Raw genomic sequence first — 115,343 nt, 5'->3', positions numbered from 1 at the left:
TGCCGGCACGCCGGCTGCGGCGGCCAACGATGCGGTGCCCGCCGCGTCGCTGGAATGGGCCAATGAAACCGTGGTCGAGACGCCGTTTGCCGCCAGTGTCGTGCACGACACCGGCGCAGCGGCCACCGATACGGTGTTCTCGTTCGACCCTGTCGCTGCGGAAGAAACCCGCTCCGGTCAGGGGCACGTGCCGTTTACGGTCGCTCCAGTGGAGTTGTCCGACGACGACGGTGCGCAGGCGCCGGGCGACTGGCACCTGGAGACCACCGGGCAGACGGCGCCGATTGCAAGCTCCGCCTTCGACCCGGTCTCGGCCGAGCAGGACAGCCACGGCGCGAGCGAGGCCGCGCAGGTCAGCTACACCGTGGACCTGAGTGCGCTGGAACAGGAGCAGGCCGCTGTCTCCGTGCCGGCCGACGAGGCACCGCTGCAGATCACGCACATCGATCTGCCGGGCGATGCCGACCAGGCTGACGCGCCGCTGGACTTCATTGCCGACAACCAGGCGCGTCGCGCGCAGGTCAGCATCGACGATGCGTTCTCGCCGCCGCCGAGCCCGCCGGTTGCACCGCCGGAACACGACGACCCGTTCGTCGAGTCCACCCCTGGGGCAGACGACGCACCGGCCGAAGCGAGCGCTGAGCAGACGCCCGCGCGGGTGCAGCAGGCCACGGTCAGCGAGTTCGAGCTGGACGATGCCTCGGCCGCGTTTCTGGCCCAGCTCGACGCCGCTGCTGCGCAATTCGAGGTGGAGCGCCCGCAGGATGCGCCCGTGCGCAACGACCAGGCTGCAGAGGTCGCGCCTGTCGCGGTCAGCGAGCCGGTGCCGGTGGCGGCCGACTCCGGCATTTTCGGTGGCTTCGGCGACAGCGATATCGATGACGACATCCGTGATGTCTTCCTTGAAGAGTTCGACGAGGAACTGGTCAACCTCGGGCAGTTGCTGCCCATCTGGCGCGCCGCCCCGAACAGCCCGGACAACCTGCGTCCGATCCGTCGCGTTTTCCACACGCTGAAGGGCAGTGGGCGACTGGTCGGTGCCAGCGTACTCGGCGAGTTCAGCTGGAAGATCGAGAGCATGCTCAACCGCGTGCTCGACAATTCGCGCCCGGCCAGCCCGGCGGTCGTGGCGATGGTGGAACTGGCCTACGAGGTGCTACCGCAGTTCAATGCCGCGCTGCGCGACCAGGGCCGCATCAGCGCGGATCTGCCTGAAATCCAGGCCATTGCCGAGCGCGTTGCAGCCGGCGAAGAGGTCTATTACGTGCCCGCACCGGCCACGCCGGCCGTGCCCGAGATCGCCGCGGTCTCTGCACAGACCAGTGCGGTTGCGGCCAGCGGTGGCACGCCGGCCTCGGTGGACAGTGTGCTGCGCGAGATCCTCGAAGCCGAGGTCGCCACGCATCTGGACACGGTCAATGCCTGGCTGCAGGCCACCCGCGTCGCGCCGCAACTGGCGACCGAAGAATTGCTGCGCGCCGTGCACACCATGAGTGGCGCGTTTGCGATGACCGATGTGCCGGAAATCACCCTGGTGACCACGCCGGCCGAAAGCTACGTCAAGCGCCTGCTCGCTGCATCGGCCACACCGTCGTCCGAAGGCATCGACGCGATCGCGGCCACCGCCGCAGCCATCGCCACCACGGTCACTGCACTGCGCGCCGACGCGCCGTTGATCCCGTCGTTTGCGCCGTTGACCGAGCGCCTGCGCGCCCTGGTCGAGACGTTGCCGGAAGCGCAGTGGCCGCCGCAGGCGTTCCTGGAAGAGCTCGACGACCTCGACGCGACCAGCGACGCAGGTGCCGAGCACGTTGCGCCGGTCGAACTGACCGGCGTGGAAGATCTGTCGCCGTACCTGGATTCCAGCGCGCTGACGCCCGAAACCGACGCACCGACGCCCGATGCCGAACACGCGCAGCCGCAGTCGGCCGATGCGCCGATCGCAGTGGACGAACTGGCCGAGGCTGAAGCCGAGCACGATTCGGCGCTTGCATTGGACGCGCCTGCACCGCACGCCGTCGACGATGCCGGGCACGCTGCGCCACACGAACACGAACACGCGACTGCCGACGCTGCGCACGCAGCGAGCGATGATGCGCTGCTACCGGTTGCCGATTCCGGGCAGCGTACCGATGCACTGCATGGCGATGCCGCGCAGCACGAGCAGCCAGACCAGGCCGTAGCGCAGGGTGCCGACGCACACGACACGTCGGCCGACGAGCCGCTGGTTGAGGCCGACGCTTGGGATGCGACCGAGCTGCAACATGCGCAGACCGCGCCGCACGACCATGCGCCGGGCGAGAACGCTGCAGAGGCGCCGAACGAGGCAGTTGTTGATGGTGTGTCCAGCGAGCACGACACTGACGCGACCAGCACGCAGGCAGACGGCGTTGCGGTAGACGAACTGGCCGACGCAGAGGCTGCGTTGGGCCAGGCGCAGACGCTGGCCACGGCCGATGCCGATGCCGAGCAGACGACGGGTGCGCAGGCCGAGCAGACGCACGACGAGCACGCAGCAGCACGCCCGGACGACGCGGTCGAAACCATCGAAGCATTGGAAGCCGTGCACGCCGACGTTGCGTTGGACGCACAGCCGCAGGCAACCACCGCAGAAGACTGGACGCCGGAAACCGCCGCACTGGACAGCGTGCCGTCCGACCAGGACGGCCATGCGGTCGATCAGGGCGTGCACGCACAGTCCGACACGCAGGAATTGTCTGGCGAACAGCCGGCGGACGAGGCGTTGCAGCACAGCGACGCAGCACTGCCACATGCTGGTGAAACGTTTGCGGGCGAACCGCCGCATTCCGCGGACCTCGTGCAGTCTGACGAGCATGCAGCGGCGGCAGAACACGCGTCGACTCGGCACGCGGATGCGGACCAGGACGCGTCTTCGGACGCGCAGCAGTCCGCAGGCGCGCAGGTGCAGGCGGAGCAGCACGTCGATGCCGGCGAGCAGTCGCAGCCGGACACGTCTTCGCACGAACATGCGGCCGAAGCCGAGCAGACTGCCGCGCAACAGCACGCCGACGCCGAGCAGTCCGAAGCACGGCAGGTTGACGCCGAGCAGGCCGACGCGGAGCTTGCACACGCCGAGTATGCACAGACCGCGCAGGCCGACGCCGATTCCCTGCCTGATCACACCATCGAATCGGTGCAGGCGTTCGAAATGGCGCATGCGGCCGACCAGGTCGAGGAGACAGGCGATCCGCAATCAGACACCGCGCCGGACCTGCACGACGCATCGGCTGTCAGCGCCGACGCTGCAGCACATGGCGACGCGGATGTCGCCGGGGACGTGGTTGCCGCGACCGGGCATGCAGCACATGCCGATCACACGGATGCCGGCGTCCACACCGACGCCGGCCAGCATGCCGGCGCGGACGACGCTGCAGACCAGCACGCAGCCGCCAGCGCGCACGCGCCAACCGACCACAGCGCCGTCGCGCCGGAAGACACCGCCGCCGCCTTCAGCGCACCGGTGGAAGATGCCGCACGCGTGGAGACCGCAGCCAACGACGTGGGCGCTGCGTTCGATATCGGCCCGCTCAACTTCGATCAGCTCGATGGCGAATTGGTCGACATCTTTGTCGAAGAAGGCCGCGATCTGCTGGACCATTGCGATGGTCTGATCGCCCGCATGCGTGAAGTGCCCGAAGACCGCGATGTCCTCAACGGACTGCAGCGCGATCTGCACACGCTCAAGGGCGGCGCGCGTATGGCCGGCATCAATGCCATCGGCGACCTGGGCCATGCGATCGAATCGCTGCTGGAAGCGGTGGCGGCCAACCGCACCGACATCGACCGCGATGACGTGCGCCTGTTCGAGCGTGGCTTCGACCGTCTGCATCAGCTGCTGACCCGTACCGGCATGCACCGCGCGGTGGCGATGCCGACCGACCTGGTGGAAGCCTTCGAAACCCGCACCCGTGGCCGTGATGCGGCCCCGCCCAGCGACGCCGATGTCCGCGCGATCGCGAAGGCGTCGGTGGAGCCGGCACCGTTGTCGGCGCCGATCCCGGTCGAAGGCCAGGCCGAAGAAGAGCTGATGCCGCGTACCCAGCAGGAACAGGTGCGCGTGCGCGCCGACCTGCTCGATCGCTTGGTCAACCACGCCGGCGAAGTGGCGATCTACCGCTCGCGTCTGGAACAGCAGATGGGCGCGTTCCGTGGTGCCATGGGCGAACTGGATCGCACCAACGCCCGTCTGCGCGACCAGCTGCGTCGTCTGGACCTGGAAACCGAAGCGCAGATCGTGGCGCGTTACCAGCGCGAGCAGGACCAGGGCGATCGCACCTTCGATCCGCTGGAACTGGACCGCTTCTCCACCCTGCAGCAGCTCAGCCGTGCGCTGAACGAGTCGGCGGCCGACTTGGGCGGCTTGCAGGGCGTGCTGGAAGATCTCTCGCGTCAGTACGACGGCCTGCTGCAACAGCAGTCGCGCGTCAGCTCCGAGCTGCAAGACGGCCTGATGCGCGCGCGCATGGTGCCCTTCGATGGCCTGGTGCCGCGTCTGCGCCGTGTGGTGCGCCAGGCGGCCAGCGACACCGGCAAGCAGGTGCATCTGGTGCTGGAAGGCACTCAGGGCGAACTCGATCGCAACGTGCTCGATCGCATGGTCGCGCCGTTGGAACACATGCTGCGCAACTCGGTCGCGCATGGTCTGGAAAGCCCGGAACAACGTCGCGACGCGGGCAAGCCGGAAGAAGGCAGCATCGCGATCCGCCTGCGCCGCGAAGGCTCGGAAATCGTGCTGGAAGTGGCCGACGACGGCGCCGGGCTGGACCGCGAGGCGATCCGTCGCCGTGGCGAGCAGCGCGGCCTGATCGAACCCGGGCAGGAGCTCAGCGATGTCGAACTGGATGCATTGATCTTCGCCTCCGGCTTCAGCACCTCCGAGCAGGTCAGCCAGCTGGCGGGCCGCGGCGTGGGCATGGATGTGGTGCGCAACGAAGTGCGTCAGCTGGGCGGCTCGGTGGATATCCATTCGGCGCGTGGCCAGGGCGTCACCTTCACCTTGCGCCTGCCGCAGACGCTGGCGGTCACCCAGGCGGTGTTCGTGCGCATCGGCGAGACCACCTTTGCGGTGCCGGTGGCGTCGGTCAGCGGTATCGGCCGTATCTCGCGCACCCGCTACGAGTCGGGCGAGGGCGGTTACCACTACGCCGGCGAGGAGTACGTGCTGCACGATCTCGGCTCGCTGGTCGGCCAGGCCGCCGCGCGCGCCGATGGGCAGGCGCAGGTGCCGTTGCTGCTGGTGCGTGCGGGCGATCTGCGCGCGGCAGTGGCGATCGACCAGGTGTTGGGCAACCGCGAAATCGTGGTCAAGCCGGTGGGCCTGCAGATTGCGTCGGTGCCGGGCATCTACGGCGCCACCATCACCGGCGATGGCCGCGTGGTGGTGATCCTGGACGTGGCACCACTGGTGCGTCGCTACCTCAGCCAGCCGGCGCGTCCGGCGCTGGAAAGCCCCGCCGAAGCACAGCGGCAGGTGCCGTTGGTGATGGTGGTCGACGACTCGCTGACCATGCGCAAGGTCACCAGCCGCGTGCTGGAACGCCACAACCTGGACGTCACCACCGCCCGCGACGGTGTCGAGGCACTGGAATTGCTCGAAGAGCGCGTGCCCGACCTGATGCTGCTGGATATCGAAATGCCGCGCATGGACGGCTACGAGCTGGCGACCGCGATGCGCGCCGATCCGCGCTTCAAGGCGGTGCCGATCGTGATGATCACCTCGCGTAGTGGCGAGAAGCACCGCCAGCGCGCCTTCGAGATCGGCGTGCAGCGTTACCTGGGCAAGCCTTACCAAGAGTTGGATCTGATGCGAAACGTGTATGACCTGCTGGGGATCGCCCGTGTCCGAGACTAATGGCGCAATGGGAACTCCGGTTGCCCTGCTGGGCCGGCCCGGTCAGGCGCGCGAGCGCCTGCGCGAAGCGCTCGGCCTGGCCGGTGCGCAGGTGGTGCTGGAAGACGAACCGTCTGCAGTCGACGTGCAAATGCTGCGCGACGCCGAGCCGGTGGCGGTGCTGGTTGCACTGGAGCCGTCGATCGAAGACGCGCTCGAAGCGCTGGAGCCGGCCTTCAACATGCCCGGCGTAACGGTGATCTTCGACGAAGCCGAGCTCACCGTGCGGCGCGAGGGCTGGGAAGCGCAGCGCTGGGTGCGCCATCTGGCTGCCAAGCTGCACGGCCACGCCGACGTGCTGCCGCCGGGCACCGAAAGCGAACCCTCGCTGCAGCCCGAGCCGGGCCTGGCGCTGGAACCACGCCAGCATTCGGACCTGCAGCTGGATCAGCATCTGGAAGCCGCCGCGCACGCATTCGAGAACATGCCGGGCGATGCGTTGTTTGCGCGCACGGCCGCGCAGGCCGGGACCCCGGCTGCTGCCGACACGCCCGGCCTGACGCTGGGCGATTCCAGCACCTGGGGCCTGGTGGACGACGTCACCGTGGTGGTGCGCCCGCGCGCAGAGCTGGACGTTGCAGCCTTGTCGACCGGCGGATTGTCGCTGGTGGACCTGGAGCACAGTGGCGAGGTGACCGGCGCGGTGCTGGTAATGGCCGGGATCGGCGGACCGGATGCGATCCGTCGCCTGCTGGCCGCGCTGCCGCCGCAGTTTCCACGCGCGGTGCTGGTGCGCATGACCCTCGATGGTGGCCAGTACGGCAACCTGGTGCGCCAGATGGGGCGCGTGTCGGCGCTGCCGGTGGAGCTGGGCGAAGCGGGCCAGGTGGTCGCCCCGGGCAAGGTCTATGTGCTGTCCGACGACGTCGGTGTGCAGCAGCACGCTGGCGCGCTGGCCTTCGTGGCGCACAGCGATGCTGCCGGGCTGATTGCCGCGCTGCCGCCCGGCGACAGTGCGGTGCTGCTGCTCAGCGGCGCCAACGAGGCGCTGGTGGACGCATCGTTGGCACTGGCCGGGCAGGGCGGCTGGCTGGCAGGTCAGTCTGCCGATGGCTGCTACGACCCGGCCGCTGCCGCGCGCCTGGCCCGGCAAGGCATCCTGACCGGCGATCCCGCGCAGTTGGCGCAGGCGTTGGCACAGCGTTGGCCGGCGTAAGCCGGGCGCTCCCTTTCAGATCGGAAACCTGCAATGAGCTACGCCAACAATGACGAAATCCGCGGCGTCCTGATTCAGGCCGGCACCGAACGGGTGCTGTTGCCCAACGCCACGGTGGCCGAGGTGATGTCGCGCGTGGCGGTCGAAGCGCTGCCGGACATGCCGCGCTGGGTGGTCGGGCGTATCGACTGGTACGGCTGGAAGGTGCCGCTGCTGTCGTTCGCGCGCTTCAGCGGCCTGGGCGATGAACCCACTGCGGTCAACAACAAGGTCATCGTGCTGAAGGCGCTGGGCGGCAATCCTGCGCTGCCGTATTTCGCCTTGCTGACGGCTTCGTTTCCACAGCTGATCTCGGTGCCGCGCGACGGCCTGCTGGCCGACGCCTCGGAAGAGGCGCTACCGGACGGCGTGCACATGCGCGTGCTGCTTGGCGAGCAAAGCGCGTTGCTGCCGAACCTGGATGCCATCGAGTGGCAGGTGGCGCAGGCGCTTGACTCGGCTGCTGCCGCCTAAGAGCGTCCAACAAGACCACGGCGCTCGCCGCCATGCGGGCGCGGCCGGCGCGTGGAGTGGGCATGGACCACGCGTACACGGCGGCCCTGTGCGGCGTGCGCACGTGGCTGGCTACGGCTGGCTGGGTTGTGTCGGCCGCTTCAGGGTGGCAGGCAACAGCTCCGCACCGCAGCTGCCAAGCCTGCGCAAACGCTGCCCGCAGCGGCCACGTCTCTTCTGCACAGCGCGCCTGACGCATCGCCCTCGTGCCACGCTGGCCGGTGCTGACCAGGCGTTGCCGGCCACGCCGTTTGAAATCCGGATCGATACGGCGGGTGCATGCCGGCGCGCAGGCGTGTGCCTGGGTAGCCGGCGCCATGGCCGTATCGTGACCGCATCTACGGCGCGCTGGTTGGTGGATGGCCGGCTTCGTAGGGCAGATATCCAACGCGCCGGCGTCTGCCTGGGCGGGCGGCGCCATGGCCGTATCGTGACCGCATCCGCAGCGTGCTGGTCGATAGATGCCGGGCGTCGTGGAGCAGACAGTCAACACTGCAGGGGGCGGCCATGAGCCTGCCCGCTTTTCGCCCGGTGTGCCGCGACGATGGCGTGGTGCTCTCCGACCTGTCCGGTGTGGATCCGCTCGCCGTGGCCGGGTATCACGCACGCAACCGGGCGCACCTGGTCGAGGCGATGCCGTTGCGGCCGCCCGCGTTCTACACCGCCGAGGGGTGGCGCCGGATATGCAGTGCGTACCGCATGTCGGTGCCCGGCGAGCGCGAGCTGCAACTTGTCCTGCAGGCCGGGCAGGAGGTGATCGGCACGGTGGGGTTCACCCAGATCCAGCGGGGCGCATTTCAGGCCTGCCATCTCGGTTACGGGCTGGATGCCGGCTGGCAGGGTCGCGGTGTGATGCAGTGGGCGGCCACGCAGGGCATCGCTTTCGTGTTCGGCCCGCTGGGGCTGCACCGGGTCATGGCGCAATACGTGCCGGACAATGTGCGTAGCGCCCAGGTACTGGCGCGGCTGGGCTTCCGGATCGAAGGCCGCGCGCGTCGCTACCTGCAGTTGAACGGCGTCTGGCGCGACCATGTGCTGACCAGCCTGTTGCGCGAGGATGCGGAGGGTGGCGAGGGCTGATGCGCGATGCGCATCGTGCGACCGGCAGATCGCGCCGATGGCGCGGCTCCACATGAGTCGTATCGGAAGTACTGATTTGCGTTTCGCGTGTGGCGCGTGCGCTTGTGCAACTGCTTGGATTTGATGACGAGGTGGCGCAGTCCGCCCGCGCAAGCGTGCGCAGGTCCGGCGAAGGTGCGTCGACGGCAGCCCAAACGGTGCGCTGCATCGTGATTCGGGGCGCCGCATCCTGCCGTATCTCGGTGTGGCCGAAGATAGATGGCATGGTTGCAGCGACGCTGCGGCGACATTACTGCCAAGACTGGGTCAATGCGTCGCAAGAACTGGATGCAGCAGCGCTCCACTGACTGTAGACGCATCGCCTTTACCTGGCGTCACATTCGCGCAGCGCGCATGCGCCCGTCCCTGCGCCCGGTCGGACCAGGCGCGCTTATGGTTGCGCCGTGCTGATCACTTCGATGCGGACCCGGTCTGGCGGCAGGCGTGGTTCACGGATGACGTCCACCGGCGTGGACCAGTCGTGTTGTCGAGCCGCCGCGCGCAGTCGATCGAGCCACTGCCTGAAGGCAGCGGCCTCCGGTTCGCCCGTCCAGATCCGCAGCCGCGCGGGTGCACGAGGGTGGGTCTGCAGATACCGGTCGACCCACGCATCCGGCGGCGCCGATAGTGCCACCAGCTGTGTCGATGTGCCCGGCGTGGAAACACTGCTCTCAGTAGCGGCTGTCGTGGAGATGCCCGCTGGCGCAGCCGGCTCGGCAGCAGCGGATGCTTTGGCATCGTTCGGAGCGCCCGGTTGCGCCGCAGCCTTCGGCACCGGAGAGCGCTCGTGCGGCGCCGGCAGCGACAAGGGTCGCGCGTGCTGCAGTGCCTGCGGTGTGGTCGCGCCGTGCTGCGCGGAGGACACCAGCGTATTGGCGTCCATTGCCTGGGAGCGTTGCACATCGATGGCCGCTGCCGCATTGCTCCGCGTGCGAATCGGCATCGGGGCTGCCTGGGGCAACGCAGTAAGCGGCGACGCCAGCGTGCCATCGGTCATCGACGCAGGCGCAACACCGTCGGTATTTGAAGACTGCCTCTGCTCGACCGTGGTGCTGGCGATCGGTGCTGGCGGTGCGGGCAGCGCTGGCGGCGCCAATGCAGCTGCAAGTGGCGGTGCAATCGGCGCGGGCGCGGCAGCAGGCGCGGCAGGCGATGGGTGCGCGATGCCGATGGGCGCCGCGCGCGAAGCGGGTGCAGGCATCGGCGGCGGTGCAGGCATCGGGGAGGGCGCAGGTTGGGGCATGCGCTCAACAGCATCCCCCTGGTCTGGTGGCGCGGGCAGGCGCTGGCCCGTCGCAGGCTGATTGCCGCCGGCCGCCGTCGCCGTTGCTCCGGTGTCGGTTTCGGCTTCGACTTGCGCTGAAGCCGGCGCTGGCTCGTACGCGTCGGCCGGGGCCTGCTGCGGCGCAGTTGCCTGCCAGCGCAGGCCGACACCGACTACCAGCGTGACCGAGGCGGCCAGTGCCACTGCCGGCATCCACCGCTGGCGGCGCGCGCGACCCGGGGCATGGCCGTGCAGCGCAGTTTTGGGCGGCGCGGCGCCACCGGGCGCCGCCGCTGGCGAGGTGAACGATGACGTTGCCGCGGCCTGTGGCGGAGCCAGCGAAGCCGTGCGTGGCGAGCTCTCGGACGACGCGCGATTCGCCGCCTGCTGTACACCGGCTGGCGCAGTGCCATCGCCGGCCGGTGTCTGGTCACCACCGCTGCCCTGCAACACCGGCGTGACAGGCATCGCGACCGTAGGTGGCGACGGCGTGTGCTGCTGCAGCCACGCACGCGTGGTGTCGTGCAACGGGGCGCCCAGTGCCTGCGCTGCGTCTTCGCCGTCGCTCATGCGTGCTTGAATGGCTGCACGCTGTGCAGCCTGCGCCTGCTCGGCCTGCGCGGCTGCAGCAGCAAAGACGGCGTTCATCGATGCGGGCGGTTCGAACTGCAGGGCGCCGCGATCTTGCGCTGATCCAGATCCAGATCCAGCGGCGCTGCGTGCACGGTCGGCCTGCCTGGCGGCCTGCGCAAACCATGCCTGCATGCTGGCCGGCGGTGTATGGGCGGGCAGGGCACGCAGCAGCGTGGCCATGCCGTCTTCGCCCGCGATGAAACGTTCGACGACCGGCTTCATTGCGCGGCGTCCAGGCTCAGGCGCAGCTTGGCAAACGCATAGCGCAGCCGGCTCTTGACGGTTTCGAAGCCTTCGCCGACCACCTGCGCGATGTCTTCGACGGACAGGCCGGCGAAGAAGCGCAACACGATCACCTCGCGTTGCGCGTCGGGCAGCGCCATCACCGCGGTGCGCACGCGCTGTTGCTGCTGGCCGAGCATCGCCATCTGTTCGGTGGACAGGTCCTCGTCGGGCAGCTGAAGGTGGCTGTCCTCCAGCGGCACCGAGGTGGTGGTGTCGGCGCGACGGCGCGTATCGATCCAGGCATTGCGCGCGATCTGGAACAGGAAGCTGGTGAATGCGGATGCGCCGGGGCGGTAATCGCTGCAACGGGTCATCAGCTTGACCCAGGTTTTCTGCGCAAGGTCTTCGGCCTCGCTCAGATTGCCTTCGCACAACCAGGCCAGAAAGTTGAACAAGGCGCGGTTGTGGCGCGTGAACAACTCGGTTGCCGGTTGTTCGACAAAGCCATTGGCGACGAGGAGCATGAGCTCCTCGTCGGGAAGATGCGCAAGATCGGCCGGGTGCATGCGCGCAGTATAGGCAAGCGCCGCGCGCATCAGTCGGTGGTGGCGACTGGCCGGGTGCTCAGCGCGTCGGCCTGCTGCACCATCTGCAGGAAGTCGGCGCGATAGCCGAAGCGGTCCTCGCCCAGGCTGCTGGCGGCCAGTGCGCGTACCTGCGGGTAATCCCAGCCACGCAGTTGCTTGCCACCACGCAGACGCTGCCCGAACCCGGCCACCGCTGCAGAAAACCGGAAGGCATCGCTGGTGGCGCCCAGTGCCCGGCGTTGGTCGCGGCGGACCACCGTGTCCAGCAGCCGGCTGCGCTGCGCATCGGGCAGTTTGTAGCGCAGTTTGACGTGCGCCAGCTCGCTGTTGAGGGCGCCCGCCTGCGGACGTGCCGCGGCGCTTGCATAGCGCAACGGGTCCACCGATGCGTTGCCGTTGGCGGGGGTGATTTCGTACAAGGCGGTAACGGTATGGCCGGCGCCGATGTCGCCTGCATCGACCTGGTCGTTGTTGAAATCCTCATCGCGCAGCGCACGGTTTTCATAGCCGATCAGGCGGTATTCCTTGACGGTGTCCGGATTGAACTCCACCTGGATCTTGACGTCGCGGGCGATGGTGGCCAGGGTGGCGCCCAGCTCGTGAGTGAGCACCTTGCGCGCTTCCAGTGGTGTGTCGATGTAGGCATAGGCGCCGTCGCCGGCATCGGCCAGCTGCTCCATCAGCGTGTCGTTGTAGTTGCCGGTACCGAAGCCGAGCGTGGACAGGGCGACGCCGGAGCGGCGCTTTTCTGCGACCATGCCCTTGAGCTGATCGAAATCGGTGACGCCCACGTTGAAGTCGCCATCGGTGGCGAGCAGGATGCGGTTGATGCCGCCACGCAGAAAACTTTGTTGCGCAGCTTTGTAGGCAAGTTCGATGCCGCTGGCGCCGGCGGTGCCGCCGCCCGATTGCAGGGCGTCGATGGCTTCGACGATCCGGGCTTGCTGGTCGCCCGGCGTGCGCGGCAGCACCACCGCGGTGTTGCCGGCGTAGGTCACCAGGGTGATGCGATCTTTGGCGCGCAGCTGCCGCACCAGCAGTTTGAGCGAGGCCTGCAGCAGCGGCAGCTTGTCCGGCGCGTCCATCGAGCCGGAGACGTCGACCAGAAAGACCAGGTTGGCCGGCGGCAGATTCGCGGTGGCGATGTCACGGCCGGCGATGCCGACGCGCAGCAACAGGCTGTCTTTATTCCACGGTGTGGTCGCCAGTTCGGTGCGCACGGCGAACGGTTGGCCATTGGTGGGCGCCGGGTCGTCGTAGCGGAAGTAGTTGATCAATTCTTCCACGCGCACCGCATCCACCGGCGGCAGGCTGCCAGCGCTGAGGAAGCGGCGCACATTGCTGTAGCTGCCGGTATCCACATCGATGCTGAAGGTGGAGATGGGCTGTTGGGCAGCCTGGACGATGGCGTTGTCGTCGATGTGCTGGTAGCGCTCGCGGTCTTCGGCAGGTGCCGGGATCACCGGTGGCATCGGCATGCGGTTATCCAGCACCGGGCGATGCGCCATCAACGTGGCGGCGGGTGCCTGACGTGACAGGCTGCTGGTGCTGACCGGCGCAGGCATCGCTGGCATCGCAAGGACGGGGGGCGGCGGGGGGCTAGGGGCCGATGGCGCTTCCAGGACATGTGCAGGGGCGGGTGCTGCGAGCTGCGCTTGCGGCCTGACCTCCGGGAGCGCGTTGGTCTGGTCGGGGTGCTGCGGTTGCGCGGGCTGTGGCATGGATTCGGCGCGTGACGGCTCGTCGACCGCTGCAGTGGGTTCGTGCGAGCAGGCGCTCAGCAACAAGGCGAGCGCGATCAGGCTATGACGTGGCATGGGAAATCCTTTGCGTGACGAAGTGGAATGAGCGAACTACCGGGCAGCCCGAGGTCGCCGTGCACTGCGCCTCTGTCAGTGAAACGGGCCAGCGCGGCGAATGGGGTTAACCGGACGAACGATTTTTTCGCCGGCCCTGCGTGCGCTGCGGCAGTGCAGCTGGACCGTTGCCTGTAACCGTGTGGTGACCGGCCTCACTTCCTTCTCCCACCGGGAGAAGGTGACGCGCAGCACCGGATGAGGGTGCGGCGAAGAGGACAGCGTCGGCTGCCTCATCTGCTAGACCAGGCGCGATTCGGCATCGCTGCGCATGGCGCCTTCCCTTGCCGGCCGCCAATTCGATCCACGCATCGGACACGCGACGCCCCAGACAGGCTCGGCCCATCTACGCGACAGTTGTGCGCGGATCCGCACACGACAGCGCCGCAATACGGTTTATCCGCACGCCACGCTGCCGCATGATGGAAGGCTGGTGCCGCACTGCGCGGCCGCTCGTTTCCATCATGGAGTTGCCCGGATGATCCAACGTCGTCACTTCCTCAAGAGCGCCACGCTGGGCGCGATCGCTTCCGGGCTTGCCGGCTGGGGCGCACGCGCGCAGGCCGCAGTGGGCGCCACGCCGGGTGTGCGGCCGTCAGCGCTGCCGCGTGGCGCGGCGCGGGTGATTTCCACCTGGGACTTTGGCGTTGCCGCCAATCAGGAGGCCTGGAAGATTCTCGGCAGCGGCGGCATTGCGCTGGATGCGGTGGAAGCCGGTGTGCGGGTGCCAGAAGCGGACCCGACCAATCCCACCGTCGGCCTGGGCGGCTATCCGGACCGCGACGGGCGGGTGACGCTGGACGCCTGCATCATGGATCACCTGGGCAATTGCGGCGCGGTGGCATCGCTGGAAGATGTGGTGCACGCCATTTCGGTGGCTCGCGCGGTGATGGAAAAAACGCCGCACGTGATGCTGGTGGGCGATGGTGCGCGTCAGTTCGCGCTGGAGCAGGGCTTTCCGAAAACCAGGCTGCTCACCCCAAGCTCGGAAGCCGCCTGGAAGGAATGGTTGAAGACCTCCAAGTATTCGCCGGAAGCCAATGTTGAAAACCGCGCCTGGCGCGATGCCAAGTTGCCCGGCGGCAAGGACAACCACGACACCATCGGCATGCTGGCGCTGGATACGCACGGCAACCTGTCTGGTGCCTGCACCACCAGCGGCATGGCGTGGAAGATGCACGGCCGGGTCGGCGACAGTCCGATCATCGGCGCAGGGTTGTACGTGGACAACGAGGTGGGTGGCGCGACCTCCACCGGCGTGGGCGAAGAAGTGATCCGCAATGTCGGCAGTTTTGCGGTGGTGGAAATGATGCGGCAAGGCAGGTCGCCGGCCGACGCGTGCCGCGAGGTGGTGATGCGGTTGGTCCGCCGCAAGCCGGAGCTGACGCGCACGTTGCAGGTCGGCTTTCTGGCGATGAACAAGCGTGGCGAGGTGGGAGCATTCGCGATCCAGAAAGGCTTCAGCTACGCGGTGTGCGATGCACAGCGGCAGGATCTGCTGGTGCCCGGTGAAAGCCACTACACCCAGGAGCCCGCGGCATGAGCGCGGCCGGCCTGGAGGTGGCGGCCGATTCCATCGGTTCGGCAGTGGCAGCGCAACAAGGCGGCGCGATGCGCGTGGAACTCTGCGGCGGCCTGGACGGCGGTGGGCTGACGCCCTCGTTCGGCACCTTGGCGGTGGTGCGCGAGCGCCTGCAGATTCCGTTGTATGTGCTGATCCGCCCACGCGTGGGCGATTTTGTGTTCAACGCCGACGAGGTGGAGGTGATGCGCCGCGATGTGGAGCAGTGCGTGCGCATCGGCTGCGATGGCGTGGTGCTGGGGGCGCTGGATCGTGATGGCCAGGTCGATCTGGCCACGATGCGCGTGTTGATCGCGGCAGCGGCCACGCTGGGCGTGACCTTTCATCGCGCGATCGATGTCAGTGCGGACCCATTGCGTGCGCTGGACGCGGCAATCGCGTTGGGGTGTGAGCGGGTGCTGACATCGGGGGCGCGCGCCAGTGCGATCGACGGCATCGAGACCATCGCCGCGATGACGGAGCGGGCGGCCGGCCGCATCGTGGTGATGCCGGGGGCGGGCGTGTCCGAACACAATATCGCCGCCTTGCGTGCAGGCACCGGTGCGCATGAGTTCCATGCGTCCTTGCGCGGCCCGGTAGCTGCCCAGGTGCACGCGCCGCATGCCCACATCAGCGACCTAGGCGGCGATTACCAGCGCACCGATGTCGCCCGCGTGCGCCGCTTCGTGGAGCTGCTGCATCGTTGAGCGCCTGTTGCGGAAGCACCGAACGTGACTGCTGGCGCGTGCTTATCTGCCGCCGGGAAGGAGGGAACTTGAGTCCGTGCGCAGTGCTCATCACCGTCATCCAAGGCACGAAGCGTTGGAACAGATGCTGAGAACCGCGCAATCAACACATGCTCCTTCCGCGTGCGTGAGCGTCCGCCATGCACGCAACCTGCACGCATCGCGACGCGGCCCCCAGAGCGAATGGCACCCCGACCAAGAGAGCGCTCCTGCACCTAAATGCCTGGGCCGCCGCCCCGCATGACTTGCTCGTGCCTTAGTTGCCTGCCAGCCGCGCCGGATCGATCACCACATGCCTGATGCGCTGGCGTTTCCAGGTGTAGCTGATGTGCACCAGGCCATCACGGGTCTGGATCACTGCGGGATACGAGAATTCGTCCTTGGCGCTGTCTTCCAGCGTCAGCACGCGCCGCCATTGCAGGCCGTCGTCAGAGACGGCCACGGCCAGGGTGCCGCGTCCCTCCCACCAGTCCTTGCCGGCAACTGCCGGGTTGTAGACCAGCAGGGAGCGGCCATCGCGCAGCAACACCGCATCGGTGCCGGAATTGGGGTTTTGCACATTGAGCAACTGCATTGGCTGCCAGTGCATGCCGCCATCGTCGGAGAACGTGCTGAAGAGCTTGTTCTGCTGGCTGCGGCCTAGCGCCTGCACGCGGCCATTCGCGTGCAGCAACAGGCTGGGCTGGATCGCGCCGATCAGCGCCGGGTCGTTGAGCGGCATGCCGCGTTGCCAGTGCGCGCCATCGTCGTCGCTCCATTCCAGATGTGCGCGCCAGCCGCGGTCTTCGCTGCTGCTGGGTGCCAGGATGCGCCCGCCGGGCAGTTGCACCGGCTTGTTCTTGATCGGCCCGAGGATGCCGTCGGGCAGGCGTTGCGGAGACGACCAGTGCGCACCGTCGTCGCTGGAGGTCATGCGCAGGCCCCACCACTCGCGCGGGTTGGGGCCGAGTTTGTAATACAGCTGCACCGGCCCGCTGGCCGACTGGAACAGCACCGGGTTCCAGGCCGGCACAGTCGCGCCACCGGTGCCGGCACGCGCGCCGTCGGCGATGCGGCGGGGTGACTGCCAGTGCTGCGCGTCGCGCTGGCTGAGCCAGATGCCGACGTCCGCTGCGCCTTCATGCGCGCCGCCGAACCAGGCGGCCAACAGGTGGCCGTCGCGGGTTTCCAACAACGTGGAGGCATGCGCCTGCGGTGTGGGTGCAGGGTCGGCGATGAACTCGCTGAGCACGATTGGCGACAACGGCGCCTGTGCGTGCGCAGTGCATGCGGCAAGGCTGGCAACTGCGCTGATCAGCAGGCATGGCAGACGCATCGTGGTCGAGTCCTGTGTGGATGTGGAACCTCTTATCATCCACCAAAGACCGCGTGTATCGAGCATCCCCGGAGCCGGTGGTCGCCGCCCACGGCGCAAGCCACGATCGCATGACACCCGCTCACTCCGCTGCGCTGGCTGGCCGCACGTGGCAGTGGCGTTGCATCGCCGTCAGCGTCGGAATGAAAACTCCATTGCATGAAGCGCGCAGGCAGGGCGATGCGCCGGGCAGTCGTGGCCGGTCGCTCTCGATTGCGGTGAGGTGAGTTGCGCGGCCGTCACCGTGGCTGGCCATGCTGGCAGTCAGCACGCTGTGCCGTCGTCAACGCGCGTCTGCACGCGCCGTGTTCAAGCACTGCATTCGTGCGTGGGAGTGTGCCGCCCACGCACAGCTCGCCACAGGCCTGGCCTGCGGCGTCCGTGATCGAGACGACTGCTCAGGCGTTGCTGTCGTCGCGCACTTGCGGCGGCAACAGTGTCTGCGGCTTCTTGGCCGACTGGGTCTGGCACAGGAAGGTCATCATGTGCGCCGCTTCGGTGCTGCCCATCGGCTTGCTGTGGACCTGCTCTGCGAACGCGTGCTGGGTGTGCTCCGGACCTGCGGGAACGGATTCTTGCGTAACGGTGGACGAGGACATGCAACGCTCCTGGAACCTGCAATCAAGCCGTCCACGTAGCAACCAGAGCGCCCCCGTAACGGTGTCAACCGGTGATCTTGCCTGGAATCTGCGCCGTCCGATACCTGGTGGTACGGGCGGCGCAGCGGCACCGGACGTTCTGTTAACGGCGGGTGCGGCGCGGTCTGAAGGCCGCGTCGGGCGCTGCCGTTGCGGCAGTTGCATGGCGGTGGGGTGGCGCGGGCGTCTGGGTACGCCGGCTGCTGCGCGTGCGCCGGGTTTCACCACTAGCCAGCCACCGCGGCCCGCAGACCTCTAGTGCGCGATTTTGGCGGGCTTAGTCCTTCGGCTTGAGCCACACCTGCTGCTTCAAGCCGCGCACGACCGGCTTGACCGTGCTGTCCAGGTCGAACACCACCACGGTGTTGTCGCCCTTGCGCTGGAACGGCGCGGGGAAATACAGCGTGGTCTGCGGGCCGATGGCCCAGTGGCGGCCGAGGTTGACGCCGTTGGCCCAGGCGAAGCCCTTGCCGAAGGCGCGCATGTCCAGATAGGTGTCGGTGGGCGTGCCGATGCGCAGCGTGCCGCGATGGAAGGCCGGGCCTTGCACCGGCTTGCGGGTCCAGCCGCGGATGCTGTCGGGGGCGTGCATCGGCAGCGGGAAGGCCTGCCAGCCGGTGAGGGGCTGGTTGTTTAGCAGCACCGGGTCGACCAGGCCGGCGCGGCCGTCGGCCATGCGCGGGCCGTAATTGATACGGCCGCTGTTTTCGACCAGGACATCGAGGGTGTGTTGGCCGGCTGGAATATCCACGTCGGTGGACACCTGCTGCAGCCGGCGTTCGACGCTGCCGACCGGTTGTTGATCCACATACACGCGCGCCACGTCGCGCACGTCGCCCAGATACAGCGGGCCCTTGCGCGGGCCAGTGATCGTGGTGCGGTAGAGGATGTAGCCGTAATCCTGGCCGAAGTGCTCCATCGGCTGCGGGGTGTCGATGGCGATCGGGGCGGGCAAGTTGTCCCACAGCGAGGCGGATTCGCGCAGCGAGGTTTCCGGCAGGGCGGCCGTGGCGATCGGCGCGGGCAATGCGGGCGGTTGTACGCCGGTGACGCGGGTGATGGCGTCGCGCATCAGCGCGAACTTGGGCGTGGGGTGACCGGCCTCGTCGAGGATGGCGTCGTAGTCGTAGCTGGTGGTCTGCGGCGCGTAGTGGTCGCTGGGATTGCCCTGGAAATTGGCGCCATTCATGAAGCCGAAGCTGGTGCCGCCGATGAACATGTAGAGGTTGGCCGAATGGCCCTGGCGCAGGATCCATTCCAGTTCTTCGGTCTGTTGCCTGGCATCGGTTGCCGCATGCGGCTTGCCCCAATGGTCGAACCAGCCGGCCCAGTATTCGCCCACCATGCGCGGTTGCTCGGGGCGGAACTTGATCAGCTTGTCGAACGCGCTCTTGGCTTCGCCTGGCGCAAAATTCACCACGGCCAAGGTGTCGGGCAAGGTGCCGTTGGCGAGCATGTCGGCGCCGTCGGAGGTGAACAGCAATGCCTTGTCGAAGCCTGCCTTGACGTACATGGCGCGGTTGTCGGCCATGTAGGCGTGGTCGTCATCGTAGGAGCCGTATTCGTTCTCGACCTGCACGGCGATGATCGGGCCGCCGTTGTGGTTGAGCAGCGGTTGCACCTGCTTGGCTACCGCGTCCAGATAGGCCTGGCTGGCGGCGAGGAAGCGCGGGTCGCGGCTGCGCACGCGGATATTGTCCTTGCCGAACAACCAGGCCGGGTAGCCGCCGGCTTCCCACTCGGCGCAGGCGTAGGGGCCCGGGCGCAGGATGACGTTGAGGCCTTGCGCGGCGGCCTCGCGCACGAACGCGGCGACATCGTTGTTGGCGTCGAAATCGAACTGGCCTCGTTGCGGCTCCACCAGGTTCCAGAACACGTAGGTCTCGACGGTGTTCAAGCCCAGGGCGCGCGCTTTCTGCAGGCGGTCTTTCCAGTAGGCACGCGGGATGCGCTGGAAATGGATGGCGCCGGAGAGGATCTGATACGGTTTGCTGTCGCGCACGAACTGCGTGCCTTGCGTGCCGAAGGCGGGCCAGGATTCGGGCGTTGCAGCAGCGGCGGGCAGCGCGAGCGCCAGGGCCAGGACCAGGGGAGCAAGAGTGGTACGCAGCATGGAGGTCTCGATGTAGGTGGGGCCGATGGTGCGGGTGGATGGAGGCGCTGGTGTTTGCGTTCTGCCCTCATCCGCCCTGCGGGCACCTTCTCCCGCTTGCGGGAGAAGGAAAGGCAACGCCCGCTTGCGGGAGAAGGGAGAGCAATGCCCGCTTGCGGGAGAAGGAAAGGCAATGCCCCGCTTGCGGGGGAAGGGAGAGCAATGCCCGCTTGCGGGAGAAGGACGCGCAATGCCCGCTTGCGGGAGCACGCGGCAGTTGTGCAATCGCGTTACGCAAACGACGGTGGCAGATCCTTCTTGTCAGCGCCGAAGGCCGGGTTGGGCTTGGGTCCCATCGCAAATTCCAGCGTGCCACCGGCAGCCAGCTCGGTGTGGCGCAGCCAGGCGCGGGTGAGCGGCTTGCCGTTCCAGGTCAGCGATTGCACGTACACATTCTGCGCGCTGTTGTCCTTGGCCACGATGCGCAGGGTGCGGCCGTTGCCCACATCCAGCGTGGCGCGCTTGAACAGCGGGCTGCCCACGATGTAGTTGCCGCTGACCGGATCCACCGCGTACAGCCCGAGCGCGCTGAGCACGAACCACGCGCTCATCTGCCCGCAGTCTTCATTGCCAGACAGGCCGTTGCGCGCGTCGTGGTACTGCTCGCGCAGCAAGCGGCGCACCATCGCCTGGGTCTTGTACGGTTGCCCGGCATAGGCGAACAGATACGCCACGTGGTGACTGGGCTCGTTGCCGTGCGCGTACTGGCCGACCAGGCCGTCGATGTCCGGCGGTGCGTCGGCGGGCAGCTCGGAACTGGTGGAAAACAGCTCGTCCAGCTTGGCGACGAAGCCATCGCGGCCGCCGTACAAGTCCATGTAGCCGTACAGGTCGTGCTGGTTGAGGAAGGTGGCCTGCCAGGCATTGGACTCGGTGAAATCGCGCCACTTGGCGATATGCCCCATGCCACGCGGGTCGAACGGCGTGGCCCAACTGCCGTCGGCAAGCCGCGCCTGCACGAAGCCGCTGTCGCGATTGAAGACGTTGCGGTAATTGCGCGAGCGTTCGCGCAATGCGCGTGCATCGTCGCCGGCGCCTGCGGCTTGCGCCAGATGTGCGCAGGCCCAGTCGTCGTAGGCGTATTCGAGCGTGCGGCTGACCGCTTCGTCCACCTGATCGGCGGGGATATAACCGAGTTTTCGGTATTCGCCCATGCCGTGCGTGGTGTCGTCCATCGCACGCTTGCGGTACGCCGGCCACGCGGCCTTGTAGTCGATGCCGGTGAAGCCCTTGGCATGCGCTTCGGCCAGGACCACGGCCGAGTGGTAGCCGATCATGCAGCCGGTTTCCACGCCTTGCAGCGGCCAGATGCCCACGCCGTCCGGGCATTCGTTGGCGCCGCGCACCAGGCATTGCACCAGGTCGGGCACGCGCTCTGGCTGTACCAGCGTGAGCAGCGGATGCGCGGCGCGGTAGGTGTCCCACAATGAGTAGGTGCTGTAGTTGTGGTAGCCGGCAGGCGCGGTGTGGATCTGCAGGTCCATGCCGCGGTAGCGGTTGTCCACATCGGAAAACAGCGTGGGCGCCAGTAGGCTGTGATACAGGCCGGTGTAGAAGATGCGCCGTTGCGCGTCGTCGTCGCTGTCGATGCGCACGCGGGCCAGTTCTTTTTCCCAGGCGGCGACGGCTTGCGCATGCACGCGAGAGAAGTCGAAGTCGGGCAGTTCGGCGTCGAGGTTGGCCAATGCGTTGTCGGCGCTGACCGCGGAAATGCCGACCTTGATCAGCAGCGGGGCGTCGGATCCATCGGGGAAGTGCAGCGCAGCCTTGAGATGCGTGCCATCGCTGCTGCGCGCATCGGCAGCCAGCGGTTGGTCTTCGTTGTACAGCTGCACGTGTTTGAACGGCCGCGAGACGCGCAGCGCGAAGTAGATATAACGGCCTTTGGCCCATTGATACACGCGACGCCCACCGGTGAGGGTCTGTGCGTCGACCACGCGCAGCTGCGCATCGCTGACGCGGGTGGGAATGCCCGGTTTGTCCTGCATGCCGTGGCACAGGTCCAGCAGCACGTGGGCCGGCTTGCCCTTGGGGAAGTGGTAACGGTGCAGGCCTGCGCGCGCGGTGGCGGTGAGTTCGGCATGCACGCCGCTGTCCTTGAGGCGCACGCGGTAGTAACCGGGCGATGCGGCTTCATCGGCATGGTCGTAGCGCGAGCGGTAGCCGGCGTCCGGATTGTCGAGCGGACCTGGCACCAGCCTGACCTCGCCGGTGGCGGGTACCAGCAGGAAGTCCAGCATGTCGCCGATGCCGGTGCCGGACAGATGCGTGTGCGAGAAACCCATGATCGAGCCGTCGGACTCGTGATAGCCCGAACACGAATCCCACACCGCGTTGTAAGTGTCCGGGCTCAGCTGCACCATGCCGAATGGCAGCGTGGCGCCGGGGAAGGTGTGGCCGTGGCCACCGGTACCGATGAAGACATCGACATGGCGGGTGAGATCGGCGCGGGTGCGTGCGTCGGCCGGCAGCGCGTAGTTGCCGGCGCGCGCGCGGGCCATGCCGGGCAGGCCGACGCTGCCGAACAGGGCGGCGGCGATGGCGCCTTGGAGAAAACCGCGTCGTGTTGCCATGTGTGTGGTCTCGGAGTTTGCGGGCCGATGCCGGGGCACCCTCATCCGCCCTTCGGGCACCTTCTCCCGGCGGGAGAAGGGAAGATCAAGCGCTGCGCGGTGACGCATGCGAAGGGCGGTCAGGCCCTTCGCAACATCAGGCGCTACGCAGCAGCTGGGGTTTGCGTTGATGCAGGTCGATGATCAGTTCGCCGAACAAGGTGTTGGCCCAGGCGAACCAGTCGCGGGTGAAGGTGCTCGGGGTGTCCTTGTCGAACGCCTCATGCATGAAGCCGGTGCCGGCGTGCGTGGTTTTCAGCCACTGCAGGCATTGGCGCAGTTGTGCGTCGTCGTCGCTGACCAGCGCGTACTGCACGATGGACATCGGCCAGATGGTGCCCATGCCGCTGTGCGGGCTGCCGACGCCTTCTGCGGCGGTGCCGCGTGAGAAATACGGGTTGCGTTCGCTCCAGGCCAGCTGGCGCGTGCGCAGGAACACCGGGTCGGCGCGATCGCAGCAGCCCAGGTAGGCCAGGCTGAGCAGGCCGGGCGCGTTGGCGTCGTCGATGAAGAGCTGGTTGCCGAAGCCGTCCACTTCGAACGCCCAGTACGCCTGCCCGTCGGCATCGCGTTGCTGGCCGAACTGGCGGGTGGCGGTTTCCACTTCATCGGCCAGTGCGGTGCACTCGGCGGCGAAAGCCGTGTCGCGATGCAATGCCGTGCTCATCGCGGCCAATTGCCGCAGCGAGGTCACCGCAAACAGGTTGGCCGGCACGAACAGCGGAAACACGCAGGCGTCGTCGGACGGGCGGAACATCGAGTGGATCATGCCGTTGGGTTTGGTCGGCTGGCCGTAGCCTTCCAGCACCAGGGTTTCGGTGGCCAGCGGGGAGGGGCGCTGGAACACATACGGGCCGCGGTTGTCCTTGCGCTGCTGCTCGCGGAAGGTGCGCACCACCACGTGCATCGCTTCGCGCCAGTCGTCGTCGAACGGTGCGGCATCGCCGGTGGCGCGCCAGTATTCGTGCGCGATGCGGATCGGGTAGCACAGCGAATCCACTTCCCACTTGCGCTCGCCCACGCCGGGCTTCATCTCGGTGATGTCGTTGAGCGACCACTTCAGGCGCTGGGTCTGGCCATCGGGCAGGAAGGCGTTGGCGTAGGGGTCGAGCTTGATGCACGCGGCCTGGCGCTGGATCAGGCCATGGAACATGCGGCGCAATGCAGGGTCACGCCTGGCCAGTGGCACGTATGGATGTACCTGCGCAGACGAATCGCGCAGCCACATCGCATGGATGTCGCCGGTGATGACGAAGGTGTCCGGCTTGCCGTTGCGGGTGCCGGTTTCCACGGTGGTGTCTAGCGTGTTGGGGTAGCAGTTCTCGAACAGCCAGGCCAGTTCCGGGTCGGCGATCTGCGCCTTGATCTGCACGATCTGCTGCTCGACCGCCTTGCTGACGAAGCGGCGCTGCGCCTTGGGCGGGCGCTTGCTGACGAATGCGCCGCCGGCAGTGGACGCACGTGCAACTGGCGCGGCCGCGAACGCGGGCAGGGCGCTGGCCAGCAAACCGGCACCGGCGCTGGCGCCGAGCAGCTGAAGGATGTCGCGGCGGGTATGCATGACCTCAAGACTCCATGGGTTCGACCGGCGATCCGCACGACCCTCATCCCTGCGCTGGCGGCCGCCACACGGCAGCTGGAGCGATGAGACCTATGCATGACCAATTCCCGATGACCATACAACGTGTTCGCCGAATGTGCATAGTGCGCCCGCACAATTCGTTGCCGTATGCGGGCCGTTTCGATGGCGGAGTGGCGGGCTGGTCCGCGGCCTGCCCCTCTGCACGCAGGCTGCGACCCGTCTTCGGGAACGCCCGCCGGGCACCACGGCCTCCGGCCTGCAGCCCGCACGTCGGCACTCGCTCCGGCCGCCTTTGCAGCGGGCATCGTCAGTACCGATCAAGGCGCCGCCAGGGGGGCGTAGGCATGCACGGCGCTGCCTCCAGCAGGCGTGGTGCGCCGTCGACACTTCACCGATGTCCGCGCACCTGTTGTCCACCTACGCCGGTATGGCCGGCGACTGCATGTGTCCGCTCGATGCGGCGCTTACTTCGGCAACGGCGAACGCCCCGAGATCGAGAACGCCGCCGCATCGCCGGCTACGCCGGTGCCCGGCTGCCCGCCGCCGACAAACAGCGTGTAGTTGCCGGCTTCCACCGCGCGTTGTCCGGTGCGGTCCACATCGCTCAGGGCACGCGCATCCAGCGTGAAGGTGAGTTCGCGTTGTTCGCCCGGTTTGAGGTGCACGCGTTGGAAGCCGACCAGGCTGCGCAGCGGCGACTGTGGACGGTCCGGGTATTGCAGGTACACCTGCGCCACTTCATCGCCGGCACGCGCACCGGTATTGCGCACGGTGGTGGTCACCTGCAGCGTGCTGCCGGCCTGCAGCGTAGTGGTGGACAGGCGCGGCGCCGCATACGCAAAGCTGGTGTAGCTCAGCCCGTAGCCGAACGGAAACAGCGGCTCGCCCTTAAAGTAGCGATAGGTGCGGCCCTTCATGTCGTAGCTGACGTACGCCGGCAGATCCTTGGTGGAGCGGTAGAACGTCACCGGCAGGCGCCCGCCGGGGTTGTCGTCGCCGGCCAGCGCACGGGCAATCGCGGTGCCGCCGGACTGGCCCGGGTACCACGCGGCCACGATCGCATCGGCGTGGGTCTTGGCCCAGTTCACCGCCACGGCGCTGCCGCTCATCAACACCACCACCAGCGGCTTGCCGGAGGCCTTTGCGCGTTCCAGCAGGGCTTGCTGCGGGGCGGGCAGGGCGATGTCGTTGCGGTCGCCGCCGTCGAAGCCGGGCACATCGATGCGCAACTCTTCGCCTTCCACATCCGGCGACAGGCCGACGAAGGCCACCACCGCGTCGGCCTGTGCCACGGCCTGCTCGGCTTCGGCCAGTTGCGCCGCGGCAGGGGCCAGCCATTCCAGGCGCACGCCCTGGTCCTGGCCACGGTGCTCCATTTCCAGGCGGATCTTGCGCGGCCGGGTATCGTCGAAATGCAGCACGGTTTCCACGCTGCGGCCGTCGGCGTTGTGCATGCCGGCCGGCACGTGCTTGTCTTCGGCATTGCCGGCAACCACCAGCTTGTCGTCGATGTACAGCCGCACCGGGTCGTGGCCGCTGCAGTCGAAGCAGCGCGCCACGCGCACCGCCAGGGTGTAATCGCCGGCACCGGGCGGCAGCAGTTCGCCGCTCCAGCGCACGGCGTAACGATCCGCTGGTACGCCCTTGGCCGGGGCGACCTGATCCCAGTTGAAGCTCACCACGCGGTCCTGCCGCACCACGCGTGCCGTGCCGGTCATGTCCACGTTGTCGAAATATTCGCCACGCAGCCCCGGTTTGCCGTCGCTGCGCAGGGCGGTCTCCGGAATCATGCCCGGCACGCCGGCAGCCAACGGCGCGCCTTGCGCGTAGCGCACCTGCTGGGTGCCGAAGCGCTCGCGCAGGCCGAGCAATGGCGTCACCGGCGCAGCGGAGGTGCCTTGGTAGTTGGCCTCCAGCGCGGCCAGTGCATCGGCATTGGGGCCGACCACCGCCAGCCGCGTGCCGGCGTTCAGCGGCAGCGTGGCATTGGCGTTTTTGAGCAACACGATCGATTCGGCAGCTGTCTGCAAGGCCAACGCACGGTTGGCGCGGCTGTCGATGTCCTTGGCGCCCAGCCGCGCGTACGGATCCTTGCGCGGGGCTTCCAGTTCGCCCAGCCGATAGCGTGCTGCAAACAGGCGCACCAGCGATTGATCCAGCAGCGCCTCGTCCACTTCGCCGCGTTCGATGGCGGTGCCGAGTTCGCGATAGGCATGCCCGCAGTTGAGATCGTGCCCGGCCTTGAGCGCTGCGGCGGATGAGCCGGCATTGTCGGGGCGGAAGTAATGGAACTGGGTCATGTCGTCCACCGCATCGCAGTCGGACACCACAAAGCCCTTGAAGCCCCAATCCCCACGCACGCGGCCGTTGAGCAGCCAGTCGGTCGCGCACGCCGGGGTGCCATGCAGCGAGTTGTACGCACACATCACCGAGCCGGCCTGGCCCTCGACGAGCGCCGCGCGGAAGGCCGGCGTGTAGGTCGCCTCCACATCGCGCGGCGAGACGTCCACATCGAACCCATGCCGCCCCGGTTCCGGGCCGCTGTGCACGGCGATGTGCTTGGGCGTGGCGATCGTGCGCGGGTGGTCGAGATCATCGCCCTGCAAACCGCGTATGAAACCGACCGCCAGTTGCCCGGTGAGGAAGGGATCCTCGCCGTAGGTTTCCATGCCACGGCCCCAACGCGGGTCACGGAAGATGTTGATGTTGGGCGACCAGATGGTCAGCCCGGCGTAGCGCGGGTGGTCCTTGCCCGTGGCGCCAGCCTGGTTGAATTTGGCGCGCGCCTCGGTGGAGACCACGGTGCCCACCTGCTGCATCAGTGTGGTGTTCCAGCTTGCTGCCAGGCCAATGGCCTGCGGAAACACCGTGGCATAGCCATTGCGGGCGATGCCGTGCAGGCCTTCGCTCCACCACTCGTAGGCGGGGATGCCCAGGCGTGGAATCGCCGGTGCATCGTTCATGGCCTGGGCGACCTTTTCGTCGCGGCTCATCTGCGCCACCAGCGCGGTGGCGCGCTGTTCGGGCGTGCTGCTGCGGTCGGCGGGCGCGGCGAGTGCGAGACAGGGCAGGCCAAGGCTCAGGCCCAGTGCCATGGCAAGACGCGGGACAAACACGGATGACATCGATCTACTCCTGCGCAGCGGTGAGATCCGCCGGGCGTTGTTCTGTGAGTGCCGCAAGGGGCTGCGGCAGGGTGGGGATGCGGCGCGGCAGTGTCATGCACGCCGTTGGGTGGGGTGGCTGTTGCTGGTGGCGCGGTGGGCCCTCATCCGCCCCTGCGGGGCACCTTCTCCCGCCAGCGGAAGAAGGACATTCAGCGCGAGACGAGGGCACGCGAGCGAGGAGGAAGGCAGGCATCCGAGCACGCGAGCGAGGAGCAAGCCACGTATCCGATGGCACGCAAGCGAGGAGGAAGGCACGCATCTGCGAGCACGCAAGCGAGGAGCAAGGCACGCACCCGAGCGCACGCATGGCAGAACATCGCCTCCTCCCGCCCGGCAGAACATCGCTTCCTTCTCCCGCCTGGCGGGAGAAGGTGCCCGAAGGGCGGATGAGGGCCATCCCGTCCCTCATTTCGCCGCCGCTGCCTCCGCTGCCTCCGGCGGCGCACCGGCCAGCGTCGATGCCAGGTCGCGTACCTGCAATGCAGCCTGCAGCTGCGCCATCGGCAGCTTGCTGGACACGTGCAGCGTCAGCGGATCGCCTGGCAGCAGGTCGAACGCGTTGTCGGCCACGGTCACGTCCAGATCGCCGAACGACAGCCACACCTCGCGCGCCAGCGTGTTGCTGGTCAGGGTCAGCGCATAGCCATCGCCATCGGCGCGCCATTGGCCGTCGATCTTTGCCGTTGGCAACGCGAGCTGCTTGGCTGGCGCGAAAAACACCACTTCGCGCGAGAGCAGCGTGTCGCCCTCCAGCAGCTCGAACACTGCATAGCTGCGTTTGGGGTCGGCCTTGCCCAGCAGTTGCGCATCGCTGAAGTCGCCTACCTGCAGGCTGCTCAGCGGCTTGATGGTGGCCTTTTGCTCACGCTTGCTCAGCACCTTGCCGTCCATGCCCATCACCCGCATGCGCCAGCGCGCATCCAGGGCCGTGGTGCGGTCGGACACCAGCGAGACCTTGGTCTGGCCCTTGTCGTTGCGCAGCGCGGCGATCATTTCCGGTGCATAGAAGCGGCGCGCGTGGTACTGCAGCGCTTTCCAGCGGCCGTAGTAATCCACGCTGGACCACGACGCGCCCGGCCACACGTCGTTGAGCTGCCAGTACAGCGAACCCATCGACTGCGGGCGCGAGGCGCGCAGATGCGAGGCGGCCAGGTTGATGCCTTCGGCCTGCATCAACTGGCTCAGGTAGACGAAGCTCTCGAAATCCTTGGGCTCGCCAAACTCGCGGCGGATGTACAGCATCAGCCGCTTGTTGCCATTGCCCTTGTCGAACTTCTGGTGCGCGCGCATCACCGGCGATTCGGGGTCCATGTCGGCCGCATCGGCGAACACGCGCACGGTACGCATGTCCGGGAACGACTGCAGTCCGTACTCGGACATGAAACGCGGGGTGACGTTGAGGTATTCGGTGACCGGCAGGGCGGGGCCGCCCCACACCTTCCAGTAATGCATGTCGCCATCATTGGTCTGGTCGGCAGCGCCATCGAAGTTGGTGCCCGGCGAAGTAGCCCAGTACGGCACATCGCTGTCGTAGGTGGCCACCACTTCGCGGAACACGGTGCCGAACAAGGTCGTCATGCCACGTTCCACCCGGGCGCGTTCTTCCGGGTCCAGCGATTGCTTGAACTTGACCCGGTCGCCCCAGTTTTCCCAACCGGTCTGTACTTCATTGTTGCCACACCACAGCACCACGCTGGGGTGGTCGCGCAGCCGCTTGACCTGTTCGATCGCCTCCTGCCGGGTGTTCTCGCGGAACTCCACGTCGTATGGCGGTACCGCGCCGCCGAACATGAAGTCCTGCCAGATCATGATGCCCAGCTCGTCGGCCACCTCGTAGAAGTGATCGTCCTGGTAGTGCCCGCCGCCCCACATGCGCAGCATGTTCATGTTGGCATCGCGCGCGTCCTGCAGGGTGCTGCGCATGCGCTCGGCGGTGACGCGCGAGGGGAAAGCGTCCAGCGGAATCAGGTTGGCGCCCTTGGCGAAGATCGGGATGCCGTTGATCACGATCTCCATGCTCTTGCCCCACTGGTCCTTCTCGCGGCGCAGCTCCACCGAGCGCAGGCCGGTCACGCGTTTGATTTGCTGGCTATCGCCATCGGCGTCGCGCACGTTGGCGACAAAGGTGTAGCGGTCCTGCGCGCCGTAGCCGGCCGGAAACCAGCGCTTGGGCTTGGCGATGCGCACGGCCAGGTCGATGCGGTTCTGGCCCGGGTCGACTACCGCGTCCTGGGTGAACTGGCCGACTTTTTGCCCATCCGGGCCCAGCACATCCAGCGTCACCTGCACCGGCCCGCTGCGGCCGGCCTGCAGTTCCAGCTGCGCCTGCAGCTGCGCGGCGTCGGCGTCGACGCGTTGCTGGGCGATATGCAGCCCGTCCACGCGCACCGCATCCCACGCTTCCACGCGCACGTCCTTCCAGATGCCGGCATTGACCATGCGCGGGCCCCAGTCCCAGCCGTAGCTATACGGCGCCTTGCGCACATAGGTCGAACTATGGCGGCCATCGGGCTCATCGCCGAACGCCGAATCGTAGGCGCCCGGCAGCGCATACGGCTGCTTGGCCAGCCACGGCTGGATCTTCTTGATCGGCGAAAGGAACTTGATTTCCAGCACGTTGTCGCCGCGCTTAAGCAGCGGTTTGGCGTCCACGCGCCACTGCCGGAACATGTTGTCGGCACTGAGCAGCGTCTTGCCATTGAGGGTGACCTCGGCCAGCGTGTCCAGTCCATCGAACACCAGCTCCACGTGCTCGCGCTTGAGCATCGCCGCATCGACATTGAAGCGGGTCTGGTATTGCCAATCGCTTAAGCCCGCCCACTGGATCTTGCCTTCGTTGTCGCGCAGGAACGGGTCGGGCACCACCTTGGCGGCGATCAGGTCGGTCTGCACCACGCCCGGTACCTGCGCCGGCATCCAGCTGGCGGCCTTGGGGTAGGTCTTGGCCTGTTCCTGCCCCGGCACCAGGCGCACCTGCCAGCCGCTGTCCAGGGTCACGGCCGTGGGCGGTGCCGCCCAGGCCTGTGAGATCGCGAAGGCCAGGGCAAGCCCGAGCCGGGCGGGCGTGACCATGGACGAGGCGGGGGCAGTGCGGTGCGACAGGGGCATGGGTGGATCTCCTTGGATGGATCAGCGCGTGGCGGCGGGGGGCGCCTGCGCGGTGGTTTCAATCAGTTGAACGGCGCCGATGGCATACAACGGGCCGCGAATGGGCGCGGTGAAGCGCAGGCAGAGATCGTGGACGCCGGTGCGCGCAGGCAGTGGGGCTTCCAGGGTGAATTGCTCGCCCAGGGTGTCGCTGCGCGGCAGTTGCACGCTGGCGATCAGTTCGCCGTCGCAGCCCTGGCGCACTTCCAGCTCGCCGCCGCGGGTGTTGGCCGGGTACTGCACCACCTTGGATTGCTCGTGCGCCAGACCGAAGTTGTTGGGCAGGCGCGCGGCCTCGATACGGATGGCGCCGACGCCATCCAGGCGTGCCCGCGGATACATGCGGCAGGCATGGAACAGGTCGACGTTGTAGACCGGCGTGTCGGCGCCGGTCATCTCCGGCAGCAGCGGCAGGCGCAGGCCGAGTGCGCCCTGTGCGACGCAATGGCGCAGTCCCTGCGTGTCCACGCGCAACAGTGAGGTGCGATCGAAGCTGCGGCTGCGCGTCGCCGCCAGCGGCATGCCATCGGCAGTGAACGCAGTGGCCTTGACCGTGGTGGGCAATTGAATCGCAAAGGGTGCCTGGTAGCGCGGCGATGCAGGCGTCGGGTCGCTGCCGTCGATGGTGTAGTGGAGCACGCCGGCGCCGGTCTGCGTGCTCAGCGCCACCTTGGCCGGGCCGCCGGCCAGCACCGGGTTGGGGCCGTTTTCCAGGCCGATCTCCGCGGCGAAGGCACCGTCGCTATAGTCGATGCCCAGCGCCTTGTAGCGCTGCAGCTGTGCCGGCAGGCGCGCCAGAAAGTTGTTCCAGTCGCGCGCTGCCACCGGCGACCAGGTCATCTCTGCTACCGCGGACAGACGCGGAAACAACGCGTGATCCACATGCCAGCGCGAGGGGATGTATTCGGACCACAACGCGCTCTGCGCGCCCAGCACATGCCTGGCCTGGTCGGCGGTGAGATCGGCCGGCACCGGGTCGAACGCGTAGACCTTGGACAACGGCAGCACCGTCAGGCGACCGTTCGGTTCGTCGCTGCGCGCAGTCTGCAAATTGTCCAGATACAGCCAGTCGCCCGGTGCCAGCACCACATCGTGGCCTTGCCTGGCCGCGGTCACCGCACCTTCGACGCCGCGCCACGACATCACCGACGCACTCGCCGGCACGCCGCCTTCCAGAATTTCATCCCAACCGATCATGCGCCGACCGTGCCGGGTGAGGTAGGTGGCCAGCTGTTCGTTGAACCAGCCTTGCATTGCGTGGGCGTCCTTGACCCCGAGCTTGCGCATCTGCGCGCGCACCACGGGCGAGGCTTCCCATTGATCCTTCACCGCCTCATCGCCGCCGATGTGGATGTAGGTCGAGGGGAACAAGGTCAGCACTTCATCCAGCACATTGGTGATGAAGGTCAGGCTGCGTTCGCTGGTGTTGAACAGATACGGGTTGACGCCCCAGTCCACGCTCACCTGGGTGCGTACACCGGGCACGCCCACTTCTTCCGGATAGGCGGCCACTGCGGCCTGCGCATGGCCGGGCATGTCCAGCTCGGGCAGCACGGTGATGTGCAGGCGTGCGGCATACGCGACGATTTCGCTGATCTGCTCCTGCGTGTAGAAGCCACCGGAGCGCTCCGGCGTGCCGTGCCGGCCGGCACCCGGCGGCGTACGCCAGGCACCGACCTCGGTGAGCTTGGGGTAGCGCTTGATCTCGATGCGCCAGCCCTGGTCGTCGGTCAGATGCCAATGCAGCACGTTGAGCTTGTGCACGGCCATCGCATCGAGCACATGCTTGACCGTGTCGACATCGTGGAAGTGACGGGCCACGTCCAGATGCTGGCCACGCCAACCGAAACGTGGCCAGTCGCGGATGGCGACCGCGGGCACGGCCACCGCGCCCTTGCGTGCATCCGGGGTCATCAACTGCCAGGCGCTGATGGCGCCATGGAACAGGCCGGCACCGTCGCGCGCGTCGATACGGATACCGTTCGCATCCACGTCCAGGCTATAGCCTTCCGGGTGTGTCACCGTGGCCTGCGCGTTGCGTTGCAGACGGATGCTTTCGGGCGAGGGCGTTGCTTCTGCACGCACTTCCAGTGCGAGCCCACGCGTACGCTTGAGCAGGCCGGCAAGATGCTCGGCGCTGCGCCGCGTGTCGGCATCGCCCGCGGGGATCGAAATCACCGTGCCGGCGCCGACGGTAAAACTGCCGGCACTGCGCGTGGCCTCCACCGGTGCGGGAATCAGCGGCAACGGTGCCGTGGCGGACGCCGGTGCCACCGCAGCGCCGGCGCTTGCCACTGCCGGCGCCGTGCCCGCCTCGCGCTTGCCGCATCCGGCCAGCGCCAGTACGGCCAGCGACAACGCAAGCAACCGCAACGTCGTAAGTGACGGCAGGTACGTTGCTCGCCTGTCCATCAACAGCGCCCTCGACAACAGCATGCGTGGCGTACGGCTGAGGTTGGACATCATGCAATCACATCCCGGGATGACGGAGAGCGTGTGGCCGCACTGTTGCATGCGCGCAGCCAAGTGGAACGACACCATATCGCATCGACAGCCTTGCTCGCTCCTGCCAAAGACATCGAAGCGCGGCAGCCCTGCACAGTAGCAAAGCCGCCGCGGATCACGCAGGGACTGGCGCACGCTTCATCGCCGCGCGCCTGCCTGCAGTCGATGATCAACGCTGCGCAGTCGGCAGCTCGTCCCACACCTTGGGGTCTTCGGCGCCCAGCACCCAGCAGCTGAAACCTTCCAGGCCGTACTGCTTGGTCAGCTCGTAACGCGCCTTGAAGCTGCGTGCGTCCGGGCGGAACACCCACTCACGCATGTCGTCGCGATAGAAATAGAACCACGACTCCTGTTCGACCGGATCCCACTGCACGGTGGCGTTCTGTTCGATCGCCAGCGGGAAGGATTCGTCGGCATCGATATACGCGGCTGCGATGTTCGACGCTTCGGTGCCGTCTTCCTTCACCGGGTTGCCGGTGTACCAGCGGTAGCCATAGGTGGCGATGCCCAGCGACAGCTTTTCCTTCGGCACCTGGGTGATGGCGTAATCCAGGTGCTTCTTCATCCACACCATGCCATCGACCGGGCCGGGCGTGGTCCAGCGGGTGTGCTGGTCGTAGGTCATGATGCTGACCAGGTCGGCAGCCTGGCCCAGCGCCTTGAGGTCGTAGGCACCGCGCCAGTATTCCCACATCCACTTGGAGAACTGGCCACCTTCGGCGTGGCCCGGTGCGTTAGGGACCACCGCCACCGACATCTTGAAACCGGCCTTGTGCAGCGCGTCTGCGGTCTGCTTCACCATCAAGGTGTAGGCATCGCGATCGGTCCAGGCGATGTTTTCGAAATCGAACTGGAAGCCGTAGTACTTGTGCTGCTTGCCGTGGATCAGCAGCGATTCGATCATGCGCTTCTTGGCGGCTTCGTCGTGCATCAGCTTGTGGAAGCCGTCGCGGCCGGTGGTCATCGACAGGATCGGCATCACCCGCAGCTTGTGCTGCTTGGCGATGTCGTACAGGTACATATTGGGCGTGCCGTTGACCAGGCCGTTCTGGTCGACGCCGTACCAGGTGGGCACCACCACATCGATCTTGTCGACGTTGGCAATGAACGAGTTGGTCGATTTCTGCGTGTTCATCAGATAGAACAACGCGGTGGGATTCTTGGCCAGGGCCGGGGCGCAGGCAAATGCCAGCGCAAGCAACATCCAGGTCAATCGCTTGCTCATGAAAGACAACATCCGTCAGGGAGTGGGGGAAGAAAGGTCGATGCGGAACACATACGCGCTCTCGCCGACCGGCTTGACCGGAAGCCGCAGGTGCAGGCCATCGGCGCGCTGTTCGAACGGGATCTTCTTGCCGTTGGCCAGCAAGGTCACTGCGCGCACGCCATCGGCGGCGTTGAGCGAGCGGATCACCGCTTCGCCATTGCTCGGCCAGCCGAGCTCGATCGCATACAACGCGCCATCGCGGGTGGTGAAGCGGAAATCTTCGGCCGTGTACGGCTTGGTCTTGACGTCCTGGAAGGTGCCGCCCACCACTTCGGTGGGGCCTTCGCCATACACGCGCCACGGCGTGCTGTCGTAGATCGCGCCGCCATTGGTCTTGAGCCAACGACCGATCGCCAGCAGGATGCCGCGCTCGGTGTCCGGGATTGAGCCGTCGGCGCGCGGGCCGATGTTGAGCATCAGGTTGCCGTTCTTGGCCACCACATCGGCCAGCATGTGGATGATGAAGGTGGGCGACTTGTAGGTGTCGTTTTCGATATAGCCCCACGAGGCGTTACTCACCGAGGTGTCGGTCTGCCAATGCGTGGGATGGATGCCGGTGAGCTGGCCGCGCTCGATATCCAGCGTGCCGGCACCTTCCGGGAAGGCGCCCAGCTTGTAGTTCACCACCACCCCGCGGTCGGCCTCGGTACGCGCCGCGCCCTGGTTGTAGTAATACGCCAGCATCGTCGGCAGGCTGCGGCGGAAGGTGGGATGGGCAATCCACCAATCGAAATAGATCAGGTCCGGTTGATAGGTGTCGATCAACTCGGTGGTACGCGCCAGCCAGTCGTCCAGCCAGGCCTGCGAGACCGGCGTCCAGTCGTTGGCCACGTCGGCGTCGTCCTTGCCCGGCAACCGCACCTGCGCCGGGCCGTACAGCGCGGCATAGCGTGGGTCGTTGACGTCTGAGTCGAACTTGCGCCCGCCATCGAAGAACCAGTTGTGTTCGGCGCGGTGCGAGGACAAGCCGAAGTGCAGCCCCTGCGCGCGAATCGCCTTGGACAACTCGCCCAGCAGGTCGCGCTTGGGCCCCATTTTCATCGCGGTCCAGTCGGACAGCTTGGAGTCGTACAGCGCAAAGCCGTCATGGTGCTCGGCCACCGGCACCACATAGCGTGCGCCGGACTCACGGAACAACTTGGCCCAGCCATTGGGGTCGAACTTGGGCGCGGTGAACTTGGGGATCAGATCCTTGTAGCCGCTACTGGCCTGCGGCCCGTAGGTGGCCACGTGATGCGCGAATTCCTTGGAGTCTTGCAGATACATGTTGCGCGAATACCACTCGCTGCCGAACGCCGGCACCGAGAACACGCCCCAGTGGATGAAGATGCCGAACTTGGCATTGTCGTACCACGCCGGTGATTGATACGCCTTCAGCGCGGCCCAGTCGGGGCGGAACGGGCCCTTGCGTGCACCGGCCTCGACTTCGCGCACCAGGCGTTCGCGTTCGGGCGCGTACTTGGCAGTGGCATCGAGCCACTGCTGGTCGATGGCCTCCGGACTGAGCGTGGTGGCGGTCGGCGCGGTGGGCGATTGCGCGGCACTCGCATGCACGGCGGGCAACGCGAGCAGCAGAGCGAGCGCGAGCGCTCGACTCCTGGGTGCAGCTCCGGTGTGGCGGCGGGATGGAGCCGCGGACACGCGGCTATCGGTCGTCATGGGAACTGCACTCCTGTAAGCGAAACGCGTCGGCCATGTTGCAACCGTGCGTGGATGGCAAAAGCGGGCCTGGCCATGCTCCCTCGATCGCGAAGGGGCGTGGCCAGTACCACTCCTTGGTACAACACCAAGCTGTGCGCTGCATGCAACGCACAGCTCAAAAAAAAGCGCGCCACCGTGGAGGGTCGGTGGCGCGCCGGTGCTTCATCAGAACTTGAAGTTGAGCTGGGCCTGATAGCCGCGGCCGTTCTTGTAGAACGCCGTGGGGGTATCGCGCGTGTTGCTGAAGACCCGGTAGGTGGAATCCAGCAGGTTGGTGGCGCCGAAGGTGATGCCCATGTAATCGGTGATCTGGTACGAGGCGTTCAGATCCAGCTGCTTATAGGCATCGGCAAAGTCACGCGATTCCAGGCGGCCGATCTGGGTGAAGTACTTGGAGCGGTAGCTGTAGTTCACACGCACGGTCCAGTCGCCGTGTTCCCAGTACGGGATCACGTTGTAGGTGTCGCGCGACAGGTACGGCAGGTTCAGACCGGAGCTGGAGTCGGACTCGGCGAACGTGTAGTTGGCCTGCAACCCGAAGCCCAGACCGAAGGTCTGCTGGTAGTTGACCGCCACGCCCTTGACCTTGGCATCGGACACGTTCACCGGCGTGGTCACCTGGTACAGGCCAGCGATGGCCGGCGGTGCCGGATTCAGCTGCTGGGTGACTGTGGTGTTGACGATGTAGGAGCTGATGTCGCGATAGAACACTTCACCGGACAACATGCTGGAGGGTGCGAAGTACCACTCGGCCGCCAGATCGTAGTTGGTAGATTCGTACGGCTTCAGATCCGGGTTGCCGCCGTTGGCAGTCAGGTTGCCGTTGCCGCTGTTGACGGTGAAGGTACCGGCCAGATCGGCGTAACGCGGACGTGCGATGACCTTGGCCGCCGAGAAGCGCAGCACGGTGTCGTCGGTCATGTCGTAGGCGATGTTGAAGCTCGGCAGCGCCTTGCGATAGTCATTGGTCTCGGCGACACGGTCGAAGCTGGTGCCGCCGTCGTTGCTCTGCCAGAACTGCGATTTGTCGGTGGTCTCGACCAGACGCACGCCGACATTACCGCGCCACTGGCCCGACTCGAAGTTCAACTGCGTGTAGATGTTCTGGGTGATTTCCTTGACGTCGAACGAGGCGCCGAAGTCGGTGCGGTATGCGCCCTGCGGCTGCGACAGCAGGTAGCTGCGCACGGCACCCAGGTTGGCGGTCGGCCAGGTGGTCAGATCGCCGCTGGCGCCCAGGCCATCGTACAGGCTGCTCGGCGTGGTGCCCGGATTGAACTGCGTCAGCGATACCGGGTCGGTGGTGTTGATGCGGTTACCGCGCGCGTCCACACCGTTGTTGTGGTTGATGTACTTGTAGCCGAACTGCAGTTTGGTGAACGGGCCCCATTCCAGGTCGCGCGAAGCGTCCCACTGGAAGTACTTCTCATCGTCCTTGCTCTTCTGGTAGGCGATACCGCCGGCCTGCATGATGCCGGTGGTCGTGCCCGGGATATTGCCTTCCTGGCCCGGCGCAAGACCTGCAGGGTTGCCCGGCAATGCCCAGTTGGAGGCGCCGCCGTTGTCGTAGTTGACCGAGGTGTTGCGGCCGTCGAACGCGTAGTTGTACCCGCCGTCCTGCATCAGGTACTTCATCAGGTATTCGGGGTTCTTGCCGCCGGTCGCTTCGGTGTAACCGGCCTGGGTGGTGAACACCCACTTTTCGCCGGACCAGTCGTGACGCAGGTTCAGGCTTTTGGTGGTGACGGTACTTTCGCGATAGTTGGCATCCAGCTGCGCATACGGCTGACCGGCGGCACCGTCGCCGACGGTGGCCGAGGTCACCACGCCGTTCTGTACGTTTGCCTGGGTGATCTTCTGGCGGTCGTCGTTACAGGCCGGGCACACATAACGCGCCTGGCTGAAGTTGTTGTACTTGCCCTTGATGTACAGACCGGTCAGGTTGAACTCGTTCTGCTCGTCGGGTTTCCACTGCAACGCGCCCTGCAGGCCACTGCGCTCACGGGTCTGCTGGAAGAACGCGCTGCTGATGCCGGCGGGCACACGTGCGGTAGCCACATCGCTGCCGTCGCCGGTGATGGTCGCGGTCGGCGGAATGCCGGCACCGGTGGTGTAGCCGAAGTATTCGATACCGGCGCGTGCCAGGTCCTGCTTGTCGTGCGTGGCGGAGATCAACGCGCCGAAGGTCTCGTCGTCGTTCTTCCAGCTCCACAGCGCCGAACCGCGCGGATTGCCTTCTTCCGAGCGATCGTTGTAGTTGTAGCCGATCGAGCCGCGGATGGTGTTCTTGGGCAGCTCCAGCGGCTTGCGGGTATGCACGATCACGGTGCCGCCGATCGAGCCTTCGTCGATGCGCGCTTCCGGGGTCTTGTAGACCTCCATCAGGCCGATGATTTCCGGCGACAGCAGGGTGTAGTTGAAGGTACGGCCGCTGGTGTCGGTCGGATTGCCGCCCCAGTCACCGGACGCGATGGTCTGGCCGTTGAGCAGCACGCGGTTCAACGCTGGGTCGGTGCCGTTGATGCTGACCTTTTCGCCTTCGCCGAACTGGCGGTCGACGCTGATACCCGGCAGGTGCGACAGCGATTCGGCCGCATTGATGTCCGGGAACTTGCCGATGTCTTCGGCGCTGATGGCATCGACGATGGAGTTGGCCGAGCGCTTGACCGCCTGGCTCTTTTCCAGCGATGCGCGATAGCCGGTGACGGTAATGGTGTCCAGCTCGGTGGTGGCCGAGGATGCGCCCGCAGGCGCCTGTTGTTCTTGTCCGGCAGCCATTGCAGAGCCGGAGCAGTACAGAGCGGCGGTGATACAGAGTGCTAACGTCGTGGTGCGGCTGTGCATGGCTAAACCTCGTTGGTTAGTGCTGTGAGCGCGCGCCGTGGAAAGGCATCGCGCTCGGCGTGGCCGGCAAAACAACACGCCCTGACCGATCGCGGTGATCGCACTCCGTGCTCGGCAACGGCAGCAGGCGGTGTCGATTCGCGTGGTAGAGGAGGTGTCCCCCGTGTGGTGAAGCAGTGGAGCGAACGCGATATCGGCGAGCCCGGCGTCTGGCGACGCAGAACCCGCGAACCTGGAATCGGCAGGGAGGGGAAAAGCCGTTCTTCAGTACCGAACAGTCCATGGCCCCTCCTGCCAGAACCCCGATTTGGACCGAGTCTCGCGTAGCGCTGACAGCGTTGTCAACACGTCGTCACAGATCTCTGATGCAGCTGCGATTGCGCTGCAATGCAGCATTTTTGCAGCGCGATCGTCGACGTAGTCGACCAGGTACGCGTGCCCGTACCGCTGTCGCGCGGGGTTGATTGGCGCTTTCAATGCTGGAAACGTTTTGTGCCGCAGCGTCTGGCGAAATCTGTGCCGGAATCGTCGCCATGCGTGCGGATTTTTCGGGGATGATGGGGCCGGCCCTGGATCGCCTCGATTGGGGTCTCCACGGTTGCGTTACACAGCAATTACTGACAACGTTGTCTACCCGCTGCCGTTCGTCGGACAACGGGACCTGACGCCAGCCCGCTGCCACTTAACAGGAGAATGCGTGAGCGCAAGCAGCCCAATGGAAGCGGTGCCCTTTTCGCGCCCCGACACCTTCGTTGCCGCAGACGTGGGAGGGACGCATGTGCGCCTGGCGCTGGTCTGCGAGAGCGCCGATGCAGGCAAGCCGGTCACGGTGCTGGACTACCGCAAGTACCGCTGCGCCGATTACCCGGGCCTGGCCGACATCATGTCCGCGTTCTTCGCCGAACTGGGATGTGCGCCGGTGCAGCGCGGCGTGATCGCCAGTGCCGGATACGCGCTCGAAGACGGCAGCGTGATCACGGCCAACCTGCCATGGGTGCTGGCACCGGAACAGATCCGCCGCCAGCTCGGCATGCAGGTGCTTCATCTGGTCAACGATTTCGAGGCGGTCGCCTACGCGGCCAACTACATGACCGCCAGTCAGGTGATGCAGCTCTCCGGCCCGGCGCAGGGCGCGCCCGGCCCGGCGCTGGTGCTGGGCCCCGGCACCGGCCTGGGCGCGGCGGTGTGGATCCCCAATGGCGCCCATCCGGTGGTGTTGCCGACCGAGGCCGGCCACGCGGCGCTCGCCGCCGCCAGCGATCTGGAAGTGGCCTTGCTGCAAGAACTGCGGCGCACCCGCACGCATGTCGGCACCGAGACCTTGTTGTCCGGCCCCGGGCTGTTGAATCTCTATCACGCACTGGCCAGGTTGCGCGGCGAGCGGGCCGTCCATGGCGGGCCGGCCGATATCACCGCCGCGGCGCTGGCCGGCAACGACGTGCTCGCGCGCGATGCGCTGCAGGCGTTCTGCGGCTTCATGGGCAGCGTGGTCGGCGACATGATGCTGCTGTATGGCATTCGCAGCGGCGTCTATCTGGCCGGCGGATTCCTGCCGCAGATCGCCGACTTCATCGTCGCCAGCGACTTCGTCGCCCGCCTGCTCGACAAGGGCACGTTGCGCCCGGCGCTGGAGCAGGTGCCGGTGCGCATCGTCGAACACGGCCAGCTCGGCGTCATCGGCGCGGCCAGCTGGCTTCTCCAGCACGCTCGCTAGGCCAGAACCCCCGGAGCGCATCCGCGCCGCAGGAGCGCCTGCGGCCGCGAGGGCCTTGCCCAGAACACCGCCATTAACTGAAACGTCGCTCTAACCAGCGCCGCCCTCCAACCCATCTCGCGACCGCAGAAGCTTCGTAGGGCGCCCTTGGGCGCGAGAGGCCTTCCCGACAAACACCAGGACGATCGGAAACGTCGCTCCCCGGGAAGGCCCCATCGCGCCCGGGTGCGCTCCTACGCCTTACCGCGGCGCTGCCTGCGTCGAGCTGTCCCACTGATCTACAAGCGATCCACCCGCCACGTCGGCGCCCTATAGATCCCCGAACCGCGACTGCAATGCGGCAATGGCGGCCAGCCCGGCGGTTTCGGTGCGCAGGATGCGCGGCCCCAGGCGCAGGCCGGTGAACCCGGCGTCGGCCAGCGTCGCCCGATCGCGCGGTGACCAGCCGCCTTCCGGCCCGATCGCCACGATGACGTCCCGCTGCGTGCCCGCGCTCAAGGTGCCCAGGCGATGCTCGCCCTGCGGGTCCAGGGTCAGCCGCAGGGCCTGCGGGTCGCAGGCTACTGCCGCCTCCTGCAGGCCGGTCGGTGCTGCCAGCGCCGGGACGCGCGCCCGGCCCGATTGCTCACAGGCAGACACCACCACACTGCGCCAGTGCGCCACGCGTTTTTCCAGGCGCGCCGCATCCAGCTTCACTTCGGTGCGTTCGGCGTTTACCGGCACGATGGCTGCAATGCCCAGTTCGGTGGCTTTCTGCAGGATCAGATCCATCTTTTCGCCGCGGGCGATGCCCTGGATCAGGGTGATGCGCAGTGGCGATTCGTTCGCCAGCGGCTCGGCACGTTCCACCATCGCGCGCGCCTCGCGCTTGCCGGCCACGGTGATGCGTGCGTGGTAGTCGCAGCCATCGCCATTGAACAGGATGCAGGCATCGCCCTCGCGCAGCCGCAGCACGCGCAGCAGGTGGTTGGCCGATTCCTCGGGCAATGTCACTTCCTGGTCGCACTGCAGCGGCAGCGCAACATGGGAGCGGGTCACGCGCATGCGACGGCCTCCTCGATGGCCTGGCGCGTGGTTGCCGCCAGCAAGGCAAGCTGCGCCTCGTCCACGCAGTACGGCGGCATCCAGTACAGCACGTCGCCCAGGGGCCGCAGCACCACTCCACGGTCCAGCGCGGCGCGATACGCCTTCAGGCCGACGCGCGCGGCCGCGGAGTAGGGTGTGCGCTTGTCGCCGCCACGGGTGAGTTCGAAGGCGACGATCATGCCGGCCTGGCGCACGTCGGCCACCGCGCGGTGTTCGCCGATCTGCGCGGCCAGGGTGCTCATGTGCGCGGCGGTGTGCTGGTTACGCGCAATCACGTCGTCGTCTGCGAAGATCTGCAAGGTCGCCAACGCGGCCGCGCAGGCCAGCGGATTCCCCGTGTAGCTGTGCGAGTGCAGGAAGGCGCGTTCGCGCGAATCGTCCAGGAACGCGTCGTACAGCTGCTGGGTGGCCAGCACCGCCGCCAACGGCAGGAAGCCGCCGGTCAGGCCCTTGGACAGGCACAGCAGATCGGGCATCACGCCGGCCTGCTCGCAGGCGAACAAGGTGCCGGTACGGCCGAAGCCGGTCGCAATCTCGTCGGCAATCAGGAATGCGCCGTGCGCATCGCACAAGGCGCGTGCGCGGCGCAGATACGCCGGGTGATACATGCGCATGCCGCCGGCACATTGCACGCGCGGTTCCAGGATCAGCGCGCAGATCTCGCCGGGCGCTTGTTCGAACAGTGCCTGCAGCGCATCGGCGGCCTGCAGCGCGTACGCTTCCGCGCTTTGCCCGGGCTCGGCCAGGTAGGCATCGGGCGAGGGGGCGAAGGTCGCTTCCAGCAACAGCGGCGCATACACGCGCCGGTAGAGCGGAATGTCGCCCACCGACAACGCGCCGATGGTCTCGCCGTGGTAGCCGTTTTCCAGCGCGATGAACCGCGTGCGGCGATGCTCGCCACGGTTGTGGAAGTAATGGAAGGCCATCTTCAAGGCCACTTCCACGCCGGCCGAGCCATTGTCGGCGTAGAACACCTTGGACAACGGCGCGCGGTCGGGCTGGCGTGGCGCAATGGCCAGCAGGCGCTCGGCCAGCTGCACCGCCGGTGCGTGCGTGAAGCCGGCCAGCATCACCTGCTCCAGCGTGCCGGCCTGTTGCGCAATGGCCGCACCGATGCGCGGCTCGGCGTGGCCGAACAGGTTGGTCCACCAACTGCTGACCGCGTCCAGATAGCGGCGGCCATCGTGGCCGACCAGCCACGCGCCGCTGCCGCTTGCGATCGGCACCAGGGGAAGCGTGTGCGGATGCTCGCGCATCTGCGTGCACGGGTGCCACACCACCGCAAGATCGCGTTGCCGCCACTGTTGGGCAGCTTCGGAGGCTGCAGGGTCTGCTAGGATTTCGGGCTCATGAACATGTCGATGCATCTGCCTATTCTATCGGTCCGCTCCGCGGCCGCGTGCCACGCATGAGCCCGCGTCTGCCGACCATCCACAAGATCACCGATCTGGGGGACGGGCCGTTCCGTCGCCAGCAGCTGGATCTGGAGTTTTCCAACGGGCAACGCCGCCTGTACGAGCGCCAACTCAGCCAGGGTCATGGCGCGGTCGTGGTGGTGCCGATGCTCGACGAGACGACGGTGCTGCTGGTGCGCGAATACGCGGCCGGTGTGCATCGCTACGAGCTGGGCCTGGTCAAGGGGCGCATCGATGCCGGCGAGACCCCGGAGCAGGCCGCCGACCGCGAGCTCAAGGAAGAAGCCGGCTATGGCGCGCGCCAGGTCCAGGTGCTGCGCGCGATGACGCTTGCGCCTACTTATATGAGTCACCAATCCTGGCTGGTGCTGGCGCGCGATCTCTACCCGGAGCGCCTGGTGGGTGACGAACCGGAAGAGATGGAAGTCGTGCCCTGGCCTCTGGCGCGTCTGGACGAGTTGATGCTGCGCGAGGATTTCTCGGAGGGGCGCTCGCTGGCGGCATTGTTCATCGCGCGCGAGTGGCTGGAGCGCAACCGGTGATCCGCATCCCGATGGAATTGCGCGAAACCGTGATCGCCATCGCCCGTGAGGCCGGCGAGGCCATCATGCAGGTGTACGCGCAGGACTTCGCAGTCGAGATCAAGGACGATGCCAGCCCGCTGACCCAGGCTGACCTGGCTGCCAACCGCGTCATCGTCGACGGCCTGCGCCGGGTCACACCCGACGTGCCGGTGCTCTCGGAAGAGTCCGCGCATGTCGCCTGGGAAACACGGCAGTACTGGACCAGCTATTGGTTGGTCGATCCGCTCGACGGCACGCGTGAGTTCGTCAAACGCAACGGCGAGTTCAGCGTCAACATCGCACTCATCCACATGGGCGCGCCGGTGCTCGGCGTGGTCCAGGCGCCGGTCGATGGCCGGGTCTGGTACGCCGCGCGCGGCGAGAATGCCTACCGCCGCGACGGCGATCGCGACGAGATGCTGCAGACCCGCACCCCGGCCGCCACGCCATTGCGGGTGGCGGCCAGCCGCTCGCATCGCGATGCGCGCACCGCCGCCGCGCTGGAGCGCATGGGCGAGATCGACGTGGTCGCGCAAGGGTCGTCGTTGAAGTTCTGCCGCATCGCCGAAGGCGACCTGGATGTCTATCCGCGCTTCGGCCCCACCTCCGAGTGGGACACGGCGGCCGGCCAGTGCGTGCTGCACGCCGCCGGTGGCGTGCTGCTGGCGGGCGGCTCCGGCAAACCGTTCCGCTACAACCGTCGCGACACGCTGCTCAATGGCGACTTCATCGCGATGGGCGATCCCAATCTGCCCTGGCGCGATTGGCTGGCGTAAGCGTGCCCGGCGAAGGCCGGCAGCGTCGGTGTGCCGGTCTGTTAACGCATGCGTGCCCGTCGTGGCACGCCCCACACGCACGCCGAGCACTCGGGTGCGGCCCGTATCGCGTTTGTGCTGCGTGCCTGCGATGCTGCCCTCGCATTGCGGTATCCGCCAGCTCCGTATCGGCCGACAGGTACACTGCGGCAGCCTTGCGCGCCGGAGGTTCATCCGCTGCACGCATGCGCGATCGCCACACTGCCGCCGCATTGCGCATGGAGCATCGCGGCGGCGCTGTGCGCCTGCCCACCGTTTTCAGGAAGACACCATGTCCCAGACTCCGCCCACCGGCGACATCCAACGCCTGCTGCAGCTGATGGCACGCCTGCGCGATCGCGAGCACGGCTGTCCCTGGGATGTGGAGCAGACCTTTGCCAGCATCGCCCCGTACACCATCGAAGAAGCCTACGAAGTGGCCGACGCGATCGATCGCAACGACCTGTCGGGATTGTGCGACGAGCTGGGCGACCTGCTGCTGCAGGTGGTGTTCCATGCGCAGATGGCGTCCGAACAGGGCGCGTTCGGGTTTGCCGAGGTGGTCGCCACGCTCAGCGACAAGCTGGTGCGTCGCCACCCGCACGTCTTCGCAGCGCAGGCGGCCGACGACGCCCAGGCGGTGAGCGCCAACTGGGAACAGATCAAGCGCCAGGAGCGCCGCGTCGCCGGGCATCAGGACGAGTCGGCGCTGGCCGGCATCGCGCGCGGTCTGCCGGAGTGGCAGCGCTCCACCAAGCTGCAGTCGCGCGCGGCGCGGGTCGGCTTCGACTGGCCGGGCCCGGCGCCGGTGCTGGATAAATTGCAGGAAGAACTCGACGAGTTGCGCGTGGAATTCGCGCGTGGCCCGGTGGCCGACAATCAGGCGCGTCTGGAAGACGAACTCGGCGACGTGCTGTTCGTCTGCGCCAACCTCGCGCGGCATGCCAAGGTGGACGTGGGCGCGGCACTTCGGCACGCCAACCTGAAGTTCGAACGCCGCTTCCGCGCAATGGAAGCGCTGGCGCATGCGCAGGGCACCGGACTGGATGCGCTGCCGCTGGGCGCGCAGGAAGCATTGTGGCAACAGGTCAAGCGGGGCGAAGCGGCTGCAGCCCCCATGTCCGATTCCGACTCTGTGGCACGCCGATGAACTCCGCGCTGGGCACGCTGCTGCTGTTCGTCGCCACCGCCGTGGCCGAGCTGGTGGGCTGCTACCTTCCTTATCTATGGCTGCGCAAGAGCGGCAGTGCGTGGTTGCTGCTGCCCACCGCACTGAGCCTTGCGCTGTTCGTGTGGCTGTTGAGCCTGCATCCCACTGCCAGCGGGCGTACCTACGCAGCCTATGGCGGGGTCTACATCGCCAGTGCGCTGCTGTGGTTGTGGTGGGTGGACCGCATCACGCCCACGCGCTGGGACCTGCTCGGTGCCGGCTGCTGCCTGCTGGGCATGGCGGTCATCATGTTCGCGCCACGCAACGCCTGAGCCGGGTAGGCGCTGGTCGCGCACGCCGGCCGACGTGGCGCCGCGTAGCCTTGTCCGTTGCCGCCAGTGTGGTGTGTGCAGCGGGTGCATACTTCGCGCAGGACCGACTCGTCACTGCAAAGGGGCTGCACATGTTTCCAACTTCGTTTCTGGCCATCGCCGTTCTGGTTGCCGGCGTCATCGTGTTGTTCAAGACCGTGCGCATGGTGCCGCAGGGATTCCAGTGGACGGTGGAGCGCTTCGGCCGCTACACCCACACCATGAGTCCCGGGCTGCACTTCCTGGTGCCGGTGGTCTACGGCGTGGGCCGCAAGATCAACATGATGGAACAGGTGCTGGATGTGCCCAGCCAGGACGTCATCACCAAGGACAACGCCGTGGTGCGCGTGGACGGGGTGGTGTTCTTCCAGGTGCTGGATGCGGCCAAGGCCGCCTATGAAGTCTCCAACCTGGAAATCGCCTCGATCGCGCTGGTGCAGACCAATATCCGTACCGTCATCGGTTCGATGGACCTGGACGAATCGCTGAGCCAGCGCGAAACCATCAATGCCCAGTTGTTGAGCGTCGTTGACCAGGCCACCAATCCTTGGGGCATCAAGGTCACTCGTATCGAGATCCGCGATATCCAGCCGCCGCGCGACCTGATCGATTCGATGGCGCGGCAGATGAAGGCCGAGCGCGAAAAGCGCGCACAGATTCTCGAAGCCGAAGGCTCGCGGCAATCGGAAATCCTGCGCGCCGACGGCGAGAAGCAGGCGGCCGTGCTCGAAGCCGAAGGCCGCAAGGAAGCCGCCTTCCGCGATGCCGAAGCACGCGAGCGGCTGGCCGAGGCCGAAGCCCGCGCCACCCAGGTGGTGTCCGATGCGATCGCCAACGGTAGCGTGCAGGCGATCAATTACTTTGTTGCACAGAAATATGTGGAGGCGTTCAAGGCGCTGGCCACCGCACCCAACCAGAAGTTCGTGCTGATGCCGATGGAATCCAGCGGCATCATCGGCTCGATCGCCGGCATCGCCGACCTTGCGAAGGAAGCGCTGGCCAAGCCCGATACCCCCGGCGTACGCGTGCCGCCGATGCCGCCGCGCGCGGGAGTCTGAGCCATGCGTTGGGACGTGGTGGTATGGGCGGTGCTTGCGCTGCTGTTGATCGCCGCCGAGACCTTGGTGCCGGGTGCATTCCTGTTGTGGATGGGTATCGCCGCGGCAGCAGTGTGCCTGCTGGTGCTCGCAATGCCGGGCATGTCGCTGCTGGTGCAGATCGTGGCGTTCGTGCTGCTCAGCTTCGTGTCGGTGCAGGTCTATCGCAGCTGGTTTCGCGGCAAGGGGCGGCAGAGCGATCGGCCCTTGCTCAACCGGCGCGCCGAGCAATTGATCGGCCGTCGCGTGCTGCTCGATCAGCCCATCCACGATGGCCGCGGTCGCGCCAAGGTCGACGACGCGTTCTGGGTGGTCAGCGGTCCGGAACTGCCGGCCGGCGCACCGGTGCGTATCGTCGGTGTGGATGGCATGACCTTGTTGGTGGAAGCGGCCGGCTGATTCGTGTGCAGATGTCGCGTGCTGCTCCGGATGCTGCAGTGCGGGGTGGCAGTGTCAGGCGTGCGCGCCCTGGATTCCGGCTGTGCGTATGCACGGCTTGCCCGCAAGTGCGGCCGGGCAGCGATAATGGGCGTCTTTCCCTTGGACCGGCGCTCATGACCCAGAAGACCATCCTCAACGACACCCATCGTGCGCTCGGCGCCAAGATGGTCGATTTCGGCGGTTGGGACATGCCGATCCATTACGGCTCGCAGCTGGACGAGCACCATCAGGTGCGTCGCGACGCCGGCATGTTCGACGTCAGCCACATGACCGTGGTCGACCTGCACGGTGCACGCGTGCGTGAATTCCTGCGCTACCTGCTGGCCAACTCGGTGGACAAGCTCAAGGTCGCCGGCAAGGCGCTGTACACCTGCATGCTCAATCCGCAGGGCGGAGTGATCGACGACCTCATCGTCTATTACATGCGCGAAGACTTCTTCCGCCTGGTGGTCAACGCCGCCACCCGCGAGAAGGACCTGCAGTGGATCGGCGAGCAGGCGGCCCGCTTCGAGGTGCGCGTGGAAGAGCGCGGCGACTTCGCGATGATCGCGGTGCAAGGCCCCAACGCCCGCGCCAAGGTCATCGACCTGCTTGATCCTGCCGACACCGCCGCGGCGAGCAAGCTCAGCCGTTTTGCCGCACTGCAGACCCGATCGCGCGATGGCATCGAACTGTTCCTGGCACGCACCGGATACACCGGCGAAGACGGTTTCGAGATCGTGCTGCCGCAGGATGCTGCAGTGACGTTCTGGAATGCGCTGCTCGCGCAGGGCGTCAGGCCGGCCGGCCTGGGAGCACGTGACACCCTGCGGCTGGAGGCTGGCATGAACCTGTATGGCCAGGACATGGACGACGCGGTTACTCCGTATGAGGCTGCACTGGCATGGACCATCACGCTCGACGAATGCCGCGACTTCATCGGCCGTGCCGTGCTCGAATCGCAGAAGGCGCACGGTGCGCCGCGCCAGATGATCGGCGTGGTGATGGATGAGAAGGGCGTGCTGCGGCACGGCCAGACCGTGCTCACCGCTGCCGGTCAGGGCGAAATCCTGTCGGGCACGTTCTCGCCGACGCTGGGCAAGGCGATTGCCTTTGCACGCGTGCCGGCCGGCAGCATCGACCAGCTGCGCGTGGACATCCGTGGTAAGCAGGTGCCGTTGCGCGCAGTGAAGTTCCCGTTCGTGCGCGACGGCCAGGCGCAGCCCGGCGTCCTGGGCGACTGAGCCGGACGATGTCGGCCGTCGCTGGCCGGCATCATGCAATCGCATGCAACCCAGCCATACCGCCGCGCGTGCACCTGTCTTGTCGCGCGGTCTAAACTAACCACCTGTCCCGACCCCATTCCCTGACCCAACATTCCCGGAGCACACCCATGAGCGAGATTCCTGGCGACCTCAAGTTCCTCAAATCCCACGAGTGGGCCCGCGTTGAGAGCAACGGCCGCGTGACCGTCGGTATCTCCGATCACGCACAGGGCTTGCTGGGCGATCTGGTCTACGTCGAACTGCCGAGCGTTGGCGACACCGTGCAGGCCGGCAACGGCGCCGCGGTCGTCGAGTCGGTCAAGGCGGCGTCCGATGTCTACAGCCCGGTCAGCGGGACCGTGGTCGAGGTCAACAGCGCGCTGGGCGACAAGCCGGAAACCATCAACGAAGACGCCTATGGCGAAGGCTGGATCTTCGTCGTCGAACTCGACGACAAGGACCAGCTCAACGAACTGTTGTCGCCCGACGACTATGCCGAGCTGCTCGAAGACGACGATCACTGAGGCGATCTCGCCTGCTGCACTCCGATGGCCGCTCCTGGAGCGGCCATTTTTTTTGCGCGATGCGGGAGAGGCCGATGCGCGAGCATGACCGGGGGGGGCGCTTGGATAGTCGCCTGTGCGTGTGCTCGATCGGCCATGTGCATCAAGCGCCGACGGCAACGCGACCACGTCGGATGGCGGCATCCATGGCGCGGCAATCCGATGCGAACACCGGCGAACACGCGCGTCGGATTTCTGACGTGAGTCACCCGTGAGGGTCTGGCGTGCGCCTGGTGAAAAGTTGCCCGTGGCAACGCGCGTCGACCAACCGAGTCAGCGCGCGCTGCATGTGGCGACCAACGTGCAACGACACGCATGCGGCGATCAAACGACGCAATAAGTTTGCGCATTTGGGCATGCGCGACACCAGAAGTGGAGTCGCCGGGCAAAAAATTTTCAGCTGGCGGACAGGCGGCGAACACTGCCGCGACGTGCAGCGCACTGTCGTGGCATCGGGGCGGCGCACGACACGCGTCGTTGCAGCGATTTAGAAAAACAGCAGAAAAGAAGTGCTTTTTTTGATGGCTATGGCGCGGCGGTGCGCACGTTGGCGGTGCGCCGTGCCGCCAACGTGGTGCGCTTGTCGGACGTCGATGCCAGGCATGGCGATGGCGAACTGAAAAAAAATTGCAAAAGAGTGTTGACAGTAAAAAAAAGCGTGATTAGGTTTCGCCCAGCAGACATTGCTGCGAAAGAGAGTGAGCAGAATCGACATCAAGCCGACACGCTTGTTCAAGACGTCCACCGAAGCACGATCACTGGTGGAGTCGGGTCCGCTTCTCTCCAGAAAAGCAGTTGTCGTTTCGATCACGCACCCGCGTCGCCGTTCGATGCGGGTGTTTCTGTATCCGTCCCGTCGCGCATCATCTGCGGACGGTTCCCGACGACGGCATGCCGGCGCGGGGTTTGGTTCAACTGGGCGTTTCATCTCCATAGTTCACTGACGAGGAGCCAATTACATGGCCATTAAAAAAGCTGCAAAAAAGAAACCCACCGCCAAGAAGGCAGTGAAGAAGACCGCCGCCAAGAAGGCGACCAAGAAGGTCGCGAAGAAGGCAACCGCCAAGAAGGCAGTGAAGAAGACCGCCGCCAAGAAGGCCGTCAAGAAGACTGCGAAGAAGGCAACCGCCAAGAAGGCAGTGAAGAAGACTGCCAAGAAGGCAACCAAGAAGACTGCCGCCAAGAAGGCAGTGAAGAAGACCGCAAAGAAGGCGACCAAGAAGACTGCCGCCAAGAAGGCCGTCAAAAAGACCGCCAAGAAGACTGCGAAAAAGGCCGTAGCGAAGAAGGCGACCAAGAAGTCCGCCACCAAGAAGTCCGCTACCAAGAAGCCTGCAGTGAAGAAGGTCGCCAAGAAGAAGCCGGCCGCTCGCAAGAAGAAGGCCGCTCCGGTCGCGCTGCCCGCCACCCCGGCACCGCTGATCTGATCTGCAACACCCGATCGCCGTAAACATCGAGCTCTCTCCCCGACGCCCAGCGGGGAGGGAGCTTTTTTATTGCACGGCCGTCCGGGCCGGGCGCGAGGCCGTGATCGCGCAGCGACCGTAGTCGGCACGACGGTCGGTCATGCGGTGGTGGTGCAGGGCAGGGCAGGCGTGGTGCGGGCGAGCCTTGCGTTGGTTTGCGCCGGCAGGGAGGCTTTGCAGCACCGTGCAGCCATAGCTCTTCCGGCAGTCACGACATCTGCGAGCGTGAGTCCCTCGGTCTTAGCCGGCACGCAAGCCGGAGCGGCAGGCGGGCAGGGTTCGTCGTTTGCGGCTGCCAGGTGCTCTCTCTCGACATTCGCTGCGCAAGACGGCCGGTGCGCGCGAAGCAGCAAGCAAAGGCCCAGCGTGGCCAGCGTCGAGGTTCTTGGATTCAACTGAGCACGCACGTCCGATCCGACATGTGGACGGATCCAGTGCATCGTTCTCGACGGCAGCACCGCGGTCTCGCAACATCCATCGCGCGGAACGCTTGTGCGTGCATTGACTGCCCGGAGTAAAGCGACGGCGCTGCGGTCAACGTTCGAAGGGAGTCCACGCCCGCGATCCCGACCATGCAGATCGACATCGGCCAGCCTTCTCAAGGCGCCCTCGGGCTCAGCGTGCAACCAGGCGTGGCGCGGCAACAGCCAGAAACAACGCAGGCGGCCGAAGCCGCCTGTGTCTGAGTCTGCAGCGCGCTACCGCAGCAGGAATGCAGTGCCGGCGCGGTAGGCGGCTCAGCGCGGCGATGCCACCGACTTGCCGGACGAGGTGCCCTTGCCGGCCGGGTCTGGCTTCTCGGCCAGCATGTTCTCGCTGCCGAAATCGCCGTCCACATCGATATCCAGCCAACGCTTGGCCGGCAGACCGAGTGCGCGATCGAGGATGGTGGGCAGCATGCCGGAGGGCAGGCCGCTTTCGCCGTTCCACATGATGGCGATGCCAAGGTCGCGCTCGGGCAACAGCGCCACCAGTCCGCGATAGCCCTGCACCGCACCGGCATGGAACACCACCTGATGGCCCGCGTAGTCGAACACACGCCAGCCCAGCGCATAGCTGGCTGCATCCACGCGCTCGTGACGCCAGCCCGAGCGCATTTCGCCCGGCGTGGAGATCAGCGGTGCATGCAAGGTGGCCAGCAGGGGCGCCGGCAGCACGTCGGTGCGATGGCCGGTGTGCGCGAGCAGCCACTGCGCCATGTCGCTGGCGCTGGCGTTGACGCCGGCGGCAGGCGCCAGCCGGTAGTAGGTGGGCTTGGGCGTCAGCGACACCCAGCCGTTGCGGCTGCGTACGTGCGGCCGCGCCCAGCGCGGGCTGGCCTGGATGCCGGCCAGGCCCATGCTGGCATCGTTCATGCCCAGCGGCTTGAAGATGCGCCGCTCCACCGATTGCTCGTAGAAGCTGCCCGACGCGGCGAACACCACATCGCCGACCAGGCTGAAGGCCACGTTCTGATAGGCGTAGCAATCGCCCGGCGCGCAGCGCAGCGGTGCGGTCGCCAGCTTGTGGCTGAGCGAGTAGTAATCGACGTTGGATTCGATATCGCGGTCGTAGGCATTGCGGGTCAGGCCGACGCGATGGCTGAGCACGTCGGCCACCGTCAGCTGACGGGTCGCGAGGGTGTCGCTGAGCTGGAACCCGGGCACGTAGTCGACCACCTTGCTGTCCCAGCGCAACACGCCGTCGTTGACCAGCAGGCCGGTCATGGTGCCGGCAAAGGCCTTGGACAGGGAGGCAAGACGGAACACGGTGTGCGCATCGACCGGCTGCGGATGATTGACGTCGGTGACGCCGTAACCGCGCGCGCTGAGCACCTTGCCGCCCTGCACGATGGCCATTGCCATGCCCGGCAAGCGATTGCCGTAGGTCAGCTGGTCGGCCATCGATTCGAAGGCCGCCACATCGAAGCCGGCGGCCGGCGCCAACACCTTGCTGGCGGGCAGCGAAGCGCGATACGGGAGCGGGGCAGTGGGCGACTGCACCACGGTTGCCGGCTGCAGGGTCGAGGCGGTGGGCGCAGGCGTCTGTGCCGTGGAAGAAAGGGCCAGAGGCAATAACGCCCCGAGCAGCCCGATGGCCAACGGACGGAACCGTCGGTGCCTGCGCATTACTGTCATGGTTTTCCCGCCTGATCCACTGCCTCCGGCGATTCTAGCGCCGCGCTTCGCAATAGCACAAACTGCCGGAAGATGAATGGGCATCATATTGATCCTATTGACGATTTGGGTTCAGAAATCGAGCCGATCGCAGAGCGTTGGCGATCGGCAGTGGCCGCTGAGTTGAAGGTTGCAAGCCACGTGCCGCACGAGTCATCCACGGGCATGGCCGCGGACGGCCAGCGCCGCTGGTGGTGCAGCGCGGCATCGGCTAACGTGCGCGCTACTTCTAGTCGGGTACCACCGCCACCATGGTCTTGCTGTCGGGTTCGTTCGCGCAGGCGCTGACACCATGACCGCTCCGTCTGCGCCGCGCTCTGCGGTTGGCCGTCTGGGCGCAGCGCTGCGCAACTCGCCGCCGCTGGCCTGGTCGTTCCTGTATTTCTTCTGCCTGCTCAGCGGGTATTACGTGCTGCGCCCGGTGCGCGAGGCGATGGGCGCCTCGGCGGACCTGCAGGCGATCTTCCCGGCCGGCATGATTGCTTTCTTCGCCGCGCACGGCATGCCGCTCAAGGATCTGGCCCTGCAGGTGTTGTTTACCTGCACCTTCCTGATCATGTTGTTGCTGCAGCCAATCTACGGCGCGTTGGTCAGCCGGTTCCCGCGTCGGGTGTTCCTGCCGACGGTGTACGGCTTCTTCATCGCCACGCTGTTGCTGTTCTACGTGCTGTTCAACAGTGACGTGCCCGGGCGCGGCATGGCGTTTTTCCTCTGGGTGACCGTGTTCAACCTGTTTGCGGTGGCGGTGTTCTGGAGCTTCATGGCCGATGTCTTCAGCAATGCCGAGGCGCGCAGCTACTACGGTTACATCGGCGCGGCCGGCACGCTGGGTGCGTTTCTCGGGCCGATCCTGACGCGCACCCTGGTCGAGCGCATCGGCATCGCGCATCTGATGCTGGTGTCGGCCGGCTTCCTGTCGGTCTGCGTGGTCTGCGTGCTGCGCCTGCGGCTGTGGGCGGTGGCGCGCGAACAGGAGCTTCGGCTCGATTCCGGCGAAGTGCCGATGGGCGGCGATGTCTTTGGCGGGCTCAAGTTGATCGTACGCGAGCCGCTGCTGCGCTGGCTGGCGCTGATGACCTTGTTCGGCGTGGGCGTCGGTACCTTGCTGTACAACGAGCAGGCTGCCCTGGTGCGGCGCCTGTACACGGATGCGGCAGCGAGCACCGCGTATTACGCCGGCATCGACCTGGCCGTCAATGCGCTTACGCTGGTGCTGCAATTACTGGTAACCCGCGCGCTGCTGTCGCGCTTCGGCATTGCGCCGGCGCTGCTGATTCCCGGAGTCGCCATCACCCTGGGCTATGCGGTGCTCGCCGCGTCGCCGCTGCCGATGATGATCGCGATCGTGCAGGTGATCACCCGCTCCAGCGAGTTTGCGTTGGCCAAGCCTGCGCGTGAAACGCTCTACACGCGCGTGCATCGCGAATGGCGCTACAAGGCCGGCGCGGCAATCGATACTGTGGTCTACCGCGGCGGCGACCTGAGCTTTGTCTGGATCCACAAGCTGGTGTCGGCCCTGGGCTCGAGCGCCGTCTTCGTCGTCGGCCTGCTGGCCGCCGCCGGCATGACGCTGGGCGCGTTCGGGCTGCTGCGTGAGGCACGCAAGCTGCCGGCAGAGCGCGATGGCGGGGCGGGTGAGCGCGTGGCGGAATCGCAGGGCTGACCAGTATCGGGTCGTGCGGGTGCGTGTCGTTGCGTCTGTCGGCTCCGGTCAGGGTGCCATCGACCGGGCGCTGAGGCTGTGCGGTTGATGGGGCAATCGACGTGCCGCCTGCCGTCTCCATGCCTTGACCCACAGGCCGTGCTGCCGGGGGCAAACGACTGACAACGCGCGGGCGCCGATCATGCTTCGGGGGCTAGCTCGGAGTGCCGCCCGCGCCGCTTCTTAGCGGCTGCAGGCCTGCGCCCACGGTGATCGATCGATGGCCCAGGCAACCTGGTCATTACGCGCGGGTTTGCCGAGCTGGTGACGCCATCCGGTCACCAGGCATCTGGCGTCTTGCCAGACAGCCGCAACGCCATCGCGGCTATGCTTGCCGCACGTCCATCAGATCTTTTCGCCATGTCCCTGCTCGCGATCGTTGCCGGTGTCCTTGTCGGCTTGCTGCATGTCTACATCCTGGTGCTGGAGATGGCGCTGTGGACGCACCCACTGGGCCTGAAGACCTTCCGCAACACGTTGGAGAATGCCCGGGCCACACGCGTACTGGCGGCCAACCAGGGGCTCTACAACGGCTTTCTGGCCGCCGGTCTGCTCTGGGGGGCACTGGCGGCACGCACCGATGTACTGAGCTTCTTCCTGGCCTGCGTGATCGTGGCGGGTTGCTATGGTGCCTACAGCGTCAATCGCCGCATTTTTTTCGTGCAGGCCCTGCCTGCGTTGATCGCACTGTGCCTGGTGTGGCTGCCGCACTGAGGCATGTTCGGGAGCCAGTCGCCTCGTGCAGGCGCGAGCCTGACCGCGATCAGGCATGACCAGCGATCTCCCACACTGGCATTTTTGGCGGCGGGTCGTCTCCCGTAGGAGCGGGTCTGACCGGGACAGCGTGTTACCAGCGGCCTCGCTTAGGCGTGTGGCAACAATGCCTCATCGTGGGGCAAGCCCGCCTCTGTGTTTCGAATGGCCAGAAACTTGACCACTTGCGGCCCACGGCTGCAGCCGGCGCGTAGCGCGCCGCCCTGCAAACGACAACGGCGGGCCAGAAGCCCGCCGTTGCCCGCATCACCTGGCCGTGCTGTTATGCCGCTTCGCGCGGCTGCTGCATCTGCGGCTTGTCGTAGAAGCTGGCCGCACGCAACTCATGCGGATCAAAGTCGTCGACGGTGATCGTGTCCATCATGATCTCGCGCAATTCTTCCAGCAACTTGCGCTCTTCCAGGGTGATCACCCCCTCGGCCACTGCTTCGTCGAGCTGCGCGGTGAAGTCCAGCGCCTCGATACCCTTGGTCTTGAGCGCCTTGAGGAACTTGCGCTCCACCGGCTCGGCCATCACTGCCTTGGTCAGGTAGCTGGCGATGCGGCCGCCCGGGTTGTTGGCGCACGGGGTCAGGAACACGCCCTGCGCCAGACGGTCGCGCGCCTCGTTCGGCGCCATCAGGATCGACGCGACGCGGTGGCCCAGACGGTCACCCGGCGCCTCGGCACGACGGCCCAGCGGGAAGATCAACACCCACATCAACCAGCCCACCGGGCGGATCGGGAAGTTACGCAGCGCCGCAGACAAGGCGGTTTCGATCTTGTGCACGCTGTCGTGGAAGGCCCAGGCCAGCAGCGGCTGGTCGGTGGCCGGCGCGCCCTCGTCGTGATAGCGCTTGAGCATCGCACTGGTCAGGTAGATGTGGCTCAGCACATCGCCCAGGCGGCCGGACAAGGACTCCTTGAACTTCAACTTGCCGCCCAGCATCAGCATCGACACGTCGGCCATCAATGCCAGATTGGCCGAGTAACGGTCCAGCTTGCGGAAGAAGCGGCGGGTGTAGGCATCGCCCGGCGCCGCGCCGATACGCGCACCGGTGATGCCAAACCAGAACGAACGCACCGCATTGGAAATACCGAAGCGGATGTGGCCAAACAGGCTCTGGTCGAAGGCTTCCAGGCCACGACGCGTGTCCGGATCCTGCGCCGCCTGCATTTCCTTCATCACCCACGGATGGCACAGGATCGCACCCTGGCCGAAGATCAGCAGGCTGCGGGTCATGATGTTGGCGCCTTCCACGGTCACGCCGATCGGCGCAGCCTGCCAGGCACGGCCAGCGAAGTTGCGCGGCCCCAGGATGATGCCCTTGCCGCCGATCACGTCCATCATGTCGCTGACCACTTCGCGGCCCATGGTGGTGCAGTGATACTTGGCGATCGCCGACGGCACCGAGGGCACATCGCCGCGATCCACCGCCGCGGCGGTCGCCTGCGACAACGCACTGATCGCGTACGCCTTGCCGCCGATACGCGCCAGCGCCTCTTCCACGCCTTCGAAACGACCGACCGACAGGCCGAACTGCTTGCGGATGCGCGCATACGCACCGGTGACCACGGCCGCAGCCTTGCTGCCGCCGCTGGCGGTAGAGGGCAGGGTGATCGAACGGCCCACCGCCAGGCACTCATTGAGCATGTTCCAGCCCTTGCCGACCATCTCCACGCCGCCAATCAACTGGCTGAGCGGAATGAACACTTCTTCGCCGTGGATCGGGCCGTTCTGGAACGGCGAGTTGAGCGGGAAGTGGCGACGGCCGATTTCCACCCCGGGCGTTTCGCGCGGCAGCAGTGCCAGCGTGATGCCGATGTCCTTCTTGTCGCCGATCAGGCCTTCCGGATCATAGGCGCGGAACGCCAGACCGATCAGCGAGGCGACCGGCGCCAGGGTGATGTAGCGCTTGTCGAAGGTGAGCTTGACGCCGAGCACGTTGGCGCCATTCCACTCGCCCTTGCACACGATGCCGTAATCCGGAATCGAGGTGGCATCGGAGCCGGCGAACGGGCCGGTCAGTCCGAAGCACGGCACTTCCGCACCGACCGCCAGCCGCGGAAGGTAATAGTCCTTCTGCTCCGGCGTGCCGTAATGCAGCAGCAGCTCGCCCGGCCCGAGCGAGTTGGGCACGCCGACGGTGGAACTCACCACGCTGGAGATCGAGGACAGCTTCTGGATCACCTTGTGGTGCGCCAGCGCACTGAAGCCCAGGCCACCGTATTGCTTGGGGATGATCATGCCGAAGAACTTGTTCTTCTTGATGAAGTCCCACAGCTCCGGCGGTAGGTCGGCGTGGACGTGGGTGATCTCCCAGTCGTTGACCATCTTGCACAGCTCTTCCACCGGGCCATCCAGGAAGGCCTGCTCTTCGGCGGTGAGCTGCGGCTTGGGATAGTTGAGCAGCTTCTGCCAATCCGGATCACCGGTGAACAGCTCGCCTTCGAAACCCACCGAGCCGGTTTCCAGCGCGATGCGCTCGGTCTGCGACAGCGGCGGCAGCACCTTGCGGAAGAACGCCATCAACGGCGTGGTCAGCAGCGGCTTGCGCAGGAAGGGCAACAGCACCGGAGCGGCCACCAGCACCACCAGCGCGGCGGCGACGATGGTCGCGGTGAGATTGGCACCCAGCAACCAGCACCCCACCAGCACGCAGGCGCTGATCGCAACCCAGGTGGCAAGGCGCATGCGGTGATAGGCAGCGATACCCGCCGCCAGGATGACGAGGAGGAACGGTGCAACGATGCTCATGGTCTTGCTCCAGTGACATGCTCGGTGATGTTGGACGCTGCAATGGTGCCAACCGAGGGCAGTGCGTCCAGATAATGCAACACGGTGGCGGTAAACGTGGTGTTGTCGTCGCCGGCCAGCATGTGCGTGGCATCGGCCAGTTGCACATGCTGCGCGTGCGGCGCAATCGACAAGAATTCGGTGATGTTGGCCGGCGTCACCAGATCGCTGCGCCCGCCGCTGATCAGCAGCATCGGGCACCGCACCTGTGCGGCGGCTTCCAGCAAGGCCTGTTGCTGCAGCTGTGGATCCTGCCCCGCCAATTCGTCGACCAGGCGTGGGTCCCAGTGCCACTGCCAACGGCCATCGTCGCGTTGGCGCAGCAGGCCCTGCAGCTGGCTTGCCGTCTTGCGCGGGCGATGCGGCAGGTACGTGGCGATGGCATCGGCAGCGGCATCGAGCGAGGCAAACCCGTCCGGATGCGCGGTCATGAAGCGCAGAATGCGCTCCACGCCGGTGGTGTCCCAGCGCGGGGTGATATCCACCAACACAATCGCCCGGAACAGGCCCGGCCAGCGTGCCTCCGCAAGCAGGCCGAACAGGCCACCCATGGAGGCAGCCACCAATACCGGCGGTTCGGGTTGCTCACCCGCCAACACGATCAGGTCGTCGGTGAACTGGGTGGCGGAGTAGGGCAGGGCCGCGTCATTGAAGCTCGAATCGCCATGCCCGCGTGCGTCGTACGACAGCGCACGGTAGCCGGCGTGCGCCAGCGCTGCTGCGGTCGCCTCCCATGCATGCCGGGTCTGTCCGAACCCATGCGCGAGCAATACCGTCTGCCGGTATTCAGCGCCTTGCACCGACACTGCCAACGCTGCGTCGCCAACGCTGACAGGCGACAAGGGCGCAGGGTGTGCAAGCGTAGAGGGGACGGTGACCATACCTAATGGTATGGATGCCGCCTGTTCTCTGTCAATACTCCTTGGTATGGACTGTTAAGCCGTTGAATCGTGGCGGTTGTGTGGCGTTTTTGTGATGCATACTGCAACTGACCCAGGCGTATGGTTAAATCGCGCCATGAACGACATTACCGACGCCAGCCCCACCACGCCCCGCGCCAGTTCCGGTCGCGGCAACCGCCTCAGCGCGGACGATTGGGCGCAGGCTGCGCTAGACCTGATCGCCGAACAAGGCGTGGGCGCAGTTGCGGTGGAGCCGTTGGCACGCCGTCTCGGCGTCACCAAAGGCAGCTTCTACTGGCATTTCCCCTCGCGTGACGCCCTGCTGCAGGCTGCCCTGGAGCGTTGGGAAATCTTCGAACAAAAAGAAGTGTTCGGCAGCCTGGAAGACGTGCCCGACCCCAGCGCCCGCCTGCGCGCGTTGTTTCAATTGGTCGCGCACGAAGTTAAACCGCATGTCATCTACAGCGAACTGCTCAAGGCGCTCGATCACCCGGCCGTGCGCCCGGTCATCGACCGCGTCTCGCAGCGCCGCCTCGATTATCTGATCGCCTCGTTCCGCCAGGCCGGCCTGTCCCGCACCGACGCCCAACACCGCGCCCGCCTTGCCTACGCCGCCTACGTCGGCTTCCTGCAACTATCGCTGCAGTTGCAACAACCCAAACAGGCACGCGAAGAATTCGAATCCTACGTCGAGCATGTGATTCAGACGTTGATTCCGGGGTAGAGGGTTCGGCGGGCATATCACCAGAACGCGTCCAAGCGACTCAAGCCGACAGTCACAAAAAAGCCGCGACTCTTTCGAGTCGCGGCTTTTTGATTACAGATGACGCAAGCTGCTTATCAGAACTTCTGGGTGTAGCGCATGTAATAGAAACGGCCCGGGATTTCGTACTGCGAGTCGAAGCTATTTGCAAACGCTGTTGCGGCCTGCGGCGGATCGCGGTCGAAAGCGTTGTTCACGCCGACGGTAACACGGGCATTCCACGGAGCCTTCCAGTAAGCGGCCAGGTCGGTGTAAGTGACGCTTGGGACGTGGTTACGCGGAGCAGCGCCAGCATCAGTTCTACGATTCGGATCCGAGCACAGCAGTGCAACGTTGGCCGGAGTCGCGACATTGGCGCCGGTGCAGTTTTCGACCTGCGAGCTGTAATAGCGCATGGATGCCGAGCCGCCGACATCGCCCAATTCCCAGTTCAGCATCAGGTTGGAGCGAATACGCCAATTGTTGTCACGTGCCGAACCGCCACGGTACAGACCAACGCGGGTTTCCGGATCCTGCAGCGGCTTTTCAACCACGAACTTGCTCATGTAGGTCGAGTCCCACACCACGCTGAAGCTGCCCCATGCGGTATCAGGCAGGCGATAGCCCACGGTCAGGTCGTAACCTTCGGCTTCGATCCTGGCGATGTTGTTGGGCACTGCAAGCAGGTTGGAGACTTCGCCAGTCGGCTCGCGCTGGATCAGCGAGCAGGCGTTCGCGATGCCGGCCAAGTAGCAGCTGTCCAGGGTCTCCTGCACGGTCTGCACGTCGATGGCATCTTCGATCTCGATGTTCCACCAGTCGAGCGAGACGTCCAGGCCGGTCACCCAACCTGGGCTATAGACGAAGCCCAAGGTCTTGGACGTGGACGTTTCCGGCTGCAGGTTCGGGTTGCCGCCGGTGGCAGTACGTACCTGCGGGTTGGCCTGAGCGTACGCCGGCACTGCGCCGCACGAGCCCGGGCGGGTGCCATTGACGGAGCCATCGCTGAAGGAGCCCGCGCAAGGATCGCGTACATCTTCGAAGGTATCGCTCACGCCCTGGAACAGCTCATTGATCGACGGGGCGCGGAAGCCTTGCGACCAGTTACCACGGATCATCAAGTCGGTGATCGGCTTCCAGCGGAAACCAAACTTGCTGTTGGTGGTGTCACCGAAGTTGCTGTAATCCGAATAGCGCGTTGCCAGGCTGAAATCGAGCAACTGTGCGCCCGGCAGGTCGGCCAGCAGCGGCACGGCGAGTTCGAGGTAGGCTTCGTCCAGCTTGTAGCCGCCGTTGGTGGCGGTACGCGCATTGCCGGTGGTGTCGCCGGAGTTGATCAGCGCGTCCGGATCATCAAAGCCCGACTCCTCGCGGTGTTCAGCGCCCAAGGAGAATGCAAACGCGCCTCCCTGCAGATCGAACAGTTCGCCGCCGATGTTGCCGAAGTAGGTCTTCTGCTCATAGCCATATAGGTCATGCGCATTGAATCCGGCATAGCTCAACATTTCAGGGGTCAACGAGCCGGGGCCGCTCAGCATGTCCATCGGGACACAGCCATCAATGGTGCTCGCGGCGGTGCCGCAGCGTGCGACGCCACCTGCATCGACGAACGACGGGCCAAGTGCATTGCGCAGCGCAGAGATATTGAACAGTCCGGTAGTGCGGTCGGTCTGGTCGTTCTTGCCGTAGAACATACCGGCTTCCCAGCTGAAGAAGCGTTGGCCAACTTCGAAGTCGCCTTCAAATGCGCCACTGAAACCGAACGTCTTGACGTTCTGGGTGAAGATACGACCACCCGTTTCATCTGCGCGGTACTGGATGTAATCGATATCGCGGCCGGTGTTGTTATAGATGTTAGCCGCCGAAATGACGATGTCAGCACCATTGGTGCCCGGCGCGGAACGGCCCAGCACGACCGGCATCGGTGCGAGGATCTGGCTCGACTCGCGCTCGTTGTAGGTCACGGTGGTCTTGAAGCGCACGTTGTCGGTGATCGACAGGCCGGCGTCGGCAAACACCGACTTGCGTTCCTGCGGGGTCACCAAATAATTGGCCGGTGCAAAGTTGTAGCTGTCGGCAGCCGTGTAGTTGCGTGAGGTCGTCCCACCGTCATTGGTGATGGAGAACCCAGGCGTTCCGTTGAAACGTGTCGCACCGAATGTAGGGGCGCCGGTGGTGGGGTCTGGGCCAGTCGGGCCGAAAATACCAAAACGTCCACCCGGGATCGTGGTGCTATTACCTGTGCCTCGAACTGCGCCGAACACCGGGACCGACGAGATTTCGCGATCGCCCGCCCACACCGGCTCTTCCTTGACGTAGCCAACGCCCAACGTGGCGTGCCAGCGATCGCCAGTGGAGCCGATCGTGAAGTCGTAGGACTCACGGCTGCCGTCGCCCTTGTCGTACTGGCCGTAATAAGCATTTGCTTCGGCGCCATCGAAGTTCTGGCGCAGGATGATGTTGATCACGCCGGAGATGGCGTCGGACCCGTAAATCGTGGAAGCGCCGTCCTTCAGGACTTCGATGCGCTCAACGGCAGCAGTCGGAATCGTGTTGAGGTCGACCGCACCGCCCAGGCCCGTGCCGCCGACCCAGCGACGACCGTTGACCAGCACCAGGGTGCGGTTGGAGCCGAGGTTGCGGAGGTTGACACGGGTTTCGCCGTTGCCGCCATTGTTGACGTTGCTGTTGAGCGCCGAACCGCCCGAGCTGATGTTCTGGATCACGTCGCCGATCGAGGTCAGGCCCTGCGACTCGATCTGCTGACGGCTCATGCTGAAGACCGGCTGCGACGTTTCGACGTCTGCGCGCTTGATACGCGAACCAGTCACTTCGATCTTGTCGAGGTTGGTGGTGCCGGCGTCTTGAGCGATGGCGGTACCGGTACCGCCCACACCCACGACAAGCGCGAGGACAACTGCATCGCGCAGCTTGTTGGACTTGCAATTCATTAGCTCTCTCTCCAAGTGATCTTGGGTACTGCCAAGGGTTGTTTGCCTGTCGGGGGTTCCGAAGAAGCGGATCCAAAACGTCAGGGTGAACCGATGGTATATGCGTTGTGCGGGAAATTAAAGTCCCGTTAACGAAAAAGAAGAAAGCTGTGAAAGCGCGTGCAGTGGAGGGTGACCACAACGCAAAACGCCACCGGCGGAAGCTCGGTGGCGCACTCAAAAATCCTTTTAAATCAGCAGATTAGAGGTCCTGTTCGTACCTGACGTACGGGATGGTGCCGTCGCTGTTGCTGTCGTTGTTCGGGGCAAAGGGGTTCTTGCCGCGGGAGATCACGTTCTCCGCACCGACGGTCAGCTGGCCGCTCCAGGGGGTGCGCCAGGTCAGGCCCAGGCCAAGACCTTCCCATTTTTCCGGTTGGCCGGGGACGTCGACCACGCGGCCGATCACGTTCGCGCTGAAAGCACCATAGCCACCGCCCACGCTCAGGGTCTTGCTGTCCCACTGGTCGGCAATCGCCGGGGAGACGTCGGCCAGCGGAACCAGGCGGGCGCGGGCGTAGGTGCCGCCGATCGAAACGAAGCCTTCGCGGCCGATGTTCTTCTGGCCGAAGACAGTCAGGTCGTTCTGTTCGACCCGGGTCAGCGGAGCCTTGCCTGCGCCGACCAACCAGGCGGGCAGGGTGTCGCGACCGGTGCCTGCAGTGACCCCGACGCGGCCACCGGCACGGTTGAAGCCCAACGTCCCGGAGACGCGACGCGCGGCAGCGGCGCTGTCTTCTTCCTCGTCGCCGATCCCGGCGAGCAGGCAGTGGCTGGCCAGCCCGCTGATGTTGGTGCCACGGCTGCTATTGCACAGCAGGCCGAGCGAATCGCCCGAGGTCAGGCCGAACGCAGCGTCCAGCGAGTTACGGCCGAAATGCCAGCGCGCGCCGGCTTTTTGCTCGCCTGTGGGCTCCAGGTACAGAAAGGCTTCCACCTTGCCGCTGCCCTTATTCCACACCGGCAGGATCGTACTTTCGCGGAGCTGCTGGGACGTCGTCTGCGCATGCACACCCGTGGCGGCCGCAAGGGCAACCAGCAGAGCGAGCGGAAGGCGCAGAAGGTGTCGCATACCAGAGTATCAGACCCAGGGGCAGTTGTTAAGTTCCCGAGAGCGGGCAGGGAAGATGCTAGGGTGTTTATGATTATTTAACAAGTAGTCACGCTCGCCGAACGCGCCCGCGATGCTCTCTACTGCAACCGTTCCGGCGCCTGCTGGGAGGGCTGCGCTGCGCTGAAAAGTACGTCCAGCTCGGTCAACGGAAAGTGATACTCGCGGCCGCAGAATTCGCAACGCACCTCTACCTCGCCGGTGTCTTCAGCGGCGGCGCGCGCTTCGGCCTCGCCCAGCGATTGCAGCATCGAAGCTACCCGTTCGCGTGAGCAGGAACAGCCAAAGCTGAGCGGTCTGCTGCCCAGCAGCTGGACATCCTCTTCGTGGAACAGGCGATGCAGCAGGTCTTCGCCGGCCACCGACAACAATTCCGGCGCGCCGAGGGTGTCGAACAGGGCGCCGATGCGGGTCCAGCCATCGTTGTCGCCTTCGTCGCCGGGCAGCTTCTGCAGCAGCAGACCGGCAGCCTGATCCGGGCCGGCCGCCAGCAGCAGGCGTGTTGGCAGCTGCTCGGACTGCTGGAAGTAGGTCTCGAAGGCTTCGGCCAGATCGGGGGCCTGCAGGCCGACCAGACTCTGGTAGCGCTGCGGCTCGCGCGGGTCCAGGCCGGGGTTCTCGATGGTGATGGCCAACAGTGCGCTCTCGCCCAGCTCGCGCAGGTCGGTGGGAGCATCCGCGCCATCGGCCAACTGCACGATGCCGCGCAAGGTGCCGGCAGCGGTGCATTCGGCAAACAGGGTGCGCAGGGTGTCGTTGCCGCGCAATTGCACCGACAGCCGCCCGTCGACCTTGGTATGGCCGGTGAACAGGGCCGACGCCACCGCCGCTTCGCCCAGCAGCTGGCGTGCCGCCGGCGGATACTCGGCGGCGCCCTGGATGTCGTGCCAGGCCTGGGTCAGACGTACGTGGACACCGCGCACGCCGGCGGCGGGCAGCAGGAAGCGGGAAAGCTGATCGTGATCGGTCATGGAGACATCGGACGTAAGGGACGCCGGTTGCCGGATAATGCGGCAGGCATCGGGATTGAAGGTCGAAGCACACTAATGGGGACGGATGCATTGGATGGCAAGCAGGGCGCGCCCGGGCGGCGCAGGCGCTGGCTGCGCTGGATACTGGCGGCACCGCTGCTGTTTGCGGCGGCCAGCGTGCTGCAGGTGCTGGTGCTGCGGGTGGTGGATCCACCGGTCAGCAGCATGATGGTGGGCCGCTATCTGGAGGCGTGGGGGGACGGCGACTGGAGTTTTTCGCTGCACCAGCAATGGCGCGACTACGAGAAGATCGCCGCCAGCCTGCCGATTTCGGTGGTGGCTGCAGAAGACCAGCAGTTTCCGATCCACCACGGTTTCGATCTGCAGGCCATCGAGAAGGCGCGCGATCACAACGCGCGCGGCGGGCGGGTGCGTGGCGCCAGCACGATCAGCCAGCAGGTCGCCAAGAACGTGTTTCTGTGGCAAGGCCGCAGCTGGGTGAGAAAGGGGCTGGAGGCCTGGTACACGGTGCTGATCGAACTGCTCTGGCCCAAGCAACGCATTCTGGAGATGTACCTCAACGTGGCCGAGTTTGGCGACGGGGTCTACGGCGCACAGGCAGCTGCGCGGCAGTTCTGGGGCAAGGATGCCGCCGGCCTGTCGGCCGCCGAGTCGGCGCGTCTGGCAGCGGTGCTGCCTTCGCCCCGTCGCTATGACGCACGCCGCCCGGGTGCCTATGTGCAGCGGCGCACGGCCTGGATCCAGCGTCAGGCGCGCCAGCTGGGCGGCGCTGCGTATCTGCAGGCGCCGTGAGCATGCGCAACATCGACGCAGCCCAGCCGCCGGATGCCGCCGCGCGCCTGACGGTGGTGATCGCGGCCTATAACGAAGAGGCCAGCATTCCGTTGCTGCACCCGCGGCTGTGCGCCGTGCTGGCGGGCCTGCAGGACCTGCAGACCCGTGTGCTGTATGTCGATGACGGCAGTACCGATGGCACCTGGGACGTCATGCAGGCGCTTGCGCAGGCCGATACGCAGGTGAGCGTGGTGCGGCTGTCGCGTAATTTCGGCAAGGAAGTGGCAGTCTCTGCCGGTCTGGACCATGTGTTGCCGGGCGCCGTGGTGCTGCTCGATGCCGATGGCCAGGACCCGCCGGAATTGATCCCCGAATTCGTCGCGCTATGGCGCGCCGGATACGACAACATCTTCGGGACGCGGGTGTTCCGCGAAGGCGAGAGCTGGCTCAAGCGCAGCGCTGCGCACGCGTTTTACCGGGTGATCCGGCGCCTGTCGCGCACGCCCATTCCAGCCGATACCGGCGATTTCCGCTTGCTGTCGCCGCGTGTGGTGCAGGCCTTGCAGCAGCTCCGCGAACGCCACCGATTCATGAAGGGACTGTTCGGTTGGGTGGGCTTCCGTCAGGTGGCATTGCCGTACCGGCGCGCGCCGCGGCTGTCGGGGCGCAGCAAGTTCACGGTGTGGCGGTTGTGGAATTTCGCGCTCGACGGCATCACCAGTTTTTCCACCGTGCCGCTCCGCGCCGCCACCTACCTCGGGCTGCTGACGGCCCTGGCGGCCTTTGTGTTCGGGGCGTGGGTGGTGGTCAAGGCGGCGCTGATGGGCGACCCGGTGGCCGGCTGGCCGACCATGATGTCGGTGATCCTGTTCCTGGGCGGGATCCAGCTGATTGCGTTGGGATTGATCGGCGAATACCTGGGGCGCTTGTATGACGAAGCCAAGCAGCGCCCGCTGTACCTGGTCGATACCCACCACGGCGCGGTGGGAGTAGGCTGCGACGACCAGACCAAGCGCGGAGCGGGCCATGCAGACCGTACGACAGCTGTTGGGGACCAAGCAGGTTGAGGTATTCGCCGTCGCGGCCGATGCCGCGGTGATCGAGGCGATCCGGCTGATGGCCGAGAAAGGCATCGGTGCGGTGCTGGTGATGGACGGGCAGCGCCTCGTCGGCATCGTGTCCGAGCGCGATTACGCGCGCAAGGTGGTGCTGCGCGATCGGTCGTCATCGACCACCAGCGTTGCCGAAATCATGAGCACGGAGGTGGTGACGGTTTCGCCATCGGACTCGGTGGAGCGTTGCATGCAGCTGATGACCGACGGGCGCTTCCGGCATCTGCCGGTGGTCGAAAACGGCCGCGTGCAGGGCGTTGTTTCGATCGGCGATCTGGTCAAGGCGGTGATCGAGACCCAGCAGCGCGATATCGATCAGCTGCAGCGTTATATCGCCAGTTGATCTCGCTGCGTTGTCGCGGTCAACGCAGCTTGAACGCCTGAGGCATGCTGCTGATTGGCGGCGTATCTGACGATGGCAGGATGGCACCGGGCGTGGCTTGCATCGCCCGGTTGCAGGCATGTGTCGTGATGTCGACGACTGTACCGCCGTTCGTTTGCTCGCTGTTACTGCGCGTACTTGCCGCCGCAATCGCTGTCCTGCCCTGGGCCGGGCTCGAAGGTCGCCAGCAGCGCCGCCGGTGGCGCGATGCTGCCCAGCACCACCGCAATGGCGCCGCGGACGCCAAGTGCCTTGAAATCCGGGCGGAAGCTGGGGTCCTTGAAGGTGCCGGCAATGCGCAGCGGCGAGCGCAGGCTCAGGATGCTGCGGTCCTTGGGGCGCGGGCGCAGCAGCAGGTCGAGCGTCTCGTTCTTGAGGCTGATGGTGCCCTCGCCGACGATGATGGTGTCGGTGCTGTCGAAGGCCAGTGCGCGCGATTGCATCAGGCCGTCCTGCACGCCGAAGTCGCCGAAGATGCAGCGCACCGGAATCTGGCGGTCCTTGGTGACCAGATATTTCAGCGATTCGGCAATGTCCAGGCCCGCCAGTTCCATGATCAGGTTGCCCACATGGCCGCGTCCCATGCCAACGCCGATCGAGCCGTCGGCAGTGCCGAGCATCGCAGCGATCGAGTTGCCGCGACCGCGCAGGTCCAACTCGCCGCCGATCGCACCGGAGGCCTGCTTGGCGAGCGTGGCATCGGGGAACAGCTGATCCAGGCGGATGCCACGAATGCCGGCTTTCAGCTGGGTCGTAATGACCTCGCTACGCGCATCCATGCGGATGGTGGAGCGGATGTCACCACCGGCAACGCCGAAGTTGAGCGGGTCCAGCTGCAGCAGACCGTCCTTCAGCTTCAGCGTCGCATCCATGTCGTCCAGTGGCCAGGAGGGCGCATTGATGCGCTGCGCGCGCCAACGCACCTGCGCATCCATCGCGCGCAGCTTGGACAGGTCGTAGGGCGTGGTGGGCAGGACGCGCGCGCTGGCGGCCAGTTGCGCGGCCTGCTTCTTTTGCTCGGCATTGGCCGACTCGTTGGCACCGGTCTTGGGCGGTGCACCGACGAAACCGGCAAGATCGTCGAAATCCAGTCGCTTGGACGCCAGGTCGGCGCGCAGCAGTGGACGCTTGTTGCGCAGGTCCACTTCGGCAGTGCCGGACAGGTCGCTGTCGCCAGCGGTGCCGGTGAATTTTTCGTAGCGCCATACGTCGCCATCGCGGCGCAGGCGGCCGTCGAGGGTGTAGGGCGGTGTGGACGGCATGGCCACGCCGGTCAGGGGGTACAGGTCTTCCATGTCCTGGCCACTGAGCGCCATCTGCAGATCGAACACCCGGAACTGGAACGGGTTGGTCAAGGTGCCGCGCACATGCGTACGGGTGGCGCCAGCGCTGCCGCGCAGATCGATGCGGAAGGGGTGTTCGCTCTGGCTCAGCTCCAGCGGTGAGGCGGTATCGCCCTTCAACGTAAACGGGTAGCCCTTCCAGCGGCCCTTGCCATCGATGCCGATCGGTGCGGCGCGCTGGTCGCTGCGAGGGGGGGCAAGGCTATTGATTGCCACGTCAATGTCCGAGCGGTTGGCATCGTCGACGTACTGCAGCCGCCCGTTGCTGACCGAAAGACGGCCCAGGCGCGGCATGCTGCCGTCGCCATCGTTCTGGTCGAACACCCAATTGCCCGGATGCGCGTCGTTGCCTGCTTCCAGCAGGACGGACGGCTGCTCGAGACGAATCTCCGGTAGGCGCACCTTGCCGCGTAGTAGCGGCCATAGCTCGACATCGATCTCGGCAGCATTCACTTCCGCCATTGCGCCACGCTTGGACCAGGATGCATTGCCCAGCCGCATGCGCTCGCCGCGGACCGTGGTGGTGCGGCCCAGGTCTACATCCAGGTGCCCCAGCCGAAACTCGCGACCGGTCTTGGCGCTGACCAGGCGTTCGACCGGGCCGCGGAGCCAGTTCCAGTCGAACACCAGCACGAAGATCACGATGATGGCGGCAACGATGCCGGACCCGATCAGCCAGCGGCGGCGACGCGGTGAGCGGGAGGCGTGGGCAGCAGTGGCAGGGGGCACGTTGTTCACGTGCGCATGGTTGGCGATGCCTCGTGCACGGGGCGCGAACGCGCCACGCCGCCATCACACCACTTGTTCGATCACCGCAACGAAGTGGCAAGCGCTACCGGCAAGCACGAACAGGTGCCAGATGGCATGGAAGTAGCGCTGCGTATCGCGTTGATAAAAGTACGTGCCAAGGGTGTAGAAGAGCCCACCGGCCAGCAGCCAGCACAGCGACCAGGTGTCGACCGAGGCAAGCAGGGGCTGGATCGCCACGATGATCAGCCAGCCCATCGCCAGATACAGGATGGTCGACAGCAACCGGAAGCGCCCGGTAAAAAAGAGCTTGAAGATCACGCCTGCCGCGGCAATCGTCCAGATCGCGGCGAACAGGCCCCAGCCCCATGGGCCGCGCAGATTGATCAGCGTAAACGGGGTGTAGGTGCCGGCGATCAACAGATAGATCGCGCAATGATCGAGCACTTGCAGGCGCGCCTTGGCGCCTGGATGCGGAATGGCATGGAACAGCGTGGAGGCGACGTAGAGCAGCACCAGCGTGGCACTGAACACGATGGAGGTGGCCAATTGCCAGCCATCGCCATAGATGGCGGCCAGGGTGATCAGCACCGAGCCGCCCGCCAGGGCGGCGATGGCACCCAAGCCGTGGGTCACGGCACTGGCAATTTCGTCGCGCAGGTCGGTCGAGGGGGAAGCGTCTGCATTCATGCCAAAAAGGTACCGCAACTGCGCGCAATTCGCATTGCAGGCAGTAGCGTACGCTTGCGAAAGTTCAAGCGCGGGTCAATCGACTGCCTTGGCATGCGCATGTTCGCGGGTGGCCGAGAAGCGCACGTCCGGTGCGCGTTCCTGCGCGAGCTGCAGGTTGACGCGGGTCGGTGCCAGGTAGACCAGCTCGCCGGCCGCATCGACGGCCAGGTTGCCGGCATTCTTTTCGCGGAACTCCTCGAGCTTCTTGGCATTGTCGCAATGCACCCAGCGTGCGGTGGTGACGCTCACCGGCTCGAAGATCGCATCCACGCCGTATTCGTCCTTGAGGCGGTAGGCCACGACGTCGAACTGCAGCACGCCCACGGCGCCGAGAATCAGGTCGTTGCTCATCAGCGGGCGGAAGAACTGGGTGGCGCCTTCTTCGGACAGCTGCGCCAGACCCTTCTGCAATTGCTTGAGCTTGAGCGGATCACGCAGGCGCGCGCGGCGGAACAGTTCCGGCGCGAAGTTCGGGATGCCGGTGAACGACAGCGATTCGCCTTCGGTGAAGGTGTCGCCGATGGAAATGGTGCCGTGGTTGTGGATGCCGATGACATCGCCCGGCCAGGCTTCGGCAGCGATCTCGCGGTCGGAGGCCATGAAGGTCAGCGCGTTGGCGAGTTTGAGGTCCTTGCCGCTGCGCACGTGCAGGGCTTTCATGCCGGCGGCGAACTTGCCCGAGCACACGCGCATGAACGCCACACGGTCGCGGTGCTGCGGGTCCATGTTGGCCTGGATCTTGAACACGAAGCCGCTGAGCCTGGCCTCGGTCGCTTCGACGCGGCGGCCGGTGGTGTCGCGTGCCTGCGGCGGCGGCGCGTGTTCGACGAAGAAGTCCAGCAGCGGCTGCACACCGAAGTTGTTGACGCCCGAGCCGAAGAACACCGGCGTCTGCTGACCGGCGCGATAGGCCTCCAGGTCGAACGGATTGCTTGCGCCCTGCACCAGCTCCAGCTCATCGCGCAGCTCGGCCAGCATCTGCTCGCCGATCTTTTCGGCCAGGCCGGGTGCATCCAGCGACGGAAAGATGGTCGAGTCCTGACGGGTGAAGTTGCGCCCCTGTTCGTACAGATGCACCTCTCCGGTGATCAGGTGCACCACGCCCTTGAGGCGCTGGCCCATGCCGATCGGCCAGGTGACCGGTGCGCACTGGATGCCGAGCACGGTTTCCACTTCATCCAGCAGCTCGATCGGGTTCTTGCCCTCGCGATCGAGCTTGTTGATGAAGGTCATGATGGGGGTGTCGCGCAGGCGGCAGACTTCCATCAGCTTGATGGTGCGTTCTTCCACGCCCTTGGCCACATCGATCACCATCAGCGCCGAGTCCACCGCGGTGAGCACGCGGTAGGTGTCCTCGCCGAAGTCGGCATGGCCGGGGGTGTCGAGCAGGTTGACGATCTTGCCCTCGTACGGGAACTGCATCACCGAGGAGGTCACCGAGATGCCGCGCTCCTTTTCCAGCGCCATCCAGTCCGAGGTGGCGTGGCGGGCGGCCTTGCGTCCCTTCACCGAGCCGGCCATCTGGATCGCGCCGCCGAACAGCAGCAGCTTTTCGGTCAGCGTGGTCTTGCCGGCGTCGGGATGGGAAATGATGGCGAAGGTGCGGCGGCGCGCGGCTTCGTTGGAGACTTCGGACATGGGCTGGGCGCGCCCGGTCGGACGCCTGCGGAAACTGAGGAAGCCGGTGATTATAGCGGCTTCGGCGGGCAGGCCCTGCCGGGTGATCTGCCGGAGGCGGGTGAGCCCGGTGCAAGGCCGCTCAGGGGGGCGGGGGAGGGAAACTGCAGTTCGCCCTGCGGGCCCAGCATGCGGAACGGCACCGACACCAGCTGCAGGTCTGCGTTGCGTTGCACCGAAAAGTGCAGGTGCGCACCGGTGCTGTAGCCGGTATTGCCGGAGGTACCCAGCCGCTGGCCGGTGCCGACGCGCTGGCCGGCGCGCACTTCCACCCCGTTCGGAGCCAGATGGGCGTACAGCGCCATGCTGCCGTCGGCGTGCAGCACCCGCACCAGGTTGCCGCCGCCGGCACGTGGGTCGTGCGCATGGCCCTCGCTCACGTCCTGGCGCACCTCCATGATCACGCCCTCGCGCGCCGCCAGTACCGGCGTGCCCTGCGGTAGGGCGAAGTCCACGGCGTACCAGTTGGGCAGATCGGCGTGGCTGAACTGGCCGCCAAACCCCTGATCCACCAGGATCGGCACGTCGCGGAACGGCAGTTGGTAGTGCACCGGTTGGGGCTGGGCGCGCGGATCGCCGGGCACGAGGTCCAGCTTGAGTCCGAGCCCGTCCAGCGTGCGTTGGTTGCTGGCCGGATATAGCCGCGTGAGCAGGCGACGCTCGCGTGCGGCCAGCGACAGGGTCTGCGGCAGCTGCGGCACGGCGCGATAGTCGTCGGTGGGTGGCGCACTCAGGCGCACTTGCGCCGGCCCGTCCAGCGGATTGGTCACCCACGCCAGATAGGTCGGCGCCTGCCATTCCAGCTGCAGGGCCGGGCCGGCGCCGGTCGGGGCAGCGCCGGTCGGCGCCGGGATGGCGGCCGGCGGGTTCATGGTCGCACCGCTGCCCCAACGCCAGCGTTGCTGCGCCTGGACAGCCGTTGCAGCGCTCAGCAATGCGGCCAGCCACACTGCCACACGCACGGGCGAATACGGGTAAAAAACGCGGTGAGGCACGCGATCGGCTTGGACGGGTGGGGGCGCAAGTATGCCGCCCATCACAGTGCCCGGTGGTATCGGATGAAAATATATCTTTCCATCCGCATGAAGAGATTGACATCGCGCAAGGCCGGTGGCATCGTTGCCTCACCATCGAGACCGGCGGAGGGACAGGCCCTTTGATGCCGGGGCAGCCAGCGGAGCGCGCAAGCGCCCGCGTTTGGTGCCAAATCCTGCGGGGACCTCCGCGTCCGCCGAAAGATGGTTCGACTCGTGCCTTCCGCACGTCGAACGCGAGCTCCCGCGAAGCTCGATGGCCGATCCACCCCGGATATCGCCATGAGCCTCGTGACCACAGCATCGCCAACCACCATTGATTCTCCAGACACCCACGCCGCCGAGATCGACGGCCCGCTCGCTGTGCGCGGCGACATTGCCGTGTCCTTGCCGATGCGCCATGCCGGCATGCGCGAGGTGCGCATGCGCTACGAGTTGGTCGGTGCTGCCACTGCGCCGGTGGTGTTCGTGGCCGGCGGCATCTCGGCACACCGGCATCTGGCCGCCAGCGAGGTCTTTGCCGAAAAGGGCTGGGTGGAAGGCCTGGTGGGCACGGGCCGTGCACTGGACCCGGCGCGGCGCCGGTTGCTGGCGTTCGATTTTCTTGGCGCCGATGGCACGCTGGATGCGCCGATCGATACCGCCGACCAGGCCGACGCGATTGCCGCGTTGCTGGATGCGCTGGGTATCGCGCGTCTGCACGGCTTTGTCGGTTATTCGTACGGTGCGCTGGTCGGCCTGCAGTTTGCCACCCGTCATTCCGGCCGCGTGGGCACCTTGATTGCAGTGAGCGGGGCGCATCGTGCGCATCCGTATGCGGCCGCCTGGCGCGCATTGCAGCGTCGCGCGGTGGCGCTGGGCCAGCTGCAATGCGCGGAGCATCATGGGCTGGCGCTGGCACGGCAGTTCGCCATGCTCAGTTACCGCACGCCGGAAGAATTCAGCGAACGCTTCGACGCGCCGCCGGAAGTGATCAATGGCCGTGTGCGTGTGGCGGCCGAAGATTATCTGGATGCCGCCGGCGCACAGTACGTGGCGCGCACGCCTGTCACCGCTTACCTGCGCCTGTCCGAATCGATCGACCTGCACCGCATCGAGCCGGCGCAGATGCGCGTGCCCACCGTCGTGGTGGCGGTGGAAGGCGACCGTCTGGTGCCGCTGGCCGACCTGGTCAGCCTGGTCGAAGGCCTGGGCCCGCGCGGCAGCCTGCGCGTGCTGCGTTCGCCGTACGGGCATGACGCCTTCCTGAAAGAAATCGATCGCATCGACGCGATCCTCACTACTGCCCTTCGCAGCACCGGAGAAACCGCATGAGCTTTCGTGACCCTGCCGACGCCCCTTGTACCGCCGCTACCGCCGCCGTGCGTGCAGGCATCGACCGCGATACCGCCTACGGTGCGGTGACCCCGCCGATCGTGCTGTCGTCGAACTTCTCCTTCGACGGTTTCGGCAACAAGCGCCAGTACGACTACACCCGCAGTGGCAATCCCACCCGCGACCTGCTTGGCGAAGCGCTGGCCGAACTGGAAGGCGGCGCGGGCGGGGTGATCACCTCCACCGGCATGGGCGCGATCAACCTGGTGCTCAACGCGGTGCTGCAGCCCGGCGACACGCTGGTGGTGCCGCACGATGCCTATGGCGGCAGCTGGCGCCTGTTCAATGCGCTGGCCAAGAAAGGCCACTTCGCGCTGATCACCGCCGACCTCACCGATCCGCGTTCGTTGGCCGATGCGTTGGCGCAGTCGCCCAAGCTGGTGCTGATCGAAACCCCGTCCAATCCGCTGCTGCGCATCACCGATCTGCGCTTTGTCATCGAAGCGGCGCAGAAGGTCGGCGCGTTGACCGTGGTGGACAACACCTTCCTGTCGCCGGCGCTGCAGAAGCCGCTGGAATTCGGTGCCGACCTGGTGCTGCATTCCACTACCAAGTACATCAACGGCCATAGCGACGTGGTGGGTGGCGCGGTGGTGGCACGCGATGCCGAACTGCATCAGCAGTTGGTGTGGTGGGCCAACGCGCTGGGCCTGACCGGCTCGCCGTTCGATGCCTTTCTCACCTTGCGCGGCCTGCGCACACTGGACGCGCGGCTGCGCGTGCACCAGGAAAACGCCGATGCGATCGCTGCATTGCTGGATGGGCATGGGGTGGTCAACCAGGTGTATTTCCCGGGACTGGCGGCACATCCGGGCCACGCGCTGGCCGCGCGCCAGCAGAAGGGCTTTGGCGCGATGATGAGTTTCGAATTGAACGGCGGCGAAGCGGCGGTGCGCGCGTTTGTCGATGGCTTGCGCTATTTCACCCTGGCCGAGTCGCTGGGCGGGGTGGAAAGCCTGATCGCGCATCCGGCCTCGATGACGCACGCGGCGATGACCGCCGAAGCGCGCGCTGCGGCCGGGATTTCCGATGGGTTGCTGCGGTTGTCGATCGGCATCGAATCGGCGGAAGACCTGCTGATCGATCTGCGCGCCGGATTGGCGCGCGCCGAAGCGACCCTGGCCAACGCCGCCCGCAAACAGGTCGACGCATGAGCAGCGTGCTGCCCGCGTCGCGTCGTGCTTCGGCCGCATCGGTGACCCCGACCCCACGCCTGGCCCTGTTGGGTACCGGCACCGTAGGCCGTGCCTTCGTGACGCGCTACACCGCGTTGCAGCAGCGGCAGCTCCGGTTACCGCGCTTCGACTGGCTGGCCAATTCGCGCATTGCCCACGACTGTGGCGTAAGTGCGGAACAGGCGCTGCAGCAGGCCAATGCCGCCCCGCGCGGGCAGACGGTGTTGCAGCCCTGGGCAGAAACAGTGGCGCTGCGTGCCGGCGATGTGCTGGTGGATGCGACCGCCAGCGACGTGGTGGCTGCCTGGCATGTGGAATGGCTGGGCCGCGGCGTCCATGTGGTCACCGCCAACAAGTTGGGCCAGGGCACGGCATTGGCGCGGGCGCAGGCGCTGCAGGCCGCGCGCCATGCCACCGGCGCGCATTACGGCGACAGTGCCACCGTGGGCGCCGGCCTGCCGGTGTTGAGCAGCGTGCGTGCGCTGGTGGCGGGCGGCGACCATATCCATTCGATCGAAGGTGTGTTGTCGGGATCGCTGGCATGGCTGTTTCACCGGTACGATGGCCGTGGTGCGTTTTCCGGCTGCGTGCGTGAAGCGGTGGCAGCCGGCTACACCGAGCCGGATCCGCGCATCGACCTGTCTGGCGAAGACGTGCGACGCAAGCTGTTGATCCTGGCACGCGCGGCCGGCTGGCAGCTGGAGGCCGAGCAGGTGCATGTGGAATCGCTGGTGCCTGCCGGCCTCGCCAACGTGCCGTTGGGCGAGGTGCATGCGCAGCTGGAGGCGCTGGATGCCGGGCTTGGTGCGCGCTGGCAGCAGGCGCGCGCCGCAGGGCGCTGCCTGCGCTTTGTCGGTCGGGTGGACGCGCATGGCGCAAGCGTGGGCCTGCGCGAGCTGGCGCTGGACCACCCGCTGGCAGGTGGTGCCGGCACCGATAATCGTGTCGCCATCACCAGCGATCGCTATCGCGCGCAGCCGTTGCTGATCCAGGGGCCGGGCGCGGGTGCCGAGGTGACGGCGGCCGCGTTGCTGGATGACGTGTTGCGGATCGTGGCCGGGTAGCGGGTTGGGAAAGCGGGGCGGCGCCGGCTCCCCCTGGGTCTATCGTCGGCGCGCATGCGGTCGATGGCGTCACCGACTGCGCGGATGACCTGGTTGCACGCCGCGATTGCAGGCGCCTCCAGCAGCAGCTCGCCGGTGCGCGAGCTGTTGCTTTCAAGGATGCGTTGGTCATGCCAGTGGTTTGCCGCCGCTGCTGCTTACGGCGTTACCGCCTTGAGTAACGCGGCATTGAAGCGTGTGGGGTCCTGCACCTGCGGGGAATGTCCCAGGTCGGCGAACTCCACCAGTGTCGCATTCGGAATTGCGGCCGCCGCGCGCTTGCCCAGCGTGGTGTAATCGCCGACGCGCGCCTTGACCTGCGGCGGTGCGGTGTCCTTGCCGATGGCGGTACGGTCCTTGAGGCCGATGAACAGCGTGGTCGGCACCGCCAGTTTTGGCAGTTCGTAGACTACCGGTTGGTTGAACACCATGTCGTAGGTCAGTGCCTGATTCCAGGCGACCGCCTGCTTGCCGCTGCCCAGCGACATGCCGGCCTGCATGCGCGCCCAGCGCTCGAATTCCGGCTTCCATTGGCCGGCGTAGTACACGTCCATCTGGTACTTCTTGATCCGCTCGAAGCTGGTTTTCAGTTCGTTGTCGTACCAGGCGTCGACGCTGCGCCAGGGGATGCCTTCGGCTTTCCAGTCTTCCAGGCCGATAGGGTCGACCAGCGCCAGATGTTCGGTGGCTTGCGGGTACATCAACGCATAGCGAATCGCCAGCATGCCGCCCATCGAATGGCCGACCACCACCGCATGTTCGACGCCGAGCTTGGTCAACAGCGCATGCGTGTTGTCGGCCAGTTGCGCAAACGAGAACTGATAGGCCGCCGGTTTGCTGGATTTGCAGAAACCGATCTGGTCCGGTGCGATCACGCGGTAGCCGGCCTTGCTCAGGGCCGCGATGGTGGTTTCCCAGGTGGCGGCGCAGAAGTTCTTGCCATGCAGCAGCACCGCGGTGCGGCCATTGGGTGTGCCGGTTGGCGCAACATCCAGGTAGGCCATTTCCAGCGGCTGCTGTTGCGAGGTGAACGCGTAGGTCTTGACCGGGTGCGGGTAGTCGAAGCCTTCCAGGCGCGGACCATAACTGGCTTCCTGCGCCATCAGCGGGCTGCAGGCCAGGGCGAGCGTGAGGGTGCAAGCGCGCTTTTGCATCGTGATCTCCATCCGAATCCAGCCTGTGACGGTACAGCCGGGGATGTGGTGGGGACGTACAGCCGGGTAACGTCTGGCGGGCGCTGCCGGCGCGTTGCTGGCGATGGCGTGGGTGACCAGTGCAGGCGCCGATGCCTGTTGCCCTCATCCGCGCTTCGCGCACCTTCTCCCGCGTGCGGGAGAAGGGGAGTGGATCGGTTCGCGCGAGGTGCAGTCCTCGTTGGCGCTTTGCGCCCTGTGCTGACTGCGCGGGAGAAGGGGAGTGGATCGGTTCGCGTGAAGTGCTGCCACGTTGGCGCTCTGCGCCCTCTGTTGACTGCGGGAGGAGGGGAGTGCACCGGTTCGCGTCAGGTGTTTTCGTGATTCGAGCTGTGCGCCCCTCTCCTGCTTGCGAGACAAGGGCCTTTACATCGACGCGCGCCTGGCAAACCTTTTTGCCTGGAGATCGGCGCGTATCTGTGTGGTGGATTGTTTCGACACTCCAAACGCTCACTGGGTGCCACTCTCGCCCACGACCGACTCAGCATTCGATGACGTTTACCGCCAGGCCGCCGCGGCTGGTTTCCTTGTACTTGTCCTGCATGTCGCGGCCGGTGTCGCGCATGGTCTTGATGACCTTGTCCAGCGACACCTTGTGCTTGCCGTCGCCGCGCATGGCCATGCGGCTGGCGTTGATGGCCTTCACCGCGCCCATTGCGTTGCGCTCGATGCACGGGATCTGCACCAGCCCGCCGATCGGGTCGCAGGTCAGGCCGAGGTTGTGCTCCATGCCGATTTCGGCGGCATTTTCGATCTGCCCGGGATTGCCGCCGAGTGCGGCAACCAGGCCACCGGCGGCCATCGAGCAGGCCACGCCCACTTCGCCCTGGCAGCCCACTTCGGCGCCGGAAATCGAGGCGTTTTCCTTGTAGAGGATGCCGATGGCCGCGGCGGTGAGCAGGAAATCGAAAATGCGTTGCTCGGAGGCGCCGGCGCAGAACCGGTCGAAGTAATGCAGGACGGATGGAATGATGCCGGCTGCGCCGTTGGTGGGCGCGGTGACCACGCGCCCGCCGGCCGCGTTTTCTTCGTTGACCGCGAGCGCATACAGGTTGACCCAGTCCAGCGTGGTCAATGGATCGCGCATGGCCGCTTCGGGTTTGGACGAGAGTTCGCGGTATAGCGTCGGTGCGCGGCGCGAGACGTTCAGGCCGCCCGGTAGCGTGCCTTCCTCGCGGATGCCGCGCGCCACGCAGGACTGCATTGCACTCCACAACTCGCGCAGGCCTGCACGAATCTCGTCCTCGCTGCGCCAGCTTTTTTCGTTCTCGAACATCAGCGCGGCGATGCTCAGGCCGCTGCGTGCGCACTGCGCGAGCAATTCGTCGCCACTGAGGAATGGGTAGGGCAGCGGCGTCTCGTCGGCCACAATGCGGTCGTCGGCAGCGTCGTCCTGATTGACAACAAAACCGCCACCCACCGAGTAGTAGTCGCGCGTGGCGATCACCGCCTCATTGGCGTCGTAGGCGGTAAAGCGCATGCCGTTGGTGTGGTAAGGCAGCTTCTGCCGCTTGTTCATCGGCAGGTCGCGCTTTTCGTCGAAGCCGATCGCGTGCTGGCCCATCAGGGTGATGCGCTTGCTGGTGCGGATGCGCTCCAGCGTGGCAGGGATGATGTCCGGGTCGATCAGGTTCGGGCGATGGCCTTCCAGCCCGAGCAGCACCGCCTTGTCGGTGCCATGGCCGCGGCCGGTCAGGGCCAGCGAGCCGAACACTTCGGCACGGATGCGCACCACGTCCTGCAGGCGCCCGGCATCGAGCAACCACCGGTGCACGAAGCGCTCGGCGGCACGCATCGGCCCTACGGTGTGAGAGGAACTCGGACCGATACCGATCTTGAACAGGTCGAACGTGCTGACAGCCATGCGTGCCGGAGAGGTGAGCGTAAAGCCGGCTATTCTAGTCGCTCGACGATTGCGGAACGGCTGCAGCGCAACATGAGACCTGTCCGGTGGCTCTGACCCTGTACCAGCGCGACGATTGCCATCTATGCGACCAGGCGGTGGAAGTGCTGGCGCAGGCGCGCGCGGGCGAGTTCGGCAGCGTGTTCATTGACGACGATGTGGCGCTGGAGTCCGCTTACGGTGCGCGGGTGCCGGTGCTGCGCGATGCCCGCGGACGCGAGCTGGCGTGGCCATTCGATGTACCCACGCTACGGGCGTGGCTGCAGGGCGCCGGCAGCTGAGCCAGCCGATCCGGCGCCGCAACGATCTGCAGGTGGCAGCGCAAGGGGCGACGGCGAAGCTGGTTGACGGCGAGGCCGGCCAGGTCTGCTCGCGTCAGCGGCACCACTGGTCTTCGCAAGGCACGCCATCGCCGTCGCCATCCATCCGGGTGTCGGGGCAGTGCTGCAATACGTACCTGGCATCGGCGCAGGAGGTCATCTGCGAGCAATGCGTGCGCCCTGCGCAGCTGAACTGCGGCGATGCCGCAGCGGCGGTCGCTGGCGTGCGTGACGGTGCGGGTGTCTGGTCGGCGACCGCTGTCGGTGCAACCAGGTTGGCCAGCCGATCGCGCTGCTGATAGGCCACTGCGCCGCCACCGACCAGCAGCATGAGCAGCAGCACCTTGCCCAGGCTCAGCCCTTGTGCGGGATTGGTGGGCGAGACCGCGCGTGGCGTGGAGCGGACGGGTCTGGCGCCATGCCCAGCGGCGCGCATGATGCGCACTGCGCGTCGGCGGCCGTCGGGACCCGGTTCCGTTTCGAACGAGATCAACTCGCCCACCCGCGGCGGCTCCGGGCTGCGTGGGAATGCGGAGACATGCACGAACACGTCATCCCCGGCGTGGGCGGGCGTGATGAAGCCGAACCCACGGTCGGTATTCCAGCGGGTCAAGGTTCCGTGGGTGCGCATCGTCGGCGTCCTGAAGTGGTGGCCGAGTCTAGCTGTCTTGCGGTGTCATCCGACGCACGGGCAGAAAAAAGCGGCGGACCCGACGAGTGGCCCGCCGCTCAGTGGCCGCGTCCGGTTGCGGCCTGCGGCGTTACTTCGCCTTCAGTACGACCTTGGTGCTGATCGCGGTTTCGTTGGGGATGGTCTTGGTGTCGGCCCAGTCGCCGCTGCCCACGCCGAAGTCCAGCCGCTTGACCATCGCCTTGCCGGCCAGCACCGGCTGCGCGCCGGGGGTCCAGGTGAAGGTGAGCGTGACCGGCTTGCTGACGCCACGCAGTTCCAGGGTGCCGTCGGCGGCGTACTGGTTGCCGCCCAGGGCGCGGAACTTGTCGGCGCGATAGCGTGCGGTGGCGAACTTGGTGACATTGAAGAAATCCGGCCCCTGCAGGGTCGAGTCGCGGTCGTTGTTGCCGCTGATCGCGCCGGCCAGCGGAATGCGCACATCGAGCTTGGCGCCGGCAAGATTGGCCGGATCGAAACTCAGCGTGGTGTCGAAGCCGGGAAATTTGCCGATGAACACTTCCCCGTCGTACTTGCTGGCGAACACCAGGGTCGAGCCGGGGGCCTGGACATAGTCGGCCGCCAGCACCGGCACGCTGGCGAAGGTGGCGACCAGCGACGCGGCGACCAGCAAGGGAGAGGCGAACAGCTTGGACGTCATGGGAATTCCTCAGGATTTGGGGGAGAGCCAACCGCGCGGCAGCATCCGCACCAGGGTGGCATCGCGCTGGAACAGATGGTGGTACAGCGCAGCGCCGGCATGTGCCAGCACCACGGCAATCAGCAGCCAGAAGCCCCACTCGTGGATGGCGTGGGAGGTGGCACGCAGTTGCTCGTCCGGCGCGCTGAGCTTGGGCACCGGGAACAGGCCGAACCACCGGAACGGACGCAGGCCGCTGCTGGAGTCGTATAGCCACCCGGACAGCGGCAGGGCGAAGATCATGGCGTACAGCAGCCAGTGGGTCAGCCCGGCGATGCGTTCCTGCCAGCGCGGCGTGCCTGCCACCGGTGGCGGCGCCCCCGCATGGAGCCGCCAGCCCAGCCGTACGATCACCAGTGCCAGCACGGTCAGTCCGAGCGACTTATGCGCGGTGTAGACCCAGAAATATTTCGGTGTCTTGGGCAGCTCGCCCATGGTCAGGCCAACGATGCCCAGGACCAGGATCAGACCTGCGATCAACCAGTGCAGGGCCTGGCTGATGCCGCCCCAGCGTTCAATGTTCTTCAGGGTCATGTGCCGGATTCCTGGCTGGCGGGCGGTGCTGGGTAGGTGGCGGGCGGTGGCGCCGCGTCATCGTCGGCACGTCCTTCGCGGACGGCTTCGGCTTCGATGCGCAGTTCGACCGTGTCGCCGATCATCGATTTCCACGCATCCACGCCGAACGCCGCACGGCTCAGCGTGGCCGTGGCCGAGAACCCGGCGGTGCGGCGGAACGGTGGCAGCGGGTGGCGTTTGAGCGCATTGAGGGTGACGTCCAGGGTCACGGGGCGGGTGACGCCGCGCAAGGTCAGGTTGCCGGTGACCTTGGCACGGTTCTCGCCGCTGGTTTCCACGTGCGTGGAGACGAAATGCGCGTCGGGGAACCGCTCGGCATCGAGTAGGTTGCGTGCCAGGGTGGCCTGGTTCCATTTGGCATCGCCCAGGTCGGCGCGCTGCAGCGGCACGCTGACGTCCAGCCGTGCCGACGCCCAGTCCTCGGGGTCGAACACCAGCGTGCCGCTGCTACCGGACACGGTGCCCAACGCCTTGGAAAACCCGGCATGTTCGACCGCGAACAGCACCCGGGTGTGCACCGGGTCCAGTGCATAACGCACTGGCGCGGCGGTGGCGGCCAGGCTGGTCAATGCCAGGGCGGGAAGGAGCAGCAGGCGGGCAAGAGGCGTCATGGGCGGATTCTAGACACATCCCGGCGGCACGCGCGCGGCTTGCGCTTGCAACGATCCATTGCGAGCATGCCGGCTGGACGAGGAAGGGATTCCTGCATGCGTGGTGTGTTGCTGGTGCTGGTCTTGCTGCTGGGTGTCTTGCCGTGCTCGGCCAAGATCCCGGAGGTGCCGCGGTTCCGCATCGTCGGTCCAAGCGAGGGGCTTCCCTCGACCATGATGGTGGCCGTCGCCCAGGATCGTGCCGGCTATCTCTGGTTGGCGACCCTGGACGGCCTGGTGCGCTACGACGGCGCAGGATTCAGAACCTGGCGTCACGACCCAGCCGATTCCGGGTCGCTGCCCTGCAACGCGGTCCAGGCGCTGCACATCGATGCGCATGACAGGATCTGGGTCGGATGCGGCAAGACGCTAAGTGTCATGAACGCGGATCGCAGCCGTTTTCAGCACTACCCTGCCGCGGCCTATCCCTTGTTGAAAGGGGGGGAGATCTACAGCATCGCGTCCTTCGATGGCGATCTGTGGGCGGGGACCACTACCGGCGCGCTGGTTCGCATCACGGCAAGCGGGGCGATGTCCTCGGTGGACCTCGGCAGCGTGGAGGGCAGCCTCGATCAGGCCATGGTGATGAACCTGGCGGCGGATGCGCAGCATCGCTTGTGGATTGGGACGAGCGGCGGTCTGGCGTACTACGACGGGAAGACCTTGCATCGCGAATACGTGCCGGGCGAGTCCAATCGGCAGGCCACCATTTTCGGCCTGCAGTGGACCGGGAATCATTTGGTGCTGGGAAGCGAATCAGGGCTGCACATCAGGGGGCCCGATGACCAGTGGCTGCCACTGTCCTGGGGAACGATGTTCGGCAGCGGCAACGAGTTTTGGGGGGCCGTTGCCGCGCCAGACGGCGAGTTCTGGTTGGGAAGCGGACGGGGTTTGTGGCGCACGCGCGGCAACCGCCCACCTGTCCCGGTCCTGAGTGGAGAAGGGTCCTTGTCTCGTCGTAACGTCATCGGCCTGTTCGGCGCTGCCGACGGTGGGCTGTGGGTTCCGATACACGGTGCTGGCCTTGGGTATCTTCCTGCAGATTGGAAGCGAAGCGCGGTGCTCACGCCGGCCTCGCCCAATGGCGATGCCATTTATTGCAATCTCGCGCCCGCGACTCGCTCTGGGGGCCTCTGGCAAGTCGATGCGGATGGCCGCCTGCTGCGCGCGGACCCCGGGACGGGTGACAAGTATCAGACCGGTCTGCAGTCGCCTCATCTCAAAGGCATGGAGCTGGTGTCGGCGCTGGAGGATCGGCTGCAGCGCGTGTGGCTGGGCAACCTGACCTTCGGTCTGTCACGAATGGACCTGGTGACCGGAGAGTTCAAGCACTGGCCGTCGGATGGTCCCGATCCGGCATCGGGCCTGTCTGCGGCCGAGTGGATCACCGAACAAGGTGACACCGTGTGGATGACCTTCATCGACATGCTGCAGCAACGCGATCTGCGCAGCGGACGGATCCTGCAGCGCATTACCGCCCAGGATCCGCATGGCCTGACCGACGTTGCCGTGCAGCAACTGCAGCAGGGACCCGACGGGCGCGTGTGGGCGGCTGGCGAGGGCGGCATGTTCGCCTGGGACGAGGCCTCGACGCGTTTTGTGCCCGTGGCAGGTCTGCAGGGAACACCGATCCAGGCGTTTGCGACCCAATCGCCGAGCAGCGTGTGGCTATATCGCGCCTCCGGTGCGGAACAGTGGCAGAAGGTGGGCGCGCGCTGGACGCGCGTGCGCCACATTGGCGGAGCCGAAGGACTGACCGGCTTCGACGCCTCGGCGATGCAAATCGACCCGAGCGGTCGGGTCTGGGTTTCCAGTTTGCGAGGGTTGTGGCGAATCGACCCTTCGGTGACGCCGGCGCGTGTGCGTAACATCGGGACGCGCGATGGATTGACCAGCCAGGAGTTCATCCAGCATTGCCTGCTGATGTCGGGCGAGACCTTGATTGGCGCGACCGCCGATGGCTCCACCGTTCTTTTGGATACGGCGATGCCGGATGTCGCACCGGTCGTTCCCGCATTGCAGTTGGAGCACGTCAGCGTGCTACGAAACGGTGCACGTATCGCATTGCCGATGGATCGCCCGTTTCAATTGGGCCCTGGCGACCGCCAGTTGCAAGTGGTGATGCGCCTGTTGTCGTACAGGGACCCACTGTCCAACCGCTATCGCAGCTTTCTGAAAGGCTTCGATACCGACTGGCAGACCTCGGGCAACGCGGGGCTTCGCGAGTTTGCCAGCCTGCCCGCCGGGAACTATCAGCTCATGCTGCAGGGGCTGGACCCCCTGGGCAACCGCTCGCAGGTGCAATCGCTGCGGTTTACGGTGTTGCCGCCCTGGTGGCGCAGCGAGGTGGGCATTGCGTTGATCTGCATGCTGGGTTTGTTGCTCGGTGCGCTGCTGGCCGCGGCCTATCGGCATCGCGTGCGCATGCGTGCGCAATGGCAGCTGGCGCAGCACAAGCGCGAGCTGGCCGAGCAGGCCTCGCTGGCCAAGACGCGGTTCCTGGCCACCTTGGGCCATGAGGTCCGCACCCCGATGACCGGGGTGCTGGGGATGAGCGAGCTGCTCTTGCAGACGCCGCTGGACGCGCGCCAGCAGGGCTATGCCGGTGCGATCCAGTCCGCTGGCAAGCATTTGCTGCGATTGGTCAACGATGCCCTGGACCTGGCCCGCATCGAGGCCGGCAAGCTGCCGCTGGATTACCGCGATTTCGATCTGCGGCAGTTGATCCGGCAGGTGGTGGAGCTGGTGCGCCCCAGTGCCGAGCAGAAGCAGCTGGCGTTCGAGTGCGACCTGGACGACGCGCTGCCGCCGGCCCTGCACGGTGATGCCAGCCGGGTGCAGCAGATCCTGCTCAACCTGTTGTTCAACGCGGTCAAATTCACCGAGCGTGGCAGCGTGCGCCTGCGCGTGCTGGCGGTGCCGCACAGTCCTGGCCAGGGGATTCGGGTCGAGGTGCGCGACACCGGCCCCGGCATGAGCGCCGAGCAGCGCGGGCGGCTGTTTCAGCGATTCGAGCAGGCCGAAGGCGCATTGACCCTGGCCCGGCATGGCGGCAGCGGGTTGGGCTTGGCGATCTGCCGTGAGTTGGCGGCGGCCATGGGCGGTGCGGTGAGCGTCAGCAGCGAACTGGGGCAGGGCGCGTGTTTCGTGGTGGAGCTGCCACTGGGTTGGGTGGCCGCATTGCCGATGGCGGCAGCGGCGTCGGCACGTGCGGTGCCGGCCAGCGAGCAGGCACCGTTGCACCTGCTGCTGGTCGAAGACGACCCGACCGTGGCGCAGGTGATGATCGGCCTGCTGCAGACGCGCGGGCACCAGGTGACCCATGTGCTGCACGGTCTGGCCGCGTTGGCCGAGGTGAGCACGCGCAGCTTCGACGCCGGCCTGTGCGACCTGGACCTGCCCGGCATCGATGGCGCGGCGCTGGTGGCGCAGTTGCGTGCGCGCGGGGTGCGCTTTCCGATCGTGGCCGTCACCGCGCGCGCCGATGCCGATGCGGAGCCGCAGGCGATGGCGGCCGGGTGCAACGGCTTCCTGCGCAAGCCGGTGACCGGTGAGTTGCTGGCCACTGCATTGGCACGCGCGCTCGCCGACGCCGAGGAGGCGCAGGGCGGCGGCACTCACGGTTAGAACGCCAGAGACGGCAGAGCAGGTACAGTGAAGTCCGGCGCGGGAGTACGCGCAACCGTGCGAATGGCCGGGACAGGGATGACGATGAAGAATGGAGTGCTGTTCGTGCTTGCTGCGATGGTGCTGTTGATCGGCATGGATGCGGCGGCGGTGACCCAGATCGAGACGCCACGCATGCGCCGGTTCGGCCCGGCCGAGGGGCTGCCGTCGCGCATGGTGCTGGCACTGACGCAGGACCGGCAAGGCTATGTGTGGGCCACCACCAGCGATGGCCTGGCGCGCTATGACGGCATCGGCTTGCAGGTCTGGCAGCAGGACCCGCATGTCGCCAGCTCGATCCGGCGAGCCACTGCGCATCCTGCTGGTGGAGGACGACCCGACCGTAGCGGAGGTGATCTGCGGCCTGCTGCGCGGGCGCGGCCATTGCGTGGTGCACGCTGCCCATGGTCTGGCAGCGCTGTCGGAGGCGGTCGACGGCGACTTCGACATCGCGCTGCTGGACCTGGATCTGCCCGGCCTGGATGGCGTGGCGCTGGCCGCTCAGCTGCGTCGACTGGGCCACGCCGTCCCGCTGCTGGCGGTGACCGCGCGCGCCGACGGCGATGCGGAACGACAGGCGCACAGCGCCGGCTTCGACGGGTTCCTGCGCAAACCGGTCACTGCCGACATGTTGATGGATGCGATTGCAGCGGCGCGAGCTGCGGCGCGCGTGCGCGAACAGTCCGCGTCCATGCCCGGGTGACCGGGTCCGCACGCGGGCCATGCGCGCCCTGCATCGCGATCGCACGTCTAGCCGGTCGCGGTGCAGCGCATGCGACGCACCGGCGAGGCGGTCGCGTGTTGCCAGCATGGTGCGCTGTCCTCACTATGGGCCCAAAGGAAACAACAACCGCATGTCGCCCCCCAACTGCCTTCCACGTCGCGTGCTGCCGGCCTCGCTGATGACGCGATGCATGCTGCTGCTGTGCCTGGTGGCGGCGTGCGTATGGTCGGTACATGCATTGGGCGGTGTCCCGGTATTGCCGCAGCCGCGTCAACTGACGGTGGCCGACGGTCTGCCGTCCAACGTGGTGTATGGCTTCGACGAGGATGCCAACGGCTATTTGTGGCTGGCCAGCAGCGATGGACTGGCGCGCTATGACGGCCGCAACTTCCGCATCTGGCGAATCGAAGATGGGCTGCGCGACAACCAGGTGTGGGCGGTGCACGTCGACAGGCACAACCGCGTCTGGGTCGGCACCGGGATGGCGGGTCTGGCCATGCTGGACCCGTCGCGGCATCGGTTCACCTTCTACGACGGCACGCGCTACCCCGCACTGCGCGGCGCAGCGATCTGGAACATCAAGTCCACCGACGACGGCAGCATCTGGTTCGGAACCGAAAGCAACGGGTTGTATCGGCTGCGGCCGGACGGGGCGCTGGACCACTTCGTGCATCGCGCCGACGATCCACGCAGCTTGCCCGACAACGCCATCTACCGGCTCGAGGTCGACACCCGCGGCGTGCTGTGGGTGGGAACCGCTGACGGCGCTGCGCACTGGACCGGCACGGATTTCGAGCGGCAGGCGGTTCCACGCGGCACGTCGCAGATCATCACCCGGCTCACTGCCGACACCGACGGCAGCGTGTGGATAGGAACCGGTGACGACCAGCTGTTTCGACGCGACGCCGAGGGCTCGCTGCATCCGCATCAGTGGAAGGTGTCCGCCAAATTTCCGGTGCTCGGCCTGCTGCTGCGTGACCACGACGGCAGTTACTGGCTCGACACCATGGATGGGCTTGGCCACGCCATCGGCAAGGAGGTGAGCAACGTGCCGTTGTACAGCCTGGCGGCGCATGGTCGCATCCGTCCCAACTGGGAGTCGGCCTATCAGGATCGCGAAGGTGGTGTGTGGTTCGCCAGTCCCAACGGCGGGCTCTGGCATTTACCCTCGAACTGGCGCCGATTCGCAGTGGTGTTCAATTCCAAGGAGGACGGCAACCATGGCGGCAACCTGGCTATCCAGGCCGCAGCCAAATCCAGCGATGGGCGGTTCTGGCTGGTAGGAACCTCCGGCGTGCTCGAGCGGGTCGATCCTGCGGTGGGCAAGATGGAGCGCGTGTTGCCGACCTTGGGAGTGAGCAGTTGGTCCTACAGCGTGCTCGAAGATCGCAAGGGCCGGGTCTGGGTTGGCCATTTTGGAGAACTGGTCCGGTACGACCCGTCCAGCGGCGCGCTACGGCGTTGGAAGATGGCCGACGAGCAATCGCACGGCGACGGCCAGGATGAAACACTGGATGTAGCGATGGAAGCGCTGCAGCAGACCGCCGATGGACACATCTGGGTGCGCACCACGACCGGGCTGCAGGAACGCGACGAGGAGGGACGCGTGCTGCGCCGATTGCGGCGCGGCAGCCACGGCCTGGACTACGATGTGGTGGTGCACGATCTGCAGAACGGTCCCGACGGCGTGCTGTGGCTGGCTGGAAGTCAGGGCCTGCAGCGCTGGAATGCGGCCAGCGACCGCTTCGAGGCGATCGTCGGTGCGCCTGAAGAGCAGATCTTTACCTTTCGCTTCAGCGACAGTGGGGTCGCCTGGCTGGCCGGCCTGGGCAAGCTGCAGCGTTACCTGTGGAAGGACGGCCGCCTGCAGCACCTGGATACGGTCGGTGCCGAGCAGCAGTTTCCCGCGCTGGCGCCGCAAGGTCTGGTGATCGATGCCGACGGAGTGGCCTGGTTGTCGAGCATGCGTGGCCTGATCCGCGTCGATCCGGCCACACGTGGCGTGCGCGTCTTCGGCGTGCATGACGGGTTGCCCAACCCGCAGTTCGTGGCGCGCTCGCTGGTGCAATCTTCCAAGGGCATGATTGTCGGTGCCACCCCCGACGGGTTGGTGATCTTCGATCCCCGCGAGCTCAAGCCCAACGAGCATCGCGTTCCGCTGGTGATCGAGCGGGTAGGGCTGCGACGCGGCGAGAGCGGGCTGGATGTCAGTCATGTCCAGCCGTTGCTTGTGCAGGACGGCGATCGCGACCTGCATATCGTGGCGCGCCTGCTGAGCTTTGCCGATTCAGAATCCAATAGCTACCGCTTTCGCTTGAGCGGCTACGACCCGGACTGGATCGACGTCGGTCCCAGTGGTGAGCGCCTGTTCTCACGCCTACCCGCCGGGGACTACACGCTGGAAGTGCAGGGACGCACCGCCGATGGCATCTGGTCGGAAAGTCAGACGCTGCGCTTTCGGGTCATGCCGCCGTGGTGGCTGTCGCCCTGGGGTCTGACAGCGCTGGGGTTGCTGCTGCTCTGCATCATCGCCGCCGCGGTGTTGCTCTACCGCCGTCGCCTGCGCCGCCTGAACGCGTGGCAATTGGCGGTGCACAAGCAGGAACTGGCCGAGCAGGCGTCGCTGGCCAAGACGCGCTTTCTGGCAACGCTGGGCCACGAAGTGCGCACGCCGATGACCGGCGTGCTGGGCATGAGTGAATTGCTGCTCAAGACCCCGCTGGATACCAAGCAACGCAGCTATACCGAATCCATCCGCCGTGCCGGCGCGCACCTGCTGCGGTTGGTCAACGACGCGCTGGATCTGGCACGCATCGAATCCGGGCGGCTTGAGCTGGATTTGCAGCCGTTCTCGGTACGCCAGCTGGTCGCCGAGGTCGAAGGCCTGATGGCACCGCTGGCGCAGGAGCGCGGGCTGCGTTTCAGCCTGGAAGTGGGTTTGCTGGGCGACATCACCGCCAGCGGCGACCCGACCCGCATCCGTCAGATCCTGCTCAACCTGCTCAACAACGCGATCAAGTTCACCGAGCGCGGCGTGGTGGGGCTCAAGCTGACCACATTGGGCTCGTACCAGGGCTTGCGCTTCGAAGTGGCCGACACCGGCCCTGGCATCAATGCCGACCAGAAGGCGCGTTTGTTCCAGCGCTTCGAGCAAGGCGATGGTGCCAAGACCACCTCGCGCTATGGCGGCAGCGGCCTGGGCCTGGCGATCTGCCAGGAACTGGCGCTGGCGATGGGCGGGCATATCGAAGTGATCAGCCGGCTCGGGTCTGGCACGCGATTCGTCGTGGACCTGCCACTGCGCTGGATAGCCTCCAATGCACCGCTGGACGGCGAAGTGCCGCGCGCCAGCGCTGCGGTCGCTCCGCAGCGCATCCTGCTGGTGGAAGACGACCCCACGATTGCCGAGGTCATCGTTGGTTTGCTGCGCTCGCAGGGGCACTCGGTGGTGCACGCACCGCACAGCCTGGCTGCGCTCACCGAGGCCGCCGACAACACCTTCGACCTGGCGCTGCTGGATCTGGATCTGCCCGGATTGGACGGGTTTGCACTGGCGCGGCAACTGCGCGTGTTCGGTTACCAGATGCCGTTGATCGCGGTGACCGCACGCTCGGACGAGGCGGCCGAACCTGCGGCCAGGGAGGCCGGCTTCGAGAGTTTCCTGCGCAAGCCGCTGACCGGTGACATGCTGGCCGACACCGTTGCAGATGCGTTGCGAAAGGCGCGGCCCTACGATGGCGCCCGCTAGTCCACCCGCACGACAGCGCTGCGGGAAGCCTGCGGCCTGGTGAGTGAGTAACACGACGGTTTAGCATCGATGCGAGGTGGCGATTATTTCGCCAGGCATCGGCCCTGTTCAGGGAGCAGTCGCCTTGCACGCCTGGCTGCGGAGCGTTGCGGCACTGATCAAGGCCAGCGGTCTCCCCTGTGCGCGCCGCGGCGAAACAGAGGGATGAGTCGCACACGCGCATGCGCGGGCTTGCCCATACCGCGCGTGGCCCGCACTATGCGCCGACTTGTTGTGAAACTCTCCCGGTGCGCCTCTCATCCCGCTTCGCCTATCGGCTGCATGCTGCGCTTTGCTTGTGCCTGTGGCTGATTGTGCTTCCGGCACAGGCGCGCATGCCGGCCACACCGGCGCCCGTGCAGTTGACGGTTGCCGACGGACTGCCGTCCGACACGGTCAATGACTTCGCCGAGGACAAGCAGGGCTATCTGTGGCTTGCCAGCGATGACGGGTTGGCCAGATTCGATGGCCGCAACTACCGCATCTGGCGAATGGAAGATGGCCTGCCCAGCAACGTGGTCTGGGCCGTCTATGTGGATGCCAAGGACCGGGTGTGGATGGGTTTCGAGGATGGCGGCGTCGGCTTCCTGGAAGCAACCACACGCACCTTCAAGCGGCTGGAAGATCCGCAGTTTCCGGAACTGCGCGATGCCATGGTGTGGGCATTGGCGCAGACACCGAACGGCGACCTCTGGATCGGGACCGGCAAGCAGGGGGTCTACCGCTATCGGGCAGATGGGCGTATGCAGCATTTTGCTGCCACCGGTGCCGATCCCAACAGCTTGCCGTCCGACAGCATCGTCAATTTCGAGGTCGCGTCCGATACGCTGTGGATCGGCACCTGGGGCGGACTTGTGCGGTGGGACGGCGAACGCATGCAGCGCGTGCCGCTTCCGGTCGCGGACCAGTCCGTCAACAGGCTCTACCTGGAATCGGGCGGAAGGGTGCTATGGGTCGCCGATCTGCTGGGCAACACGTTCCGGCTGGACACCGCCACGCACGCCACATCGCGTCCGTGGCAGATCGCTGCCACCGGACCGCAGGTAAGAGGTGTCTTGCTGCGTGACAGGCGCGGGCGTTACTGGTTGGACACCGACGCTGGTCTGGGCATCAGCAGTGGCGACGCGCCTATAAAAAAAGTGCCGATCTACAGTGCCTCGGCGCACGGGCTGGTCAATCGGAACTGGATCGCCTCCTATCAGGACCGGGAAGGGGGGCTGTGGTTTGCCAGCCTCGAGGGCGGGCTGTGGCATCTGCCACCGCGGTGGGACACCTTCGCGGTGTTCTCGCATCATGAGGATGATCCGCAGTCGCTCTCCAATCCGTCGATCGCTGCCATAGCGCCTTCGGCGTTGGGCGGTGTCTGGATGGTGGGGACGCGAGGCGTGCTGGAGTACTTCGATCCGCTGAGCGGAAAGGTGACGCGGCATCTGGCCAGGATCGATCCAAGGCGCGTCCCCGATACCGTCTTCGAAAGCAGACAGGGGATGGTCTGGATCGGCGTACAGGAAAGCCTGGTGCGCTACGACCCGCGCACGCGGCAGGTCAAGCGTTGGCCGCTGCTGCAGGATATCGATCCCACGGTCGACCCGGACAATGCGGGCAGGCCGGGCAAGATGGCCGAAGATGCACAGGGACGCATCTGGGTGGCGCTGATGACGCAGGGCATCCAGCTGTGGAGCGACGCGGGGCAACTGCTCAGGACGATCGACTACGGAACCCATGGGCTGAAGGCGCTGACCGTGCTGGACATGCGGATCGGGCCCGATGGACAGATCTGGCTGAGCAACAAGGCCGGCCTGTGGCGCTGGGACCCGAAAGCGGACCGCTTCGTTGCGGTGCCTGGCGCGGCTGCCCTGCCAACGTATGTGTTCCGCCTGGGAGATGGCGGCATCGTCTGGGTGGGGCTGGCCGGCGAATTGCGGCGGTATCTATGGGATGGCGCCCAGCTCAAGCACCTGGATACCGCAGGAAGGGAGCAGGAGTTTCCGAAGGTGGCACCGACCGGCATGGTGATCGACGCCGGTGGGGTGGCCTGGGTGTCCAGTCACCGTGGGCTGATTCGCGTCGACCCTGCCAGCAGGCTGGTACGCGTGTACGACGTGCACGACGGTTTGCCCAGCTCGCCCATGCAGATCGCCACGCTGGTGCAGGCCCGCACCGGCCAGATACTGGGTGGCACCTCCGATGGGGTCGTGGTGTTCGATCCGTCCACGATGCGGCCGAACGTACGCCGGCCGCAGCTGCTGATCGAACGTGTGGGCCTGCGGCGTGGCGAACGCAGCCTGGATGTCACCGGCACCACGCCGCTGCAGATGCAGGACGGCGATCGCGACCTGCACATCGTCGCGCGCATGCCCACCTTCACCAATCCCGAGTCCACCAGCTACCGCTTTCGCTTGAGCGGCTACGACCCGGACTGGATCGATGTCGGCTCCAGCGGCGAGCGGCTGTTTTCGCGTCTGCCCGCCGGACACTACACGCTGGAAGTGCAGGGGCGTACCGCCGACGGCATCTGGTCGGAAAGCCAGCAGTTGCGGTTCCAGGTGTTGCCGGCGTGGTGGTGGTCGCCCTGGGGCATGACCCTGTTTGGCCTGCTCGCGCTCAGTATTGTGATTGCCGCGGTACTGCTCTACCGCCGTCGCCTGCGCCGCCTGAACGCGTGGCAATTGGCGGTGCACAAGCAGGAATTGGCCGAGCAGGCGTCGCTGGCCAAGACGCGTTTTCTGGCCACACTGGGCCACGAAGTGCGCACGCCGATGACCGGCGTGCTGGGCATGAGCGAATTGCTGCTCAAGACCACGCTGGATACCAAGCAACGCAGCTACACCGAATCCATCCGCCGTGCCGGCGCGCACCTGCTGCGGTTGGTCAACGACGCGCTGGATCTGGCACGCATCGAGTCCGGGCGGCTGGAGCTGGATTTGCAGCCGTTCTCGGTACGCCAGCTGGTTGCCGAGGTCGAAGGCCTGATGGCACCGCTGGCGCAGGAGCGCGGGCTGCGTTTCAGCCTGGAAGTAGGTTTGCTGGGCGACGTCACCGCCAGCGGCGACCCGACCCGCATCCGTCAGATCCTGCTCAACCTGCTCAACAACGCGATCAAGTTCACCGAGCGCGGCGTGGTGGGGCTCAAGCTGACCACATTGGGCTCGTACCAGGGCTTGCGCTTCGAAGTGGCCGACACCGGCCCTGGCATCAATGCCGACCAGAAAGCGCGTTTGTTCCAGCGCTTCGAACAAGGCGATGGTGCCAAGACCACCTCGCGCTATGGCGGCAGTGGCCTGGGCCTGGCGATCTGCCAGGAACTGGCGCTGGCGATGGGTGGGCATATCGAAGTGATCAGCCGTCTTGGGCTGGGCACCCGCTTCGTGGTCGACCTGCCGCTGCGCTGGGTGGCCTCCAATGCCACCCTGAGCGGCGAGGTGACGCGCGCCAGCGCACTGGTCCCGCCACAACGCATCCTGCTGGTGGAGGACGACCTGACCATCGCCGAGGTCATCGTCGGCTTGCTGAGCTCGCAGGGGCATTCGGTGGTGCATGCACCGCATAGCCTGGCCGCGCTTACCGAGGCCGCGGACAACATTTTCGACCTGGCGCTGCTGGATCTGGATCTGCCCGGATTGGACGGCTTCGCCCTGGCGCAGCAACTGCGCGTATTCGGTTACGAGATGCCGTTGATTGCGGTGACCGCGCGCTCGGACGAGGCGGCCGAACCTGCGGCCAGGGAGGCCGGCTTCGACAGTTTCCTGCGCAAGCCGCTGACTGGCGACCTGCTCGCCGACACCATTGCCGAGGCGCTGCGGAGGGTGCGTACGCGCGACGACATCTAGCTGGCCGCTCAATCGTTGACAACAGCGGCGATGCAGCGCGGCAGCGTCCTGTTGATGAATGATGGGCCATGGGGAGTGAGCGATGGGCGAGCCGGCATCGATGCAGGCCGGCGTTGATTGCGCCGGGTCTTGAACAGGCCGTCGGCCATCCTCGCGCAAGGCCGTGACCACTGCGCCACTCGGGCAGTGACTTGCGAACACACCGCGTCCCGCTGCCCGCACCAGCCAAGGCGGCGGTGTCTACTCCGCCACTGCCTCCACGTCCCTGGGATGCGGCCGGGTCTCGGCCAGCTGCCAGAAGATCAGCGTAGAGGTCAGGGTGATGCCGCCCACGCACAGGAAGGTGGCATGCAGCGCGGCAGTGGCGCCATGCGTATCGCCCAGATGCGTGTTGAACGCGGCAAGCAGGCTGCCGGCTGCTGCTGCGCCGAATCCGGTCGCCAGCATCATCACCATCGACAACAAACTGTTGCCGGGGCTGGCCTGCTCGCGGTCCAGGTCGCGCAGGGTCACGGTATTCATGACGGTAAACTGCAACGAGTTGACCCCGCCAAAGCAGGCCAGTTGCAGCAGGCGCAGCCACAGCGGCTGGCCGGCCTCGATCAGTGCAAAGCTGGCCATTGCCAGGCCTACCAGCACGGTGTTGACCATCAGCGTGTTGCGGTAGCCAAAGCGCCCCACCAGTTTCACCGCGGCGCGTTTGGCGGCCATGCCGGCCAGCGCTACCGGCACCATCATCAGCCCGGCGTTCATCGGGCTCATCCCCATGCCGACCTGCAGCAACAACGGGATCAGAAACGGCATCGAGCCACTGCCGATGCGTGCGAACAGGTTGCCGAGAATGCCGATGCGGTAGCTTGCCACCTTGAACAACGCCAACGGAAACAAGGCATTGGCGGCCGTACCGGCATGCAACCAGTAACCGGCAAGCGCGGCCAGCCCACCGATCGCCAGCAACATCACGAAGGCATGGCGCATGCCCGGTTCGGCGATGCCATCCAGCGCCAGCGACAACGCCACCATGCCAAACGCCAGCATCAGATAGCCGACCAGATCGAAGCGCCGGCGTGCATCGCCGTAATGGTCCGGCATGATCTTCAACGCAGCGATAAAACCGATGATGCCGATCGGCAAGTTGATCAGGAACACCCAATGCCACGAGGCGACTTCGACCAGCCAGCCGCCCAAGGTCGGGCCGATCAGCGGGCCGATCAGCGCGGGGATCGCGATAAAGCTCATTGCTCGCAGGAAGTCTTCGCGCGCCACCGTCTTGAGTACCGCCAACCGCCCGACCGGCAGCAACATCGCCCCGCCGATGCCTTGCACCACGCGCGCGGCCACCAACTGCGGCAGCTGTTGCGCAGCGGCGCATAGCAGCGAGCCCAAGGTGAACACGATGATCGCGGCAAGAAAGGTACGCCGCGTGCCGAAGCGGTCGGCAATCCAGCCCGAGGCCGGGATGAACATCGCTACCGCCAGCGCATAGCTGAACACCACCGACTGCATCTGCAGCGGGCTTTCACGCAGGCTGCGCGCCATCGACGGCAACGCCGTGTTGACGATGGTCGCATCCAGCATCTGCATGAAGATCGCCAGCGACACCAGCCACAGCAACGGCTTGACCTCGGCGTAGGCACGCACGGCAGGGGCGGAAGAGGGCATGGGCATCGCTATCGGGTGGGCAGCGCATTATCTCCGCACGCGCGTGCAGAGCGTTGCAACACGCTGCACTCCCGCGCTGCTTGAGTCCGCCGCAGCGCGCGCGGCCGCATTGGCGGCGAGTGAGACGCGCCTCACTCAATCCAATTGCGGGCAAGCCGGAGGTCACGAATCGTCGGGAACGGACGGCGGGCACGTGCTAATGCCAGATCTGGCTTGCACCAAGCGGTTGCGTTGCTGGCGAATCTTCTTGCGCCTGTCGCCGGACCGGTCACCGCAAGCGAGCGTCGTCTCACATGAGGGGGAACGCCCGAGTGCGGGCGAGGGGAGCGTTCGATCAAGAGCCGAATGCGCGCTTGGAGCTTTGCCGACGGTCTGGTCAGGGATGGCGCGACTTGGGTCTGGCCGCCTTTCGAGCGCGCCAGTCGATCAGGTCGAAAACATCCATGGAAAAGCAAATCTTCGATGTCGTACAGCGCGCGTATGTCCCGGGCGATCCCTTGGAGGACGTTCTGGCAAGGATCGCCGCGGAGTTGTCGCACAGCGCGATTACGAACGGCGCGGTATGTGAATTTGTCGCGGTGGAGAATGGCAGCCCAGTGGCAGCGGATCAGCTAGACGCAGGGCCCACGGGGACGCAGTGTTTTGCTGTCCAGCACGCCCGGCAGGTGCTCGGCACACTGAACGTAACGTCGGCCCAAGGCGGAATGACCCAGCAGGCGATGCTGCTGTGCCAGCAGATCGCAAGGTGGTGTGCGTACCTGATCAAGCGCGACGCCGCGCGGGCGTTGGCGCAAGACCGGTTCGGTCGAGCGCTGTCGCTTGTGGGCGTGAGCGAAGAGGTCTGGAAGATCGACGAATTCGTCGAGCAAGCGGCATGCAGTCGTCTGCCGGTCATCCTGCGCGGCGAGTTCGGTACTGAAACGGAGCATGCGGCGGTCCTGCTGCATGCCACTGCGCCCTGGCAGAAAGGGCCGTTCGTTGCGATCGATTGCGCTGCTCCCGACGACGCACCGGCAGCATGGCTCGAGCGCGCTGCCGGGGGAACGCTGTTCCTGCAGGGAGTGGACGAGCTCGACGACGCCTTGCAGCGCCAGTTGGCCGGGCAGCTTCGGGGCCGCTGCAGTACCTGGTCTGCGTTGGGCGGCGCGGACTTGACCCGAATAGTCGCGTCCACAGCCGCCGATCTGTCGCGCCGCGTTCGGGCCGGACGCTTCTCGCAGGCGCTGCTCTCGCAGCTGGATGTCCTGTCGTTCGAACTCGCGCCGTTGCGTAAGCGGCGGGCGGATATCGGCTTTCATGTCGAGTGCGTTCTGGATCGGAATGGCCTGGATCACGGTCAGGTGGTCACTGAGATGCTGATTGACGCCCTGGTCCACTATTCATGGCCGGAAAACCTCCAGGAACTGGAACGGGTGGTGCTGCGACTGGCGGTCATGACCGCTGGCGGGCCGGTCGGCATTGCCGATATCCAGCGCCATGCGCCGCATCTGCTGGAAGGTCGGGCACAAGAAGCGCAGCGCGATGCGCGCGCCACGATGCCGCAACAGGCGGATCCTCCCGGCCAGCCAACGCCGCCGGAAACCCCGGTCGACTGGATCGACGGCCTCCCGCATCGCCCCGGCCAACGCCTCGCCAGCCTGCACGACGCACTGCGGCGCGCATTGGTGCATCTGGGCGCGCACTATACCGAGCCGCTGACCCTGGGCGACCTGGCTCGTCAAGCGCACGTCAGCCAGTCGCATCTGGGCTTCCTGTTCCGCGACGAACTCGGCACCCCGTTCAAACCGATGCTGCAGCAGCTCCGCATCGAAAAGGCCAAGGAGCTTCTGCACCGGCAACCGAAACTGCGCATCACCGAAGTGGCGCTGAAGGTCGGTTTCGGCGACCTGAGCCATTTCGAGAAGAGCTTCCGGCGGTTGGTGGGAGTGAGTCCGCGTGAGTTCCGTAACGCCGGCACAGGCGGTGGGATCGACTAAACCCCGAGTAGCCATGTTCTGGCGCTTCGTGCTGGGCACCTTGCGGATGGCCCAGCACGAAGTTCTCCTGTGCTATTTCCGGTGGTCTCACGCTCCTTGCTGTGACGGGTATCGAAGTGGAACTTTTCAAGTTTGCTGCTGGAAAGTGGCAGTCTGCATTCCACCTCCTGGCGCGTATACCAGCCTTACCACAATCCCGTTCATGTGATTCGGATCCGAGATGTTGTACGTCTTGCCAACGACCAGATTGGCATTAGGATAGGGCGCGATTCGCGCTACGAGATATTGGGCGGGGTTGCCTGCCTGGACTTCTATGTTGCCTCCGGTAGCGATGGTGTCGAAGTCAGGTAATTGCCTCGCGGTGGTAGTCATGGTGCATTTCCTTCGATGCTTCACGGCAAGATAGGCAGCCTCGTGATGCCCTTGATTTCGGTCAAGAGGTCTGTGTCCACCAAGTCGACGCCGCAGTGGGGTCATACTCGCCAGTGCAGCGCAAATTCCTAGTCACAGGGAACTGCGGGTAAGGTAAAATTATCTTGGGAATTTTCTAAGTACGCTGTACTGCCAAAGAATGCGGGCCCAGGAAAGACGCTGGCTAGAAAATCCAGTGAAATGAGATGAAGTAACTGGTATTTATTCAGAAAAGAAGTAGAAACGTATTCTTGAGACTGCTCTATTTAAATTTTTAGTCCGGAAGCCAATCCGCCGCATCCTCTTTATAAGTCAATGCCGGCGGGTAATCCTTGATGTCTCCCCACGTTCTTTTTCCATTCGCTATATCTTTCATTAATGGATACAGGTTGTCAGTATTTGATAGATGATAACCACGGCCGCATTCCGCTAAATGGGTGATGATTGCCAACTCAAGCAGTTGCTGGGGGAGGTCCGTCAAGAGTACGTCATCACCAATCGCCCATAGGAGGAATTGTCTAGCAAGATCCTTACCCTGATTTGGCTGCTTCCAAGCCCAGTCGGCTATGGCTACATAACTAGATGGCTTTCGCCCTTTTGCTCGGATCACTGGGTCGTAATCTTGCCACCCTCGACCAAGTGTGAACCCTATGGCGTCCAGCTGGGTGTTGACATGGTCTATCAATTCCTGTCGGCACTGGTTTCTTTTTACTGCATCAGCGCCTCCCCATACGTTTGTCCACCAATACCGACCATAATCCGTTAACATTTTTGCTTCTCTCTTGCTCATGCCATCTTCCTTTTTAGTGTTGATGGAGGTTGTTTTAGAATAAAATCTTACTGCCACTCTTCGAGCTCCAGAAAAATCAACATGACAATAGGTGGATATTTAATCCTTTCATGTCTTTATAGTTGATTTAGTAAAATTAGTTGTTTCAAATTATTAAGGTGATTTATAGGATTCATCTTATGAAATGCAATGCAAGACAAATTTGTCTCTCGTGTTACTGGAGTTGGCGGTGCGTATAGCATTTGCACGAATATTTCGGTGACCGCAGGGCGGATACTGCTCGGCGTTGTTGGTCAGCCTAATGATCAGTTGGCTGGCGAAATGGTGTCTTCATTATTCTTGCTAGATTCTTCCATTCAGCACTTCCATAAATCAGGAAACGTGCGCAATCACGCCTTGCGCGGTCAACGCGGCAAGTTGGCCCATCCAGCCGGTGTCGGCATGGCTTGGCGCCGGTGCCAGGTAGTAGCCGCACCATGCCAGGCCGGTCTGGGTCTTGAGCCAGTTGAGGGCCGGTAGTCCGGGGAATTGATCGGTGTCGAAGCCTGTGTAGAACGTCATGTCGGAATTCCTTCGGACCGCGTGTTGGCTAGACCGTGGGCGAGATGGCCAGGGCGAGTGGGCCGCGCCACTGGATTGACGTCGCGGTTGGGAATCGGATGAGCGTTCCCTTAAAGACCGGATAGATCACTGCAAAAACCGGAGTCACCGCAACGCCGAAACGTATCGGTCCGTCAGTTGGCTGTTCCATCGTCGGCGTTTGGACTCGCTGGCGACGTGGCCGCCATCGCCTGCTCGGTTTGCTGATGCGCGGCGGCCACCGCAGCGGCGGCAGCCTGGTCGGCCTGCTGCAGTGCCTGATTTGCGCTGTCGATCGCCTGATTATTGCCGGCTGCGGCAGTTGCCGCGGTTGCGGCCTGCATTGCTGCCTGCACTGCCATGTCGCTAGCCGCCATCGCTTGATCGATCTGAGCTTGCGCCGCTTTCAGCGCCGCTTCGATCTGCGAGGATCCTGACGATTGCGCTGTGGTGGCTGGTGTCTGGTTCGGGGACGTGGGCGTGGGCTGGGTATCGTCGGACATGCTGGTATCTCCTGAAGTGGACGCGGAATGGAGCGGGATGACGGCATCGGCACTCGGTGGCCGCATCGGCGCGGCGAGTGGTGCGGTTTCGGTTGGGCGCTGCGCTGCAAGCGTGCGCAGCAATTCGCCCAGTGCGTGTTCTGCCTGCGTCACGGTCTGGCGTGCGGCCGCCAAGGCAGCGGCGCGACCTGCATGCACCGCGTCGCGGGCCGCGTCGGCGGCGCTGACGACAGGCGGGGCCTGTTCGGTGGTCGCGGGGGACGAGCTTGATGCGTTCACTCCGAGTCCTCCGTCTCCGCGACCTGCGACGTGCTACTGGATGCAGGTGCGGCACCGAAATCCCGCAGCGAGATGACGCCGCCGTTGACCTGCAGCAGCGCAGCCAGGGTGTCGTTGTGCATGGCGAATACGCAGCTGTTGCCATCCTGGCCCAGCACGCCGCGGCTGGGCCGGTTGGCGGCCAGGAAGGCCTGCGCAGATTGCAGGTAAAGGCGGATCGCGTCGCTCGCCGCCTGGTCGCCGCCGTCGCCTCGGTAGCGGGTGTGCTGGACGATCTGCTGTGCCGCCAGCGATAGCCGTGCGAAGCCGATCTGGCGCCCACGCGCCAGCCAGTCGGCAACGCTGCGCTCGACCTCGTTGGGCGAAGGCAACCCCTGCACCTGTGGGCAATCCAGGGTGGTGAACAGCTGCGGTAGCAGCGTCTGCAGTGCCGACGCTGCTGCATGTGCGCGCTCGTCCGCTGCGACGATGTTGGCGGTGCAGGCCAGGTAGAAGCGATAGTAGTCGCAGAATTCCAGGGGCGTGCGCGCCTGCTCGACGGCGAATGCTGCCGCTTCCTGTTGCAGTGCCGGCGTCACATTGGCTGGCGGCGGGTCGGCGGCCAGTTGGCGGAGTGCCAGGCTTTCTTCCAGGTCCAACGACTGGAACACCGCGGCGCCATCGACCTTCAGCTGCGTCAGCAGGCTACGGCCTGCGGCCAGGTCGCTTGCGGTGTATAGGGCATTGTCTCGAAAGATCCGCTGCAGCTGCGCCTTGACTACCGAACCGGTGTCGCCGGCTTCGGCGTGCGCCAGCGTGCCCAGGTCGTTCGGGCTCAAGGTCATCAGCTTGACCGGGCTGACCTTCAGTTCCAGCTGCGGCAACAGGGCCAGGCGCGAGCCGTGCAGGCCTTGCTGCACCTCGTCGAGCAAGCTGCTCTCGTCGGGGAAGTCGTAGCGCACACCGGGCGACTGGATCGCCCAGGCCAGCCATTGCGTGCCTCCATCGATGAAGGCCAGGCACTGCCTGCCCAGCGTCGAGAGCATCGTCGGCATCGAGATCAGGCGGCCTGCGATCGAAACGGACATTGCATGACTCCTTGAGAGGTCAACCAGCGGGGAAGTTCTTCAGCACCAGGCCGGCCGCCGAGCCGATCCTGGCGAAGTCGTCGGTGGCGCCCTGCATCAGCGCCTGCGCCTGGGTGAGCGCGGTGACGTATTTGGCATCGCCGGTGGCCAGGTACTGCGCCATCGCCACGCCAACGGCGGTGGTGGCGATCGTGGAGACATTGCGTAGCGCATCGGTGGCGTCCTGCACTGCGATGGCGGTGGACTGCGCTACCGATTGATACGCCTTTCCGGCGCCGCTGGTCAGCACGACCTGCGGGCTCATGGTGGCCATCTGGGTCTGGTTGATCACATCGATGACCTGGGCATTGACCTTGCTCGGTTCCATCTCGGCTCCCGTGGATTGATCGGCGGCCTGGCAAGGAGGCCTGGTGGTGGAACGCGCCTCTACGCAGGCCGCTTATGGCGGAGGCGGCGCTGTAGATGCAGGTGCAGGTGCAGGCACAGATGCAGATGCAGGTGCAGCAGGAGCAGCAGGTGCAGGTGCAGAAGGGGGTGCGCCAGCAGCTGCGGCTGCGGGTGGAACTGGGGGTGGAGCAGCAGGAGCATCAGCAGTGGCAGGATCATTGGGGCCGGCGCCGGGAGCGGGGGGAGTGGCGGGCAGCGGCGGCGGAACGCTCAGCGCATGCACTTCCATGAGGTCGGCAATCGCCGTCGCCGCATCTGCTGAGGCGCCCTGCGCTTGCGTCTTCAGCACGTCGACGGCCACCTTGGCTTCCGCCGCTGCGGCGGCGATCAGTGCGGCCGGCGGGGGCGGTACGGGGGGCGGGCCGGGCAATGGTGCGACTGTCGGTGGAGGGCCTGGAGGCGCGGGCGGTGGCGGCGGCGGAACCGGGAACGGTGCCGAGATCATCTTGGCGCAGGCCGCAGTGATCGCAGCGGCATTGATCATGCCGGCGCCCTGCTGCCGGTTGACGGCGTTGTGCATCGCCATGCCCAGCGTTTCCAGCATCACGGCATCGAGCATGCCGAGCGCCTGTGCGGGTGCCTGACCGGTGGTCAGCGTCACGATGCTGCTCACCGCGTCGACGATCTGGCTGTTCACGGTACTGTCGTCGATCATGATGAAGTCGCTCCCTTCTGGATGATCAAGGCAAGGATCTGGGTGAGTGCGGCATCGGCGAGCACCTGTCCGCGTTGCTGATTGGCGACGGCGTTTTCCATTGCCAGCGCGATGGAATCCGACAACGCCAGGTAGGTGGCCCCCATCGCGAAGGCCGGCGCTTGCCCGATGGCCAACGCCGCACCGGTTGCGGCAGGGCCGACCAGGCTGGCGACGCTTGCGGCACGCGCGCTTGGCTGCATGACGGGGCACTAGCCCTGGGTTCTAGGCCAACGACGGCCTGCGCTGTTCAATGCCAGCCGACGCCGAGAACAGCACGGTGTTTTGTGGCTCGTGCTTGCCTGCGTATTGCAGGGCAACGCCATTGCGCACGGATTCTAGGAAGGCAAAATTGCCGTGCGGCACATCGATCACGCCGTCCAGCTTCTGGCGATACACCAGCGGCTGCACACCGGGAATCAGCGGGAGAATTCCGTCGAACTCGACGTTCATCACTGCCTTCTGATGCGGCGCGAAGGTCGCCACGATGGTGCGGCCCCTGATCAGTCTGACGAAGACGTCCAGGGTGTTGGACGTGGGGATATGACGTAGTTGCAGCATGGGGCGTCCTTTCTCGATTCGGCCGGCGAACTGCGTGTGAGTTTTATGGGTCTGGCATATCGAACCAGGCGCCGCTCACCCTGTGGCAGCGGCGCCTGGCTGCCGATTACCTGAGCCCGGCGCTCAGGATTTCCCGGGTGGCGACGCCATCGGACGCGGTATCGATCGAGTACAGGGTGGACACGCCCTGGGTGGTCGATGCCTGCATCGTCACGTAGGACTGCTGCTGGTTGTTGGTGGCGTTGTGCGCGGCGTTGGACAGCGCCTGGCTGGTGGCGACGAACAGGTTGCCCATTGCAATCGCCGGCGCATCGCCGAGGACCTTGGTGTTGACCTGGGAAACGGAATCGGTGATCTGGCTGTTGACGGCGGTCGGAAAGGCCATGGTGATAGCTCCTTGAGGTAGTGAAAGAACGAAGACGCTGCGGCGTTAGCGGTTAGCCGAGAATCTTCTTGGTGGCGGCACCGGTGGTGCCGGTATCGAGCGAATACAGCAGCGAAACGCCCATGGTGGTCGCTGCCTGTGCGGTGACATACATCTGCTGTTGCGCGAGCGTGGCGTTGTGGGCCGCGTTTGCCAGCGCCTGCGCGGTGGCCTGGTACAGATTGCCCATGGCTGCGGCGGGCGAGCTTCCCAGTACCTGCAGGTTGGCCTGGGTAACCGAGTCGGTGATCTGGTCGTTGACGGCGGTGGGAAATGCCATTGGTGGATGTCCTTGGCGTTAGCCGGGCCTTCAGACGCCCAGGATCTGCTTGGTAACGACGCCGGTGGTCGCGGTATCGATGGAGTACAACGTGGCCACTCCCATCGTGGTAGCCGATTGCGCAGTGACATAGCTCTGCTGCTGCGCGTTGGTTGCGTTGTGGGCAGCATTGGCCAACGCTTGCGCAGTTGCCTGATACAGATTGCCCATTGCAATCGCCGGCGCGTCGCCAAGGACCTTGGTATTTACCTGGGTAACGGAATCGGTGATCTGATTATTGACTGCGGTTGGAAATGCCATTGCTTGCTCCTTATGTGCCAGAAATCACGATTGGCTTAGCCCAGGCCCTTCACGCCAGTGCTCAGAACCTGCTTGGTCGCCACTCCGGTGGTGGCAGTATCGATGGAGTACAGGGTGGCGACCCCCATCGTGGTTGAAGACTGCGCGGTGACATAGCTCTGCTGCTGCGCATTGGTCGCGTTATGGGCGGCATTGGCCAGCGCTTGTGCAGTGGCCTGGTAAAGATTGCCCATGGCGATGGCAGGGGCATCGCCCAGCACCTTGGTATTGGCTTGTGTGACGGAGTCGGTGATCTGGTCGTTGACGGCAGTTGGAAAGGCCATGCTTTTCTCCCTGATGTACGGATGGTTGAAGCGCTGGAACAAACGTGACGGTGTCGAGGTTGCGCAGGCGGCCTGCCTGGCTGGAGATGTGTTGTAGTGGCACCGCATCACCGTGGAGCAACAGTAGATCGCCGTGCCTTCGAAGAATTGGCGCAAACGACGGCAATGCCGGGTTTATCGACGTGAAGCCGAACTGGCTTGAGAGCGGCATGCGAGGGGGTGATGCGATCTGGAACGCGGTGCGGTGAATTCATCGGCAAATCGCAACCGGGTTTGCAAAAACACCCAGCAAAATGCGCGAGGACGTGCATCGGCTGGGCCGGCTGCCAGCGGGCTCAGCGTTGCGCTGTCCTGCGCCAGCCGCTCTACGTGCCGCTGGTGAGAGATCAGACCAATCGGCTGTGACGCTGCAGACGCAGCACATCGACTGACAGCATGAGCGCTGTCATGAATCGGTATGCGTGTACAGAGGCCGGCTGCGGGCTGCCTGCCCTGGCCTGCGGTATCGCCGGGCATGCGCGTGTGGGCAGCGCTTGGCATGGGTTGGATGCCACGACCGACGCCGTAGCGTCGGCGGGAGTGAGTCCAGGAGGCTGACGCATCGGCATTGATGCGCGGTATTACGACGACCCGATGCTGGTGTTGAAGACAGCGTTCCGACGCGGGCGGTGTCGGCCCGTCAGCGCGTACTTAGGCGCATGCTGGTCGAGTTTCCATAGCGTGAGCCGATGACGTTTGCACTGCTCGGCCAGCACACGAACGTGTTCCGGCCTGATTTTGCGGCAACCGACAGTACGCGCGGTGCCGTCGGTTGCAGAGCCCGTCAGCGCTTGCTCAAGCTCTGCACTGCCTCAACCAGCACGCCCACGTGCTCCGGATTCATGTCTGGCGACATGCCGTGGCCGAGGTTGAAGACGTGGCCTTCGCGCGAGCCGCCATTGCCCTGGGCGTAGCTGTCCAGGGTCTTGCCGACCTCGGCGCGGATCGCTTCGGGCGAGCCGTACAGGGTGGCCGGGTCCAGGTTGCCCTGCACGGCGACGCGGCCGCCGGCGCGCTGCGCGGCATCGGCCAGCGAGATGGTCCAGTCCACGCCCACCGCTTCGGCGCCGCTGGCGGCCAGATCGGCCACGTAGGCACCGTTGCCCTTGCCGAACAGCACCAGCGGGGTGCGTTCGGCGCCATCGCCGCGTTCCAGTTCACGCGCGACGCGGGTGAGGTAGGGCAGCGAGAATTCGCGGTACATCGCCGGCGACAGCACGCCGCCCCAGGTGTCGAACACCTGCAATGCCTGCGCACCGGCCGCACGCTGCGCGGCCAGGTAGGCGATGACCGCATCGGTGACGGTGCCGAGCAGGTGATGCAGCAGCTCCGGCGCGTTGAAGGCCATGGCCTTGATGCGCGCGTACTCCTTGCTGCCGCCACCTTCGATCATGTAGCAGGCCAGCGTCCACGGGCTGCCGGAGAAGCCGATCAGCGGCACGGACCCATCCAGCTCGCGGCGGATCACGCGTACCGCGTCCATCACGTAGCGCAGTTCGGTTTCCATGTCCGGCACGCCCAGGCGGTGGATCGCGGCGGCATCGCGCACTGGGTGACGGAACTTGGGGCCTTCGCCTTCGACGAAGTACAGCTCCAGGCCCATCGCATCGGGGATGGTCAGGATGTCGGAGAACAGGATTGCCGCATCCAGCGGGAAGCGCTGCAGCGGCTGCAGGGTCACTTCGCAGGCGATGTCCGGGTTCTTGGCCATGCCCAGGAAGCTGCCGGCGCGCGCGCGGGTGGCGCGGTACTCCGGCAAGTAGCGGCCGGCCTGGCGCATCAACCATACGGGGGTGCGGTCCACGGGCTGGCGGTTGAGGGCGCGCAGCAGACGATCGTTCTTGAGCATGGGAAGGTGTGTCCTCAGCGCGGCGCGTCGGCGCCGCCGGTGATGAGTTGGAAGCCGCGCTTGAGCTGGGTGTCGCGGGCCTTTTCGAAGGCCCGGTCGGCCTCGTCCTGCAGCAGGTACTGGTCGCGCCGGAGTTGCGTGCGTCCACCGATCTGGCCGCTCTCGCGCAGCAGTTCCCAGCCACCGAACAGATCCGGTTGCAGGGTCAGCTGGACATAGCGGAGCGGCTCGTTGCCGCCGGAGTCGTGTTGCAGGAGGATGCGCATGTCACCGATTGTAGCCGGGCGCTGCTGAAGGCTGGGAGGCAGTGGGCACGCCGGGTTGCGCCGGGAGCGCTGGCAAGCAGGGATTGCGTAGAAGCGCACCTGGGCGCGATGGGGGTGTATTGGCAAGCCCCGTCGCGCCCAGGTGCGCTCCTACAAGGAGTGGGCGTCGGGGCGGTCGACGGCAGTTGCGTGCGGCCATGCAGCGTTGCGTGCTTGCTTGGCCGGCGGGCCTCAGCCGGCCAGAATCTCCAGCACCGCAGCCTCGTCCACGTCCGGCACCACTTCGGCCTTGCCGATGCCGCGCCAGAGCACCAGGCGCAGGCGGCCGGCGACGTTCTTCTTGTCCAGGCGCATGCGGCCCAACAGGGCGTGCGGCGACAGGCCGGGCGGGATCTCGGTCGGCAGCTCGAACTCCTGCAGCAGGGCGCGCAGCGCCTGGGTGTCCTGCACATCGCTCATGCCCAGCGCGGCCGACAGTCGCGCGGCCAGCACCATGCCCACCGCGACCGCTTCGCCATGGTTGAGGTTGTCGTTGCCGGGCGCGCCGTAGCCTTGCTCGGTCTCGATCGCATGGCCGAAGGTGTGGCCCAGGTTGAGCAGGGCGCGCTCGCCCTTTTCCAGCGGGTCGCGCGCCACGATGTCGGCCTTGTGCTCGCAACTGCGTGCGATCGCCTGTGCGAGGGCGTCGGCATCGCCTTCTAGCAACGCCTGGCGTTCGGCATGCAGCCACTGGAAGAACAGCGGGTCGCGGATGGCGCCGTACTTGATCACCTCGGCCAGCCCGGCGCGCAGCTCGCGCGCGGGCAGGGTGTGCAGGGTGTCGGTATCGGCAATCACCGCGCGTGGCGGGTGGAAGGCGCCGACCAGGTTCTTGCCCTGCGGGATATCCACCGCGGTCTTGCCGCCGACCGACGAATCCACCATCGCCAGCAGGCTGGTGGGCAGCTGCACGCAGTCCACCCCGCGCATCCAGCAGGCCGCGGCGAAGCCGGCCAGGTCGCCGACCACGCCGCCACCGAGTGCGAACACACACGCGTCGCGGGTCGCGCCGAGCTCGGCCAGTGCGGCAATCGCAGCGGCAAAGTTGTCCAGCGTCTTGGAGGCTTCGCCGGCGGCGATCACCAGCTCGCCCAGCTGCAGGTCCGGGCGCGCCTGCAGCAGCGCGCTGCGCACGCCGGCGGCGTAGTGCGGTGCCACCTGGGTGTCGCTGAGCACCAGTACGTGGCGGCCGCGCACATGGCTGGCCAGGCGTGCACCGTCGGCCAGCAGGCCGGGCGCGATGGTGATGGTGTAAGGCTGTGCACCGTCGACATCGACGCTGCGGCTGGAGCGGGGGAGTGTCATGCAGGGGTACTCGACATGCGCCATTGCGCCGCCAGGCGCAGCACCAGCTGCGCGGTGGCTTCGGCGGGGGAAAAGTGATCGGTTTCCAGGGTGAGGTCGGCCACGTCCTGGTACAGCGGGGTGCGATGCGCGGCCATCGTGTGCAGCACCTGCTCGCGGTCGGCACGCTGCAGCAGCGGGCGGTTGCGGTCGCGCGCCAGGCGGGTCAGTTGCGCCGGCACGCTCACGTGCAGATACACCACGAATCCGCGTGCGCGAATGCGCTCGCGGTTGAGCGGATCCAGCACTGCGCCGCCACCGGTGGAAATGAGCTTGTTGTCCTGCTGCAGCAGTGCCTGCAGGGTCTGCGCCTCATGCTCGCGAAAGCGTGCTTCACCGTGTTGCTCGAAGATGGCCGGGATACTGCTGCCCACGTAGTCGACGATGGCCTGATCCACATCGACGAAATCCAGCCCGAAGCGCTCGGCCAGGCGTCGGCCGATACAGCTTTTTCCGGCGCCCATCGGGCCGACCATCACGAGATTGGGAGCGGGGTTCATGCGCAGGGATCCTAGCATTCACGCTTGCGCACCGGGCCGGTTGACGCGCGCCGAATCCATCGCGGCCGCCAGCACGCCGCGCGGTGCGGTGGCCCTGCAACGCCGCATGTCGCGCGCCCGTGCCCTGGGCCAGCCACGCCGGCTGCGACAGCCGGGCGTAGGACAAGTGCCGGCGATGCGCCCACAATGGACGCCCCTCCTGCCGCCACGCACCGCCATGCCCGATCTGTACGCAGAAGCCCTTGCCACCTTTACCGCGCTGTATGCCGAGGCGCAGGACAGCGCCGAGCTGGAAGCCAGCGCCATGACCGTGGCCACCGCCACCGTGGATGGGCGGCCGAGCGCGCGCACTGTGCTGCTCAAGGCCTTCGATGCGCGCGGATTCGTGTTCTACACGCACCTGGACAGCGCCAAGGGGCGGGACCTGCAGACGCATCCGCAGGCGGCGCTGCTGTTCCTGTGGCGCAGCCTGCGCGAGGCCGGCATCCAGGTGCGCATCGAGGGCGGCGTGCAGCTGGTCAGCGCAGACGAAGCCGATGCCTACTTCGCGTCACGCCCGCGCATGAGCCAGATCGGCGCCTGGGCTTCGCTGCAATCGCAGACGCTCGGCTCGCGCGCCGAGTTCGACGCGGCGATCGCCAAGGTCGAGGCCACCTTCGACGGTCGGCAGGTGCCACGGCCGGATGGCTGGGGCGGCTTCCGGGTGGTGCCGCAGGCGTTCGAGTTCTGGTATGGCGCCAGGTTCCGCCTGCACGAACGTTGGCGGTACGAGGCCGATGCGGCCAGTCACTGGACCAAGCGGATGCTCTACCCGTAACGCCCGCCCGACGCGGCGGTGCCGGGTGCCGCTGCCGCACCCAATGCGTTCGCCTGGTAGGGCCGGCATGCGCGGCCACGCGGCGCAGCGCTGTGCGGCATGCGCCGGACGGGGCGTGCCCGGGCGGTGCCGGCGGTCGAACGCCGGCACTTGATGCCGCCTGACCGGTGCCGAACGGCACGTTCTGCCGGTCGCGAACAGTCTGTAGTATGTCCGCCCATTGCTTGACCACCGTTTCCAAAGGACAGGACATCGTATGACGCAGTACACCACTGTCGAATTGCACGGCCTGTTGGCCGAGCGCTACCGCGGCCAGCCGATCGAGGTCGAACTCATCGACGGGCTGGAGCCGGCGATCAACCTCACCCTGGCTGACCACGGCGACATGCAGATCCAGGTGGCCGCCTCGGGCTCGCAGGTATTCGTGTCCACGCTGCTGGCCAATGCCGACCAGGTCAACGACCGCGCCACGTTCAACGACGCCTGCCTGCGGCTCAATCCGCTCAATCCCCTGTCCAACCTGGGCCTGGTGCAGGTCGACGGCAAGGACAGCTACGTGGTCTTCGGTGAGCTGTCGGCGTCGTCCACGCTCGACCAGATCGACGAGGAAATCCAGACCCTGGCGGCCAATACGCTGGATGCCGCCGAATCTCTCAAGCCGTTCTTTTCCTAAAGGCGTGTTGTCATGAGTATTTTTTCCAAACTGATCACGCTGCTGCGTGGCACCGCACACGAGACCGGCCAGAAGGCGGTCGATGCCAATGCATTGCGCATCCTGGACCAGGAAATGCGCGATGCCGGCGCCCAGCTCACGCGCTCGCGCGAAGAACTGACCAAGCTGATGGCGCAAAGCAAGCTGGCCCAGCAGAAGATCGACGCGCGTGCCGGCAAGATGGCCGAGTACACGCGCTATATCGAAGGTGCGCTGGCCAAGAACGATGAAGCGCTGGCGCACGACGTGGCGGTCAAGCTGGCCGCGCTGGAAAGCGAAGACGCCGGCGACAAGGCGTCCAAGGCATCGCTGGACCAGTCGGTGGTGACGCTCAAGGCCACCATCCAGAAGACCGAAAACCAGCTGCGCGGCATGCGCCAGCAGATCGACACGGTCAAGGCCACTGACGCGGTGCAGAAGGCGCAGGCGGCGATCGCCGCGCGGCATTCCGGCGCCAGCAGCAAGATGGGCTCGGCACTGGAATCGCTGGAGCGCATCAAGGCGCGTCAGGCCGAAACCTCGGCGCGCATCGAATCGGCCGAAGAACTCGAAGCGTCCAGCGGCGATGGCGATCTGAATCGGCGTCTGGCCGCGGCCGGGCTGATGGAAGGCGAGTCCAACGCGGCCGCCGTGCTGGCGCGCTTCAAGAAGCCGGCCGTGCAGCTGGGCCACGACACCACCAGCGGCACGGCCCCATTGATCGGCCAGGTGCGCGACGTGCAGCAGGTTCCGCGTAGCGACAGCTGACCGCAGCGCCACGGCACAGGACGCGCCATGATCATTGTCGGCCGGTTGTACCGGGTCTTGCGGCGGCATGTGCGCCGCGTCAGCTGGGGCATGGTGGCGCTCGCGCTGCTGGCCCACATGGGCCTGAGCTGGGCACTGTTGCGGTTGGCCGGCGAGCACAAGCTCGTCGGCCTGGACGCGTTTCCGTATTACTACATGACCACCGCCACCACGATCGGCTACGGCGACCTGTCGCCGGGCTCGGTGCCCGGGCGCTATATCGCCGCGTTCGTGTTGATGCCGGGCGCGGTGGCGTTGTTTGCCACGGTGCTGGCCAAGACCAGTGCGGTGCTCATCACCTTCTGGAGGCGTCACTACATGGGCAAGATGGCCTACGACGCGTTGCGCGGGCACACCATCCTGATCGGCTGGCAGGGCGCCGCGTCCAGCCGCCTGCTGGACCTGCTGCTGTCCGATACCGCCACCGACGATGAAGGCGTGGTGCTGATCGCCGAAGGCATCACCGAAAACCCGATGCCCGACCACATGCGCTTCGTGGCGGCCGAGTCGTATACCCACACCGAGGTCTATCTGCGTGCCGGCATCGCGGGTGCCGCGCGGGTGATCGTCAACCCGCCGTCCGACGACCAGACCCTGGCCGCGGTCTTTGCGTTGATGGCGCATGCGCCGGCTGCGCATGTGGTGGCGCATTTCGATTCGGCCAGCGCCGCACGCCTGGTCAACTGCCATTACCCGGCCATCGAGTGCACGCGCCCGATGACCGCCGAGATCCTGGCCCGCGCCGCGCAGGACCCGGGCAGCGCCGCAATCACCGCCGAGCTGCTGTCGGTGGACGATGGCCCGACCCAGTTCAGTCTTGCCGTGCCCGCCACTGTCGAGGCGCTGGACTACAGCCGGCTCGCGGCCGATTTCAGCCAGCGCGGCGCCCTGCTGCTGGGCCTGCGCGCGCCCGATGGCGCGCTGCGCTTGAACCCGCCAGCACGCACCGCTGTCGCCGCCGGTGCCATGCTGTACTACCTGGCCGAGCAGCGTGTGCCTGCACAGGCCATTGCGTGGGCCGCGCTGCGCGCCGAATCCCCCATTTCCGCATCGCCACAAGGTGTCTGACGATGAGTTTTTTCAGCAAGTTGTTTGGCCAACCGCAACCGCCGCCGCTGCCGACCTCCGGAACCGGTGCGATCGGGCATGCGCTGCCGTTGGGCCTGCGCGTGGGCGGGCAGGTCGAGATCGATACCACGCTGTACCGCATGGCGCCGGACGCCATGACCGCCGAGCTGCCGGGCGGGCATCAGGGCATTCCATGCTACGGCCACGTCAATCTGGGCGATGGGTATTCGCTGCACCGCTTCTATCTGGATGACGATGCGTTCCTGCAGGTCACCACCGTGGGCGGCGATCTGGAAGCGATGAAGGCGTTCGTGTATTGCGAGACAGTGAACCCACCCAGCAAGCACGCGTTTCAGGAGTTCGTGATGCAGCACCCCCACCTGGGTGCGGCGCAGATCGACTACGCCGGCAAGCGTTGGCACCGCGCCACACAATCCACCGACGACACCGCGCGCATCCCGCCGATCGGCTATGACGAAGTGCTGTACCGCTACCAGCCGCCGCGTCGCGATGGCGACCTGACCCACTACGCCATGCTCTATAGCCGCGAGGTGCCCGAATTGCAGCGCGAGGAGTTTCTGCTGGTCACCGGCGAAGATTCCGGCCCCAACGAATTCTGCGTGACCTACGCAGTCGGCATCGATGTCACCGTCGCCGATCTGGATATCACCTGAGCGTGCGCTCGCCCTTCACTCAACCGGTCCTGTCATGAACCCGATCAACCTGCAGAGTTTTCTCGCGTTTCTTTCGTATTTCGGTACCGGCCTGGGCGTGTTGATCGTCTCGGTGGTACTGGTGACCCTGGTGACGCCGCACAAGGACTTCACCCTGCTGCGGCAGGGCAATGTAGCCGCCGCCACGTCGCTGGCCGGCAACCTGATCGGCGTGGCACTGCCGCTGCATTCGGCCATCACCCACTCGGTGAGCCTGGTCGATGCCTTGATCTGGGGCCTGGTGGCCTGCGGCATCCAGGTGGTGGCGTATCTGCTGGCCAATCTGGTCGCCGGGCGCATCTCGCGCCAGATCACCGACAACGTCACCGCCGCGGGCATCTTTTCTGCGGGCGTGTCGATCGCCGTGGGCCTGATCAACGCCGCGGCGATCACGCCGTAACGGAGCCTGCGCCATGAAGCGATCACGCAATCTCAAATTGACCCTGATGGCCGCCTTGCCGGCGGCCCTGGTCACCGGCTGCGGCTCGGAGCCGGAAACCGGCGTGGTGTTGCAGTCGGCGTCCGACTGCTACCAGGTCAAGCAGGAACAGAGCGACATCCAGCAATGCCTCAAGGCCTATGACGAGGCCGTGACCAAACATCAGCAGGCCGCGCCGCGCTTCAACACGCGCTACGAGTGCGATGAGCAGTTTGGCAGTTGCACGGCAGTCCAGAACCCGCAGGGTCAGCAGAGCTGGATTCCGCCGATGGGCGGGTTCTTGTTGGGCTATGCGCTGGGCAACATGACCGGCGGTGGCGGCTATCGCTATGGCGGTGCGATTCCGCTGTATCGCGATTACCGCAGCGGCGGCTTCTACAAGCCCAACGGCGATCTGGCCAGCAACCGCATCGGCACCGTGCGCGGGCGCAGCGGTGCGATCGACATGCCGACGCGCGCCATCACCGTGTCGCGCTCGGGCTTTGGCTCCAGCGCGGCGGCACGCAGTTCGTTCGGCAGCGGCGGGCGCAGCTCCGGGTTCGGCGGCTGACATGCAACGCATCCTGATCCCCGAACGCGCGGACTGGCGCACGCAGGCCGAATCGCTGGGCTTCCACTTCCACACCATCGACGGCGCGCCGTATTGGGACGAAAGCGCCTACTACGCGTTTTCATTGCAGCAGATCGAAGAGGACATCGAAGCGCCCACCCAGGACCTGCACGACATGGCGATGCAGCTGGTGGACGAGGTGGTGGGCTCCGAGCAGCTGCTGACCCAGCTGGCCATTCCGCCGTTTTATTGGGACTGGATCGCCACCTCGTGGAAGAACCGCGACCCGCACCTGTACGGGCGCATGGATCTGGCCTATTCGGGCAATGGCCCGGCCAAGTTGTACGAGCTCAATTACGACACGCCGACCTCGCTGTACGAGGCCGCGTATTTCCAGTGGCTGTGGCTGGAGCAGCAGATCGCCAATGGTGTGCTGCCCAAGGGTACCGATCAGTACAACCTGATCCAGGACCTGCTATGCGAGACGCTGGGCGCGCTGGCGGTGGATGGGGTCATCGGGGCGCAGATGCATTTCGCCGCGGTCCGCGAGTCGCTGGAAGATCGCGCCACCGTGCGTTACCTGCGCGATTGCGCGCATCAGGTCGGCATCGCGACGGAAGAAGTGGCCATCGAAGACATCGGCCTGAGTGCCGAGGGCTGGTTCACCGATGAGCAGGACCGGGTGATCCAGACCTTGTTCAAGCTGTATCCGCTGGAATTCATGATGGAAGAACGCTTCGGTCCGGCGTTGATCGCCAACCGCGTGCGGCTGATCGAACCGGCATGGAAATCGGTGCTGAGCAACAAGGGCATCCTGCCGCTGCTGTGGGAGCGCCACCAAGGGCACCCGAACCTGCTGGCGGCGCGTTTTGCGCAGGCCGGCGAAGCGCCGGCTGCAGGGTGGGTGCGCAAGCCGCTGCTGTCGCGCGAGGGCGCCAACATCGCGCTGGTCACGGCACAGGGCGACGCCGCGCAGACCGACGGCCCGTATGTGGATGGCCCGGCGATCCTGCAGGCGCACCATCCGTTGCCGGTGTTCGACGGCCGCCATGCGCTGGTGGGCAGTTGGGTGGTGGCCGATCGCCCGGCCGGGCTGGGCATGCGCGACGACGATGGCCCGATCACCCGCGACACCTCCCGCTTCGTGCCGCACGTCATCGTCGATTGACCGGCAGCGGCGCGGGCATCGCCACTGCCAGGTGGCGGTGTGACGTGTGATCCACCGTCTTGTGTGGTGCACCGGACTCCGGTGTGCCGGAGGTTGGCGAGCCTGCTGCCGGTGCATGTCACGCAGCGGCGCAGGCCGTGCGGATCGCGCGTGACACAGGCGCCGGCGCTGCGCAAGGCCTCGGTTGGCTGCAGGGCGCTGCATCTTTTCCACACCCCCTGTGGATGGAACTTGCACAAGGCTGTGGACAACTACGTGCAGGCCCCGGCCTGCAACGCTGTCAAGATGGATGGCGAAAAAATGACCAGTCGTTCGCAGGGGAGGATCGGCCGTGGTTTTCGCAGCGATCTCGGCAGAATCGGCAAAGTCCTGCAAGGCGCGCACCCGAGGTTGCAGCAGTGCGCCGCACCAGCCAGGCATGGCCGCTCTGCAAGCCGCGCGCTGTTTCCCTCCAGCCCCGCCGCACACTGCCACCATCTCCACACGCGTGGGCACGGCCACACATCACGTGCAGCAGCGCCGTGGTGATCACACCCGCCGCGCCACCACGAAGCTCGCCACCGCCAGCAGCCAGGCCAGTGCGAAGACGCTGAGATAAGCAGCCGGCGTCGCCGATGCCAGCAGCGCGGCAAACAGCGCGCCGGCCAGGGCCAGCAT

General features: G+C 65.9%; 89 protein-coding genes, 4 pseudogenes and 1 riboswitch (2 of these 94 running past the window's edge). Of the genes and pseudogenes, 39 read left to right on the top strand and 54 right to left on the bottom strand.

Translation table 11 applies throughout. The features are described from left to right. The 4 genes from ABQZ09_RS04235 to ABQZ09_RS04220 all read left to right on the top strand — a co-directional run. Positions 1-5,872 carry the 3' portion of an Hpt domain-containing protein gene (locus ABQZ09_RS04235; RefSeq protein ID WP_349776188.1) on the top strand. Its footprint begins 1,343 nt before the window's first position, so 5,872 of the gene's 7,215 nt are visible here — the last part of the coding sequence; its start codon lies off the left edge, out of view; the stop codon is at positions 5,870-5,872. A gap of 7 nt (positions 5,873-5,879) precedes the next feature. Further along, positions 5,880-7,067 carry a chemotaxis protein CheB gene (locus tag ABQZ09_RS04230; protein WP_047697328.1) on the top strand — a complete coding sequence of 396 codons (1,188 nt, stop codon included), beginning with the start codon at positions 5,880-5,882 and terminating at the stop codon, positions 7,065-7,067. Positions 7,068-7,100: 33 nt separating this feature from the next. Continuing rightward, entirely contained in the window at positions 7,101-7,580 is a 480-nt protein-coding gene (locus tag ABQZ09_RS04225; RefSeq protein WP_039412173.1) for a chemotaxis protein CheW, read from the top strand. Between the two features lie 546 nt (positions 7,581-8,126). Continuing rightward, positions 8,127-8,699 (top strand): GNAT family N-acetyltransferase, encoded by a 573-nt coding sequence (locus ABQZ09_RS04220; protein WP_184556659.1) that lies wholly within the window; start codon positions 8,127-8,129, stop codon positions 8,697-8,699. Positions 8,700-9,129: 430 nt separating this feature from the next. Here the strand turns inward: ABQZ09_RS04220 and ABQZ09_RS04215 are convergent, their stop codons facing one another. Genes ABQZ09_RS04215 through ABQZ09_RS04205 form a run of 3 tightly spaced genes read right to left on the bottom strand, consistent with a single transcriptional unit; the run spans position 9,130 to position 12,955 of the window. Continuing rightward, a complete protein-coding gene (locus ABQZ09_RS04215; RefSeq protein WP_349776187.1) occupies positions 9,130-10,857 on the bottom strand; it encodes a hypothetical protein in 1,728 nt (575 codons plus the stop codon). After that, positions 10,854-11,426 (bottom strand): sigma-70 family RNA polymerase sigma factor, encoded by a 573-nt coding sequence (locus ABQZ09_RS04210; protein WP_166749515.1) that lies wholly within the window; start codon positions 11,424-11,426, stop codon positions 10,854-10,856. The genes ABQZ09_RS04215 and ABQZ09_RS04210 overlap by 4 nt, the downstream gene beginning before the upstream one ends. A 29-nt stretch (positions 11,427-11,455) precedes the next feature. Further along, on the bottom strand, positions 11,456-12,955 hold the full coding sequence (locus ABQZ09_RS04205; protein ID WP_503018545.1) for a vWA domain-containing protein: 1,500 nt from the start codon (positions 12,953-12,955) through the stop codon (positions 11,456-11,458). 826 nt (positions 12,956-13,781) lie between these two features. Here ABQZ09_RS04205 and ABQZ09_RS04200 point away from each other — a divergent pair. Together ABQZ09_RS04200 and ABQZ09_RS04195 are read left to right on the top strand one after the other, a co-directional pair. Beyond that, complete coding sequence (locus ABQZ09_RS04200; protein WP_184556651.1) at positions 13,782-14,846, top strand: glycosylasparaginase; 1,065 nt, start codon at positions 13,782-13,784, stop codon at positions 14,844-14,846. Further along, a complete protein-coding gene (locus ABQZ09_RS04195; RefSeq protein ID WP_349776185.1) occupies positions 14,843-15,571 on the top strand; it encodes a copper homeostasis protein CutC in 729 nt (242 codons plus the stop codon). The genes ABQZ09_RS04200 and ABQZ09_RS04195 overlap by 4 nt, the downstream gene beginning before the upstream one ends. Before the next feature lie 295 nt (positions 15,572-15,866). On the opposite strand, the gene ABQZ09_RS04190 is transcribed toward ABQZ09_RS04195, so the two are convergent. The 11 genes from ABQZ09_RS04190 to ABQZ09_RS04140 all read right to left on the bottom strand — a co-directional run bounded on the left by ABQZ09_RS04190 (position 15,867) and on the right by ABQZ09_RS04140 (position 38,579). After that, complete coding sequence (locus ABQZ09_RS04190; protein ID WP_349776184.1) at positions 15,867-16,925, bottom strand: sialidase family protein; 1,059 nt, start codon at positions 16,923-16,925, stop codon at positions 15,867-15,869. 437 nt (positions 16,926-17,362) lie between these two features. Beyond that, positions 17,363-17,563 carry a hypothetical protein gene (locus ABQZ09_RS04185; protein WP_047697346.1) on the bottom strand — a complete coding sequence of 67 codons (201 nt, stop codon included), beginning with the start codon at positions 17,561-17,563 and terminating at the stop codon, positions 17,363-17,365. Between the two features lie 316 nt (positions 17,564-17,879). Then, the gene (locus ABQZ09_RS04180) at positions 17,880-19,715 is read right to left on the bottom strand and encodes a glycoside hydrolase family 35 protein (RefSeq protein WP_349776183.1); all 1,836 of its coding nucleotides are present in this window, start codon (positions 19,713-19,715) and stop codon (positions 17,880-17,882) included. A 269-nt stretch (positions 19,716-19,984) separates the two neighbouring features. Continuing rightward, positions 19,985-22,327, bottom strand: coding sequence for a GH92 family glycosyl hydrolase (locus tag ABQZ09_RS04175; RefSeq protein WP_349776182.1), 2,343 nt, complete (start codon positions 22,325-22,327; stop codon positions 19,985-19,987). A gap of 136 nt (positions 22,328-22,463) precedes the next feature. Then, on the bottom strand, positions 22,464-23,927 hold the full coding sequence (locus tag ABQZ09_RS04170; RefSeq protein ID WP_349776181.1) for a glycoside hydrolase family 125 protein: 1,464 nt from the start codon (positions 23,925-23,927) through the stop codon (positions 22,464-22,466). A 485-nt stretch (positions 23,928-24,412) separates the two neighbouring features. Further along, positions 24,413-27,073 (bottom strand): glycoside hydrolase family 3 C-terminal domain-containing protein, encoded by a 2,661-nt coding sequence (locus ABQZ09_RS04165; protein WP_349776180.1) that lies wholly within the window; start codon positions 27,071-27,073, stop codon positions 24,413-24,415. Positions 27,074-27,520: 447 nt separating this feature from the next. Next, a complete protein-coding gene (locus tag ABQZ09_RS04160) occupies positions 27,521-30,223 on the bottom strand; it encodes a beta-mannosidase (protein ID WP_349776179.1) in 2,703 nt (900 codons plus the stop codon). Positions 30,224-30,244: 21 nt separating this feature from the next. After that, positions 30,245-32,674: a family 20 glycosylhydrolase gene (locus tag ABQZ09_RS04155; RefSeq protein WP_349776341.1), complete on the bottom strand. Its 2,430-nt coding sequence runs from the start codon at positions 32,672-32,674 to the stop codon at positions 30,245-30,247. 262 nt (positions 32,675-32,936) lie between these two features. Next, positions 32,937-34,004, bottom strand: coding sequence for a glycosyl hydrolase family 18 protein (locus ABQZ09_RS04150; protein WP_039408857.1), 1,068 nt, complete (start codon positions 34,002-34,004; stop codon positions 32,937-32,939). Between the two features lie 3 nt (positions 34,005-34,007). Further along, positions 34,008-35,693 (bottom strand): alpha-L-fucosidase, encoded by a 1,686-nt coding sequence (locus ABQZ09_RS04145; protein WP_349776178.1) that lies wholly within the window; start codon positions 35,691-35,693, stop codon positions 34,008-34,010. 207 nt (positions 35,694-35,900) lie between these two features. After that, the gene (locus ABQZ09_RS04140) at positions 35,901-38,579 is read right to left on the bottom strand and encodes a TonB-dependent receptor (RefSeq protein ID WP_349776177.1); all 2,679 of its coding nucleotides are present in this window, start codon (positions 38,577-38,579) and stop codon (positions 35,901-35,903) included. A gap of 715 nt (positions 38,580-39,294) precedes the next feature. On the opposite strand from ABQZ09_RS04140, the gene ABQZ09_RS04135 reads away from it, so the two are divergent. Beyond that, entirely contained in the window at positions 39,295-40,293 is a 999-nt protein-coding gene (locus tag ABQZ09_RS04135; protein ID WP_349776340.1) for a glucokinase family protein, read from the top strand. A gap of 309 nt (positions 40,294-40,602) precedes the next feature. Here the strand turns inward: ABQZ09_RS04135 and ABQZ09_RS04130 are convergent, their stop codons facing one another. Together ABQZ09_RS04130 and bioA are read right to left on the bottom strand one after the other, a co-directional pair. Beyond that, positions 40,603-41,337 carry a 16S rRNA (uracil(1498)-N(3))-methyltransferase gene (locus ABQZ09_RS04130; protein WP_349776176.1) on the bottom strand — a complete coding sequence of 245 codons (735 nt, stop codon included), beginning with the start codon at positions 41,335-41,337 and terminating at the stop codon, positions 40,603-40,605. Beyond that, entirely contained in the window at positions 41,328-42,746 is a 1,419-nt protein-coding gene (gene bioA / locus ABQZ09_RS04125) for an adenosylmethionine--8-amino-7-oxononanoate transaminase (protein WP_349776175.1), read from the bottom strand. Before bioA ends, ABQZ09_RS04130 begins: the two co-directional genes overlap by 10 nt. Positions 42,747-42,787: 41 nt before the next feature. Here bioA and nudE point away from each other — a divergent pair, with 41 nt between their 5' ends. The 8 genes and pseudogenes from nudE to gcvH all read left to right on the top strand — a co-directional run bounded on the left by nudE (position 42,788) and on the right by gcvH (position 48,978). Further along, positions 42,788-43,336 (top strand): ADP compounds hydrolase NudE, encoded by a 549-nt coding sequence (gene nudE / locus ABQZ09_RS04120; protein WP_039408877.1) that lies wholly within the window; start codon positions 42,788-42,790, stop codon positions 43,334-43,336. Continuing rightward, positions 43,333-44,133, top strand: a complete 801-nt coding sequence (gene cysQ, locus ABQZ09_RS04115; RefSeq protein WP_039408880.1) for a 3'(2'),5'-bisphosphate nucleotidase CysQ — start codon at positions 43,333-43,335, stop codon at positions 44,131-44,133. The genes nudE and cysQ overlap by 4 nt, the downstream gene beginning before the upstream one ends. 310 nt (positions 44,134-44,443) lie before the next feature. After that, a pseudogene (mazG, locus tag ABQZ09_RS04110) lies at positions 44,444-45,292 on the top strand (nucleoside triphosphate pyrophosphohydrolase); the annotation flags it as partial. Between the two features lie 5 nt (positions 45,293-45,297). Then, a complete protein-coding gene (locus ABQZ09_RS04105; RefSeq protein ID WP_104579833.1) occupies positions 45,298-45,633 on the top strand; it encodes a YnfA family protein in 336 nt (111 codons plus the stop codon). A 131-nt stretch (positions 45,634-45,764) separates the two neighbouring features. Continuing rightward, on the top strand, positions 45,765-46,730 hold the full coding sequence (locus ABQZ09_RS04100; RefSeq protein WP_166744585.1) for an SPFH domain-containing protein: 966 nt from the start codon (positions 45,765-45,767) through the stop codon (positions 46,728-46,730). Between the two features lie 3 nt (positions 46,731-46,733). After that, complete coding sequence (locus tag ABQZ09_RS04095) at positions 46,734-47,168, top strand: NfeD family protein (RefSeq protein ID WP_039408890.1); 435 nt, start codon at positions 46,734-46,736, stop codon at positions 47,166-47,168. A gap of 155 nt (positions 47,169-47,323) precedes the next feature. Next, positions 47,324-48,433 carry a glycine cleavage system aminomethyltransferase GcvT gene (gene gcvT, locus ABQZ09_RS04090; RefSeq protein ID WP_349776173.1) on the top strand — a complete coding sequence of 370 codons (1,110 nt, stop codon included), beginning with the start codon at positions 47,324-47,326 and terminating at the stop codon, positions 48,431-48,433. Between the two features lie 149 nt (positions 48,434-48,582). Next, on the top strand, positions 48,583-48,978 hold the full coding sequence (gene gcvH, locus ABQZ09_RS04085; protein ID WP_039408896.1) for a glycine cleavage system protein GcvH: 396 nt from the start codon (positions 48,583-48,585) through the stop codon (positions 48,976-48,978). A 526-nt stretch (positions 48,979-49,504) separates the two neighbouring features. Here gcvH and ABQZ09_RS04080 read toward each other — a convergent pair. From ABQZ09_RS04080 to ABQZ09_RS04070, 3 genes are all read right to left on the bottom strand, one after another. Continuing rightward, positions 49,505-49,753: a hypothetical protein gene (locus tag ABQZ09_RS04080; RefSeq protein WP_139052485.1), complete on the bottom strand. Its 249-nt coding sequence runs from the start codon at positions 49,751-49,753 to the stop codon at positions 49,505-49,507. Positions 49,754-49,972: 219 nt separating this feature from the next. Beyond that, positions 49,973-50,392, bottom strand: a complete 420-nt coding sequence (locus ABQZ09_RS04075; protein WP_052210071.1) for a hypothetical protein — start codon at positions 50,390-50,392, stop codon at positions 49,973-49,975. A gap of 828 nt (positions 50,393-51,220) precedes the next feature. Further along, positions 51,221-52,600: a serine hydrolase domain-containing protein gene (locus ABQZ09_RS04070; protein ID WP_503018449.1), complete on the bottom strand. Its 1,380-nt coding sequence runs from the start codon at positions 52,598-52,600 to the stop codon at positions 51,221-51,223. A gap of 331 nt (positions 52,601-52,931) precedes the next feature. On the opposite strand from ABQZ09_RS04070, the gene ABQZ09_RS04065 reads away from it, so the two are divergent. After that, positions 52,932-54,302 carry an NTP/NDP exchange transporter gene (locus ABQZ09_RS04065; protein WP_349776172.1) on the top strand — a complete coding sequence of 457 codons (1,371 nt, stop codon included), beginning with the start codon at positions 52,932-52,934 and terminating at the stop codon, positions 54,300-54,302. A 399-nt stretch (positions 54,303-54,701) separates the two neighbouring features. After that, the gene (locus tag ABQZ09_RS04060; protein WP_039565378.1) at positions 54,702-55,055 is read left to right on the top strand and encodes a DUF1304 domain-containing protein; all 354 of its coding nucleotides are present in this window, start codon (positions 54,702-54,704) and stop codon (positions 55,053-55,055) included. Between the two features lie 322 nt (positions 55,056-55,377). On the opposite strand, the gene ABQZ09_RS04055 is transcribed toward ABQZ09_RS04060, so the two are convergent. Together ABQZ09_RS04055 and ABQZ09_RS04050 are read right to left on the bottom strand one after the other, a co-directional pair. After that, on the bottom strand, positions 55,378-57,852 hold the full coding sequence (locus tag ABQZ09_RS04055) for an acyl-CoA dehydrogenase (RefSeq protein ID WP_039565375.1): 2,475 nt from the start codon (positions 57,850-57,852) through the stop codon (positions 55,378-55,380). Beyond that, on the bottom strand, positions 57,849-58,772 hold the full coding sequence (locus ABQZ09_RS04050; RefSeq protein ID WP_228314192.1) for an alpha/beta fold hydrolase: 924 nt from the start codon (positions 58,770-58,772) through the stop codon (positions 57,849-57,851). The genes ABQZ09_RS04055 and ABQZ09_RS04050 overlap by 4 nt, the downstream gene beginning before the upstream one ends. A gap of 136 nt (positions 58,773-58,908) precedes the next feature. Here ABQZ09_RS04050 and ABQZ09_RS04045 point away from each other — a divergent pair, with 136 nt between their 5' ends. Further along, positions 58,909-59,517, top strand: a complete 609-nt coding sequence (locus ABQZ09_RS04045) for a TetR/AcrR family transcriptional regulator (protein WP_039413419.1) — start codon at positions 58,909-58,911, stop codon at positions 59,515-59,517. Positions 59,518-59,633: 116 nt separating this feature from the next. On the opposite strand, the gene ABQZ09_RS04040 is transcribed toward ABQZ09_RS04045, so the two are convergent. From ABQZ09_RS04040 to hslO, 3 genes are all read right to left on the bottom strand, one after another. Further along, the gene (locus ABQZ09_RS04040; RefSeq protein WP_228314191.1) at positions 59,634-62,486 is read right to left on the bottom strand and encodes a TonB-dependent receptor domain-containing protein; all 2,853 of its coding nucleotides are present in this window, start codon (positions 62,484-62,486) and stop codon (positions 59,634-59,636) included. A gap of 241 nt (positions 62,487-62,727) precedes the next feature. Continuing rightward, the gene (locus ABQZ09_RS04035; RefSeq protein ID WP_039413502.1) at positions 62,728-63,564 is read right to left on the bottom strand and encodes an XOO1806 family protein; all 837 of its coding nucleotides are present in this window, start codon (positions 63,562-63,564) and stop codon (positions 62,728-62,730) included. 152 nt (positions 63,565-63,716) lie between these two features. Continuing rightward, positions 63,717-64,607, bottom strand: coding sequence for an Hsp33 family molecular chaperone HslO (hslO, locus tag ABQZ09_RS04030; RefSeq protein WP_039413425.1), 891 nt, complete (start codon positions 64,605-64,607; stop codon positions 63,717-63,719). A gap of 75 nt (positions 64,608-64,682) precedes the next feature. Here hslO and mtgA point away from each other — a divergent pair, with 75 nt between their 5' ends. Genes mtgA through ABQZ09_RS04015 form a run of 3 tightly spaced genes read left to right on the top strand, consistent with a single transcriptional unit; the run spans position 64,683 to position 66,857 of the window. Next, the gene (gene mtgA, locus ABQZ09_RS04025) at positions 64,683-65,420 is read left to right on the top strand and encodes a monofunctional biosynthetic peptidoglycan transglycosylase (RefSeq protein WP_184556597.1); all 738 of its coding nucleotides are present in this window, start codon (positions 64,683-64,685) and stop codon (positions 65,418-65,420) included. Positions 65,421-65,422: 2 nt separating this feature from the next. Continuing rightward, complete coding sequence (locus ABQZ09_RS04020) at positions 65,423-66,469, top strand: glycosyltransferase family 2 protein (RefSeq protein WP_349776171.1); 1,047 nt, start codon at positions 65,423-65,425, stop codon at positions 66,467-66,469. After that, positions 66,429-66,857, top strand: a complete 429-nt coding sequence (locus tag ABQZ09_RS04015; RefSeq protein ID WP_039413432.1) for a CBS domain-containing protein — start codon at positions 66,429-66,431, stop codon at positions 66,855-66,857. The genes ABQZ09_RS04020 and ABQZ09_RS04015 overlap by 41 nt, the downstream gene beginning before the upstream one ends. Before the next feature lie 164 nt (positions 66,858-67,021). On the opposite strand, the gene ABQZ09_RS04010 is transcribed toward ABQZ09_RS04015, so the two are convergent. The 4 genes and pseudogenes from ABQZ09_RS04010 to ABQZ09_RS03995 all read right to left on the bottom strand — a co-directional run. Beyond that, entirely contained in the window at positions 67,022-68,977 is a 1,956-nt protein-coding gene (locus ABQZ09_RS04010) for an AsmA family protein (RefSeq protein ID WP_349776170.1), read from the bottom strand. Positions 68,978-69,031: 54 nt separating this feature from the next. Beyond that, positions 69,032-69,676 carry a PAQR family membrane homeostasis protein TrhA gene (trhA, locus tag ABQZ09_RS04005; protein WP_039413436.1) on the bottom strand — a complete coding sequence of 215 codons (645 nt, stop codon included), beginning with the start codon at positions 69,674-69,676 and terminating at the stop codon, positions 69,032-69,034. Positions 69,677-69,751: 75 nt separating this feature from the next. Then, positions 69,752-71,356, bottom strand: coding sequence for a peptide chain release factor 3 (locus ABQZ09_RS04000; RefSeq protein ID WP_184556586.1), 1,605 nt, complete (start codon positions 71,354-71,356; stop codon positions 69,752-69,754). A gap of 125 nt (positions 71,357-71,481) precedes the next feature. Beyond that, positions 71,482-72,390 (bottom strand): annotated as a pseudogene (locus ABQZ09_RS03995) (M23 family metallopeptidase); the annotation flags it as partial. 129 nt (positions 72,391-72,519) lie between these two features. Continuing rightward, positions 72,520-72,640: riboswitch (SAM riboswitch) on the top strand. A gap of 71 nt (positions 72,641-72,711) precedes the next feature. Here ABQZ09_RS03995 and metX point away from each other — a divergent pair. The 3 genes from metX to ABQZ09_RS03980 are packed head-to-tail and all read left to right on the top strand — an operon-like array spanning position 72,712 to position 76,042. Further along, positions 72,712-73,743 (top strand): homoserine O-succinyltransferase MetX, encoded by a 1,032-nt coding sequence (gene metX / locus ABQZ09_RS03990; protein ID WP_228314187.1) that lies wholly within the window; start codon positions 72,712-72,714, stop codon positions 73,741-73,743. Continuing rightward, entirely contained in the window at positions 73,740-74,957 is a 1,218-nt protein-coding gene (locus tag ABQZ09_RS03985) for an O-succinylhomoserine (thiol)-lyase (RefSeq protein WP_228314186.1), read from the top strand. Before metX ends, ABQZ09_RS03985 begins: the two co-directional genes overlap by 4 nt. Beyond that, positions 74,954-76,042, top strand: a complete 1,089-nt coding sequence (locus ABQZ09_RS03980; RefSeq protein ID WP_228314185.1) for a homoserine dehydrogenase family protein — start codon at positions 74,954-74,956, stop codon at positions 76,040-76,042. The genes ABQZ09_RS03985 and ABQZ09_RS03980 overlap by 4 nt, the downstream gene beginning before the upstream one ends. Before the next feature lie 197 nt (positions 76,043-76,239). Here the strand turns inward: ABQZ09_RS03980 and ABQZ09_RS03975 are convergent, their stop codons facing one another. Next, a complete protein-coding gene (locus tag ABQZ09_RS03975; protein ID WP_349776169.1) occupies positions 76,240-77,247 on the bottom strand; it encodes an alpha/beta fold hydrolase in 1,008 nt (335 codons plus the stop codon). A 508-nt stretch (positions 77,248-77,755) separates the two neighbouring features. Continuing rightward, positions 77,756-79,138: an L-serine ammonia-lyase gene (locus tag ABQZ09_RS03970; RefSeq protein ID WP_349776168.1), complete on the bottom strand. Its 1,383-nt coding sequence runs from the start codon at positions 79,136-79,138 to the stop codon at positions 77,756-77,758. An 86-nt stretch (positions 79,139-79,224) separates the two neighbouring features. Between ABQZ09_RS03970 and ABQZ09_RS03965 the strand changes: the two genes are divergently transcribed. Continuing rightward, positions 79,225-79,458 (top strand): glutaredoxin family protein, encoded by a 234-nt coding sequence (locus ABQZ09_RS03965; RefSeq protein ID WP_047697417.1) that lies wholly within the window; start codon positions 79,225-79,227, stop codon positions 79,456-79,458. Between the two features lie 94 nt (positions 79,459-79,552). Here the strand turns inward: ABQZ09_RS03965 and ABQZ09_RS03960 are convergent, their stop codons facing one another. The 4 genes from ABQZ09_RS03960 to ABQZ09_RS03945 all read right to left on the bottom strand — a co-directional run bounded on the left by ABQZ09_RS03960 (position 79,553) and on the right by ABQZ09_RS03945 (position 82,054). Next, on the bottom strand, positions 79,553-80,128 hold the full coding sequence (locus ABQZ09_RS03960) for an excalibur calcium-binding domain-containing protein (RefSeq protein WP_228333991.1): 576 nt from the start codon (positions 80,126-80,128) through the stop codon (positions 79,553-79,555). Positions 80,129-80,258: 130 nt separating this feature from the next. Further along, positions 80,259-80,828: a YceI family protein gene (locus tag ABQZ09_RS03955; protein ID WP_349776167.1), complete on the bottom strand. Its 570-nt coding sequence runs from the start codon at positions 80,826-80,828 to the stop codon at positions 80,259-80,261. Between the two features lie 9 nt (positions 80,829-80,837). Then, a complete protein-coding gene (locus ABQZ09_RS03950; RefSeq protein WP_179454375.1) occupies positions 80,838-81,401 on the bottom strand; it encodes a cytochrome b in 564 nt (187 codons plus the stop codon). Beyond that, complete coding sequence (locus ABQZ09_RS03945) at positions 81,398-82,054, bottom strand: YceI family protein (RefSeq protein WP_349776166.1); 657 nt, start codon at positions 82,052-82,054, stop codon at positions 81,398-81,400. Before ABQZ09_RS03945 ends, ABQZ09_RS03950 begins: the two co-directional genes overlap by 4 nt. 96 nt (positions 82,055-82,150) lie before the next feature. Here ABQZ09_RS03945 and ABQZ09_RS03940 point away from each other — a divergent pair, with 96 nt between their 5' ends. Beyond that, on the top strand, positions 82,151-85,720 hold the full coding sequence (locus ABQZ09_RS03940) for a hybrid sensor histidine kinase/response regulator (protein ID WP_349776165.1): 3,570 nt from the start codon (positions 82,151-82,153) through the stop codon (positions 85,718-85,720). On the opposite strand, the gene ABQZ09_RS03935 is transcribed toward ABQZ09_RS03940, so the two are convergent. Beyond that, positions 85,717-85,935, bottom strand: coding sequence for a hypothetical protein (locus ABQZ09_RS03935; protein ID WP_349776164.1), 219 nt, complete (start codon positions 85,933-85,935; stop codon positions 85,717-85,719). The genes ABQZ09_RS03940 and ABQZ09_RS03935 overlap by 4 nt on opposite strands. Positions 85,936-86,021: 86 nt before the next feature. Here ABQZ09_RS03935 and ABQZ09_RS03930 point away from each other — a divergent pair. The 3 genes and pseudogenes from ABQZ09_RS03930 to ABQZ09_RS03920 all read left to right on the top strand — a co-directional run. Then, positions 86,022-86,462, top strand: a pseudogene (locus tag ABQZ09_RS03930) (response regulator); the annotation flags it as partial. A gap of 151 nt (positions 86,463-86,613) precedes the next feature. Further along, positions 86,614-90,231: a hybrid sensor histidine kinase/response regulator gene (locus ABQZ09_RS03925; protein WP_503018444.1), complete on the top strand. Its 3,618-nt coding sequence runs from the start codon at positions 86,614-86,616 to the stop codon at positions 90,229-90,231. Positions 90,232-90,605: 374 nt separating this feature from the next. After that, complete coding sequence (locus ABQZ09_RS03920; protein ID WP_349776163.1) at positions 90,606-94,100, top strand: hybrid sensor histidine kinase/response regulator; 3,495 nt, start codon at positions 90,606-90,608, stop codon at positions 94,098-94,100. 240 nt (positions 94,101-94,340) lie between these two features. On the opposite strand, the gene mdtD is transcribed toward ABQZ09_RS03920, so the two are convergent. Beyond that, positions 94,341-95,768 (bottom strand): multidrug transporter subunit MdtD, encoded by a 1,428-nt coding sequence (gene mdtD, locus ABQZ09_RS03915; protein ID WP_425598955.1) that lies wholly within the window; start codon positions 95,766-95,768, stop codon positions 94,341-94,343. A gap of 437 nt (positions 95,769-96,205) precedes the next feature. On the opposite strand from mdtD, the gene ABQZ09_RS03910 reads away from it, so the two are divergent. Next, positions 96,206-97,738 (top strand): helix-turn-helix domain-containing protein, encoded by a 1,533-nt coding sequence (locus ABQZ09_RS03910; RefSeq protein ID WP_349776162.1) that lies wholly within the window; start codon positions 96,206-96,208, stop codon positions 97,736-97,738. 126 nt (positions 97,739-97,864) lie between these two features. Here ABQZ09_RS03910 and ABQZ09_RS03905 read toward each other — a convergent pair whose 3' ends face one another. The 6 genes from ABQZ09_RS03905 to ABQZ09_RS03880 all read right to left on the bottom strand — a co-directional run bounded on the left by ABQZ09_RS03905 (position 97,865) and on the right by ABQZ09_RS03880 (position 101,734). After that, positions 97,865-98,110 carry a hypothetical protein gene (locus ABQZ09_RS03905; RefSeq protein ID WP_349776161.1) on the bottom strand — a complete coding sequence of 82 codons (246 nt, stop codon included), beginning with the start codon at positions 98,108-98,110 and terminating at the stop codon, positions 97,865-97,867. A 313-nt stretch (positions 98,111-98,423) separates the two neighbouring features. Then, positions 98,424-98,939 carry a hypothetical protein gene (locus ABQZ09_RS03900; protein ID WP_349776160.1) on the bottom strand — a complete coding sequence of 172 codons (516 nt, stop codon included), beginning with the start codon at positions 98,937-98,939 and terminating at the stop codon, positions 98,424-98,426. 372 nt (positions 98,940-99,311) lie between these two features. Beyond that, positions 99,312-99,500 (bottom strand): hypothetical protein, encoded by a 189-nt coding sequence (locus ABQZ09_RS03895; protein ID WP_349776159.1) that lies wholly within the window; start codon positions 99,498-99,500, stop codon positions 99,312-99,314. 173 nt (positions 99,501-99,673) lie between these two features. Then, on the bottom strand, positions 99,674-100,021 hold the full coding sequence (locus tag ABQZ09_RS03890; protein WP_349776158.1) for a hypothetical protein: 348 nt from the start codon (positions 100,019-100,021) through the stop codon (positions 99,674-99,676). A 275-nt stretch (positions 100,022-100,296) separates the two neighbouring features. Further along, positions 100,297-101,367 (bottom strand): hypothetical protein, encoded by a 1,071-nt coding sequence (locus ABQZ09_RS03885; protein WP_349776157.1) that lies wholly within the window; start codon positions 101,365-101,367, stop codon positions 100,297-100,299. Positions 101,368-101,386: 19 nt separating this feature from the next. Then, entirely contained in the window at positions 101,387-101,734 is a 348-nt protein-coding gene (locus ABQZ09_RS03880) for a hypothetical protein (RefSeq protein WP_047695780.1), read from the bottom strand. Positions 101,735-101,829: 95 nt separating this feature from the next. Here ABQZ09_RS03880 and ABQZ09_RS03875 point away from each other — a divergent pair, with 95 nt between their 5' ends. Beyond that, entirely contained in the window at positions 101,830-102,045 is a 216-nt protein-coding gene (locus tag ABQZ09_RS03875) for a hypothetical protein (protein WP_349776353.1), read from the top strand. Positions 102,046-102,259: 214 nt separating this feature from the next. On the opposite strand, the pseudogene ABQZ09_RS03870 reads toward ABQZ09_RS03875, so the two are convergent. The 11 genes and pseudogenes from ABQZ09_RS03870 to ABQZ09_RS03820 form a co-directional block, all read right to left on the bottom strand. Continuing rightward, positions 102,260-102,469: pseudogene (locus tag ABQZ09_RS03870) on the bottom strand (RebB family R body protein); the annotation flags it as partial. Beyond that, positions 102,466-102,711: a RebB family R body protein gene (locus tag ABQZ09_RS03865; protein ID WP_039414362.1), complete on the bottom strand. Its 246-nt coding sequence runs from the start codon at positions 102,709-102,711 to the stop codon at positions 102,466-102,468. The gene ABQZ09_RS03865 and the pseudogene ABQZ09_RS03870, both read right to left, overlap by 4 nt. A 22-nt stretch (positions 102,712-102,733) precedes the next feature. Then, a complete protein-coding gene (locus tag ABQZ09_RS03860) occupies positions 102,734-103,069 on the bottom strand; it encodes a hypothetical protein (RefSeq protein ID WP_039414365.1) in 336 nt (111 codons plus the stop codon). 106 nt (positions 103,070-103,175) lie between these two features. Next, positions 103,176-103,454, bottom strand: coding sequence for a RebB family R body protein (locus ABQZ09_RS03855; protein ID WP_022973268.1), 279 nt, complete (start codon positions 103,452-103,454; stop codon positions 103,176-103,178). A gap of 52 nt (positions 103,455-103,506) precedes the next feature. Further along, the gene (locus tag ABQZ09_RS03850) at positions 103,507-103,773 is read right to left on the bottom strand and encodes a RebB family R body protein (protein WP_039414371.1); all 267 of its coding nucleotides are present in this window, start codon (positions 103,771-103,773) and stop codon (positions 103,507-103,509) included. 30 nt (positions 103,774-103,803) lie between these two features. Next, positions 103,804-104,073 carry a RebB family R body protein gene (locus ABQZ09_RS03845; protein WP_022973269.1) on the bottom strand — a complete coding sequence of 90 codons (270 nt, stop codon included), beginning with the start codon at positions 104,071-104,073 and terminating at the stop codon, positions 103,804-103,806. Positions 104,074-104,108: 35 nt separating this feature from the next. Then, positions 104,109-104,396 carry a RebB family R body protein gene (locus tag ABQZ09_RS03840; RefSeq protein ID WP_039414376.1) on the bottom strand — a complete coding sequence of 96 codons (288 nt, stop codon included), beginning with the start codon at positions 104,394-104,396 and terminating at the stop codon, positions 104,109-104,111. A gap of 823 nt (positions 104,397-105,219) precedes the next feature. After that, positions 105,220-106,284, bottom strand: coding sequence for a uroporphyrinogen decarboxylase (hemE, locus tag ABQZ09_RS03835; RefSeq protein WP_039414379.1), 1,065 nt, complete (start codon positions 106,282-106,284; stop codon positions 105,220-105,222). 14 nt (positions 106,285-106,298) lie between these two features. Beyond that, positions 106,299-106,550 (bottom strand): WGR domain-containing protein, encoded by a 252-nt coding sequence (locus ABQZ09_RS03830; protein WP_039414382.1) that lies wholly within the window; start codon positions 106,548-106,550, stop codon positions 106,299-106,301. Positions 106,551-106,781: 231 nt separating this feature from the next. Next, positions 106,782-107,894: a 3-dehydroquinate synthase gene (aroB, locus tag ABQZ09_RS03825; protein ID WP_349776156.1), complete on the bottom strand. Its 1,113-nt coding sequence runs from the start codon at positions 107,892-107,894 to the stop codon at positions 106,782-106,784. Next, positions 107,891-108,433 (bottom strand): shikimate kinase, encoded by a 543-nt coding sequence (locus tag ABQZ09_RS03820; RefSeq protein WP_349776155.1) that lies wholly within the window; start codon positions 108,431-108,433, stop codon positions 107,891-107,893. Before ABQZ09_RS03820 ends, aroB begins: the two co-directional genes overlap by 4 nt. 217 nt (positions 108,434-108,650) lie before the next feature. Here ABQZ09_RS03820 and pdxH point away from each other — a divergent pair, with 217 nt between their 5' ends. From pdxH to ABQZ09_RS03780, 8 genes are all read left to right on the top strand, one after another. Continuing rightward, positions 108,651-109,250, top strand: a complete 600-nt coding sequence (pdxH, locus tag ABQZ09_RS03815; RefSeq protein ID WP_184556528.1) for a pyridoxamine 5'-phosphate oxidase — start codon at positions 108,651-108,653, stop codon at positions 109,248-109,250. Between the two features lie 256 nt (positions 109,251-109,506). Continuing rightward, positions 109,507-109,923 (top strand): YjfI family protein, encoded by a 417-nt coding sequence (locus tag ABQZ09_RS03810; RefSeq protein ID WP_349776154.1) that lies wholly within the window; start codon positions 109,507-109,509, stop codon positions 109,921-109,923. Between the two features lie 12 nt (positions 109,924-109,935). Continuing rightward, on the top strand, positions 109,936-110,709 hold the full coding sequence (locus tag ABQZ09_RS03805; RefSeq protein WP_349776153.1) for a PspA/IM30 family protein: 774 nt from the start codon (positions 109,936-109,938) through the stop codon (positions 110,707-110,709). Between the two features lie 27 nt (positions 110,710-110,736). After that, positions 110,737-111,816 carry a potassium channel family protein gene (locus tag ABQZ09_RS03800; protein ID WP_349776152.1) on the top strand — a complete coding sequence of 360 codons (1,080 nt, stop codon included), beginning with the start codon at positions 110,737-110,739 and terminating at the stop codon, positions 111,814-111,816. Beyond that, on the top strand, positions 111,813-112,490 hold the full coding sequence (locus tag ABQZ09_RS03795; protein WP_349776337.1) for a YjfK family protein: 678 nt from the start codon (positions 111,813-111,815) through the stop codon (positions 112,488-112,490). Before ABQZ09_RS03800 ends, ABQZ09_RS03795 begins: the two co-directional genes overlap by 4 nt. Before the next feature lie 34 nt (positions 112,491-112,524). Beyond that, positions 112,525-112,929: a DUF350 domain-containing protein gene (locus tag ABQZ09_RS03790; protein ID WP_039414407.1), complete on the top strand. Its 405-nt coding sequence runs from the start codon at positions 112,525-112,527 to the stop codon at positions 112,927-112,929. A 13-nt stretch (positions 112,930-112,942) separates the two neighbouring features. Next, positions 112,943-113,518 carry a DUF1190 domain-containing protein gene (locus ABQZ09_RS03785; RefSeq protein WP_039414410.1) on the top strand — a complete coding sequence of 192 codons (576 nt, stop codon included), beginning with the start codon at positions 112,943-112,945 and terminating at the stop codon, positions 113,516-113,518. 1 nt (position 113,519) lies between these two features. Next, the gene (locus tag ABQZ09_RS03780; protein ID WP_349776151.1) at positions 113,520-114,686 is read left to right on the top strand and encodes a glutathionylspermidine synthase family protein; all 1,167 of its coding nucleotides are present in this window, start codon (positions 113,520-113,522) and stop codon (positions 114,684-114,686) included. A 528-nt stretch (positions 114,687-115,214) separates the two neighbouring features. On the opposite strand, the gene ABQZ09_RS03775 is transcribed toward ABQZ09_RS03780, so the two are convergent. Next, positions 115,215-115,343, bottom strand: the 3' portion of a protein-coding gene (locus ABQZ09_RS03775; RefSeq protein ID WP_349776150.1) for an MFS transporter. 1,242 nt of this gene lie beyond the right edge of the window; 129 of the gene's 1,371 nt are visible here — the last part of the coding sequence; its start codon lies beyond the right edge, outside the window — the gene reads right to left on this strand; it ends in the stop codon at positions 115,215-115,217.

The sequence above is a fragment of the Xanthomonas sp. WHRI 6106 genome (assembly GCF_040202405.1).
Classification (GTDB): domain Bacteria; phylum Pseudomonadota; class Gammaproteobacteria; order Xanthomonadales; family Xanthomonadaceae; genus Xanthomonas; species Xanthomonas cannabis.
Note: the sequence above shows the minus strand (reverse complement) of the source record. Positions and strands in the feature narration are given on the sequence as shown.

Coding starts and splice junctions, on each gene's coding strand:
- ABQZ09_RS04230 (WP_047697328.1), top strand. CDS start 5,880: ATGGGAACTCCGGTTGCCCTGCTGGGCCGGCCCGGTCAGGCGCGCGAG.
- ABQZ09_RS04225 (WP_039412173.1), top strand. CDS start 7,101: ATGAGCTACGCCAACAATGACGAAATCCGCGGCGTCCTGATTCAGGCC.
- ABQZ09_RS04220 (WP_184556659.1), top strand. CDS start 8,127: ATGAGCCTGCCCGCTTTTCGCCCGGTGTGCCGCGACGATGGCGTGGTG.
- ABQZ09_RS04215 (WP_349776187.1), bottom strand. CDS start 10,857: ATGAAGCCGGTCGTCGAACGTTTCATCGCGGGCGAAGACGGCATGGCC.
- ABQZ09_RS04210 (WP_166749515.1), bottom strand. CDS start 11,426: ATGCACCCGGCCGATCTTGCGCATCTTCCCGACGAGGAGCTCATGCTC.
- ABQZ09_RS04205 (WP_503018545.1), bottom strand. CDS start 12,955: ATGGCGCATCGCCCGGTGCTGGATAACCGCATGCCGATGCCACCGGTG.
- ABQZ09_RS04200 (WP_184556651.1), top strand. CDS start 13,782: ATGATCCAACGTCGTCACTTCCTCAAGAGCGCCACGCTGGGCGCGATC.
- ABQZ09_RS04195 (WP_349776185.1), top strand. CDS start 14,843: ATGAGCGCGGCCGGCCTGGAGGTGGCGGCCGATTCCATCGGTTCGGCA.
- ABQZ09_RS04190 (WP_349776184.1), bottom strand. CDS start 16,925: ATGCGTCTGCCATGCCTGCTGATCAGCGCAGTTGCCAGCCTTGCCGCA.
- ABQZ09_RS04185 (WP_047697346.1), bottom strand. CDS start 17,563: ATGTCCTCGTCCACCGTTACGCAAGAATCCGTTCCCGCAGGTCCGGAG.
- ABQZ09_RS04180 (WP_349776183.1), bottom strand. CDS start 19,715: ATGCTGCGTACCACTCTTGCTCCCCTGGTCCTGGCCCTGGCGCTCGCG.
- ABQZ09_RS04175 (WP_349776182.1), bottom strand. CDS start 22,327: ATGGCAACACGACGCGGTTTTCTCCAAGGCGCCATCGCCGCCGCCCTG.
- ABQZ09_RS04170 (WP_349776181.1), bottom strand. CDS start 23,927: ATGCATACCCGCCGCGACATCCTTCAGCTGCTCGGCGCCAGCGCCGGT.
- ABQZ09_RS04165 (WP_349776180.1), bottom strand. CDS start 27,073: ATGTCATCCGTGTTTGTCCCGCGTCTTGCCATGGCACTGGGCCTGAGC.
- ABQZ09_RS04160 (WP_349776179.1), bottom strand. CDS start 30,223: ATGCCCCTGTCGCACCGCACTGCCCCCGCCTCGTCCATGGTCACGCCC.
- ABQZ09_RS04155 (WP_349776341.1), bottom strand. CDS start 32,674: ATGGACAGGCGAGCAACGTACCTGCCGTCACTTACGACGTTGCGGTTG.
- ABQZ09_RS04150 (WP_039408857.1), bottom strand. CDS start 34,004: ATGTTGTCTTTCATGAGCAAGCGATTGACCTGGATGTTGCTTGCGCTG.
- ABQZ09_RS04145 (WP_349776178.1), bottom strand. CDS start 35,693: ATGACGACCGATAGCCGCGTGTCCGCGGCTCCATCCCGCCGCCACACC.
- ABQZ09_RS04140 (WP_349776177.1), bottom strand. CDS start 38,579: ATGCACAGCCGCACCACGACGTTAGCACTCTGTATCACCGCCGCTCTG.
- ABQZ09_RS04135 (WP_349776340.1), top strand. CDS start 39,295: ATGGAAGCGGTGCCCTTTTCGCGCCCCGACACCTTCGTTGCCGCAGAC.
- ABQZ09_RS04130 (WP_349776176.1), bottom strand. CDS start 41,337: ATGCGCGTGACCCGCTCCCATGTTGCGCTGCCGCTGCAGTGCGACCAG.
- bioA (WP_349776175.1), bottom strand. CDS start 42,746: ATGCATCGACATGTTCATGAGCCCGAAATCCTAGCAGACCCTGCAGCC.
- nudE (WP_039408877.1), top strand. CDS start 42,788: ATGAGCCCGCGTCTGCCGACCATCCACAAGATCACCGATCTGGGGGAC.
- ABQZ09_RS04105 (WP_104579833.1), top strand. CDS start 45,298: ATGAACTCCGCGCTGGGCACGCTGCTGCTGTTCGTCGCCACCGCCGTG.
- ABQZ09_RS04100 (WP_166744585.1), top strand. CDS start 45,765: ATGTTTCCAACTTCGTTTCTGGCCATCGCCGTTCTGGTTGCCGGCGTC.
- ABQZ09_RS04095 (WP_039408890.1), top strand. CDS start 46,734: ATGCGTTGGGACGTGGTGGTATGGGCGGTGCTTGCGCTGCTGTTGATC.
- gcvT (WP_349776173.1), top strand. CDS start 47,324: ATGACCCAGAAGACCATCCTCAACGACACCCATCGTGCGCTCGGCGCC.
- gcvH (WP_039408896.1), top strand. CDS start 48,583: ATGAGCGAGATTCCTGGCGACCTCAAGTTCCTCAAATCCCACGAGTGG.
- ABQZ09_RS04070 (WP_503018449.1), bottom strand. CDS start 52,600: ATGACAGTAATGCGCAGGCACCGACGGTTCCGTCCGTTGGCCATCGGG.
- ABQZ09_RS04065 (WP_349776172.1), top strand. CDS start 52,932: ATGACCGCTCCGTCTGCGCCGCGCTCTGCGGTTGGCCGTCTGGGCGCA.
- ABQZ09_RS04060 (WP_039565378.1), top strand. CDS start 54,702: ATGTCCCTGCTCGCGATCGTTGCCGGTGTCCTTGTCGGCTTGCTGCAT.
- ABQZ09_RS04055 (WP_039565375.1), bottom strand. CDS start 57,852: ATGAGCATCGTTGCACCGTTCCTCCTCGTCATCCTGGCGGCGGGTATC.
- ABQZ09_RS04050 (WP_228314192.1), bottom strand. CDS start 58,772: ATGGTCACCGTCCCCTCTACGCTTGCACACCCTGCGCCCTTGTCGCCT.
- ABQZ09_RS04045 (WP_039413419.1), top strand. CDS start 58,909: ATGAACGACATTACCGACGCCAGCCCCACCACGCCCCGCGCCAGTTCC.
- ABQZ09_RS04040 (WP_228314191.1), bottom strand. CDS start 62,486: ATGAATTGCAAGTCCAACAAGCTGCGCGATGCAGTTGTCCTCGCGCTT.
- hslO (WP_039413425.1), bottom strand. CDS start 64,607: ATGACCGATCACGATCAGCTTTCCCGCTTCCTGCTGCCCGCCGCCGGC.
- mtgA (WP_184556597.1), top strand. CDS start 64,683: ATGGGGACGGATGCATTGGATGGCAAGCAGGGCGCGCCCGGGCGGCGC.
- ABQZ09_RS04020 (WP_349776171.1), top strand. CDS start 65,423: ATGCGCAACATCGACGCAGCCCAGCCGCCGGATGCCGCCGCGCGCCTG.
- ABQZ09_RS04015 (WP_039413432.1), top strand. CDS start 66,429: ATGCAGACCGTACGACAGCTGTTGGGGACCAAGCAGGTTGAGGTATTC.
- trhA (WP_039413436.1), bottom strand. CDS start 69,676: ATGAATGCAGACGCTTCCCCCTCGACCGACCTGCGCGACGAAATTGCC.
- ABQZ09_RS04000 (WP_184556586.1), bottom strand. CDS start 71,356: ATGTCCGAAGTCTCCAACGAAGCCGCGCGCCGCCGCACCTTCGCCATC.
- metX (WP_228314187.1), top strand. CDS start 72,712: ATGAGCCTCGTGACCACAGCATCGCCAACCACCATTGATTCTCCAGAC.
- ABQZ09_RS03985 (WP_228314186.1), top strand. CDS start 73,740: ATGAGCTTTCGTGACCCTGCCGACGCCCCTTGTACCGCCGCTACCGCC.
- ABQZ09_RS03980 (WP_228314185.1), top strand. CDS start 74,954: ATGAGCAGCGTGCTGCCCGCGTCGCGTCGTGCTTCGGCCGCATCGGTG.
- ABQZ09_RS03975 (WP_349776169.1), bottom strand. CDS start 77,247: ATGGAGATCACGATGCAAAAGCGCGCTTGCACCCTCACGCTCGCCCTG.
- ABQZ09_RS03970 (WP_349776168.1), bottom strand. CDS start 79,138: ATGGCTGTCAGCACGTTCGACCTGTTCAAGATCGGTATCGGTCCGAGT.
- ABQZ09_RS03960 (WP_228333991.1), bottom strand. CDS start 80,128: ATGCGCACCCACGGAACCTTGACCCGCTGGAATACCGACCGTGGGTTC.
- ABQZ09_RS03955 (WP_349776167.1), bottom strand. CDS start 80,828: ATGACGTCCAAGCTGTTCGCCTCTCCCTTGCTGGTCGCCGCGTCGCTG.
- ABQZ09_RS03950 (WP_179454375.1), bottom strand. CDS start 81,401: ATGACCCTGAAGAACATTGAACGCTGGGGCGGCATCAGCCAGGCCCTG.
- ABQZ09_RS03945 (WP_349776166.1), bottom strand. CDS start 82,054: ATGACGCCTCTTGCCCGCCTGCTGCTCCTTCCCGCCCTGGCATTGACC.
- ABQZ09_RS03940 (WP_349776165.1), top strand. CDS start 82,151: ATGCGTGGTGTGTTGCTGGTGCTGGTCTTGCTGCTGGGTGTCTTGCCG.
- ABQZ09_RS03935 (WP_349776164.1), bottom strand. CDS start 85,935: ATGCGCGACGGCAGCCCCTCGGCCGGGCCGAACCGGCGCATGCGTGGC.
- ABQZ09_RS03925 (WP_503018444.1), top strand. CDS start 86,614: ATGTCGCCCCCCAACTGCCTTCCACGTCGCGTGCTGCCGGCCTCGCTG.
- ABQZ09_RS03920 (WP_349776163.1), top strand. CDS start 90,606: ATGCCGGCCACACCGGCGCCCGTGCAGTTGACGGTTGCCGACGGACTG.
- mdtD (WP_425598955.1), bottom strand. CDS start 95,768: ATGCCCATGCCCTCTTCCGCCCCTGCCGTGCGTGCCTACGCCGAGGTC.
- ABQZ09_RS03910 (WP_349776162.1), top strand. CDS start 96,206: ATGGAAAAGCAAATCTTCGATGTCGTACAGCGCGCGTATGTCCCGGGC.
- ABQZ09_RS03905 (WP_349776161.1), bottom strand. CDS start 98,110: ATGACTACCACCGCGAGGCAATTACCTGACTTCGACACCATCGCTACC.
- ABQZ09_RS03900 (WP_349776160.1), bottom strand. CDS start 98,939: ATGAGCAAGAGAGAAGCAAAAATGTTAACGGATTATGGTCGGTATTGG.
- ABQZ09_RS03895 (WP_349776159.1), bottom strand. CDS start 99,500: ATGACGTTCTACACAGGCTTCGACACCGATCAATTCCCCGGACTACCG.
- ABQZ09_RS03890 (WP_349776158.1), bottom strand. CDS start 100,021: ATGTCCGACGATACCCAGCCCACGCCCACGTCCCCGAACCAGACACCA.
- ABQZ09_RS03885 (WP_349776157.1), bottom strand. CDS start 101,367: ATGTCCGTTTCGATCGCAGGCCGCCTGATCTCGATGCCGACGATGCTC.
- ABQZ09_RS03880 (WP_047695780.1), bottom strand. CDS start 101,734: ATGGAACCGAGCAAGGTCAATGCCCAGGTCATCGATGTGATCAACCAG.
- ABQZ09_RS03875 (WP_349776353.1), top strand. CDS start 101,830: ATGCAGGTGCAGGTGCAGGCACAGATGCAGATGCAGGTGCAGCAGGAG.
- ABQZ09_RS03865 (WP_039414362.1), bottom strand. CDS start 102,711: ATGCAGCCAAGCGCGCGTGCCGCAAGCGTCGCCAGCCTGGTCGGCCCT.
- ABQZ09_RS03860 (WP_039414365.1), bottom strand. CDS start 103,069: ATGCTGCAACTACGTCATATCCCCACGTCCAACACCCTGGACGTCTTC.
- ABQZ09_RS03855 (WP_022973268.1), bottom strand. CDS start 103,454: ATGGCCTTTCCGACCGCCGTCAACAGCCAGATCACCGATTCCGTTTCC.
- ABQZ09_RS03850 (WP_039414371.1), bottom strand. CDS start 103,773: ATGGCATTTCCCACCGCCGTCAACGACCAGATCACCGACTCGGTTACC.
- ABQZ09_RS03845 (WP_022973269.1), bottom strand. CDS start 104,073: ATGGCATTTCCAACCGCAGTCAATAATCAGATCACCGATTCCGTTACC.
- ABQZ09_RS03840 (WP_039414376.1), bottom strand. CDS start 104,396: ATGGCCTTTCCAACTGCCGTCAACGACCAGATCACCGACTCCGTCACA.
- hemE (WP_039414379.1), bottom strand. CDS start 106,284: ATGCTCAAGAACGATCGTCTGCTGCGCGCCCTCAACCGCCAGCCCGTG.
- ABQZ09_RS03830 (WP_039414382.1), bottom strand. CDS start 106,550: ATGCGCATCCTCCTGCAACACGACTCCGGCGGCAACGAGCCGCTCCGC.
- aroB (WP_349776156.1), bottom strand. CDS start 107,894: ATGACACTCCCCCGCTCCAGCCGCAGCGTCGATGTCGACGGTGCACAG.
- ABQZ09_RS03820 (WP_349776155.1), bottom strand. CDS start 108,433: ATGAACCCCGCTCCCAATCTCGTGATGGTCGGCCCGATGGGCGCCGGA.
- pdxH (WP_184556528.1), top strand. CDS start 108,651: ATGCCCGATCTGTACGCAGAAGCCCTTGCCACCTTTACCGCGCTGTAT.
- ABQZ09_RS03810 (WP_349776154.1), top strand. CDS start 109,507: ATGACGCAGTACACCACTGTCGAATTGCACGGCCTGTTGGCCGAGCGC.
- ABQZ09_RS03805 (WP_349776153.1), top strand. CDS start 109,936: ATGAGTATTTTTTCCAAACTGATCACGCTGCTGCGTGGCACCGCACAC.
- ABQZ09_RS03800 (WP_349776152.1), top strand. CDS start 110,737: ATGATCATTGTCGGCCGGTTGTACCGGGTCTTGCGGCGGCATGTGCGC.
- ABQZ09_RS03790 (WP_039414407.1), top strand. CDS start 112,525: ATGAACCCGATCAACCTGCAGAGTTTTCTCGCGTTTCTTTCGTATTTC.
- ABQZ09_RS03785 (WP_039414410.1), top strand. CDS start 112,943: ATGAAGCGATCACGCAATCTCAAATTGACCCTGATGGCCGCCTTGCCG.
- ABQZ09_RS03780 (WP_349776151.1), top strand. CDS start 113,520: ATGCAACGCATCCTGATCCCCGAACGCGCGGACTGGCGCACGCAGGCC.